The following is a 113,515-nucleotide window of genomic DNA, read 5'->3' as shown; positions in this document are numbered from 1 at the left end:
GGTATTCGGGGCCGAACCCGCCGTTGGCCACCTCGCGGTAAAGCCTGGCAAGCACCGGAGGCAAGGGGAAGCCCAGCTGCTTCTCTGCCTGGACCACTTTCTCCGCCTCCACGGCAGGGGGCAACCGTCCTTCGGCCGAGAGAGCCTTGACGGTTACACGCCGGATGAGATCGTCTACGTCCGCCACGACGAGAAGCCTGTCATCCGCCTACGACACTTCCCGGCTCTTCCCGGCGCCGGTCGCGCCGGGCCCGGAGCGCCCGGCGTGACGCGGGCCGGTACGGCGAGGGAGCGGGGCCCGAGGGCGCCCGCTCCCCGCTCGCGCGTCGCCGTACCGTGACGCGCGTGGGCGTGCCGGTCAGCCGGTGGTGCAGGCCGAGCCGTTGAGGCTGAAGGCCGAGGGGTTGGGGTTGCTCCCGGAGTAGGTGCCCTGGAAGCCGAACGACGTGGTGGCGCCGGGGGCCAGTGAGCCGTTGTAGGACACGTTGCGCGCGGTCACCGACGAGCCGCTCTGGCTCACCGTGGCGTTCCAGGAGTTGGTGATCTGCTGGCCGCCCGAGAAGGACCAGGCCAGCGTCCACCCGTTGATCGTGCCGCTGCCGGTGTTGGTCACGGCCACTTCGGCGGTGAAGCCGTTGTTCCACTCGTTCTTCGTGTAGGACACGCGGCACGCGCCGGTGCCTCCCGGCGAGGAGGGCGAGACCGAGGGCGAGGGGCGGGGGGAGGGCGAGACCGAGGGCGAGGGCGAGGGATCGGTCGTGCCGCCGATGGTGATGTTGGAGCTGCCGCTGCTCTGGTAGCCCTCGGTGGCGAGGATCTGGTAGTCGTGGTTGCCGAGGGGCATGCCGTTGCGGGCCCACGCGTCGAAGTGGTTGCCGATGGTGATGGTGCCGCCGGTCCTCTTCTGCTGCCGGACGCTCCAGTACTGGTTGAAGGTCTGGTTGCCGTCGATCGAGGGCGCGTTGTAGCGGGTGGTCTGGTAGATGTCGTAGGTGCCGCCGTCGGAGGTGACGGTGCCCTTGTACGTCCCGGTGGGCCGCCAGGTGCCCCAGTTGTCGACGATGTAGTACTCCACCAGCGGGCTCCGCGTCCAGCCGTACAACGCGAGGTAGGCGTTGCCGGAGGGGTTGAAGCTGCCCGAGTAGGTCACGGTCCTGCGGGTGCCGGGCTTCCAGCCCTTGCCGGCCACGAAGTTGTTCGTGTTGCGCCAGGACGTGCTGTAGTTGCCGCCGGAGCCCAGCTCCATGGAGACCGTGCCCTGGCTGTCGGTCCAGAACGAGAAGAAGTATCCGTTGTTGGTGCCGGTCTGGTTCGTGGTGACGGCAGCGTGGGCGACGCCGGGCAGCAGCGCCACGGCCGCGGCCAGCGCCACGGCGCAGACACGGCCGATCAACAGCCGCACCCCGCCGCGCCCGCGGCTTCTCGTCCTGACGGGAATGTGAGTCATGTACGTACTTCCTCCTCAACGGCCGACGGCGACCGGGCTACGCGATGCCGGCGGCCGGGGTGAGGGCCGGCGTGCCGGCGTCGCACGTCGCGGCGGAGGTCGGCCCATCGTCACGCGGTCGCCGGCCTGAGGACCATGTCGCGGCTCGCGACCCGGATCTACAGTGGTCGAGGCCCTTCGTGCGGGCGAAATTATCGGACAAACGCCGAAAGTGTCAGCCCGACTCCGCGTGACTGTCAACGACGCATGTAAACCGGTGACACGCCCAGAAGGTCGTCTCGATGCAACGGGCCTGGTCAGGGGGGATAGGCGATGGATCGGGCGCCGGTGAACGCGTTGAAAGTTACGTGGCCGGACCCGGCCCAAGGTCGTACACGGGAGGGGATGGTGGACGACTGGCTATCCCGGCATGCCGTTCCGTGGCCGAGCATGTTCACATGGCCGACGTCTCGCGGCCGCGGCCTGGCCGTACGGTTCACCCCGGACGAGCAGCGAAAGGAAACGAGGATAGAAACAGCTCATTCATTGCCGGAGCTCATTTTGGTCGGGTCGATATCGCTTTTCCGGCGCATTTGCCACTGTGGCGTTTCTCGGCGGCATAGTAATTTGCGTTCATGTTCAGCCCACTTGCCGCATGCCGGGCCGCCCTGCGACCCGCGGTCGTCTGGGCGGCCGTCACCGGGGTCATCGCCGCCGGGTCGCCGATCGCCCTTGGCCCGTCCCCCGCGTACGCGGGGGATTCGGACTCCTCCGCCAACGCCGTCGTCGTCTGGGACCGTAACGCCCAGACCGCGATCTGGGACATCGGCGGGCAGCAGCCGCAGGTCCAGGCGCGCAGCTTCGCGATGGTGCACGGAGCGGTCTACGACGCGGTGAACGCGATCGCCGGTGCTCCCTACCAGCCCTATCTCGTCGCACCGGCCGCCAACGGCACCGAATCGACGGACGCGGCCGTCGCGACCGCCGCTTACCTGGTGCTGCAGGCGCTGTTCCCCGACCAGCAGGCGAGGTTGACAACCCAGTACGACGAGTCGCTGGGCAAGATACCCGAGGGCGCCGCGAAACAGCGTGGCATCGCCGTGGGCACTCGGACGGCCGAGGCGATGATCGCCGCGCGACGGAACGACGGGGCGTTCGGCGACCAGACCTGGCCCGTGGGCACCCGCCCCGGTGAGTGGCGGCCGACGCCGCCGGCCTTCGCCTCCGACGGGGCATGGGTCGGTCACCTCAAGCCATTCCTCATCCCCAGGGCGTCCATGTTCCGTACGGCCGGCCCGCCGGCGCTCACCAGCCGCCGGTACGCCCGGGACATCAACGAGCTCAAGGCGGTCGGCTCGGCGACCAGCACGGTCAGGACGGCCGACCAGACGCAGGCCGCGATCTGGTGGCACGACCGGCACCTGGCCGAGTGGGAGATCAAGCGTCAGCTCGCGACGCGGCAGCGGCTGAACACCCTTCAGACGGCGCGGATGTTCGCGATGGTCGACCTGGCCGAGGCCGATGCCACGATCGCCTGTTACAACGAGAAGGCGGCGTGGAACTTCTGGCGGCCGGTCACCGCGATCCGGCTGGCCGACACGGACGGCAACCCGGAGACGTCCGCCGACCCCGAATGGACGCCGTTGCTCGTCACGCCGCCGCATCCCGACTACACGTCCGGGCACACCTGTTTCACCGCGGCGAGCATGTCGGCGTTGGGACACTTCTTCGGCCGGGACGACATCCCCTTCAGCGGCTACAGCGCCGACTCGGGTACCACCAGGCATTTCCGCGGTTTCTCCCAGGCGCTCGCCGAGGTCGTCGAGGCCCGGGTCTGGGGCGGCATCCACACCCGCACGGCGGACGTGCAGGGCGCGAAGATCGGCGCTCAGGTCACCGCCTACATGGTCGCGCACTACTTCAAGCCGAGGCCGAGGAGCCGGTAGAAGAGGCAGAGGGTCACTCTCCTTCATCCAGATCGGGATGTCGCGGCCGGTGGCAAGGCGGAACTCGTCGGCCACAGCTGTGGCGTCTCCCGCATAGGCGCGACGCAGCAGGTCGGCGGCCGCGCCGACGATGTCCTGGGCGACGTACTCGGGCAGTACCCGCGACACCAGCAACGCCTCGAGCAGCGGGGCGGTGGCGGCACGGAATCGGCTGTCTTCGATATGCACACGTCCTCGGACCAGGAGGCTTTGCAGGTAGTCGGGCAGGCAGGCGTCCCGGCCCGGCCGGCGGATCGCACACCGCATGGTCCTTCAACAGCTGCCCGATCGCCTCAACCGATTCGACCTCAGCCCGCGCCAGGGCGGCTTTGCCCTCGTCATAGCCGAGCCGACCGGTCAGCGTCGCGGTGTAGACGACCTGCCCCATCGCCTCCGGCGAGGTCGCCAGCGGCCTGTCCCGGCGCGCAGACGCCATCGCCTCCCAGTGATCCGCTCACGCGCCAGCAGGAACTGCGACACCCCCGCCGGATCACCAGGCGCCGCCTGACCACGCTCGGCGACCAGCCCGTACACCGCCACCCGGAGCCCGGCCAGGGCGGCGAACAGCCCGATCACACCGGCCAGCTTGTCCGTCTTGTCCAGCCCCACCTGCGACAGGTAGACGCCCAGCGCCGCCAGGGCCGCCACCGCGACCCCGGCTCCGCCCCATGCCGGTCCCGCTCCGCGCATACCGGCATCATCGATCACTCACCAAGGTCACGCCATACCCTGGCCGCCACCCGTCCGCTCCGCACGTCCGGCCGCCCCGCGCCCGGCCGGGGTCACTTCTTCTTGCGCTTCTCCCGGATCTTCATCGTCACCTCGATCGGAGAGCCCGCGAAGCCGAACTCCTCGCGGATGCGGCGCTCGATGAAGCGGCGGTAGGTCTCCTCCAGGAACGCCGAGGTGAACAGCACGAACTTCGGCGGCTCCGTGGACGCCTGCGTGGCGAACAGGATCTTGGGCTGCCGGCCTCCGCGCACCGGCGGCGGGGTGGCCTGCACCAGCTCGGTGAGGAACTGGTTGAGCCGGGCCGTCGGCACCCGCGTGCCCCACGAGTCCAGGGCCCGTTCGATGGCCGGTGCGAGCTTCTCGACGTGGCGGCCGGTCTTCGCCGAGATGTTCACCCGCAGCGCCCAGGGCGTGCGGACGAGCTGCCGGTCGATCTCCTTCTCCAGGTAGTAGCGCCGGTCCTCGTCGACCAGGTCCCACTTGTTGAACGCGACCACCATCGCCCGGCCAGACTCGATGACCAGGCCGATGATCCGCAGGTCCTGCTCGGTCAGCACCTCGGAGGCGTCGATCAGCACGACCGCGACCTCCGCCCGCTCCAGCGCGGCCCGCGTGCGCATGGCCGCGTAGAAGTCGGCGCCCTTCAGCTCGCGGTCGCGCCGCCGGATGCCCGCGGTGTCGATGAACCGGTACGTCGTGCCGCCCAGCTCGACCAGCTCGTCCACCGGGTCACGGGTGGTGCCGGCCATCGGGTCGACCAGCACCCGCTCCTCCCCGGCGAGCTTGTTGAGCAGCGACGACTTGCCCACGTTGGGCTTGCCCAGCAGCGCGATCCTGCGCGGGCCCCGCTGCGCGCCGAACGTCTGCGGCGGCGTCTCCGGCAGCGCGTCGAGCACCACGTCGAGCAGGTCGCCGCTGGCGCGGCCGTGCAGGGCCGAGACGGGGTGCGGCTCACCCAGGCCGAGCGACCACAGCCCGCTCGCCTCCAGCTCCATCTGCTGGTTGTCGACCTTGTTGGCGGCCAGCACGACCGGCTTGCCCGACCGGCGCAGGACCGCGCCGACGGCCTCGTCGGAGTCGGTGACCCCGACGCTGGCGTCCACCACGAAGAGGATCACGTCTGCCAGCTCGGCCGCGATCTGCGCCTGCTCGGCGATGCGCAGGGCCATGCCGGTCGCGTCCGGGTCCCAGCCGCCGGTGTCGACCAGCGTGAACCGCCGGCCGCGCCAGGTCGCCTCGTAGGTCACCCGGTCGCGGGTCACGCCCGGCACGTCCTCGACGACCGCCTCACGACGGCCGATGATGCGGTTGACCATCGTCGACTTGCCGACGTTGGGGCGCCCCACCACGGCGACGACCGGCAGCGGGCCCGAGTCGGGCTCCCGCTCCGCCTCCTCGGCGGAAAGCTCGGCGAGCTCGGCCTCGATCCAGCCGCCCTCGTCCTCGTCGTACTCCCCCGTCACGTCCATACCCTGCCTCATCGGCTGCTCTTCCGTTCTCCCCGGCCACCCCGGACCGTCTTCGGGGCCGGGCTCGTTCGTATGTCGCACCGCGTGGCCCACCCCGGCTTCCTCAAGGAACGCGGCGCGCGGCGCCGGGGGCGGTCAGGCGGGGCGTGCGGGCGTCAGACCCGCTCCTTGACCAGCCGGAGCACCTCGGCGATCACCTCGTCCAGGTCCAGCGGCGTCGTGTCCAGTTCCACCGCGTCCGCGGCCTTCGCCAGCGGATCGGCCTTGCGCGTCGAGTCGAGGGTGTCGCGCCGGGCCATGGCGGCCTTCTGCGCCTCCACGGTCGTTCCGTCCAGCTCGGCCGTACGGCGCTGGGCGCGGGCCTCGGCGCTCGCCGTCAGGTAGATCTTGACGGGCGCGTCCGGCGCGACGACGGTGCCGATGTCGCGGCCCTCGACCACGATTCCCCCGCCGGGGAGGGATTCGGCGATGATGTCCCGCTGCAGGGCCACCAGGCGGCGGCGGACCTCGGGCACGGCGCTCACGGCCGACACCGCGCCGGTCACCTCGGCGCTGCGGATCGGCCCGCCGACGTCGGCGCCGTCCACGGTGACCCCCGGCGCGTCGGGGTCGGTGCCCATCGTCAGCACGGGTTCGGCGGACCTCGCCGCGATCTCGGCGGCGTCCTCCAGGTTCACGCCCCGCTGGAGCATCCACCAGGTGACCGCGCGATACATGGCGCCCGTGTCGAGGTAGCGCAGGCCCAGCGCCCGCGCGACGCCCCGCGAGGCACTCGACTTGCCCGATCCCGAGGGACCGTCCATGGCGACGACCAGACCCGACACCGGCTCTCCTTCTCCCCTTCGAATCGTCGTCCCCGAGGCTACCGGGATACGGCCGGAAAGCGTGCATCGGCGGCCGGGCAGGGCTTCCGGCGTGATCGACGCACGCCCGGGTCCGGCATGTGTTGACCTTGCCCCTGGGTGAAGCCCCAGCATCGTCGCACCGGTCATGGCGGCCGGGACGAGGAGGAGTCGTGGAGGAGCTGCTGACCATCGGGACGTTCGCGCGGGCCGCCCGGCTGTCGCCCAAGGCGTTGCGGCTGTACGACGAGCTCGGGCTGTTGCGCCCGGCCGCGGTGGACGGCGAGTCGGGATACCGCTACTACGACCCCGGCCAGCTGGAGCAGGCCCGTCTGATCGCCTGGCTACGGCGGCTCGGCATGCCCCTGGCGCGCATCCGGCAGGTGTGCGACCTGCCCGCGCCGGACGCGGCCGAGGCGGTGGCGGCCTATTGGCGGCAGGTGACCGCCGAGACGGCGGCCCGCGGCCGGCTCGCCGCCTTCCTCGTCGATCATCTGTCGGGAAGGGGCGGCACCGTGGAGGACACCACCGCCACGCTCGGGATCCGTTACGCCGCCCGGTCGGAGCCGGGACCGGTGCGGACGAGCAACGAGGACGTCGCGTACGCCGATCAGCGGGTGCTGGCGGTGGCCGACGGAATGCGCGGCCCGGGCGGCGACCGCGCCGCCGCGGCGGCCGTCGCCGCGCTCAAGCGCCTGCTGACGCCGTCCCCGTCGTCCCCCGGGGACCTGCTCGGCGCGCTCGCCGACGCCGTCGGCGACGCCGAGCGCGCGATCCGGGACATCGCCGCCTCGACCCCCTCGGGACAGGTGGTCACCACGCTGACCGCCCTCGTCCGGTCCGGGACGCGCCTGGGACTGGTGCACATCGGCGACAGCCGGGCGTACCTGCTCCGCGACGGTGGCCTGTTCCAGCTGACCCACGATCACACCTACGTGCAGTCGCTGATCGACCAGGGCCGGCTCACCCCGGAAGAGGCCGTCTCCCACCCGCGGCGCTCGCTGCTGGTACGCGCGCTGACCGGGACGGGAGCCGCCCCGCCGGACCTGTCGGCGCACGACGTCTCCCTCGGCGACCGGTATCTGCTCTGTTCGGACGGGCTGCCGGGAGTCGTGCCGGCCGGGGTGCTGCGCGAGACGCTCACCGGTGCCGGCGGCCCGCGGCAGGCGGCCGACGAGCTGATCGACCTCGCGTACGCCGCGGGAGCCCCCGACAACCTCGCCTGCGTGGTGGCCGACGTGGTGGCTGAGGAGGAGAGATGAACGGCGGCCGGCGGGACCCCGCGATGAGCGCCACGACGGTGCGGCCGCTCCGTTCCCGGGCTTTCGGCGTCGACCGCCGGCCGCTGGCCATCCCGGCGTTCCGGCGGATGTGGACCGCCTCGGTGGTCTGCGCCGTGGGCGGGTCCTTCAGCGTGGTCGCGGTGCCGACGCAGCTGTTCACGGTCTCCGGCTCCTCGGCGGCCGTGGGAGCCGCCGCGGGGGTGTCCTTCGCCGCGCTGGTCGCGGCGGCGCTGTGCGGCGGCGCACTCGCCGACGTGATGGACCGGCGGACGATGCTGCTGGCCGCCGACCTCTGCCTGGCGCTGACGTACGCGGCGCTGTGGGTCCAGGCGCTGCTGGGCGGCCGCTCCGTTCCCGTCCTGCTGGTGGCGGTCGCCTTCCAGGGGCTGGCCTACGGAACGGTCATGACGACGACGGGGGCCGTCGTGCCCCGTCTCGTCCCGGCCGAGCTGCTGCCGGCGGCCAACAGCCTCAGCTCGCTGGTCCGCTACGGCGGGTCCGTCCTTGGGCCGATGCTCGCCGGGGTGCTGGTCCCGGTCGTCGGGCCCGGCATGCTGTACCTGTTCGACGCGGTCGCGCTGCTCGCCGTGGTGTGGGCCGTCGCCATGCTGCCGCCGCTTCCCCCTGAGAAGGCGGCGGACGGCGGGCGAGGCTCCTCGGTGGCCCACCGGGCGGCGGCCGGGTTCCGCCACCTGGCGGCCGACCGGCTGCTGGTGGCGGTGCTGGCCGTGGACCTCGCGGCCATGGTCTTCGGCATGCCCTCGGCGCTGTATCCCGAGCTGGCCCGGCACGTATTCGGCGGCACGGCCGGGGGCGGCCCGGAGACGGGGCTGCTGTACGCGGCCTACCCGGCCGGGGTCTTCGCGGCCGGGCTGCTGTCGGGCACGTTCACCCGCGCCCGGCGTCACGGCGCCCTCGTGGCGGGCGCCGCCGTCGCGTGGGGTCTCGCCGTCGTGCTCGCCGGCCTGGCCGCCGAGCTGTGGATCGCGCTGGCGGCGCTCGCGCTCGGCGGCGCGGTCAACTTCGTGCTCAGCACCTTCCGCACCACGATCGTGCAGACGCACACCGGCGACGCCGTGCGCGGACGGGTCCAGGGCGCGCTCACCCTGGTGCTGGTGGGAGGGCCGCAGATCGGGAATCTGCTGCACGGCGCCGCCGGAGCGGCGTACGGCCCGCGCGTCGTGATCTGCGCGGGCGGTCTGCTCACCGTGGCCACCGTGGCGGCGATCGCCTGGACGACCCCCCGCCTGCGCCGTTACACCGCCCCCGATTACGCCCCGGCGCCGGTGGCCGGCCGGACGTCACCGGCCGCGTCGGGAGACCGGGTCAGCCCGGCACCTGCCAGCCGCGCTCGCGCAGGCCTTCGGTGAGGGTCTCCGCCGCCTCGGGCTGGACGTACAGCTCGGCCGCGCCGAGCTCCAGCCCGGTCGCGTGCTCCAGGCGGATGTCCTCGATGTTGACGCCCGTCTCGCCGGCGGCCTGCACCAGCCGGGCCAGCTCGCCGGGGCGGTCGCCGATGAGCACCTGGACCACCGCGTACGTCCGCGCCGGGCCGCCGTGCTTGCCGGGGATCCTGCCGGTCCCCCGCACGCCGCGCGACAGGAGGTCGGTGACCTGCTCCATGGCCGCGCCGTCGCCCGCCAGCGCGCGCAGCGACCGGGCGGCGGCGCTCAGGTCGGCCACGAGCGCCTCCAGCACCTCGGCGACGGGCAGCGCGTTGCCCTCGAGGATGCCGGTCCACAGCGACGGGTCGCCGGCGGCGATGCGGGTCACGTCGCGCACGCCCTGTCCCGACAGACCGAGCGCCGTCTCCGACGCCTCGGCCAGCCGGGCCGCCACCGCGGCGGCCGTCACGTGCGGGGCGTGCGAGACGACCGCGACGGCGCGGTCGTGCTCGGCCGCGTCCACCCGCACGGCGTTGCCGCCGCACAACGAGATCAGCCCCTCCACCGCGGCCACCGCCCGCGGGGACGCCTCGTCCGTCGGGCAGTACGCCCACGGACGGCCGAGGAACAGGTCCGCGCGAGCCGCCGCCGGGCCGGACCGCTCGCGGCCCGCGAGCGGATGCCCCGCGACGTACGACGACAGGTCACAGCCCAGCTGGGCGGCCTGGGCCAGCGGCACCGCCTTCACGCTCGCCACGTCGGTGTAGAAGCGGGCGCTGTCGCGCTTTTGCAGATCGAGCAGTTGCTGCGCGACGAACTGGGGCGGCACCGCGACGACCGCGAGGTCCACGCGCCGCTCACCGGTCCAGTCCTCCCCCGCGCCCAGCTCGCGCGCCAGCCGTACGGCTCCCGCGTCCCGGTCGGCCAGGAAGACCCGTACGTCCCGCTGCCGCAGCGCCAGTGCGATCGACGTGCCGATGAGGCCCGTCCCGACAACGACCACACTGCCGATCCCGGCGTCCTCGATGGGAGTCATCGTGCTCTTCCTGCCGTCGCCGTCCTCGGACACGCTGTCCTGCGACGGATGTGTCGTGGGTGGATGGTGATAAGCGCGCGGGCCCGCCGGCCCGGTCCGGCCGGGGCCGCCTACTGGGCGATGTCCACGCGCAGCGCGACGGCGCCGCGCAGGTACACGTGCTGGACCTCCTGCCGGGGGCGGTCGGTCTGCACGTGGGCCATCAGCCGCACCACGCGCGGGAGCGCGCCCGGCACGTCGATCTCGGTCGCGCACAGCAGGGGCACGTCGTGGAACCCGAGCTTGCGCGCGGCCAGCGCGGGGAACTCGGCGGTGAGGTCGGGCGTGCACGTGAAGATCACACTGATGACGTCGTCGGTCGTGAGGTTGTTGCGCCCCATCACCTCGGTCACCAGTTCGGTCGTCCCGGCGAGGATCGCGTCGCGATCGTTGCCGTCGACCTGGATGGCTCCGCGAATCGCCCGCACCATGTCGTTCCCCTCTCGCTGGGACGGGCCGGTCTCACCCCGGGGGGATGAGTCCGGCCCATCTTCGTACCTTCAGCCAATTCTGCCCGACTTGCGACTTCCGCCCGTCGCGGCGAAAAGGCTACAGTCCGACCGCCGCGTACAGCTCGCCGATCTCCTGCACGGTGAGCGCGCGCACGGTTCCCGGCTTGAGCCGGCCGAGCTTGACCGGGCCGAACTCGATGCGGGCCAGGTCGATCACCCGGTGCCCGACCGTCTCCAGGAGCCGCCGGACGATGTGCTTGCGGCCCTCGTGCAGGACGACCTCGACCAGCGCCTGCTGACCGTGCTCCTGCACCACCCGGAACTCGTCCACCTTTGCGAGCCCGTCCTCCAGCTCCACGCCCTTGCGCAGCACCTTGTGCAGGTCGCGCGCGACGGGACCGGGCACCTTGGCCCAGTACTTCTTCTGCACGCCGTAGCTCGGGTGGGTCAGCCGGTGGGCGAGCTCCCCGTCGTTGGTCAGCAGCAGCAGGCCCTCGGTCTCGGTGTCGAGCCGCCCCACGTGGAACAGCCGGGGCGCGAGATCCTGGACGTAGTCGTTCAGGCACGGCCGGCCCTCGGGGTCGTCCATCGTGCTCACCACGCCGATCGGCTTGTTGAGCGCGTAGTAGACGGTCTCGGAGGAGGTCGGGATGCGCTTGCCGTCGACCCGGATGACCTGCTTGGCGGGGTCGACGCGGGCGCCGAAGCGGCGCACCGTCTGGCCGTCCACGCTCACCCGGCCGTCGCCGATCATCTCCTCGCAGGCCCGGCGGCTGGCCACCCCGGCCTGGGCGAGCACCTTCTGCAGCCGCTCGCCGCCCGGCACCTCGGTCGTGTCGCGCTCGTCGGTGTAGTTCTCGTCGTAGAAGTCCGGGTCGCGCAGCGGCTGCCGGGACGTCTTGAACGGGTTGCCCGCCGGGCCGCCCCCGCCGGTGCGCCTGGGACCGCCGGCGGGCCGGGCAGGGCTCCGTGAGCCCGCGCCCGCTCCCGGGCCGCCGGAACGGCCACGCGTGCCGCCGCCCAGGCGGCCGATCGTCTGCACCTCGTCACGGCTCGCCCGGCCCCTGCCGCCGTCGCGCCCCGCGCGGTAGTCGCCGCGCCCGGGCCGCGCGCCGCGCGCCTCACGGTCGCCGCCCGCCTCGCGGTCGTCACGGCGGCTCCGGCCGTCGCGGTCGTCACGCCGGGGCGCGCGGTCGCCGCCGAAGCTCCGGCTGCCGTACCTGTCGTGATCACCGGTCCTGCCGCCGCCGCGCTCCTCGTCGCGGAAGGCCGGCCGCCCGGCCGCGCGCCCCTCGCGGGACGTCTCGTAGCCGCCGTCGCGGTCGCGCGGCCGATCCCGGCCGGCCTCGGGCCTGCCGTAACGGCCACGGGAACCGGCCCCCTCCGTGCGGAACGAGGACCGCTCGGCGGAGTAACCGTCGCGCGTGCCGCGCTCCCGGCCGGCGCCGCGATCACGGTCGAAACCGCGCTCGGAACCACGGCCGCCCTCGCGGTCGAAGCCGCGCTCGAAGCCACGGCCGCCCTCGCGGTCGAAGCCGCGCTCCGAACCACGGTCGCCGGAACGGCCGCCCTCGGGCCTGCCGTAACGGCCGCGGGAACCGCCCCGCTCGGCCCTGAAGGGGCCGCGGGCGTCGTCGCGGTACCGCTCGCCGCCGGGACGCGCGTCGCGCCGGCCGCCGTCGCCCTGGCGACCGGAGTCACCCGTACGGCCGCGGGGGCGGTCGTCGCGTGCGTCGCCGGCGCGGCGGTCGCCGTACCGGCCGCCACGCGGGGCGTCCTCGTCGCGGAACCGCCGGGAGTCCGGCCTGTCGGACCGTTCGGGCCTGTCTGATCTGTCGGACCTGGAGTCGAAACCGTACCCGGACCGGGAACCAGGGACGCGGGAGCCGCCGCGCCGGTCGCCCTGGGGACGGAAGCCGCCGGATCCGCCGCGGGATCCACGCGAGCTCGCGCCCTGCTGACCGGTGCTCCGGCTCCGACCGCGTCCCTCACCGGACGGGGTGCCACGCCTGTTGTTCACTACTTCTGCTCCTCAAGAATTTCCACGTCGTCCGGGAGGAACGGGGCGAGTGCGGGTAGCTCGTCGAGGCTCCGCAGCCCCAGTCTCTCCAGGAAGTAACTCGTCGTCCGGTAGAGCACGGCCTGGCTCTCCGGGTCGGTTCCGGCCTCTTCCACGAGGCCGCGTGCGACCAGCGTCCGCATGACGCCGTCGCTGCTCACGCCGCGCACCGCCGCCACCCGGGCCCGGCTGACCGGCTGCCGGTAGGCGACCACGGCGAGGGTCTCCAGCGCGGCCTGCGTCAGCCGCGCCTGCTGGCCGTCCCTGACGAACCTCTCCACCAGCGCGGCGCATTCCGCACGGGTGTAGAAGCGCCAGCCTCCGGCCACCTCCCGCAGGTCGAAACCCCGGCCGGAGGCCGTGTATTCCCCCGACAGCGCGCGCAGGGCGGCGGCGACCTCCGCCGTCGGGCGTTCGAGCACCTGCGCGAGGGTCACCTCGGCGACCGGCTCGTCCACCACCATCAGGATCGCTTCGAGCGCCGCGGTGAGCGAGGGTCCCCCGGGCGTCCCGTCCCCGCCGGGCTCTCCGGCTTGAAGCGCCTGATCCCGCTGCCCGCCGGGCGTTCCGGCGCCGGGGTCGTCGCCGGAACGGGGAATGTCGGTCGCTTCCATCGCTCCTCGCTCGTCGTGCGGTGGTTCCGTCTCCGCCGCCGGCCCGGCGCCGCCTCGGCGTCGGGGCGGCGATCCCGCCTCACTCGTCCCGCGCCGCGTCCGCCTCGGCGGGCCGCTCCTCGCGCCGGCCCTCGTCGTAGTCGTCGCCGACTGTGACGTCGCCGTCGTCGGTGCCCGTCCAGGTGACGTAAAGGTCGCCGAGCGGTTCGACCTGCTCGAAGGAGACCGCGGCCTCCCGGAACAGCTCCAGGACGGCCAGGAAGCGGGCGACGACCTCGAACGTCCCCGCGCAGTCGGCGGTCAGCGCCCGGAAGGTCGCCGTGTGCAGCCGCCTCAGCCGCTCGACAAGAATAGCGGCTTGCTCCCGGACGCTCGCCAGCGGTTGATAGATGTGCGAGACCGACACCGACGGCGGAGCCTTCGGCGTGAAGGCCCGCGCCGCGATCTTGGCGAGCTGCTCGGGCCCGATGCCGAGCACGAGTTCCGGCAGCAGGTCGGCGAAGCGCTTCTCCATCGGCACGGCGCGCGGGAAGCGCAGCGCCTCCTCGGCCATCCGGCCGGAGAAGATCTTCGCGACCTCCTTGTACGCCCGATACTGCAGCAGCCGCGCGAACAGCAGGTCGCGGGCCTCCAGCAGGGCGAGGTCCTCCTCGTCCTCCACCTCTCCGGTGGGCAGCAGCCGTGCCGCCTTGAGGTCGAGCAGGGTCGCCGCGACGAGCAGGAAGTGGCTGGTCTGGTCGAGGTCCCACTCCGGCCCCCGCGACCGGATGTACGCGATGAACTCGTCGGTGACCTTGTGCAGGGACACCTCGGTGATGTCCAGCTTGTGCTTGGAGATCAGCCCGAGCAGCAGGTCGAACGGCCCTTCGAAGACGTCCAGGTGCACCTGGAAGCCGCTCGGCGCGCTCTCCTCGCTCCCCTGGTCGGTCTCCTGGCCGGTCGTCACGCCTGCCATTGTCCCCTACCGTCGCGGCCCGGCGGGATCAGACGCGGGCGGGCCACCTGGCAAGCAGCTCGCGGGCCAGCTCGCGGTAGGCGGTGGCGCCCATCGAGCCGGGGTCGAACTGCGTGATCGGCTCTCCCGCCAGCGTGGCGTCGGGGAAGCGAACCGTACGGTTGATGACGGTGTGGAACACCTTGTCGCCGAAGCCCTGCATGATCGTCTGCAGCACCTCGCGGGCGTGCAGCGTCCGGGGGTCGTACATGGTGGCGAGCAGGCCGTCGATCTCCAGGTTCTTGTTGAGCCGCTCCTGGACCTTGCCGATCGACTCCATCAGCAGCGCGACCCCGCGCAGCGCGAAGAACTCGCACTCCAGCGGGATCATCACGCTGTGCGCGCAGGTGAGCGCGTTGACCGTGAGCAGGCCGAGGGACGGCTGGCAGTCGATCAGGCAGATGTCGTAGTGCGGCAGCAGGGGCTCCAGCGCCCGCTGGAGGGCGTACTCCCGCGCGACCTCGTTGACGAGCCGGATCTCCGCGCCGGACAGGAAGATGTTGCTCGGCAGGAGCTGCATGCCCTCGACGGTCGTGTCGATCAGCACGTCCTCGACCGTGACGTCGGGCTCCTCCATGATGAGGTCGTAGACCGTCGCCTCGAGCGGCCGGGGGTCGATGCCGAGACCGACCGACAGCGCGCCCTGCGGGTCGAAGTCGACGAGCAGCACCCGCTGGCCGACCTCGGCGAGCGCGGCGCCCAGGTTGATCGTGGTGGTCGTCTTGCCGACGCCGCCCTTCTGGTTCACCATCGCGACGATGCGCGCGGGCCCGTGCGACTCCGGCGGGGTCGGCTCGGGGAACACCGGACGGGGACGGCCGGTAGGCCCGATCGCACCGGGAGCCCCCACCCACGTCCCCTCTGTGGTCGCAGTCACCTGTTGGTCCTCCCTGACGGCCCTCGAACCTGATCGAATCTAAAGGGTAGGCACGTGGTCGGCAAGGCGGCGCGCCAAAGGCTGCCGAGATGGGCCTTTTAATGCGACGCACGGGGGTGCGCCGCCGCGTAGACCTCCCGGAGCTTGTCGACCGTCACCAGCGTGTACACCTGGGTGGTGGTCACCGAGGCGTGGCCGAGCAGCTCCTGGACAACCCTAACGTCGGCACCCCCGTCCAGGAGGTGGGTTGCGAACGAATGGCGCAACATATGCGGCGATACACCGGATAGTCCGGCTCGTTCCGCCGCCGCCTGCAGCACCTCCCAGGCGCCCTGCCGTGTGAGCCGTCCGCCCCGCGCGTTCAGGAACAGCGCGGGCGTCCCCCTGCCGTGCGCCGCCAGCCTGGGCCTCGCCCTCACCAGGTACGCGTCGAGCGCCTGGCGGGCGAAGCGGCCGAGGGGCACGATCCTGGTCCGCCCGCCCTTGCCGCGCAGCCGCACCTGGTCCTGGTCCCCATCTTTGTAACGGTCCTCCTCGTGGGCCGGGCCCGTGGGCACGTCGTCCACCGCCAGCCCGACCGCCTCGGAGATCCGGGCGCCCGTGCCGTACAGGACCTCCAGCAGCGCGCGGTTGCGCAGGGCGAGCGGCGAGTCCTCCGGGCCGCAGGCGGCGATCAGCCGCTCGACCTCCGCGACGGTGATCGCCTTGGGCAGCCGCCGGAGCTGGCGCGGCGGGCGCACCTCGTGCGCGGGGTCGTGACCCGCCACGCCCTCCCGCAGGGCGAAGCGGTGCAACCCGCGTACGGCCGACACGGCGCGGGCCGCCGAGCTCGCGACCAGCGCCGGGTGGTCCTCGTCGCCCTCCCGGAGCGCGGCGAGGAAGGCGACCACGTCCGCCTCCGCGACCTGCGCGAACGTCTCGAGCCCGCGCGCCCGCAGGTGCTCGAGGTATCGGCGCAGGTCGCGACGGTAGGACGCGAGCGTGTTGGCAGACAGCCCCCGCTCCACCGCCAGATGGGCGAGGTAGCTGGACAGCACCGCCTCGGGCTCGCTCAGGACGTCTCCCTACGGACTCATGCCTCCGGCGCGTCGGCGGGACGAAGGCCCTTGAATCCGTCGGCGGAAGCAGCGTATGCGGCGAGGATACCGGCGACCGCAGGAGAATTGTGGATCATTCCGTTCAGGGCCTTGTCGACCGCCGCGCCCAGCGGAATCCAGACCGCCGGCATGTCGGTCTCCTCGTGGTGGCGCACGTACGTGTTCTCCTCGTCGGGGATCGGCTCCAGGTCGCGGGCCAGGAAGACCCGGATCCGCTCGTCCGACATCCCCGGGGAGGTGCGCAGGTCGACCAGCGTGTGCCATGTGCGCGCCCGGTAGGCGGCCTCCTCGGCGAGCTCACGCGCCGCGCACTCCACCAGCGGCTCGCCCGGCACGTCGCGGATGCCGGCCGGCAGCTCCCACAGCAGCCGCCGGGCGGGGTGCCGGTACTGGCGGATCAGCAGCACCCGGTCCTCGCCGTCGAGGGCGAGCACCGCGACCGAGCCGGGGTGGACGACGTAGTCGCGGTCGGCGGTCACCCCGCCCGGCATCTCCACCGTGTCGGTGCGCACGGTGATGATCCGTCCGGCGAAGCGCTCGGCGGAGGCGACGACGTTCCAGGACTCCTCGGCGTCCTCCACCTTCATCGTGTTCTCGGCCGTCACTTGGCCCGCCCCGCCTTCGCCACGTTCTCGCGCCGGCCCGCGTACTCGAGGGCGGCCTGGACCAGCCCCTTGAACAGGGGGTGCGACCGGGTCGGGCGGGAGCGGAACTCCGGGTGGGCCTGGGTGCCGATGAAGAAGGGGTGCTGGTCGGTGGCCAGCTCGGCGTACTCGACGAGGCGGCCGTCGGGCGACAGGCCGGAGAACACCATGCCGACCTTCTCCAGCCGCTCGCGATAGGCGTTGTTCACCTCGTAGCGGTGCCGGTGACGCTCCTCCACCTTGGCCTTGCCGTACAGGCGGCGGGCCAGTGAGCCCTCCACGAGCTTGGCCGGGTAGAGGCCGAGCCGCATGGTGCCGCCCATGTCGCGCTCACCGGCGACGACGTCCTTCTGGTCGGCCATGGTCGAGATGACCGGGTTGATCGTCTCGGGGTCGAACTCGGTGCTGTCGGCGTCCTCGATCCCGGCCAGGTTGCGGGCCGCGTCGATGACGATGCACTGCATGCCGAGGCAGATGCCGAGCAGAGGGACCCGCTGCTCGCGGGCGTGCCGCACGGCGCCGACCTTGCCCTCGATGCCGCGCACGCCGAAGCCGCCGGGGATCAGCACGCCGTCGACCCCGTCCAGCTCGCGGGCCGCGCCCTCGGGGGTCTCGCAGTCGTCGCTCTTGACCCAGCGGATGTTGACGCGCGCGTCGTTGGCGAAGCCGCCCGCGCGCAGCGCCTCGGTGACCGACAGGTACGCGTCGGGCAGGTCGATGTACTTGCCGACCAGCGCGATCGTGACCTCCTTGGCCGGGCGGTGCACCCGGCGCAGGAGCTGGTCCCACTCGGTCCATTCCACGTCGCGGAACGGCAGGCCGAGCCGGCGCACCACGTACGCGTCGAGCCCCTCGCCGTGCAGGACCTTGGGGATGTCGTAGATCGAGGCGGCGTCGATCGCCGAGACGACGGCGTCCTCGTCCACGTCGCACATCAGGCTGATCTTCCGCTTGACCGCGTTGGTCACCGCGCGGTCGGAGCGGAGCACGATCGCGTCGGGCTGGATGCCGATGCTGCGCAGCGCCGCGACCGAGTGCTGCGTGGGCTTGGTCTTCAGCTCCCCGCTCGGGCCGATGTACGGCAGGAGCGAGACGTGCAGGAAGAAGACGTTGTCGCGGCCGACCTCGTGCCGGACCTGCCGGACGGCCTCCAGGAACGGCAGCGACTCGATGTCGCCGACGGTGCCGCCGACCTCGGTGATGACCACGTCGACGTCCGGCCCGGCCATGCCCCGGATGCGGTCCTTGATCTCGTTGGTGATGTGCGGGATGACCTGGACGGTGTCGCCCAGGTACTCGCCGCGGCGCTCCTTGGCGATCACGTTCGAGTAGACCTGGCCGGTCGTCACGTTGGCGGAGCCGTGCAGCTCGGTGTCGAGGAAGCGCTCGTAGTGGCCGATGTCGAGGTCCGTCTCGGCGCCGTCGTCGGTGACGAACACCTCGCCGTGCTGGAAGGGGTTCATCGTGCCGGGGTCGACGTTCAGGTAGGGATCGAGCTTCTGCATCGTGACGCGCAGGCCGCGAAGCTTGAGGAGACGACCGAGGCTGGAGGCCGTGAGTCCCTTGCCGAGACTGGAGGCGACGCCGCCGGTGACGAACAGATGCTTGGTTTGTGCGGCGCTGCGCAAGAAGAGCTCCCGTGGTCGATGTCGATCCGGCCGTCCGGTTTGGACGCCGCGATGCCCACGGGCTCTCAGAATATCAAACGCTGGGCAACATTGGGCTTGCCACGTGCGCTAACCCGCCATAGCGGACAAGCCGACCTAACGGTAACTTGTCGCGTTATGTCGTTCGTGAAGCGCGCCGTCGGCTGCCTGGTCCACCGGGGCTGGGCCTACGTGCGGGAGGCCGCGGCGCTCAGCCCGGCCGCCCCGGGCGGTTACCGGTTCCGCAGCATGGGCGAGGGCGTGTGCCTGTCCTTCCCGCAGGGCGCCATCTTCGGGGAGCAGTGGATCGAGATCGGCCCGCACACGCTCGTCGGAGAGCGGGTGTCGATCTCGGCGGGCATGGGTCCCGGGGTGGATCTCGGGCCCGACTCGATCGTGCGGATCGGCCGGGGCTGCTCGATCGGCAGGGGCAGCCACATCGTCGGCCACCAGTCCATCGACATCGGCGACGACGTCTTCACCGGCCCCTACGTCTACATCACCGACCAGAACCACGTGTACGACGACCCCGAGACGCCCATCGGACGGCAGTGGCCGCGCAACAAGCCGGTCTCCATCGGCTCGGGGTCCTGGATCGGGACAGGGGCGATCATCCTGCCGGGGACGCGGATCGGCCGCCAGTCGGTGGTCGCCGGCGGCGCCGTGGTGCGCGGCGAGTTCCCCGACCACTCGGTCATCGCCGGGGTCCCCGCCAAGGTCGTCCGTCGGCACTCCCCCGACCTCGGCTGGCACAGCCCCTCGGCCGCCCGCCGCACCTCCCCGCTGCCCGCCGACCCCCGCCCCCGCACCGAGCACGAGTCACGTACGGCCTGACCGAGCGCCGGCGACCTTCCGGAGAACGAGTCGCCTATGACTACGCTGGGTGGCAGGATTGTCATGTCGAGTGATCGCTCTAGGGAGAGGAGGACACCGGATGACTGCGGCTTTCCCCGAGTGGTTCTATCCCGGTCCGCCGGGCGGATGGACCGCCGACATGCTCGACCACCTTCCCCCCGACGCCCCCGCGCACGTCGAGCTGATCGATGGGTCTCTCATCATGATGTCTCCCCAGACCGCATTTCACATGTTCGTGCTGAGGCTTCTGGAGAGAGAACTCTCGCCTCCCCAGGGCTTGTGCGTCGTGCGCGAGATGAGCGTCACTCTGGGCCTGCGGCAGCGGCCCGAGCCCGATCTCATGATCGTGAAGCGCAGCGCCCTGCCCGACCTCACGACGACGTCCTTCAAACCTGAGGACGTTCACCTTGTCGTCGAAGTGGTGTCGCCCGAATCGGCGGACAGGGACAGAGTGACGAAGCCAATCAAGTATTCCAATGCCGGCATCAAATACCTATGGCGGGTGGAGCCGGAAGACGAGCAGGCGGTCGCGTACACGTTCGAGCTGGAGCCGAGCGTGAAGGCGTACGTGCCGACCGGGATCCACCGCAAGCGCCTCGCGACCTACGTCGGCTTCGACGTGGACATCGACCTGGACCTGAGCCGCTTCCTCGGCTGATCCGGCCTGTGCGGCGTCGGCGCGAGACGCGGGTGCCGTGCCCCGCCGTCAGCCGGGCGACGCGGCGGCACGGGTGCGGCGGGCCGCCCGGTAGCGCCGCACCCTGCGGATGAGCCGCCAGGCCATGAACGCCAGCACGGCCAGCGCCACCACCACCAGGACGGGCAGGAAGATCGCGATCAGGCTCATGCCGAGCGAGCCCACGTCTTCGGCCGTGCTGACGACCGGCGCGCCCACACCCGCCGTGGTGGCGTTCACCACCGGCCGCGCGGTGGCCTTGATCACGTGTACGGCGAGGGCGACCGCGATCCCCAGCACCCAGCCGACCGCCGGGTGTTCGGCCATCCATGCCGACTCGTCCAGCCGCTCCGCCGCGGCGGTGGCGCTGAACACCACGCCGCCCGCTGCGGGCCGCACCGCCGTCTGGATCATGTCGTTGACGTGGTCGACCACCGGCACCTTGTCGAGCACGAACTCGGCGACCAGCAGCACGGCGATGATCGCGAGGACCCAGGTGTCGGACAGCCAGGCGTACTCGTGCGGCAGCCGTACGGCGTCGGTGAGCCGCGCGAGCACGCCGACGAGCAGCAACGGGATGTACGCGTTGAGCCCGGCCGCGGTCGACAGCCCGAGCCCGGTGAGCGCCGCGAACATCGGCAACCTCCTCCGGCCGGCGGGACGATCCCGCCTTCCCGTCAACGGACGGCCCCGGCTCCGTGTCCCCGCCCACTACCGCGAATCGCGTCCCCGACACCTCTGCCGGCACGTGACGGGCGCCCACCGTGTCAGGCGCGGGCGGCCGGGACGTCTATGCCGTGGCGAAACCCTCGTCGATCCGCCGGGCCCGCGTGGATCGCCCCTGGGAACCCGCGGAGTCACTGCTCTTCACCGGCCGGCCGCAGCACCAACAGGGCGCTGTCGCCCTCCACGCGGGTGAGCCGCAGTCCGACGTCGCCGATGCGGCCCGGCCTGCTCGTGCTGATCGTCAACGCCCCTCGGACCCGGCAGCGGTCGTTGTAACAGCTCCGGCTGATGCTGGTGTTCGCGCCGTCGACGACCGTGGAGGTGCCGGTGAAGGCGATTCTGGCGGCGTCTCCCCGCAGGCCCACCACGGAGATCTCGTCCACGCCCAGCGCCGGGTCGATGGGGATGCTGTCCCCCACACGCACCCGCGCCTCGCAGTCGCCGTCCCGGCAGCCGACGAAGTCGCTCGGCGTCGCCGACGGGCCGGGCGACGGCGACGACAACGGTGCGGGCGTCACGGAGGGTTCGGCGGAGGCCGAGGCGAACGTGACCGGCCGGTTCACCGGCTCCGCCGCGGACGAGTGCGCCGGAGCCTCGCCGCACGCGGCGAGGAGCGCGGCCACCGACCCGGCGGCGAGTGCGAGGCGAACGGCAGGCCCTGACGCGTTGGTCGTCGAACGCATGATTTCCCCGATTTGTCACAAAGGATTAGCCCGCTCGGAGCCGCCCCAATCGAGCTACTCCAATGACGCGTGGATTCACGCGCCAGCGAATGCCTTCCCCGTAACGGCCCAGGTCAACCCGTTCGGAGCCTACGCCCCCGCCCATCTCCTCGCAGCCGGCGGCATTTCCACCGCGTTGTCGGAACGACAGAATTCCCGCACTTCACACACCGACGATTTCAGCGCACATTCCTCGAGAACCGGCCGAGCTTGGATTCGGCCGCCCGTCACGCCGTCATTTCACGCCGGCCTCGCGCATGTCGCGGACCTCCCGCTTGAGCTCCTTGATCTCGTCGCGCAGCCGGGCCGCCACCTCGAACTGCAGATCGGCCGCGGCGGTGTGCATCTGCTCGGTCAGCGACTCGATCAGCGACTCGAGCTGGGCGCGGGGCATCTCCCCCGCGATCGCCTTCGCGTGCTGGCCCGCGCCCCGGGACGCGAGACCCGGCACCGGCGACTTGCCGCGCGACTGCTGACGCCCGGCGCCGCCGAGAAGCTGCGCGGTGTCGGCGTCCTCGCGGACGAGGCTGTCCAGGATGTCGGCGATCTTCTTGCGCAGCGGCTGCGGGTCGATGCCGTGCGCCTCGTTGTAGGCGATCTGCTTGGCCCGGCGCCGGTTGGTCTCCTCGATCGCCCGCTCCATGCTGGGCGTGATCTTGTCGGCGTACATGTGGACCTGGCCGGACACGTTTCGGGCCGCGCGGCCGATCGTCTGGATGAGCGAGGTCTCCGAGCGCAGGAAGCCCTCCTTGTCGGCGTCGAGGATCGCCACCAGCGACACCTCGGGCAGGTCGAGACCCTCACGCAGCAGGTTGATGCCGACGAGCACGTCGAACTCACCCAGGCGCAGCTCGCGCAGCAGCTCGATGCGGCGCAGCGTGTCGACCTCGCTGTGCAGGTAGCGGACCCGGATGCCGTTGTCGAGCAGGTAGTCGGTGAGGTCCTCGGCCATCTTCTTGGTCAGGGTGGTGACCAGGACCCGCTCGTCCCGCTCCGCCCGGGCGCGGATCTCCTCCATGAGGTCGTCGATCTGCCCCTTGGTGGGCTTGATGATCACCTCCGGGTCCACCAGGCCGGTGGGGCGGATGACCTGCTCCACCACCTCGCCCTTGCTGCGGCCCAGCTCGTACGGCCCGGGCGTCGCGGACAGGTAGACGGTCTGGCCGATGCGCTCCAGGAACTCCTCCCACTTGAGCGGGCGGTTGTCCATCGCCGACGGCAGGCGGAACCCGTGGTCGACCAGCGTCCGCTTGCGCGAGGCGTCTCCCTCGTACATCGCGCCGATCTGGGGGACGGTCTGGTGCGACTCGTCCAGCACCAGCAGGAAGTCGTCGGGGAAGAAGTCGAGCAGCGTGTGCGGCGCGGTGCCCGCCGCGCGGCCGTCGATGTGCCGCGAGTAGTTCTCGATCCCGGCGCAGGTGCCGACCTGCCGCATCATCTCGATGTCGTAGGTGGTGCGCATGCGCAGCCGCTGGGCCTCCAGCAGCTTGCCCTGCCGCTCCAGGTCGGCGAGCCGCTCGGCGAGCTCCGCCTCGATGCCGGCGATGGCCCGCTCCATCCGCTCGGGTCCTGCCACGTAGTGGGAGGCGGGGAAGATGTGCAGCTCGTCGTCCTCGCCGACGACCTCACCGGTCAGCGGGTGCAGCGTCGCCAGCTTCTCGATCTCGTCGCCGAACATCTCGATGCGGACGGCCAGCTCCTGGTAGACCGGGATGACCTCGACCGTGTCGCCGCGCACCCGGAACGTGCCCCGGGTGAAGGCCAGGTCGTTGCGGGTGTACTGCATGTCGACCAGCCGCCGCAGCAGCTGGTCGCGCTCGATCTGCTGGCCGACCTTGAGCCCGACCATCCGGTCGACGTACTCCTGCGGCGTGCCCAGGCCGTAGATGCAGGAGACGGAGGCGACCACCACCACGTCGCGGCGCGACACCAGCGACCAGGTCGCCGAGTGACGCAGCCGCTCGACCTCCTCGTTGATCGAGGAGTCCTTCTCGATGTAGGTGTCGCTCTGCGGGACGTACGCCTCGGGCTGGTAGTAGTCGTAGTACGACACGAAATACTCGACCGCGTTGTTCGGCAGCATCTCGCGCAGCTCGTTGGCGAACTGGGCGGCGAGCGTCTTGTTCGGCTGCATGACCAGCGTCGGGCGCTGCACCCGCTCGATCAGCCAGGCGACCGTCGCGGTCTTGCCGGTGCCGGTCGCGCCGAGCAGGACGCTGTCCTTCTCCCCGGCCCTGACCCGGCGCTCCAGCTCCGCGATCGCCGTGGGCTGGTCGCCGGACGGCGTCATGTCGGTGACGACCTCGAAGGGCGCGACCTTGCGCTTCAGGTCCATCATGGATGTCATCGCCCGCTCAGCTCCTCACTCGCCCCGACCGCCGGCGCGGGGCGGCATGCAGGTGCGCTCCGCCCGCTCCGGTTCACCTCCATAACCTACGCGCGGCGACCGACAATTCCGGTCCCGATACCCGCTCCGCTCCTCGCCCGCGACGCCTGCGGCCCGCCCGTGGTCAACGCTTGGCCGGACCATGACCCTGTCGTTACGATTCAAGCCGGGGGCCGACACTGACGGGATGGCGGGGCTGACCATGGCGGGGTTGCGGAATGCCGTCGGCCAGTCGCTCGCGTGGGCGGCCAAGAACATCGACGGCGCCATCGCCCTCGTGCTGGCCGTGGCCGTGGGCGTGCTCGGCGTGCTGCCCGACGACGTGATCCCCGACAAGGTGAAGTCTCAGCTCGTCAGCGGCACCACCCTGGTCGTCCTGGCCCTGGTCGCGACCGCGCTGCTGCGCGACCGGGCCCGGCAGGAGCCGGTCGAGGAGGCCATGCACGCGACCTCCGGCGTGCTCACGCGGCTTCCCGAGCGCCTGGACCGCCTCGACGAGCTGGAGGACCTCGTCGCGGGCACCCGCCGGGCCCTCGAGGACATGGCGGTCATCCGCATCCTGGGCAGTCAGCACGAGATCGCACAGGCGCACGCGGACGCGCGGCGGGGCACCGACCGCTGGGCGTTCAAGGGCGGCACCGGCACCTACATGCGCGCCGTCACGCTGCCCGAGTGCGTGGCCGCCGCGCGGCGCGAGAAGCGGCACCTCACGGTCCGCCTGGAGATCATCGACCCGACGGACGAGGCCGTGTGCGAGAGCTACGCGCACTACCGCAGGTCCCTGTCGGACCGGCCCGACGGCACCGGCGAGGTGTGGACGACCGACCGGGCGAGGAAGGAGTCGTACGCGAGCGTCCTGGCCGCGTTCTGGTACCGCCAGCGGTACGGCCTGCTCGACATCGCGGTGGGGCTGTCGCCGGTCATGACGACCTTCCGCTGGGACATGTCGGGCCGTGCCCTGATCATGACGTCCGAGGACCCCAACCGGGCCATCATCGCCTTCAGCGGCTCGTTCTTCTACGAGAGCTGCGGCACCGAGCTGCGCACGAGCTTCGAGCAGGCCCGGCGCGTGGCGATCGACCGATACCGGTCGGTGCCGCTGAGCGAGGAGCCGACCGTCGAGGAGGTCCGCAGGCTGTTCGACCGCGTCGATCTCCCGCTGCCCAAGGCGTTCACCGACCGGGACGTCGTCGAGGTCACCCGCAAGGCGCTGCGCGCCAAGGACCCGTACGCGCCATGAGGTACCGGGACGTGCTCGGCGCGCTCGCCGGCGGGGACGCCCGCGAGTGGGCTCTCGGCGTGCTCGGGGACATCGCCGCGGGCGGCTCGCGGGTGCGGGGCGTGCGGCACCCGCTGGGGTTCCTCTGCCTGCCGCTGGTCCGCGAGGGCGACCTCGGGGTGTGCGTGCACGTGTGGACCGCCGCCGCGCGGCGCGCCCGCAGCACCACCTCGCAGATCCACTGCCACAGCTGGGACCTGGTCAGCCACGTCCTGTACGGCCAGGTGCGCAACGTCCACGCCGTCGTGACCGACACCTCGGCGTCTCCCACCCACCGCGTCTTCGAGGTGGTCAGCACGCCGTCGGGGGACGTCGTGCGCCCCACCGCCAGGACCGTCGCGTACGCCCCGGGACGCGCCGAGCTGTTCGGCGCCGGGGAGACCTACACGCTCGCCGCGGGCGCCTTCCACAGCAGTGTCATCCCCGAGGACGGCGAGGCCGCCACCGTGGCGCTCGGCCGCGGCAGGCCGGGCCTGGGCGACCTGTCGCTCGGGCCGCTCGCCACGCCCCTCCACCACGTCAGGCGCGAACGCCTCGACGACGCCGAGACCGCACGTGCCGCCGAGCTGGCCAGGAGGAGCCTGTGGACCTCGAACACGCCAGGCGGGTAGCCGTCGAGGCCGCCCTGTCCGCCGGGGCCGTGCTGCGCGACAGCGCGCCGGGAACGGTCGCCGTCCACGCCAAGGGCGGGGCGGGCGACGTCGTCACCGACCTCGACCTGGCCGCCGAGAAGCTGATCCTCGACCGCATCCGGGCCGAGTTCCCCACCCACCGGATCGTGGCCGAGGAGTCGGGCGTCCACGACGGCGACCTGGCGGACGGCGGGTGGACCTGGCTCGTCGACCCCCTCGACGGCACGAACAACGTGGCGATCGGTCTCCCGGCGTACGTCGTGGGCCTGGCGCTGTGCGCGGGCGGCCGCCCGGTGCTCGGGGTGGTCCACGAGCCGCTGTCCGGCCGCACCTGGTCGGCCGTCGCCGGGGCCGGGGCCCGCGGGCCGGCGGGGCCGCTGACCGGGCCGCCGCCGCGGGAGCTCCCGCACGGGCCGGTGCTGGCCTGGACGCAGGGCCACGGGGTCTCCCGGCTGGATCCGGCCGCGCGGTCGCTGAAGATGACGATGGACGCCCGCGCCCGGCGGGTGCTCCAGCTCTGGGCCCCGCTGCTGTGCTGGGCGATGCTCGCCCGCGGCGACATCGACGGCATGATCGGCTACCACGCGGAGGGGCTCGACCTGCCCGCCGGGGCTTTGATCGCGCGGGAGGCCGGCGTGGAGATCCGGCGGCTGGACGGCGGGCCGTTCGAGGCGTCCGCCGAGGGCCCGTCCGAGGACCGCAGCTTCGTGGCCGCGCCGCCCGGCCTGGTCGGTGAGCTGCTCGACCTGGTCGCCGAGGCCCGCCGCCTGGCGTCCGCCCTGCCGCCGATCTGAAGGGCGCTCAGTCGTCGAGGCCGCGCGCGGCGAGCGCCTCGCCCAGCGCGTCGGCGTGCCGCAGGGCGCCCACCACCAGCGGGACGGCGAAGGCGCGCGCGCTGCGCTCGACCCCTCTGGCGCGCTGGGCGTCCCGCACCCGGGTGACCAGGTCCGCCATCACCGGCACGCTGCGCAGCGTGAGGGACAGCAGCAGCGACAGGCGGAACGGGTCCAGCCCGGCGAACCTGACGGGGGCGAGGCAGCGCTCCAGGCAGGCCATGAGCGCGCCGGTGCGCGTCGTGAGCGTGACCAGTCCGGCCAGGGCGACGGCGAGCACGACGCGCAGCGTGGAGGACGCCGCCGCGGGCAGATCGGCGAAGACCAGCTGCACGCAGAACAGGGCCACGGCGAACCAGCGGACGGGCCGCACCTGCGCCCAGGCCGCGGTGAGCCCGACCCGGGACACGGCGTACAGCAGCACCACGGCGGCCGCGGCGCCCGCCAGCGCGGCGGGCGAGCGCAGCAGCAGGAGCGCGGTGCAGGACACGGCCAGCCCGGCGAGCTTGGCGCCGGCGGGCAGCCGGTGCAGGAGCGATCCGCCCGGCACGTACGCACCGGTGAGCCCGGTCACGCCATCGTCTTCCGGTAGTGGCCGATCGCGGTGGCGGGGTCGGCGTCGGCGACGATCCGCCCCTCGTCGACAACGAGCACCCGGTCGAAGTCCTCCAGCAGCGCGAGGTCGTGGGTGACCACGACCACCTGCTGCGGCAGGTCCCGCAGCAGCGCCGCGACCTGCCGGGAGTGGCGCAGGTCGAGCAGCGTGGTCGGCTCGTCCATGACCAGGATCTCCGGTTCGAGCACCAGGACCGAGCAGAGGGCGAGCAGTTGCTTCTGGCCGCCGGACAGGTGATGGGCGGGATGGTCGGCGTGCTCGGCCAGGCCGTACCTCTCCAGGACCTCCCGCACCCGGCGCTCGACCTCCGCGCGCGCCAGCCCCTTGCGGCGCAGCGAGAAGGCCACGTCCTCGGCCACCGTGGGCATCACGATCTGCGCGTCCGGATCGGTGAACAGGAACCCCACGCCGCGCCTGATCCGGGCCGCGTGGCGGCGGGTGTCGAGCCCGGACACCGTCACGGTGCCCGAGGACGGCAGGACCAGCCCGTTGATCAGCCGGGCGAGTGTGCTCTTGCCGGAGCCGTTGGCCCCGACCACGCCCACGCGGCGCTCGGTCAGCGTGGCCGTGACGCCGCGCAGCACCTCCCGCTGCCCGAGCCGCACATGGACGTCCTCCAGCCGGATCACTCACACCACCTCGAACAGGGCGGCGATCCCGAGACCGCCGCCGACCGCGACCGCCGCCAGGCCCAGCGTCCCCTTCTCCGCCCCGGCCAGCCGGCTGAACAGCCGGGTCACCACCACGGCGCCGCTCGCACCCCAGGGGTGGCCGAGGGCGAGCGCGCCGCCGTCGGCGCACACGCGCCCGGAGTCCGCGCCGAGGGGATCGAGGCCGAGCGCGTCGGTGACCGCGAGCACCTGCGCCGCGAACGCCTCCACGATCTCCACCGCCGCCACCCTCTCCAGGTCCGCTCCGGCCCGCCGCAGCACCCGCCGTACGGCGGGCACCGGGCCCCACCCGGGCAGCGCGGGGTCGCAGCCGGCGACGGCGCCGGCCAGCAGGCGCAGACCGGGCAGACCGGCCGCCGCGCGCAGCCGCTCGGGCACGACCGCGACCGCCGCGGCCCCGTCGCTGACCGGGGAGGAGTTGCCGGCCGTCACCGTACCCCCCGGCACGAACGCGGCGGGCAGCCGGGCCAGCGATTCCGGGCGCAGCGCGCGTGGGCGCTGGTCGTCGGTCCGGCCGCCGATCGGGACGATCTCGCGCGCGAACCGGCCGGCTTCCCGGGCGGCCAGCGCCCGCGCGTGGCTCCGGCGGGCGTACGCGTCCTGGCGCTCCCTGGTCACGCCGCGCGCGGCGGCGAGCGCCTCGGCGGCGGGGCCCATGTCCGGGTCGGGGTGCCCCTCGGGGGCGAACGGCGCCCGCTCGTACGGCACGGCGGGCTCACCCTCGTGCCGGTGGGCCCGCAGCGGCGCGGTCGAGGCGCTCTCGACGCCCCCGGCGACGACCAGGTCCGCGTCGCCGCAGCGGACCGCCTGGGCGGCCACCAGGATCGCCGCGAGGCCGCTGCCGCACTGCCGGTCCACGGTGACGCCGGGCACCTCGTGGCCCATACCGGCGGCCAGCGCGCAGACCCGCGCCAGGTTGCCGCCGGGTCCCGTGCAGTTGCCCAGCACCACGTCGTCGACCGGAACGCCGAGGTGCGCCACGTCGCGGGCGACCGCCCCGATGACGGGCGCGGCGAGCCGGTCGGCCGTCAGGGCCCGGAACGCGTGGCCGGCGGTGCCGATGGGAGTGCGGCGGGCCGCGACGACGACCGCCTGCTCGCCCATGTCAGCCGAGCCTTCGCAGGCCGGGGTCGCCGCCGGCGGCGAGACGGGCGGCGACGAGGCCGCGGGCCGGCTTGCCGGTGGGGGTGCGGGGCAGGGACCGGGCCGCGTACCAGCGGCGGGGGCGCTGCGCGGGGTCGAGCTCGGCGCGCGCCGTCGCCTCCAGCGCCGCCCGTGACGCGTCCTCGCCCTCGACGACCGCGGTGACCACGGCGCCCAGGTGCGGATGCGGCGTGCCGACCACGACCACGTCGTCCACTCCCGGCACCTTCCTCAGCACCTCCTCGACGTCCTCGGGCACCACGGTGGCGCCGCCGGTCTGGATCGCGCCGTCGCCGCGGCCGCGCAGCCGCAGGACCTCGCCCGGCCGGTACGGCTCCGCCAGGTCGCCGACCGTCATCCAGCCGCCGGCGTCCCGCCGGAGGGGGCCCGTGGCACCGGCCAGGTAGCCCTCGCAGAGCCACGGGGAGCGCACCCACACCTCGCCGAGGGCCTGCCCGGGCAGCGCCCTGACGTCGACCTCGACGCCCGGGAAGGGCCGCAGCCCGGATCCGTCGGCGTCCACGGCGACGAACGACAGCTCGGTGGCGCCGTAATAGGACACCACACGCACTCCGGCCGCCGCCGCGCGGGTGCGGGCGCCGGCGTCCATCGCCGCCCCGCCGACCACGGCGGTGCGCAGCGGGCCCCCGGACGCGGCCAGGGCGTCCAGCACGGCGGGCAGCCGGTGCGGCACCACATGCACCACGGTGGCCCGCCGCAACTGCCCGGCCAGCGCGCCCGGCGACCACCGGCCGGGCACCACGGCCGTCGCGCCCGCCGCCAGTGCGTGCACGGCGGCGAAGCCGTACAGGGAGGAGACCAGCGGACCGGGGATCAGCACGACGTCGCCGGGGCCGATGCCGGTCAGCTCGTCCAGATGGGCGAACGACCCCGTCCACGAGGCGCGGCCGCGCACCACGGCGCGGGGCCTGCCGGTGCTGCCGGAGCTGAAGCAGGCCCAGGTGAGGTCGTCCGGCCCGGGGCGGTGCCGCACGGGCGGGCCGTCCGCCTCGGGGATCGGGTCGTCGAAGCCGGCGGCCACCGGCACCGCGGCCATGACCTGCGCCCGTCGTTCCTCGTTCCAGGCGTGGTCGCACAGCAGCGGCGTGACCCCCGCCAGATCGGCGGCGAGCACGGCGGCGAGCAGGGCCGCCGGGTCGGCCTGGCCGGTCGCGACGAGCGCGCCGCGACCGATGCCGTCGTCGGCGAGGCGGCGTGCGGCGCGGCTCGCCCGGGCCGCGAGCTCGGCATAGGTCAGCTCCCCCCCGGGACCGGACACCGCGATCCGCCGGGGGCGGACGGCGGCGTGCCGCATGACCTGCGCGGCTACCGGCACGGGTGGGTCACCCCCCTGCCCTCAGCCGCTCCCGGTGCACCGCCGGGACGGCGTCCGGGTAGGCCCGCTGGGTGCCCCGCGCCACGATCGACGCCAGCGCCGCCTTGGCCAGGTCGCCCGGCAGGAAGGCGGCGCTGAGCAGCGCGGTCTTGCCCAGGGACAGCCCGGTGACCAGGGCCTGCACGGGGATGCCGCACAGATAGACCACGCCGACGCCGCCGGCCAGGCAGGCGATCACCAGCCGGAGCGTGCCCGGCGCGCGTCCGCCGCGTTCGACGATCCACCCGGTCAGGGCCGCGCCGGGAAGCCAGCCGAGCAGGAAGCCGGCCGAGGGACCGGTGAAGACGCCGAGCCCGCCGCGCCCGCCCGCCAGCAGGGGCAGCCCCGCGGCGACCAGCACGAGCAGGACCGTCACGGCGAGGGCGGACCGCCACGTGCCCAGGATCGCCCCGGCGAGCATGACGCCCAGCGTCTGCAGCGTGATCGGCACCGCGTCGCCGAAGACGTTCAGCGCGCCCGGCAGGCCGAGCACGGCGATCAGCGCGGCGAAGACGCTGACTCTGGCGATGTCCGCCGCGGGGAAGCGCCGCTTCGGCGTGCTCTGTTCATCTGTCACGCATCGATCCCATACCAAGACCCTCCATCCGGCGAATGAGGAAACCCACAACTTTTCGCCGTGTCGTTCTCAGCGGTGACCATAGCCGTAGGCCGGCTACCGGCCGGTCGGCGTCTCAGGCGGTGAGGACCAGGACGGTGACCGTGGCGGCGAGGCCGGCCAGGGCGAGGCCCGCGCCGGTGGCGACGAACTTGGCCAGCGGCACCCGCACGTCCCCCCGCCGGCACCACTCGAACCACAGCAGCGTCGCGAGCGAGCCCCAGGGCGTGATCACGGGGCCCAGGTTGGTGCCCGCGAGCAGCGACAGCAGCTGCGTGTGGTTGGCCGCGGGGATGACCTGCTCGCCCGCGACGTACGCCGGGAGGTTGTTGAGCACGTTGGACAGCGCGGCTCCGGCGGCGGCCGCGCGGTAGGCGCCGTCCCCGTCGCCGCCCGCGCCGACGAGCGCGCGCATGACGTCGGCCAGGCCGAGGCGGCTGAGCGTCGGGACCACGAGGAACAGCCCGGTGACGAAGACCAGCAGCCGCCAGGGGATCAGGCCCCACACGAGCTTGGCCCGGTCGCGCCAGGCGAAGGCGGCGACCACCGCGACCGCCGCGACGAGGGCCGCGACGCCGATCTCCACGCCCGCCAGGATCGCGGCGATGAACAGCAGGCACGCCACCCCCGCGACGCCGAACAGCACCCGGTCGGCCACCGGCACCGGCGGCGGCGGCTCGTAGCGGTCCTCGCCGCGCTCGCCCCGCCGCCAGTAGAACGCCCACAGGAACGCCATCGTCACCGCGATCGACACCGCCTGCGGGGCCCACATCCGCGCGGCGAACTCCTGCGTGGTCAGCGCGACCCGGTTCATGGCGAGCAGGTTGGTGAGGTTGGAGACCGGAAGCAGCAGGCTCGCGGTGTTGGCCAGCCAGACCGTGGTCATCACGAGCGGCAGCGGCGCGATCTTCGCGCGCGGCGCCAGGGCCAGCATGACCGGGGTAAGCAGGACGGCCGTGGTGTCCAGGTTGAGGAAGATCGTGACCAGCGAGGCGAAAGCCGTACAGAACAGGAAGAGAGTGGCGTAGCTGCCCCGGCCGACGATCGCGATGCGGGTCGCGATAACGTCGAAGACCTGCGCCTCCTTGGTCAGCTCCGCCAGCACGATGACCGCGCCGAGGAACAGCAGCAGAGGGGCGATGCGCTCGATGCTGTCCCGGGCCTCCTCGGCCGGCAGCAGGCCGGTGGCCACGAAGACCAGCCCCGCCGCGAGCAGCCCGAACCTGATCCAGTCGAGAACGCTGAGTCGCCGCAGCCCGGTCGCCACGCGCACACCCTATATCGGCGGCCGGATGATGATCGAACCCCCTCCAAACCGTCGGTGGCAGCGGTAATACTGGGCCTCATGACGCACAGCGGGCGGGGGGACGCGCGGACCGAGATCTTCGTCAGCTACTCCCCCGCCGACGAGCGGTGGGCGACCTGGATCGCCTGGCAGCTCGAAGCCGCCGGCTACCGCACGATGCTGCAGGCGTGGGACTTCGTGCCGGGCACCAACTTCATCGACTTCATGGACCGCGGGGTCAGCGAGGCCGACCTGGTCGTCGCGGTCCTCACCCGCAACTACCTGGGTTCCCGGTACGGCAGGCTCGAGTGGCAGGCGGCGCTGCGCGCCGATCCGGACAACCCGTCCAACAAGCTCGTGACGGTCCGGCTGGAGGACTGCCCGCTCGACGGCCTGCTGTCCACGATCACCTGGGTGGACCTCCTCGGCGTGACCGATCCCGCCGAGGCGCGGCGGCTGCTGCTGACCCGGATCCGGCAGGCGCTGGCCGGCCGGGCCAAGCCGGCCGAACCACCCCGGTTCCCGGCCGAGCCGGGCAGGCATGCCCTCCAGCCCGCCGCCGACCCCGCGCCCCCCGCCGTACGGGTGCCCAGGCCCCGGCGCACCCCGGCCGCCGAACCGTCCTTCCCGACGGCCGAGCGCGCGGGCGGCGCCTCCTCGGTGACCGTGCTGCACGTCGCCGGGCCGCGGTTCGGGCGCGGGCTGGCGGAGGCCGACGAGCCGCTCGACGCGGGCGAGCTGCAGGCGAGCGTGTGGGCCGACCTGACCCGCCTCGCCGACGCCGGGGTCCCCCGGCCCGACCTGCTGATGGTGACCGGCGACCTCACCGAGTCGGGCAGCATCCGCGAGTGCGAGCAGGCCCTCGCGTTCCTCACCGGGCTGCGGGTGCTGCTGGGGCTGGAACCCGGACGGCTGGTCGTCGTGCCCGGACCCCGCGACGTCACCAAGGCGGCCTGCCGGGCCTACTTCGCGACCTGCGAGGCCGACGACGTGCGCCCCCAGCCGCCGTACTGGCCGAAGTGGCGGCACTTCTCCACGCTCTTCGGGGAGCTGTACCAGGGCCTCGACGGCCCGGCCTTCGACAGCGCCCAGCCCTGGACGCTGTTCGAGCTGCCCGAGCTGCGCACCGTCGTCGCCGGGGTCAACTCCACGATCGCGATGAGCCACCGCGAGGAGGACGACCACGGCTTCGTCGGCGAGGCACAGGCGGCGTGGTTCGCCGAGCGGCTGCGGCCGTTCGAGGGATGGCTGCGGATCGGCGCCGTCGCCCATCCCCCGCGCTCCGGCCTGCGCGACGCCGCCACCCTGGAACGGCTGCTCGGCTCCCGGCTCGACCTGCTCGTCCACGGCCGCGACGCGCGGCGCGGCGGGCCGGAGGAGGTGTGGGAGCTGGAGGGGCTGCCGTGCGTGCCCGCGCTCGCCCCGGGCCGCCACCAGATCCTCCAGCTCACTGCGGAGGGGCTGCGCCGGTGGACCCGGGACCGCCCCGAGCTGCGCGACCCCGAGGTCCTGCCGTACGGCTGGCGCGGCTGGCGGCCACAGGCCCCCGCGGCGGCCCCTCCCGAGCCGGCGCCGGAGCCCGAGGAGCCCGCGGGCCCGGCCGACCTGCTGCTGGACCGGATCGCCGAGGTCTGCGAGACCCGCTTCGAACGGGCCAAGATCCGCCGCGTCGCGGGCGAGCCCCCGCGCCTGCTCGTCACCCACCCCGAGGACGGGTTCGTGCGCCAGGTCCTCATCGGCGCGCACGCCGGGGAGCTGAGCCAGGACCGGGTCGAGGCGTTCCTCGGCCACGTCCACGCGGCGGGGCTGGAGCACGCCGCCGAGCTGGTCTACCAGGGACCCCAGCCGCCGCGAGCATTACGCGACGACGCCCTGCGGCGCGGGCTGCGGCTGCGCAGCTTCACCGAGTTCCAGGGCCTGCTCGACCTGTCGTCCTACGTGGCGGGGCAGACGGCCAGGTTGCGCGGCGACCGCCGCTATCCGCCCGAGCTGTACGTGCCGCAGCGGTTCCGGGAGCTCGACCGGACCGGCGGCGAGGTGCGCGACGACCTGACCGGCGAGCTGATGCGGCTGCTCGCGGCCGACCACGGGCGGTTCGCGCTCGTGCTCGGCGATTTCGGCCGGGGCAAGACGTTCTCGCTGCGCGAGGTGGCCCGGCGCATCCCCGCCGAGCTGCCGCACCTCACGCCGATCCTGATCGAGCTGCGCGCCCTCGACAAGGCGCACTCGGTCGCCGGGCTGGTCGCGGCGCACCTCGCCAACCACGGCGAGGAGCTGATCGACCTCAAGGCGTTCCACTACATGCTGCGCCAGGGCCGCATCGTGCTGCTGTTCGACGGCTTCGACGAACTCGTCACCCGCGTGACGTACGAACGGGCGGCCGACCACCTCGACACGCTGCTGCGCGCGGCGGAGGACAAGGCGAAGATCGTCGTGGCCGGGCGCACCCAGCACTTCAAGTCGCGCAGCCAGGTGATGACCGCCCTCGGGGAGAAGGTCGGCCTGCTGCCCAACCGCCGGGTGCTCAGCATCGAGGAGTTCACCGAGGAGCAGATCCGCGCGTACCTGGTCAACCGGTACGGCTCGCGGCAGGCGGCCGACGAACGGATGGCCCTGCTCACGGGCATCGCCGACCTGCTCGGCCTGGCGCACAACCCCCGAATGCTCAGCTTCATCGCCGACCTGCCTGCCGAACGGCTGCGCGCCGTGGCCCAGGCCGGGGAGGCGATCAGCGCCGCCGGTCTCTACCAGGAGATCCTCGACACGTGGCTGGCCTTCGAGGAGGAGCGCGTACGCGGCGTGGCCGGGGCCCCCGGCGGGCTGACCCGCGAGGAGCTGTGGCGGGCCGCGACCACGCTCGCGCTGCGGCTGTGGGAGACCGGCGAGACCTACCTGCGGCCGGCGGAGCTGGCCGAGGCCGCCGACACGCTCACCGGGCTGGCCGCCGACACGCAGGCCCGCGTGCCGTACGGACCGGGCGCGGATCCCGGATCCTCCCGTCCGCCGGTCGGGGACGGCGCCGGGACCGCGGGAGCACAGGGAAACCCGGGAGCGCAGGGGGTCTCGCGGCTGACGCCCGAGCAGGCCGTGCACGCCGTCGGAGCCGGCAGCCTGCTGGTGCGCACGGACGAGGGGTTGTTCGGGTTCATCCACGCCTCGGTCGTGGAATGGCTGGTGGCCCGGCACCTCGCGGACTCGCTCGGCACCGGCCACGCGGGGGGCCTGGGCCTGCGGCCGTTGTCGGCGCTGGCCGTCGACTTCCTGTGCGACCTGGCCGACGCCTCGCGGCTGCAGGCGTGGGCGGCCCGCACGCTCGCCTCCCCCGGCGCGGGCGACGTGGCGCGGGCCAACGCCATCAAGGTGACCACCCGGTTGCGCACCTCGGCCAGGACCGACCTGCGCGGGGCACGGCTCAGCGGCGAGGACCTGTCGTACCGGGAGCTGCAGGGCGTGGACCTCACCGGCGCCGACCTGACCGACGCCCGGCTCGTCGGGGCCGACCTGTCCCACGCCGTGCTGCGGGACGCCCGGCTGGCCGGGGCGCGCCTCGACGAGGCCGTCCTCGTCGGCGCCGACCTGCGCGGTGCCGATTTCACCCGGGCCCGGCTGGCCCGTGCCGACCTGCGGGACGCCGCCGTCGAGGGCAGCCGCTGGGACCGGGCCGCGCTCATCGACGTGACCGGCGTGCCCCGGGGAGCGCCGGAGCTGCGCGGCGCCGCCGTCGCGCCCGGCGGCTCCGGCGCGGACGGCGGGCGGGTCGGCGCCGAGCCGGCCCCCGCCGTCGTCGGCGTGCCGTACGGCTATCACTTCGAGAGCAGCCGCCTGCCCGAACCGGTCGCCTACCGCCCCGACGGCGGTGTGCTCGCCCTGGGCGGGGAGGACGGCGGCGTCCTGGTCTGCGACAGCGTCACCGGGTCCGTCCTGCGCACGCTGCAGGGCCACCGGGGCCGCGTCTACAAGGTCGCCTACGGCGAGGCCGGGCTGGTGACCGGCGCGAGCGACGGAACCGTCCGGGTGTGGGATCCGGCCACGGGCGAGCCGTCCCACGTCCTGCGCGCCCACGCCGAGGGGGTGTGGCCCGTGGTCACCTCCGGCGACCTGGTCGCGGCCGGCGGCGCGGACGGGATCATGCGGGTCTGGAGGTCCGGGGAGCCGGTGTGGGAGCTGCCGGGTCACACCGCCCCGATCTACACGGCCGTGTTCCTGCCGGGACTGCTGGTGACCGGCGACAGCGCCGGGGCGATCCGCGTGTGGGACCTCGCAACCGGGCGGGTGCGGCACCACCTGCAGGGCCACAGCGGGGCCGTCTACCGCCTCGTCCTCAGCCCCGACGGCACCTGCCTGGCCGCCGGGGACGGCCAGGGCGTGCTGCGCGTCTGGGACCCCCGAACCGGCGCCGCGCTGCACGAGCTGACCGGTCATCCCGGACGGATCTACACCCTCGCCTTCCATCCGGAGGGCCGGCTGCTCGCCTCCGGCGACACCGAGGGAGCCGTACGGCTGTGGGACCCGGTCACCGGCGCGGCGGCCGGCAGCCTGCCCGGGCACCGCGGGGCCGTCTACCAGGTCCTGTTCGATCCCACCGGCGAGCTGCTGGCGACCGGGGACAGCGACGGGGTCGTCCGGCTCTGGGACCACCGCACCGGACAGTCGCGGGCCGAGCTGACCGGGCACCGGGGATCGGTGTGGCCGTTCGCGTTCCGCCGGGACGGCCGGCAGCTCGCGACCTGCAGCAACGACGGCACCGCCCGGTTGTGGGACCCCCACACCGGTCAGTGCGTCCAGACGCTGCGCGGCCACGGCCGCCGCGTCACGTCCGTGCGGTTCTCCGCCGACGGCGGCATGCTCGCCGCCTGCGGCAACGACGGCTACGTACGGCTGTGGGACCCGGCCACGGGCCGCCGCCTGCGCTCGCTCACCGGAACGGCCGACCGGCTGGTGTCGGCCGTCTTCAGCCCGGCGGGCCCGCTGCTCGCCACCGCGAGCAACGACGGCGGCGTCTACCTGTGGAACCCGGCCGCCGGGACGTACGAGCGCGAGCTCAACGTGGAGACCGACCACGTGTGGGCGGAGGCGTTCAGCCCCGACGGGCAACTGCTGGCCACCGCGAACGACGACGACAGCGTCCGGCTGTGGTACCGCCCCTCCGGACGCCAGGTCGCCAACCTGACCGGGCACCGGGGACGGGTCAGGTCGATCGCGTTCAGCCCGGACGGCCGGCTCGTGGCCACCGGCTGCGACGACCGCAAGGTCCGGCTGTGGGACGCGCCGACCGGCCGGTGGGTGGCGACGCTGAGCGGGCACGGCGACCGGGTGTACGCGGTGGCCTTCTCCCCCTCGGGCGACCTGCTGGCGAGCGCGAGCAACGACGGCACCGCACGCCTGTGGGACGCCGCCTCCGGCGAGTGCCTGCGCGTGCTCGACGGGGGCGGGCGGCTGTGGACGGCGGCGTTCAGCCCGTCCGGCGACCTGCTCGCCACCGCCGGGGACGACCTCGCCGTCCACCTGTGGGACCCGGCCTCCGGCGCGCGCGCCGGGTCACTCGCCGGGCACGGCCGCCGGATCTGGTCGGTCGCCTTCCACCCCTCCGGGGACGTCCTCGCCAGCGCCGGGGACGACGGCGTGGTGATCCTGTGGGACGTCGCCCGCCGCGAGCCCCGCGCCACCCTGCTCGGCCTGTCGGAGGGCTGGGCCGCGTACTCGCCCAGCGGGCTGTACAAGCTGGAGGGCGACGTGACGGGCCAGTTCTGGTACGTGATCGGCATGTGCCGGTTCGAACCCGGTGAGCTGGACGAGTACCTGCCCGAGGTCAGGCGGCTGGCTCTGGACGAGCCGTTCTAGGCAGGGTCCGGAGCCCGGAGACGACCATGTGCGCCAGCAGGGCGTGGCTCTCGTCGAGGTCTTCACCGAGCTGGAAGGCGCCCGCCGCCTCCAGGACCGCGAAGCCGTGCATGGCGGCGCGCAGGCAGCGGACCGCGTGGATCGCGGCCGAACCCTCCAGCCCGTACGCCCGCAGCGCGGCGAGGATGATGCCGATCAGCCGGTCCCCCGCCTCGGCCGTCTCCGGCCTGGGCGCCTGGATCAGGGCCGAGTAACGGTGCGGATGCCGGGCGGCGTAGGAGCGCCAGCCGTCCATCAGGGCGCGCAGCGCCTCGTCGCCGGACCTGCCGAGCACCGCCTCGCTCGCGACCTCCGTCAGCTCGCCCAGCACCCGCCCGGAGACGAGGACCCGCAGCTCGGCGAGGTTGCGTACGTGTTTGTAGAGCGAGGGGGTGGCGACCTGCGCGCGCCCGGCGACCGCGGACAGGGTGAGCGCGTCCGGGCCCTCCTCGTCCACGATCCGCAGCGCGAGGTCGACGACGGCGTCCGGGGACAGGGGCGCCCTAGCCACGGGCCCGCTCCTTGAGGAACGCGAGCATCGCGGCGGCGACCTCGTCGGGATACTGCGCGTGCGGGTAGTGCCCCGCTCCGTCGATCATCACCACCTCGCCGAGCCCCTGCGGCATTCCTGCCACGATGCCGTCCGCCTCGGCCCGGGGGTCGGCCCAGTCGGGGTCGCGGGTGCCCATGACGACCAGGGCGGGACAGCGGACGCCGCCGAGGTGCGCGCCGGCGTCCGTGGGCGCGGACGCGCCCATCGCGCTCACCACGGCCATGCGGCCCGGCCTGCGCAGGTCCTTGTCCAGGGCGGCCATGTAGTCCGCCCAGTCCGCGGGCTTGACACCGGGATAGGCGTGGTCGAGGTAGCTCTTCCAGAGCCCGATGCTGCGCAGGAGCGCCACGCCCATGAGCCGCGTCATGCCCTTGCGGTAGTGGCCGTTGCTCAGCAGGCCGCCCAGGTCGGGCTTCTGGGCGCGGGTGAAGGGGGCGATCTCCACGATTGCGGTGACCAGTTCGGGCCGCTGTGCCGCCGCGATCGTGGCCGATCCCCCGGCGAAGGAGTGCCCGACGACGACGGCGGGCCCGCCCAGGTGCTCGATCAGGGCGACGATGTCGTCGGCGGTGTCGGTGCGGGTGTAGGAGTCCCAGCCGAGGCTCGACTCGCCGTGCCCGCGCAGGTCCATGGTCGCCACGCGATACCCGGCGGCGGCCAGCGCCGGGGCGAGGAATCGGTAGGTGTTCCGGGTGATCCCCATGCCGGGGACCAGCACGACCAGCGGGCCCGCCCCGGTCACGTCGTAGGCGATCTCGCCATCACCGATCTTCAGGAACTCCGTCATGCGGTCCTCCAGGCTCAAGTGCATAGCCCAAAGGCTAATGGCATTAGCCAAGGCCCGTCAAGATCGAGCCGCCGTCGTTCCGACGCCTTTACGTTGTAGATTCGGGAAGCGTCAGCCCTTCCGGGCGACCCGGCCGCTCAGGTCCTGCCAGACCTTCTCCACCCGGGCGTCGAGCTCCTCCAGGGAGCCGTCGTTGCCGATGACGATGTCGGCGATCCTCAGCCGGTCCTCGCGGGAGGCCTGAGCGGCGATCCGGGCGCGGGCGTCCGCCTCCGGCATGCCGCGCAAACGCCGCAGGCGGTCCAGCCGGACCTCGTCCGGCGTGTCCACCACGACGACCACGTCGTAGAGGGGGGCCAGGTCGTTCTCCGCGAGCAACGGCACGTCGTAGACGACGACGGCGTCGTCCGGGGCCTCCCGCTGGAGCTGCCGGCTGCGCTCGCCCACCTTCGGGTGGACGATCCCGTTGAGAACCCGCAGCTTCTCCGCGTCGGCGAAGACGATGGCGCCCAGCCGCTCCCGGTCGAGCGTGCCGTCGGGACGGAGCACGTCCTCGCCGAACGCCTCGACGATCTCCGCGAGGCCGGGGGTGCCCGGCTCCACGACCTCCCTGGCGATCTTGTCCGCGTCGATGACGACGGCCCCGCGGGCCGCGAGCCGGCGCGACACCTCGCTCTTGCCCGAACCTATGCCGCCCGTGAGCCCAACCTTCAGCACGTCCCGCAGCCTATCGGGCGGTTCGCGGTATGCCCGACTCAGTCGTTCGCGACGGCAGTCGCCGCGGCGCCGGGCACGCTATCGCCGGTGCGCGGGCCGCTCCCCCGCGTGCGCTTCACGGCCGGCCACGCGACCGCCGCCGTGTACGCGCACGACACGGCGAAGCCGGCCCAGCCGGGGAGCGGGAAGTAGCCGGCCGACGGCGCGTAGTGGGCGACCACCTGCGGATACTCCACCGCCGTCTGCTGGACGGCGAAGCCCGCGGCCGGGGTGAGCCGCAGCAGCCATCGCGACACCTCATCGGGCAGGAACGGGAACGCGGTCACCACGTAGGGCACCGCGACGAGCGACAGCGCGAGGGTGATCGCCGCCCAGCCGCGCCGCAGCCAGGCGCCCAGCCCGTACGCCAGGACGGCGCAGAGGGCGAGCACCGCCGCGGTCCCGGCGACGACCCGGACGCCGGTCAGCGCGGAGACCGGCTGCACGGGGACGCCGTTGCCGCTCAGGATCGCGACGCCGACCGGCAGGACCACGCCGACGGCGGCGAGCCCGGCCGCGAAGGTCGCGCCGCCGGCCACCACGGCCCGGGCGGCCAGGACCCGGCGAGAGACCGCCGTGTCCGGCCGGGCGCCGAACCGGGCGGCCAGGACGACGACGACGATCAACATGATCACCAGACCGGCCAGCGTCCTCTCGGCGGTGACGGCGCCCTCGCTCCCGATCGGGCCGATGTCGCCGGTCCCGCTCACGGTGACGACGCCGTCCCTCTCGACCGCGCCGGAGGCGTTGTGGTACTTCTCCCAGTCGGTCTGGTTCATCTGTCCGACCGCCTCGCTGCGCCACGCGCCGGCGGACCCGCCCACCACCGTGACGTGATCGAAGACGCCGGTGGCCTGCGTGAAGCGGCTCTCCTCGACCGCTCCGCCGAGCCCGACCCGCCGCAGCGTGAGGTCGCCGGGGGACGTGGCGAACAGCCCCACCTTCGCCGTCGCCGGGAGACCGGCCAGCCTCACCGTCCCGACGGTGTGCCAGCGCCGGCCGTCGGCCGACTCCGAACCGGTGACGGTGTCGCCGGACCGCGTCAAACGCAACCAGCGCGGGAACCGCGGCGCGAGGACGCCCTCCCCCGCGGCGACGTCGTGACGGTAGTCGTACTGCATCCGCACGCCGTGCCCGCCGGTCATCATGAGCGCCGCGTAGGAGGAGCCCTGCCGTACGCCGTCCTTGATGATGATCCCGGCCTTCGCCCACGGCACCAGGCCCGTGACGATCCGGTCGTGAAGGGGCGGTGGATAGGTGATCGTGCCGGTCATCGAGGTCATCCGCACGGTGATGGCGCCCTCCCGGCCGAGGTCGCGGTGCAGGAACCAGAAGCGGTCGCCGACGATCGAGCCGTCCGCGGCGGCCGGATCGGCCGGGCAGGGCCCCACGCAGGACGCACGGTTGCCGGCGGCGTAGAGCAGGCCGGCGGCGATCACGACGAGGGCCGCCGCGGCCAGGGCGATCAGCCTGGCGGGGCTGCGGAAGGCCGCCCATTCCCGGTGGAGGAGTTCTCTGGTGAGCATGCCGCCGTTCTACGGATGCGGAGCTGTCCTGGTCCGAACCGTCCCTGTCACCCCGTTGTTAGGTCCGCCCCGGCATGCTGGAGGCGTGAACAGGTTGCGCAACGGCACGGTGGGACTGCGGTTCACGATCCTGTACGCCGGGGTGTTCCTCGTCTCCGGAATCGGACTGCTGTCGCTCACCTTCCTGCTCGCCGGCGAGGGAAGGCGCAGCGTCCCCGTCGACCCGCCACCCCCGGCCGCGGACGGCCTGGACGAGCTGCACCAGCGCGTTCGTCATCTCCAGGAGCAACTGGCCGAGGTGCACGCGCAGCACTCCCGGCAGTTGCTGATCGGCTCCCTGATCGCGCTGACCGTGATGGCGGTCGTCTCCGTGCTGGCCGGGCGGGCGCTCGCCCGCCGGGTGCTGCGCCCGCTGCGGGTGATCACCGCCGCGACCCGGCGCATCACCGCCGACGACCTGCACCGGCGGCTGGGCGTCAGCGGCCCGGCGGACGAGGTGAAGGACCTGGCCGACACCATCGACGACCTGCTGGGGCGGCTGGAGGCGTCGTTCGCCGCCCAGCGCCGGTTCGTCGCCAACGCCTCCCACGAGTTGCGGACCCCCTTGGCGACCATGCGCGCGTCCCTGGACGTCGCCGTGGCCAAGCCCGGCGCGGCGCGGCAGACGCTCGTCCTGGGCGACCGGCTGCGTACGCAGCTGGACCGGGTGGATGAGCTGCTCGACGGTTTCCTCGTGCTGGCGAGGGCTCAGCACGGCGCGCTGATCGGTGCCGCCGACGTCGATGTGGCTCGGCTGGCCGCGCGGGCGATGACCGATCGCGCCACCGGGATCGCGGCGAAACGGCTCGGCGTGACCGAGGATCTGCGGGCAGGCGTGGTCACCCGGGGCGACGCCGCGCTGCTCGCACGCATGGTGGAGAACGTGGTCGACAACGCCGTGACGCACAACGAGGACGACGGCTGGATCCGGCTGGAGACCTTCCGGGAGGACGCCGAGGTCCGGCTCGTCGTGGAGACCGCAGGACCCGTCCTCGACCAGCGGGACGTGGACCGGCTCCCCCGGCCCTTCGAGCGGCTCGGCGCGGACCGCACCGGGAACGGCTCCGGCCTCGGGCTGTCCATCGTCGCGGCGATCGCGGCCGCTCACGGCGGGCGGCTCGAACTGCTCGCTCGGCCGCGGGGAGGCCTGCGTGTCTCGATCTCGCTGCCGTCCGTCCCGCCCCCGGCCGAGGTGCCGGCATGAGGATCCTGGTCGTCGAAGACGCACGGCCACTCGCCGAGGTCGTCGCCGAGGGCCTGCGCGATCAGGCGATGGCCGTCGACGTCAGTCACGACGGGCTGTCCGCCGCCGCCAAGCTCGACCTCACGGCGTACGACGTGGTGATCCTGGACCGGGATCTGCCCGGCCTGCACGGCGACACGCTGTGCCAGATGATCACCGAGCGGCCGGACCGCCCGATGGTGCTGATGCTGACGGCCGCCGGGACACCCGGTGACCGCGTCACCGGTCTGACCCTCGGAGCGGACGACTACCTCACCAAGCCGTTCCACTTCCCGGAGCTGATCCTGCGGGTCCAGGCGCTGGCCCGTCGTCAGCCGCACGCGCGCCCCCGGACGCTGCGCGCGGCCGGGATCGAACTGGACCCGGTACGCCGGACCGTCGTGCGCGACGGCCGGCGGCTCGACCTGTCCGTGAAGGAGTTCGCCCTGCTGCGGGCGCTGATGCGGGCGAGCCCCGGCTTCCTGAGCGCGGAGGCGCTGCTGGAGCAGGTCTGGGACGAGAACGCGGACCCGTTCACCAACACGGTGACGGTGACGATCGGCCGGTTGCGCCGCAAGCTCGGCGAACCACCGGTCATCACGACGAAACCCGGCGTGGGGTATCGGCTCGCCTGAGCCTGTCCGAGCCGGCGCCGAACGGTGGAGCGTCCCGCGTGGCGCACCGTCGCGCCCCGGAGCCGCCCGGCCGCAGGACGACTCAGGACGTGCTCGTCTCGGCGCTGCGTCGCAGGTGGACCAGCGTCAGGTGGTCCTGCACCCGCTCCCGCTGCGTCTCCCGGTAGCCGAGGCGACGGTAGAGCCGGAGGTTCCCCTCCGACAGGTGCCCGGTGAACAGGTCGAACGCCGCCGCCTCCGGCACGGCCTCGTGCATCGCGGCCAGCAGCGCGGTGCCGATCCCCTGCCCCTGCCGGTCCGGCGCGACCACGAGGCGGCCCACCAGGCACGTCGAGCCCGACACCTGGCCCCGGACGGCGCCGACCACCCGGCCGCCGTCCGTCGCCTTGAGCACGACCGCCGTCCCGATCACCGTACGCACCTGGTCGAGCGACTCCACCAGCGGCCCGATGAACGGATCGCCGTAGAGCTGCGCCTCGGTCACGTAGGCGGCCCGCTGGAGGGTCAGGATCTCCCCGGCGTCCTCGGGCAGGGCCCGCGTGATCTCCACCACGGGGGCCACCCTACCGGCACGGCCGCCTCCGTCAGGCGCGAGCCTTCCGGACCTCACTCGCCGCGGCCGGCCACGGCGTACCGCAGGATCACGTTCTGCGAGCCCTCCCGGCGACGGGTCTCCAGGAGCCGCAGCGGCGGGACCGGCCCGGCGCCGAAGGCCGGGGTGCCCCCGCCGAGGACGGCGGCGCCGACCATGAGGTGGAGCTCGTCGACGAGCCCGGCGGCCAGCAGGTCGTTCCAGAGCGTGCGGCTCCCGAACATCAGGATGTCCCCGCCCGGCCGCTCCTTCAGCTCCGCGACGACCTTGTGCGCGCCGGCCCGCCGCACGATGGTCGTGGTGCCGGTCCAGGGCGCCGTGTCCTCCTCGGTCAGGGAATCGGACACGACGACCTTCCGCAGCTCGTTGTTGCGCCGGCCGATCTCCCGGTGCAGGTCCGCCACCGCGGGGTTGTTCACCACCGCCGGGGACAGCGCCGGGTCGTCCGCCACGGCCGGCCAGTACGCCTTGAGGCCCAGGTACGTCGTGGCGCCGAGCAGCAGCGTGTCGGCCTCCCGCTGCCGCTCGAGGTTGTGCTCGTCGAAGAAGTCGTCCATCGGCAGGGCCATGACGTCGCGGCCCGGCCCCTCGACGTACCCGTCGAGCGACATGACGACGGAGACGATCAGCTTGCGCATGGCAGGTGTCCTTCCGGATCGGTGATGGAGAACCGTCACCCGATCAGAGACATCGGCGGCGCCGGATTCATCGCTCCGGCGGGAGAATTTCCCCGGGCACGTCGAAACGCCGGGTCACCTGGGGATCCACGAAGCCGGCGATCCACGAGATGCGGCCGTTCCGCAGGTGCAGCACGTTGACCGCGCCCAGGCGGAACCGCTCCCCGTCGTGCTGGTAGCAGGCGAACGCGGGCTGCCCGTTGGCCGCGATCGGCACCAGCCGCCAGGGCGTGGCGAACACCCGCTCGGCCAGGAACCGGCCGACGTCCTCGCGGCCGTCGAACCACGCGGGCAGCGGCGGCATGGTGAACCGGGCGTCCTCGGACAGCAGGTCGAGCAGCGCCGGGACGTCGGCCCGTTCCCACGCCGTCATGAACGCGTCGACCAGCGCACGGCGTCCGCCCGGGCCCACCGCGGCCAGCTCGGCCTGCTGGGAGCGCTCCGGCATCCGCCGCCGCACGACCGCCCGGGCGCGCTGCGACGCGCTGTTCACCGACGCGGGCGTGGTGCCGAGGATCTCGGCGACCTCCGCCGCGCTGAAATCGAGCACCTCGCGCAGGATCAGCACCGCGCGCTGGGTGCCCGGCAGGTGTTGCAGCGCGGCGACGAAGGCGAGCTCGACGCTCTCCCGCCGCAGGTAGGCCGCCGCCGGGTCGGGCTCGTCGTCCGCGGGCGGGTCGTCGGGCCACGGCTCGATCCAGACCGGTCCGGTCACCGGCTCCCCGAGATCGCGGGTGCCGGAGCGGGCCGGGCCGTGATCGGACGACAGCATCCGGCGGGGACGGCGCGAGGACAGCCGCAGGCAGACGTTGGTGGCGATCCGGAAGAGCCAGGTGCGCAGTGCGCTACGGCCCTCGAACCCGGCCAGGCCCCGCCAGGCCGCGAGCAGCGACTCCTGGACCGCGTCCTCGGCGTCCTGGACCGAGCCGAGCATCCGGTAGCAGTGGGCGTAGATCTCCCTGCGGTGCCGCTGGACCAGCAGTTCGAACGCCGCCTCGTCCCCCGGCGGATCCATGCTCTCGATCATGGGTTCATCATGCCGTCCGGCCGCACCGAAGGGCTGGCGTTGCCGGAAAAGCGGAAAGGCCCCGCCGGAGCGGGGCCTTTCGTCATGCTGTGCAGGCTGGAGCACGACCTCCGGTCAGGAGACCGGGATCAGCTCTGGCCGCCGGCCAGCTTCTCGCGCAGGGCGGCGAGGGCCTCGTCGGAGGCCAGGGCGCCACCACCGCTCGTCTGCGAGGCGGTCTCGCCGCTGTAGGACGACGGAGCGGCCTCGCTGGCCGCCGCCTCCTCCTGGCGGGCCTTCTCGATCTGCGAGCGGTGCGCCTCGAAGCGGGCCTGGGCCTCGGCGTACTGCCGCTCCCACTCCTCGCGCTGCTTGTCGAAGCCCTCGAGCCACTCGCCGGTCTCCGGGTCGAAGCCCTCGGGGTAGATGTAGTTGCCCTGGTCGTCGTAGGTCGCCGACATGCCGTACAGCGTCGGGTCGAACTCGACCTCGGCGCCGACGCCCTCGTTGGCCTGCTTGAGGGACAGCGAGATGCGGCGGCGGTCCAGGTCGATGTCGATGATCTTCACGAAGATCTCGTCGCCGACCTGCACGACCTGCTCCGGAATCTCCACGTGGCGCTCGGCCAGCTCGGAGATGTGGACCAGGCCCTCGATGCCCTCCTCGACCCGGACGAACGCGCCGAACGGCACCAGCTTGGTGACGCGGCCCGGCACGACCTGGCCGATCTGGTGGGTCCGGGCGAACTGCTGCCAGGGGTCCTCCTGCGTCGCCTTGAGCGACAGCGAGACCCGCTCGCGCTCCATGTCGACGTCGAGAACCTCGACGGTGACCTCCTGGCCCACCTCGACGACCTCGGACGGGTGGTCGATGTGCTTCCAGGACAGCTCGGACACGTGCACCAGGCCGTCGACGCCGCCGAGGTCCACGAACGCACCGAAGTTGACGATCGAGGACACGACGCCCTTGCGGACCTGGCCCTTCTGCAGGGTGTTGAGGAACGTCTGGCGAACCTCGGACTGGGTCTGCTCCAGCCAGGCGCGGCGGGACAGGACCACGTTGTTGCGGTTCTTGTCCAGCTCTATGATCTTGGCCTCGAGCTCGCGGCCGACGTACGGCTGCAGGTCGCGGACGCGGCGCATCTCCACCAGGGAGGCGGGGAGGAAGCCGCGCAGGCCGATGTCGAGGATCAGGCCGCCCTTGACGACCTCGATGACGGTACCCGTGACGATGCCGTCCTCGTCCTTGATCTTCTCGATCGTGCCCCAGGCGCGCTCGTACTGGGCGCGCTTCTTGGACAGGATGAGGCGGCCTTCCTTGTCCTCCTTCTGGAGAACCAGGGCCTCGACGTGCTCTCCGACCTCGACGACCTCGGCCGGGTCGACATCGTGCTTGATCGAGAGCTCGCGCGACGGGATGACGCCCTCGGTCTTGTAGCCAATGTCGAGCAAGACCTCGTCTCGATCGACCTTGACAACGGTGCCTTCAACGATGTCGCCGTCGTTGAAGTACTTGATGGTCTCGTCGATCGCGGCGAGGAAGGCCTCCTCGGAACCGATGTCGTTGACCGCTACCTGCGGGGTGCTCGAGGTGGCCTCAGTGCTGCTCGTCATGTGTGGAATTGCTCCGAACCGGACAGATGTCGTTGTGACAGGAGCGCGGCGGGCCGTTTTTCGTTCACCGGATGATGCTGTTCCTGGTAACCACCAGATGACCGAGCGCGAGCCCTCTCCGTCCGTGACGCGCGCGAGCCCACAACGCAGCGATCAGCATATGAGACGGAGCGAGCCGGGTCAATCCGAGGCAACCAGACGGGCCTCTAGTAAGCGATCACCGACTTCGCCCGGCCCGGCGAGATCATTGCCCGGAGTTTGCGCGGCACCGACACTCGGGCGGGATCGCCGTCCGACGTATAACGCTCCCGTGGATGTTTGTCGAGCCAGTCGAGCCAGTAGGTCGTGCACCAGCGCCGGCAGTCCCCTTGTTTCCCGTTGGACTGGATCCTCGGGATCGCGAAACGCGGGAAACTTTTCGCGTAGGGCGAAACCGTCGGCTGCGCCCCGGCGAGGAAGACGCCGTCGAAGTGGTACTCGCTCCCGTCCCACTTCCCGTCGTGCGCCCTGCTCAGCTTCCTCGGCCGCGAGCCGTACGGCAGCGCCATGGTCGTCGAGTCCGGCACGCCGATCTTCTTCAGCAGCCGCTCCTGCCGGACGATCTGCTCGCTGACCCTGCTGTTGGAGAGCCGGCGGAGATCGGGATGGGCATAGGTGTGGTTGGCCACCTCGAAACCATGGTCGAGCAGCCACTTCACCGCCTGCCGCTGCCGCGCGCGGTCGCGCAGGCCGAACGGATCGCGGTTGACCCAGAAGGTGGCCGTGGGCCGGAAGTTCGGGTACTTCGCCGCGATCTCGTAGATGATGCCGACGGCGGTGTCGTTCTTCGGCATGCCGTTCTGGTCCACGGCGAAGTGGCTGGGATGGCCGTCGTCGAAGGTCAGGACGACGGGATGGGACCCCGCCGGGATGTCGATCTTCCTGGCGACCAGTTCGGCCGCGGTGATCGGCACGTAGCCGCTCTTGGCCAGGCGCTCCAGTTCCCTGCGCAGCTGATCGGGAGTCCGGTCGATGGACGCCCTCCGCTTGGGCAGGATGCGGTGATACATGATCACGGGCACCAGGCCGGCCTCGTTCGCCTTGACCTTCCTGGCCGACTCGGCGGTCGCCCGTGGCGGGGCCGCGCTGGGCGTGGGCGACGGTGTTCGCGGGTGCGCCGGCGCCTGTGCCCGCTCCTCGCCCGAGGAGCGGGGCAGCAGCACAAGCGCGACAAGTCCGATCACGACAACGACGACATTGGCGATTGCGGTCATCCGGGCAAGATTGCGCACAGTTATTTGACCTTACTGCCCGGCGTGTCCGCATTCGTATGTGTTGCAATTTTCCTGTGGACTGGAGCCTGCGTGCCTGCGGACGGCACGGGCACGTCACCTACGCCCCGGACGAGGAGGCGCTGCGCACCCGCCTGCGCGCCGAGACCGCGCTGGGCGAGGCGTGGCGCTGCCTGCGCTGCGGCGACTTCACGCTCGGCCCGCCACGGGCGGCCGGACCGGCCGGCGACGCGCCCGTCGTCCTGCGGGGCCGGGCGCTGCGGGACGCCGCCGTGCTACGGCTGATCGCCGTCTTCCGCTGGGCCAAGGCCGTGCTCGTCCTCGCCGGAGCGTACGGCGTGTGGCGGTTCCGCGCCCACCACGACGCCGTACGGCGGGCCTTCGACCAGGACCTCCCGCTGGTCAGGCCGCTGGCGCACAAGCTCGGGTGGAACCTCGACCAGTCGGGTGTGGTGCACACACTGCGCACCGCGCTGGGCGCGCGGACGACGACCCTCACCTGGATCTTCCTCGCCCTGCTCGCCCTCTCGGCCCTGCTGCTGACCGAGGGCATCGGCCTGTGGCTGCTGAAGCGGTGGGGCGAGTACTTCTCGGTGGTCGTCACCTCGGTGTTCATCCCCGTGGAGATCTACGAGATCGCCGAGAAGGTGAGCCCGTTCCGGATCACGGTCCTCCTGATCAACATCGCGGCCGTGCTGTACATCGCGCTGACCAAGCGCCTGTTCGGCCTGCGTGGCGGGCGGGCGGCCTTCGAGTCGGAGCGGCACGAGGCGTGCCTGCTGGAGGTCGAGGAGGCGGGCCTGGCCGTGCATGGGACCGACCTCCGGGCCGCCCGCTCCACCGGCCATCCCTGACCCCTGACCCCTGCCCCCCGACCTCTGACCCCTGGTCCGGCGTGCCCCGCCCGGTCGCGGGCCCCGCGAGGCGGTGGCCCGCCGGGGCGCGGGAGGGGCCGGCCGGCGGCGCGGATCAGTGGCCGGCGTCCTCCCAGGTGGTCCCGACGCCCACGCTGACCTCCAGCGGCACGCTCAGGTCGTAGGCCCGGCACATCTGCGTGCGCACGACCTCGGTCAGCTCCTCCAGCTCGCCCGGCGCGACCTCGAACACCAGCTCGTCGTGGACCTGGAGCAGCATGCGGGAGCGCATGCCCTCGATCGCCTTCTGCACGTTCAGCATCGCGACCTTGATGATGTCGGCGGCCGAGCCCTGGATGGGGGCGTTGAGCGCCATCCGCTCGGCCATCTCCCGGCGTTGCCGGTTGTCGCTGGTCAGGTCGGGCAGGTAGCGGCGGCGGCCCAGGATCGTCTCGGTGTAGCCGTCCTTGCGGGCCTGGGCGACGATCGACTCCAGGTAGTCGCGGACGCCGCCGAACTCCTCGAAGTATTCCTCCTTGAGCGCCCTGGCCTCCGCGACGGGGATGTTGAGCTGCCCCGACAGGCCGAAGTCGGACAGGCCGTAGGCGAGGCCGTAGTTCATGGCCTTGATCCGGGCGCGCAGGTCGGCGTCCACCTGCTCGGGCGGCAGGTCGAAGACCCGGGACGCGGTGGCCTGGTGGAAGTCGTGGCCCGACTCGAAGGCCTCGATCAGCGACTCGTCCCGGGACAGATGCGCCATGATCCGCAGCTCGATCTGGCTGTAGTCGGCCGTCAGGAGCGTGTCGAAGCCCTCCCCCACCACGAAGCCCTTGCGGATGCGCCGGCCCTCGACCGTGCGGATCGGGATGTTCTGCAGGTTGGGCTTCTCGCTCGACAGCCGCCCGGTGGCCGCCACGATCTGGTTGAACGTGGTGTGGATCCGCCCGTCGTCGGCGATCTCCTTGATCAGGCCCTCGACCGTGGTGCGCAGCTTCGTCTGGTCGCGGTGGCGCAGCAGGATCACCGGCAGCTCGTTGTCGGTCTGCTGGGCCAGCCAGGCGAGCGCGTCGGCGTCGGTCGTGTAGCCCGTCTTGATCTTCTTGGTCTTGGGCAGGCCGAGCTTGCCGAACAGGATCTCCTGGAGCTGCTTGGGCGAGCCGAGGTTGAACTGCTCCCCCACCGCCTGGTGGGCGGCCTCGACCGCCTGCTTGACGGCCGCGCCGAACTCGGCCTCCAACGCCGCGAAGTACTGCCGGTCGGCGGCGATGCCGTCCCGTTCCAACTCGGCCAGCACCCGCACGAGGGGCAGCTCGACCTCGGTCACCAGCCGGGTGCCGCCGCGCTGGGAAAGATGCGCCTCCAGCGCCTCGGCCAGGTCGCGCACGGCCTGGGCCCGCAGGGCCAGGTCCCGGGCCGCGCCCTCGTCGGCGTCCTCGAACAGGGAGGTCTGCCCGCCGGGCGCGGACTCCGCCCGCAGCTCGCGATGGAGGTAGCGCAGGACCAGGTCCTCCAGCGGGAACGACCGCTGGCCCGGCATCGCCAGGTAGGCGGCGAGCGCCGTGTCGCAGGTGAGGCCGCGCAGGTCGAGGCCGTGTGCCCACAGCGCGAGCAGCGGCCCCTTGGCGTCGTGCACGGCCTTCGGCCGCTTCTCGTCGGCCAGCCAGGCGCCCAGCGCCGCCTCGTCCTCCTCCGTCAGCCGCGTGGGGTCGAGGTAGGCGGCGCCGTCCGGCCCGGCGATCGCGACGCCCTCCAGCCGCCCGGTGCCGCTGCCGTAGGAGCCCTGGAAGGCCAGCCCGGCGCGGCCCTCGGGGAGGGCCGCCAGCCAGCCGGCCACCCGGCCCGGCTCCAGCACCGTCACCTCGAGCTCGAAACCCTCGCCGGTCTCCGGCTCGGTGGTGCCGAGGACCTTGAACAGGCGCTCGCGCAGCTCGCCGCGGATCTGCACCGCGTCGAGGAGCTTGTTGACCTCCTCGCGGTCCCACAGGCCCATGGTGAGCGCGGACACCTCGGCCTCGACCGGGGCGTCGCGCTTCAGCTCGGTCAGCATCCGGTTGTGGATCACCTGGCCGAGGTGCTCGCGCAGCTTGTCGCCGACCTTGCCCTTCACCTCGTCGGCCCGCCGGACCAGCTCGTCCAGCGAGCCGTACTCGACGATCCACTTCGTGGCGGTCTTCTCCCCCACGCTCGGGATGCTCGGCAGGTTGTCGCTGGGGTCGCCGCGCAGGGCCGCGAAGTCGGGGTACTGGGCCGGGGTGAGGCCGTACTTCTCCATGACGGCGCCGGGGGTGAACCGGGTCATGTCGCTGATGCCCCGCCTGGTCATCAGCACCGTGACCTTCTCGTCGACGAGCTGCAGCGCGTCGCGGTCACCGGTCACGATGAGCACGCTCATGTCCTCGCCGGAGGCGCGCGTCGCCAGCGTCGCGATCAGGTCGTCCGCCTCGAAGCCCGGCACCGACAGTCGCGGGATCCGCAGCGCGTCGAGCAGCTCGAAGATGAGCTGCATCTGGCCGCGGAAGTCCTCGGGGGTCTCCGCCCGGTTGGCCTTGTAGCCGTCGTACGCCTCGTGCCTGAAGGTGGGCTCACTCCGGTCGAAGCAGACCGCGACGTGACTCGGCTGCTCGTCGCGCAGGATGTTGGCCAGCATCGAGGTGAAGCCGTACACCGCTTCGGTGTGCTGACCGTCCGTGGTCATGAGGTTCGCGTCCTTCAACGCGTAGAACGCGCGATAAGCAAGGGAATGCCCGTCCAGAAGCAGCAGACACGGACGGGTGGGGGTCGCTTCACTCTTCGGCACACCCGCAGCCTAGTCTCCCTGTACGACAGAAAACCCGTGCTCTTCCCACAGGAGGCGTCCCCTTGACCTTGACGAATCCCGAGGAGTTCGTGGCGTTCATGAACGCGCCCGGGGACCACCTGCACCGGCGGATGGGCATCGAGATCCTGGAGGCGAGCGCGGAGCGGGTGGTCGGCCGGATGCCCGTCAAGGGCAACACGCAGCCGTACGGCCTGCTGCACGGCGGCGCCTCCTGCGTGCTGGCCGAGACGCTCGGTTCGACCGGCGCCGCCCTGCACGCCGGGCCGGGCAGGATCGCCGTCGGCGTCGAGATCAACGCCACCCACCACCGCTCCGCGACCTCGGGGCACGTCACCGCCGTCGCGACCCGGGTGCACGGCGGGCGCACGCTCGCGACGTACGCGATCGAGATCACCGACGACGAGGGCGGTGCGGTCTGCACGGCCCGTCTGACCTGCATGCTCAGGGACGCCCGCTGACGCCGGGAGGCGCGCGGGCCGGACTCGGCCAGGCACCGGCCGGGCAAGCACCACGAAAACCCCTTACGACGCATTGGGCCTCATAACGGAACGGCTTGCGACTCTCTTTGCACGGGAGTCGCTCCGGTCGCTACCGTTGTGGCTCCAGAGCCCGTGGGAGACCGAGTAGACAACGTGCGGAGCCGGGGAAGCTGTGTACGGTCCCAAAGGTCCTCCCACGGGCTCATGACTTTTCGGCACGCGACCTCAGCAGCGATACCCGGTTGACTCCTTACATGCCCTGACCTGCGAACCCTTTCTCACGTCAGTGACACACCATGGTCACCAATTGGTGACGAACGACCCCGAAACGGGCGTCTCAGGCTTATGCTCCGGCCACAACATCGCAGCAACCTGACCGATGTTGCGCGTCCGCAGTGGGGGCACGACCCCGCCATGACCTGAACCAGAGGGAGCACCATTGCGCAGAGCCGTGATCGCGTTCACGGCCTTCCTGGGTGGACTCGTCTTTCTCCTCTCCTCCCCCGCCTGGGCGGACGGGGAGGCCCTGAAGGGCACACTCCAAAACCAAGGCCAGCCGGTGAACGGCGTGAAGATCAGCGTGGCGGGCGAAGACGGCAAACCCGTCGGTGACGCCACCACGGGTGCCGACGGCAAGTGGGAGGTGCCGGTCCCCGAAGCGGGCACATACAAGGTCACACTCGACCAGGCGACGCTCCCGCAGGGGGTCGCGCTGAAGTTCAAGGACCGGGCCACCCTGAACGTCCAGGTCTACGACGGGAGTGAGCGCAACGTCCTGTTCGCCCTCGCCCCCGCGGGCCAGCAGGGCGGGGCCGCCTCGGCGTCCTCGGACTCCTCCTCCTTCTGGGACCGGGTCGCCCAGCTCACCTTCGAGGGCTTCAACCTCGGACTCATCATCGCCCTCGCGGCCATGGGCCTCTCGCTGGTCTTCGGCACCACCGGGCTCACCAACTTCGCCCACGGCGAGCTGCTCACGTTCGGCGCGATGTGCGCCTACTTCTTCAACGTGGTCGTGGGACTCCCGCTCATCTGGGCCGCGGTGATCTCGGTCGTGATCGGCGGGGTCTTCGGGTACGGCCAGGACCGGTTCTTCTGGGGGCGGCTGCGCAAACGCGGCAGCAGCCTGGTCGCCATGATGATCATCTCGATCGGCCTGGCCCTGTTCCTGCGCTACATCTTCCTCTTCTTCTTCGGCGGCGAGGGCGCCCCGTTCGCGGACTACAACGCCCAGCCCGGCATCCAGGTCGGCCCGATCTCCGCCGCGCCGAAGAACTTCATCGCGATGGGCATCGAGCTCGCCGTGCTCATCGTCGTCGGGCTCGCGCTGCTCAAGACCCGCGTCGGCAAGGCCGCCCGCGCGGTCGCCGACAACCCCGCCCTGGCGGCCTCCTCGGGCATCAACGTCGACGGGGTCATCCGGATCATCTGGACCGTCGGCGGCGCCATCGCGTCGCTCGCGGGCGTCATGCTGGGCCTGTCGCAGAACGTCAGCTACCAGATGGGCTTCCAGATCCTGCTGCTGGTCTTCGCCGGCGTCACCCTCGGCGGCCTCGGCACCGCGTTCGGCGCCCTGGTCGGCTCCATCGTCGTCGGCCTGTTCATCCAGCTGTCCACCGTCGTGGTGCCGACCGAGCTGAAGACGGTCGGCGCGCTGCTGGTGCTCATCCTCGTCATGCTCTTCCGGCCGCAGGGCATCCTCGGCCGGCGCGAGCGCATCGGCTGATCGGAGACCACACGTGGACTGGAACACCATCCTCATCACCACGGTCAAGGCCTCGATCGGCCTGGAGACCGTCGTCTACGCGCTCGCCGCGATCGGCATCAACATCCAGTTCGGCTACGCCGGGCTGCTCAACTTCGGCCAGGCGGCCTTCCTCGGCGTCGCCGCGTACGGCATGGCCGTCACCGTGGCCACCTTCCACCTGCCGTTCTGGCTCGGCATCGTGATCGGCCTGGCGGCCACCGTCGTGCTGGCCTTCCTGCTGGGCATCCCCACCCTGCGGCTGCGCGCCGACTACCTCGCCATCGTCACCATCGCGGCGGCCGAGATCGTCCGGCTCGTCTTCAGGTCGGTCAAGTTCAGCAGCGTCTTCGGCGGCTCGGACGGCCGGCAGAACTTCTCCGGCGACTTCTTCGCGATGAACCCCTACTCCCCCGGCACGTACGGCATCGGCCCGATCAGCTTCAACGAGCGGGTGACGTGGGTGCTGACCGTCGGCTGGGTGCTCATAGTCATCGCCTGCGGGCTGGTCTACCTGCTCATGAAGAGCCCCTGGGGCCGCGTGCTCAAGGCCATCCGCGAGGACGAGGACGCCGTGCGCAGCCTCGGCAAGAACGTCTTCTCCTACAAGATGCAGGCCCTCGTGCTCGGCGGCGTGGTCGGCTGCCTCGGCGGCTTCCTGTTCGCGCTCGGGCAGGCGTCGGTGCAGCCCGACCTGTTCAGCACGGAGTTCACGTTCTACGCGTACACGATCGTGATCCTCGGCGGCGCGGCCCGCGTCTTCAGCCCCGTCGTCGGCGCCGCGATCTTCTGGGTGCTGCTGGTCTTCGTCGGGAACACGCTCAGCGAGGCCGTCTCCGCCGGCCTGCTCCCCTCGTTGTTCACCGTGAACAACATCGGCGCGGTCCGCTTCATGCTGGTCGGTCTCGGCCTGATGCTCCTGCTCATCTTCCGGCCTCAGGGCATCTTCGGCGACAAGAGGGAGATCGCGCTCGATGCACGCTGACACCAACCCCTCCAAGAAGGCCGCGGCGGTCGCCGCCTTCGCGGGCCTCGACCGCGAGCCCGGCGTTCCCAAGCCCGACCCGATCCTCGTCGTCGACAAGGTCGTACGCCGGTTCGGCGGCCTCACCGCCGTCGACGTCGACCACGTGGAGATCCAGCGCGGGTCGATCACCGCGCTCATCGGCCCGAACGGCGCCGGCAAGACGACGTTCTTCAACCAGCTCACCGGCTTCGACAGCGCCGACGAGGGGTCCTGGACCTTCAACGGCAAGCAGCTGAAGGGCGTGCCCGCCCACCGGGTGGCCCGTGCGGGCATGGTCCGCACGTTCCAGCTCACCAAGGCCCTGTCGAAGCTCACCGTCATGGAGAACATGCGGCTCGGCGCGCAGAACCAGCGCGGCGAGAACTTCTTCCGCGCGCTCGTCCCGGGCAGCTGGCGCCGTCAGGAGGACGAGATCACCGAACGCGCCGAGGAGCTCCTCGAGCGCTTCAAGCTCGCCGCCAAGCGCGACGACTTCGCCGGCTCGCTGTCCGGCGGCCAGCGCAAGCTGCTGGAGATGGCGCGGGCCCTGATGGTCGGCCCCGAGCTGGTCATGCTGGACGAGCCCATGGCGGGCGTGAACCCGGCCCTGACCCAGTCGCTCCTCGGGCACGTGAAGGACCTGCGCGAAGAGGGCATGACGGTGCTCTTCGTGGAGCACGACATGGACATGGTCCGCGACATCAGCGACTGGGTCGTCGTGATGGCCCAGGGCGCCGTCATCGCGGAGGGCCCGCCGGACACCATCATGTCGGACTCGCGCGTCATCGACGCCTACCTCGGCGCCCACCACGACGCGCCGATGTCCGCCGAGGAGTTCGAGGAGCAGCTGCAGGAGGCCGAGGCCGAGCTGGAGGCCGAGATCGAGGAGAAGGCATGACCGCCCCCACGCCGGACAACGGCGCCGAGCCGGACCGCGTCCCCACCCCGGACAACCCCGCAGAGCCGGTCTCCCAGGCGGCCGTCGTCGACCGCTCCGACCACCTCGCCGGAGCCGAGAAGGCGCTCCTGCGGGCCGACGAGCTGTACGCCGGCTACATCCCCGGCGTCAACATCCTCAACGGCGCCGACCTGTACGTGAAGAAGGGCGAGCTGATCGGCATCATCGGCCCCAACGGCGCCGGGAAGTCGACCCTGCTGAAGACCCTGTTCGGGCTCGTGCCGGTGCGCAGCGGCTCGGTGATCCTGAACGGCGAGGACATCACCAGCCTCAAGGCCCACTCGCTGGTGGCCCGCGGGGTCGGGTACGTCCCGCAGACGAACAACGTCTTCCCCAGCCTCACCATCGAGGAGAACCTGGAGATGGGCGCCTACCAGGTGCCCGGCAAGTTCAAGGAGCGGTTCGAGTTCGTCTGCGAGATCTTCCCCGCGCTCCGCGAGCGCCGCAAGCAGCGCGCCGGTTCGCTGTCCGGCGGTGAGCGGCAGATGGTCGCCATGGGCCGTGCGCTCATGACCGAGCCGTCGGTCCTGCTCCTGGACGAGCCGTCCGCGGGCCTGTCGCCCAAGCTGCAGGACCTGGTCTTCATCCAGGCCCAGCAGATCAACAAGGCCGGCGTGACCGTCATCATGGTCGAGCAGAACGCGCGTCGCTGCCTGCAGATCTGCCACCGGGGCTACGTGCTCGACCAGGGCCGCAACGCCTACATGGCCAGCGGTCGCGACCTGATCAACGATCCGAAGGTCATCCAGCTCTACCTGGGCACCCTCGCCCGGGCCTGAGCCTTTCCCCGAGGGCCCCGGCGCACCCCGCGCCGGGGCCCTCGTCGTACGTCTGTGACCTCATCCGCACCTGATCGGCAACCGCCGGGGCCACAATGAGCCCTATGACCCGAACCCCCCTCCGGGCGGCACTGGTCGTCGCGGCGCTGGCGGCGGGCCTGTCCGCCTGCCAGGCGCCGTCCCCCGGGCCGCGGACCTCGCCCGCTCCCCCCACCGCCTCGCCGGCCACCACCGGCGCGATCTACGTCACCGGCGCGAAGGCCGGGGACGACCCCTGCGCCCGCGTGGTGTCCGCCATCGGCTACCTGGGGCTGTCGCTGCTGCCGCCGGGACGGGAGGAGGCCCAGCACTGGGACGGCGACGTACGCGGCCGGTTCGGTTACCTGCGCGGCACGCTGGAGATGTACGGCCCCCGCCTGCCGGCGGCGGCCGCGGACGCCGTGGCGGCCGTCGACGGCGTCGCGGAGACCCTGTCCCGGGCCGGCACGGCCGCTTCCCGGCGTCCGGGCCTGTTGCGCCGGTATCGCGCGGCGTCCGCCGCCGTCCTGGCCGCCTGCGGCCGTTCCTGAGAACGCGGAGGGGGCCCGCTCCACCGAGCGGGCCCCCTCGTGCGGTGGATCAGTCGCGCCGTGGATCAGCCGGCGATCTTGCCGGTGTTGAAGGCGACGTTCTTGTTGGTGTTGTCGGCGCCGTACTCGTAGATGCCGATCGTCGCCTCGGCCGGGTCACCGGCCTCGTTGAACTCGATCGGGCCGGACGCGCCGTCGAAGTCGATGTCCTTGCCGGCCGACAGCAGGTCGTTGCAGGACTTGAAGTCCTTGCACTTCTCACCGCCGCTGGAGACCTCCTGCAGCTTGGCCGCGATGTCCGCCGGCGCGTCGCTCTTGGCCGCGACGGCCGCGAGCGCGGTGAGGATCGTGGCGTCGTACGACTCGGGGCCGTAGTTGAAGTCCTTGAGGTTCGGGTCGACCGTCTTCAACTTGGCCTTGAAGTCGTCGGAGACCTGGGCGCCCGGCTGGGTGCCCTTCGCGCCGTCGAGCGTGCCCTTGGGGAAGCCGTCCTTGCCCGTGCCGTAGTTCGACAGGTTGCCGTCGACGAAGTAGTACTTGACCTTCTTGGCGGTCAGGCCCTGCTTGACGAGCTCAGGAATGATCTTCTTGGTCTCGTCGAAGCCGATCAGCGCGATGGCCTTCGGGTTGGCTTCCTTGATCTTGGCGACGTCCGCCGAGTAGTCGGCCGCCTTCGGGTCGTAGATGACCTTCTCCACGACCTGGCCGCCGCCGCCCTCGACCGCCTTCTGGACGTTGTCCGCCAGACCCGTGCCGTACGCGTCCTGGAGGGCCAGGATGCCGACCGTGTCGTTGCCGTCGGCGAGGATCAGGTCGCCGAGGACGCGGCCCTGCAGCACGTCCGGCGGAGCCGTACGGAAGTACAGGCCCTTGTCGTTGTAGGTGGTGAACTGGTCGGAGGTGTTCGCCGGCGAAATCTGCACGACGCCCGCACCAGTGATCTTGTCGATGACCGACAGCGACACCGAGGACGAGGCGGCACCCACGACCACGTCGGCCTTCTGCTGCAGCAACTTGTCGACAGACTGGGACGCAATGTTGGTCGACGTGTCACCCGAGTCGGTGTCGATCTGGACCACCGGCTTGCCGAGGACGCCGCCCGCGTCGTTGATCTCCTTCACCGCCAGCCCGACACCCGCGAACTCCGGCGGACCGAGGAAGGCGAGCGAACCGGTCTGCGGCAACAGCGTGCCGACGGTGAGAACGCCGTCTCCCTGCGCCGTGGCGGCGGCGGGCGCGGAGGACGACTGGGCCGCCGGCGCCGAGGAAGCCGGCGCGGCGCTGTCCTCGCCACCGCCACAGGCCGTCAGCGCGAGGCTGGCGGCCGCGGCGACGGCCAGCGCCCGCCCGAGGGGGGCAATGCGGATCATGAAGCATCTCCTTCATCCAGGCCCGGGAATCGTCAGCGCTGCCGACTGGTCCCGATCGAATGGCTGAAAGGTACATAGGCCGGGCACGGCCCGACCAGGGATGCATCAGAACTGTCCGCACTTGGATGCGGAGTCGTAATAACTCCTCAACTTAGCGGGACGGCCCCTGACCAGGAGTCTTCTCCTCCGGGTTCGGGGAGGGGACGCTCAGGCGGGCGGCTGTGCCTCGCCGCCGCTCTCGTTCACCACGATCTGCGCGACCTGGCGCATGCTCATGCGCCGGTCCATGGACGCCTTCTGGATCCACCGGAAGGCCTGCGGCTCGGTCCACCCGTGCTGCGCCATGAGCAGGCCCTTCGCCCGCTCCACGAGCTTCCTGGTCTCCAGCCGCTCCGACAGCGTGGAGACCTCCTTCTCCAGCGCGGCGATCTCCTCGTGCCTGCTGACCGCCATCTCGATCGCGGGAACCAGGTCGCCCTTGGTGAACGGCTTGACCAGGTAGGCCATCGCGCCCGCGTCCCTGGCGCGTTCGACCAGGTCACGCTGGGAGAACGCGGTGAGGATGAGGCACGGCGCGATCCGTTCGGAGACGATCCGCTCGGCCGCCGAGATCCCGTCGAGCACGGGCATCTTGACGTCGAGGATCACCAGGTCGGGGCGGAGCTCCATGGCGAGCTTGACCGCCGTCTCACCGTCGCCGGCCTCGCCGACCACGGCGTAACCGTCCTCTTCGAGCATCTCCTTCAGGTCGAGGCGGATCAGCGCCTCGTCTTCCGCGATCACCACTCGCCGCTGCGTACTCACGCACAAGAGGTTACCGACGTCCGCTACATTAGAACCACGCCAGGTGGAAGGTGATCGACTGGCCAGCGGTCATCCCAAGCTTGGACATATCGGGATATAGCCGCCGGAATGATGGAATGGCAGACATAGACGCCTCAAAAGCGTCCGCCTGAAAGGGCGTGCGGGTTCGAATCCCGCTTCCGGCACTCACGGCGACGAGCGCGAAACTGTCAGTGACGGCTGACATGGTCGAACCATGCACCCTCGTGAACCCGTCGACCGCGCCCTACGCCTCTCGGCTCTCGGCTACAACGACCGCGAGGTGGCCGCCTTCTGCGGCGTCTCCCTCGGTGCGGTCCAGAAATGGCGCACCGGCGTTCGGCGAGTCCGGGAGGATGAGGACCGCAGGCGCAACGGCTCCTGCCCTCGCTGCTATAACCGCCCGCTCGACCGGCCGTCGTACTCCTATCTGCTCGGCCTCTATCTCGGCGACGGCCACATCTCGCTGGGTCCCAAGCGGGTCCACCGGCTGTCCATCTTCTGCGGCGACAGCTGGCCGGGGCTGATCGAGGCTGCGGCCCGAAATCTCGCTGCAGTTATGCCGACCTCTTCCGTCAGCCGACGGCAGCACACCGGCTGCACGGAGGTGAAGAGCTACTCGACGCACTGGGCCTGTCTCTTTCCGCAGCATGGACCCGGGAAGAAGCATGAGCGGGCCATCGTCCTGGCGGACTGGCAGCACGAGATCGTCACCGAACATCCGGGCCCTCTCGCGCGCGGGCTCATCCACTCCGACGGCTACCGCGGGACGAACCGGGTTCGGCGGCCGGTCGGCGGCGAGGACAAGTGGTACGAGTACCCGCGCTACCTGTTCAAGAACGAGTCCGCCGACATCCTCAGGCTGTACGGGGAGGCGCTGGACCGTCTCGGCGTCGCATGGCGCTACAACAAACGCAACGAGATCTCGGTCGCCAGGCGGGACGCCGTGGCCCGCCTCGACGAGTTCGTGGGTCCGAAGTTCTGAGCCCCGCGATCATCAGCCGCCCGGGAGGAGGCGGACGGCGTCGAGGGCGAGGGAGAGCTCGACGACGTCCAGGGGACGGGCCAGCGACCGGCCGGTGAGCTGCTCGATGCGGCGCACCCGGTTGAAGACGGTGTTGCGGTGGCAGTAGAGCTCGGCCGCCGCCCGCGCCGCCGACCCCTCGCAGCGCAGCCACGCGTCAAGTGTCGCCAGCAGCACGCCGCCGTCGGGCGAGGAGACGATCGGGCCGAGGACGCCGCCCGCGAGGTGCCCGGCCAGCTCCGGCTGGCAGACCACCAGCGCGGCGGGCAGCCGCCGGTCGAGCCGCGCGACCTCCGGCGCGGTCCCCGAGCAGGTGCGCATGGCCACCTCCGCCAGGCGACGGGCCGTGCCGAGATCGGCGAGGCTCTCCACCACCGGGCTGACACCGGCGCTCGCGCAGACGACCGGGGTGATGGCGGCGACCAGGTCGTCCAGCTCCCGGTCACCGAGATAAACGACCGCCATCTCCAGGTCCGGGCGCATGCGCCACAGGAAGCGCAGCCCGCCGATCTCGTCGGGACGGTGCACGCGGTCGGGCTGTGCGGGCAGCCGCGTTGTGACGACCGCATAGCGGCCGTGCTCCGGCAGGCCGAGGGCGCCGGCGGCCACACCGGCCACCGCCGGGTCGGCGCGTCCCTCGAGGAGGGCGTCGAGCATGGCGTTGACGCGCTGGTTGGTCCGGCCGAGCAGTTCGTTCTCCCGGCGGCGGTAGGCGTCGGCCGCCGCCACGGCCTGCCGGTCGATGGCGTGCCACACGTGGGTGGCGCTGCGCAGCAGCGCGGGCAGCCGCTCCTGGCCCTGGTCGCCGATGATGTCGATCACGCCGTTCCAGGTGACCTGCGCGGCCAGGCGGTAGCTGCGCATGAGCGAGTCCAGCGGAAGCCCGAACTCGGCCCGCCTGTGCCCGACCGTCTGCGCGTAGGCGACGTCGCGCCGCTCGTGCCGGGGCTGCAGGATCGCGGTGATGCCCACCCGCAGCCCTTCATGGGTGCTCTTCCAGTGGTCCTCGTAGGGGACCGTCATGCGGTAGGCCTCGTCGCTGGCCCTGCCGCGCTTCACCAGCTCGTCGGCGAGCTGAGGGAGCCGTTCCAGCAGTCCTGCGGCGGAGGTCCGCAGCAGTTCCCGGACCTCGGCGTCCGTCCTGGACCTCATGTCCCGAATGTGCCAGCCGACGGCCTCCGGAACAAGGTTCGGTTCTCGTTTCGTGATGCGGGATTGTGCTGGAGCACAGGACACGACCGGCGGGCATGGGCTGGTGTCCCGACTTGACTCCCGGCGCTGGACGGCCCTCGACCGCGCTGGGTTGGGTGTGCCTTCATCGAAGTCACAGGAGGCGCGGATGTCTGGTGAGTCGGGCCCGGGGACCGGTGGCCCAAAGACCGGGGGCCTCGAGATCCGGGGCCTGGAGGTGCGGTACGGCCCCGTGCGCGCCCTGCGCGGCGTCGACCTGGCCGTGCCCCGGGGCGCGGTGGCCGCGGTGCTCGGCGCGAACGGCGCGGGCAAGACGACGCTGCTGCGTGCGGTGTCGGGGACGCTGCGGTTCCACCGGGGCGCGATCACGTCGGGGACGGTCTCCTTCGGCGGGTCCCGCCTGGACGGCGCGCAGGCGGCGGCCGTCGTGCGGCGCGGCGTGGTCCAGGTGCCGGAGGGACGTCGGGTGTTCGCCCGGATGACCGTGGCGGAGAACCTGCGCGCCGGGGCGCTGGGCGTGCCCGCCAGGCGCGCGGCGGCGGCCCGCGAGCGGGTCCTGGAGCTGTTCCCGGTGCTGGCCGAGCGGGCGCACCAGCGCGCGGGCCTGCTGTCGGGCGGCGAGCAGCAGATGCTGGCGATCGGCCGGGCGCTCATGGCCGGTCCCTCGCTGCTGCTGCTCGACGAGCCCACCCTCGGACTCGCGCCGTTGATGGCGGCCCGGATCGCCGGCACCGTACGGCAGATCAACGCCCAGGGCACGTCGGTGCTGCTGGTGGAGCAGAACGCGGCGATGGCGCTCGCGCTGGCCGAGCGGGCGTACGTGCTGGAGGTGGGCGAGGTGACCCTGTCGGGACCGGCCGCGGACCTGGCGGCCAGCGACGAGGTGCGCCGCCGCTACCTCGGCGTCGGCGTGCCCGATACAGACCGACCGGTCGGTACCGACTCCGGCCCCGCCGACGGCCACGAGAGGCACGAGAGGACCAGGCTGGCGAGATGGACGGCATGACCCGCCACCGCGGCGAATCGCACGCACACCCGGCCAGGCGCCTCCGGACGCCCTCGGCAAACCAACCGGTCGGTACGTACCGTGGGGACGGCCCGGCGGAGCTCGTGGTCAGCGAGGTGACGGTCCGCTTCGCCGGGCTCACCGCGCTCGACGCGGTCAGTTTCACCGTGGCTCCGGGCAGCGTGCACGCCCTGATCGGCCCGAACGGCGCGGGCAAGTCCACCTGCTTCAACGTGCTGTCGGGGGTCTACCGCGCCACCTCCGGCAGCGTGCGCTTCGGCGGCGCCGAGCTGACCTCGCTGCGCCCGCACCGCGTGGCGGCGCTGGGCGTGGCCCGGACCTTCCAGAACATCGCCCTGTCCCCGCATCTCACGGTCCGCGACAACCTCATGCTCGGCCGGCACCGCCTGACCGGGGCGGGATTCGTCTCGGCCGGCCTGCGACTGCCCTCGGCCAGACGCGAGGCCGTGCGGCACGGCGCGCGGGTCGAGGAGATCGCCGCGTTCGCGGGCGTCGGCGAGGCGCTGCCCGTCCCGGTGGGGCTGCTGCCGTACGGCGTGCAGAAGCGGGTGGAGCTGGCCCGGGCGCTGTGCATGGAGCCGCGGCTGCTCCTGCTGGACGAGCCGGTCGCGGGGATGAACGGCGGCGAGCGGCGGGAGATGGCCGCCCTCATCCAGTCGGTGCGCGAGAGCCTCGGCATCTCGATCCTGCTGGTCGAGCACGACATGGGCATGGTCATGCGGATCGCCGACGCGGTGACCGTGCTCGACTTCGGCAGGCGGATCGCGGACGGCCCGCCCGAGGCGGTCCAGCGCGACCCCGAGGTCGTCCGCGCCTACCTCGGCGACTTCGGCGACTCCTGTGACCCTGGTGACTCGGGTGACTCCGGCGGGGAGGCGTGATGGCGGTCTTCCTGGAGCTGCTCGTCAACGGGATCTCGGTCGGGGCCGTGTACGCGCTGATCGCGCTCGGCTTCGTGGTGATCTTCAAGGCGACCGAGGTGGTCAACTTCACGCACGCGTCGCTGCTGCTGGCCGGTGGCTATGTGGTCGCCAGGCTACACCCGCTGGTCGGGTTCTGGGCGGCGCTGGCGGCGGGGATCGCGGCGGCGGCGCTGGTCGGCGCGCTGGTGGAGTTCCTGATCCTGCGCCGGGCGCACGTCGGCTCGCGCGGCGTGCTGGCCATCGTCACGATCGGCGTGGACATCCTGCTCACGACCGAGCTCACCCGCCGGATCGGCACCGAGGTGCTCGCCCTGGGCGACCCCTGGGGCGACCGGGTGCTGCGCCTGGGCCCGATCACGGTCGCCGAGACCCGCGTCGTGGCCCTCGTGGTCGCCGCCGCGCTGATCGTGGCGTTCCTGCTCGCCTTCAAGTTCACCGGGTGGGGCGTGGCGATGCGCGCCGCGGCCGAGGACGCCGAGACCGCCGCGCTGATGGGCGTGCGGCTCGGCCGGGTCTCGCTCAGCGCGTGGGCGGTCGCCGGGGCGCTGGCCGCGGTCGCGGCGATGTTCCTGTGCGTCTTCCCGACGCCGGGGCTCGACCGGGGCACGGCCGCGGCGGCGATGAAGGCGTTCCCCGCGGCCATCCTCGGCGGGCTCGACTCGACCACCGGGGCGCTGGCCGGAGGGCTGATCGTGGGCGTCACCGAGACGCTGATGAGCGGCTACCAGAGCGAGCTCGCCTTCCTGGGCCGCGGCATCGGCGACGCGGCGCCGTTCCTCGTGATGATCGTGATCCTGCTGCTGCGGCCCTCCGGGCTGTTCGGCACGAAGGAGCCGGCCCGTGTCTGACCCCACACCCGTACCCGGTGCGCCCGTAGGGCGCGCACTCCGGACCCTGCGGGCCGCGCTGCGCCTCCCGGCACGGACCCTGCGGGCCGCGCTGTGGCTCACGGTGCTCGCGGCGGCCGTGGCGGTGCCGTTCTACCTGGAGGGGTTCTGGCTGCAGGCGGGGCTGTTCGCGATGTCGGCGGCGATCGGCGCCATCGGGATCAACCTGCTGACCGGGGCGACCGGGCAGCTGTCCCTGGGGCATGCCTTCTTCCTCGCGGCCGGGGCGTACTCCTACGTCTACCTGTCCTCGGACCTGGGCCTGCCCACACCGCTCGCGGCCGTGGCGGCGGTGGCCGTCGCGGGCGTGTGCGGCGGACTGTTCAGCCCGATCGCGGGCCGCCTCAAGGGCGCCTACCTCGGCATCGCCACGCTCGCCCTGATCTTCGTCGGCCAGCACATCCTGTTCAACGCCGAGCCGGTCACCGGCGGCTTCAACGGACGGCCGGTGCCGCCGATGGAGCTGTTCGGGTTCGTCTTCGCCGATTCCCCGGAGCTGGTGGTGCTGAACGTGCCGTTCGGGTCGCTCGAACGGCTGTGGTTCCTCGGGATCGCGCTGCTCGCGGGCGCGGCGGCGTTCGCCCGGGGCGTGCTGCGCGGCCGTCCCGGCCTGGCGATGAACACGATCAGGGACCACGAGATCGCCGCGGGGGTCATGGGCGTCCCGGTCGCCCGGTACCGCGCGGGCGTGTTCGTCCTGTCGTCCATGTACGGCGGGCTCGCCGGGGTGCTGGTCGCCCTGGTCTTCCAGCAGGTCGTGCCGGACTACTTCGGCATGCTGCTGTCGCTCGACTACCTCGCGATGATCGTTATCGGCGGCCTGGGATCGGTCGCCGGGGCGGTCGCCGGGGCCGCGTTCGTCTCCCTGCTCCCCCAGTTGCTCACCCGCTACAGCGACGCGCTGCCGCTGGTGGCCGAGCCGGGTTCCGGCGGGGTCTCCCCCGCCGAGGCCGCGCGGATCCTCTACGGCGCCGCCGTCGTCGCGGTGGTGCTGTTCCTGCCCGGCGGTCTGGCCGGGCTCGCCACGCGGCTCGGCCGCGTTCGACTCAAGGAGCTCAGATGGGCGAAATCGGCACCCGCGCCGGCATCGCGGCGTTAGCCCTGCTGTCCCTGGCCGTCGCGACCTCGGCCGCGGGATGTGCCAGCGACAAGGCGACGGGCGGCGGCGCGGACGCCGCGGCGGTGAGCGGGGACGGGGTCAAGACCGGCCCCGGTGTCACGGCCACCACGATCACCGTGAGCGCGCTCACCGACCTGACCGGCCCGTACGCGTCGTTCGGCAAGAGCCAGACGCAGGCGCAGCAGCTGTACTTCGACCAGGCCAACGCCGGCGGCGGGGTCTGCGGCCGCAAGTACGAGCTGGTCGTCCGCGACCACGGCTACGACACCCAGAAGGCCGTGGCGGCCTACACCGAGGTCGCGCCCAGGTCGGCGGCGATCGCGCAGTTCATCGGATCCCCGATGATCACCGCGTTGAAGCAGCGCATCGACGGTGACAAGCTGCTCACGATCCCGATGGCGTGGGCGACCACACTGCTCGGCAGCCGGGCCATCCAGGTGACCGGCACGACGTACGACATCGACATGATCAACGCGGTCGAGTTCCTCGCGAAGGAGAAGGGCGTCAAGTCCGGCGACAAGATCGGGCACCTGTACTTCGAGGGCGACTACGGCGAGAGCTCGCTGAACGGCTCGAAGTACGCCGCGGACAAGCTCGGCCTGCAGGTCGTGGAGCAGAAGATCAAGGCGACCGACCAGGACATGAGCGCGCAGGTGGCGGCGTTCAAGGCGGCCGGGGTGAAGGCCGTGCTCGTCTCGGTGGGCCCCCGGCAGACGGCCTCACTGGTGGGCGTGTCCCTCGCCAAGGGCATGGACGTGCCGTTCGTCGGCAGCAACTCGGCCTACTCCCCGCAGCTGCTCGGCACGCCGGCCGCGCCGGCTCTGCTCAAGGACTTCTACTACGTGTCGGCGGGGACGCCGGTCAGCGTGAAGAACCCGGCGATGCGGAAGCTGGTGGCCGACTACCGGGCGAAGTACCCGGGCGAGACGCTCGACAGCGGTGTGGCCAGCGGCTGGAGCGCCGCGATGATCGTGGACGAGGCGATGAAGAAGGCCTGCGAGGCCAAGGACCTCAGCCGGGAGGGCGTCCTGACCGCCCACCGCTCCCAGTCGGGCTTCGGCGGCGACTTCGGCACGCCGATGGACTTCACGTTCTTCGACAAGCCCGCCTCCCGCTCGTCGTACGTGCTCAAGCCCGACAAGGCGGCGCTCGGCGGCGCGGTGGTCTTCAGGGAGCCGGAGGTCTCCGAACTGGCGAAGGACTACCCGGTGCCGGTGGGCTGAGCCGCGAGGGGTCACGTCCGCGCCGGTGAGGCTACTCGCTAGTATCCCCATACCGAACAATCGTCTGGAGAATCGATGCGACGCACCATCTACGGCGAGGACCACGAGGCCTTCCGCGACTCCGTGCGGCAGTTCGTGATCCGCTCGGTCGCCCCGAGGGCCGAGGAGTTCGTCGAGCGCCGGCTGATCGACCGTGAGGTGTGGCGGGAGGCCGGCCGGCAGGGATTCCTCGGCCTGGAGGTCCCCGAGGAGTACGACGGCACGGCGGCGGGCGACTACCGCTTCAACGCCGTGCTCACCGAGGAACTGGCCGGGGTGGGCATGGCTCTGGCGTCCAGTTTCGGCATCCACTTCGACGTGGTCGCGCCGTACCTGGTGGAGCTGACGACGGACGAGCAGAGGAAGCGATGGCTGCCGCCGTTCTGCTCGGGAGAGATGATCACGGCGATCGGCATGACCGAGCCGAGCGGCGGGTCGGACCTGGCGGCACTGCGCACCACCGCCGTCAGGGACGGCTCCGACTGGATCATCGACGGCTCCAAGACGTTCATCACCAACGGCCACCAGGCCGGCCTCGTCGTGGTCGCGGCCCGGACCAGCCCGGAGAAGCGGGCCAAGGGCATCACGTTGTTCGCGGTCGAGGAGGGCATGCCCGGCTTCCACCGGGGGCGCAAGCTCGACAAGGTCGGCCAGCCGGAGGCCGACACGGCCGAACTGTTCTTCGAGGGCGTACGGGTGCCGGCCGCCAACGTGATCGGCGAGGTGGACCGGGGGTTCGTCGCGATGATGGAGCGTCTCCCCCAGGAACGGCTCGGCAGCGCCGTCACCAACATCGCGCACGCCGCCGCCGTGCTCGCCGAGACCCTGTCGTACGTGAAGGAGCGCAAGGCGTTCGGCCGGGCGATCGGCAGCTTCCAGTACAACAAGTTCACCCTCGCCGACCTCGTGACGAAGGTCGAGGTGACGCGGGCGTACGTCGACCAGTGCGTGGCCGCCCACGCCGGCGGCGAGCTGACCGCGGTCGACGCGGCCAAGGCCAAGATGTGGACCGCCGAGGTGCAGAACCAGGTGATCGACGCCTGTGTGCAGCTCTACGGCGGCTACGGCTACATGAGGGAGTACCGCGTGGCGCGGGCCTGGATGGACGCCCGGGTGACCCGGATCTGGGCGGGATCCAACGAGATCATGCGCGAGATCGTCGGCCGGGATCTGGGCCTGTGAACGACCGCCGAGCGTATCCGCACTGGCGGGACGTGCCCACCCGGTGGAAGGACAACGACGTCTACGGGCACGTCAACAACGTCGTGCACTACTCGCTGATGGACACCGTGATCAACACCTGGCTGATCGAGGAGGCCGGGCTGGACATCCACGAGGGCCCGGCCATCGGGCTGTGTGTCGAGTCGCGCTGCTCCTACCGCGCCTCGGTGTCCTTCCCCCAGGTGATCAGTGTGGGCCTGCGGATCGGCCACCTGGGCCGCTCCAGCGTCCGCTACGAGCTCGGCCTGTTCACCGGGGACACACTGGTCGCCGAGGGCGACTTCACCCACGTCTTCGTGGACCGGCACACCCGCCGCCCGGTGGAGATCGGCCCGCCCCTGCGTCCCGCCATGGAACGCCTGCTGGTCCCCTGATCGGGGGTCAGGCGAGGCTGTCGAGCCAGGCCCGGTGGAGGCGGGCGAACCGGCCGGCGCCGGCGATGAGGCGGTCGGGCGGGCCGTCCTCCACGATCCGGCCGCGCTCCATCACGAGCACCCGGTCGGCGATCTCCACGGTGGACAGGCGGTGGGCGATGATCAGCGCGGTCCGGTCGGCGAGGATCGTCCGCAGCGCCCGCTGCACGAGCCGCTCGCTCGGCACGTCGAGACTGGAGGTGGCCTCGTCCAGGATCAGCACGGCGGGGTCGGCGAGGAAGGCCCGGGCGAACGCGACGAGCTGCCGCTGCCCCGCCGACATGCGGCCGCCGCGCTTGCCGACCTGCGTCTCGTACCGGCCGGGCAGCGCCGAGACGAACGTGTCGGCGCCGATGGCCTCGGCGGCCCGCTCGATCTCCGCGTCCGGCGCGCCGGGCCGCCCGAACCGCACGTTGTCCGCGATCGTCCCGCTGAACAGGTAGTTCTCCTGGGTGACCATCACCACGTGGCGGCGCAGCGTGTCCTCGTCCAGGTCGCGCAGGTCCACCCCGTCGAGCAGCACCCGCCCCGCGACCGGGTCGTGGAACCGGGCGATGAGCTTGGCCAGCGTGGTCTTGCCCGCACCCGTGGTGCCGACGACGGCCACGGTCTGCCCGGCGGGGATCTCCAGGTCGAGCAGCGGCAGCACCGGCGGGCCGTCGCCGTAGGCGAACCGGACGGCCTCGAAACGCAACGCCCCGGCGGCGCGCGGCAGCGGCACCGGGCGCCGTGGTTCGGCCACAGAGGGCCGCTCCTCCAGCACGCCCGACAGCTTCTCCAGCGCCGCCCCCGCGGACTGCAGCGCGTTGTAGAACTGGCTGATCTCCTGCATCGGCTCGTAGAACTGCCGCAGATAGAGCAGGAACGCGGCGAGCACGCCGACCGTGACCGTGCCGCGCAGCGCGAGCAGCCCGCCGTACAGCAGGACGGCGGCGACCGTGACGTTGCCGATCAGCTTGATGCCGGGCATGAACACGGCGACCAGGCGCATGCCGCGGGTGTTGGCGGCCCGGTAGCCGTCGTTGAGCCGCTCGAAGATCTCCTGGTTGCGCGGCTCCCTGCGGAACGCCTGCACCGCGCGGATCCCGGTCATCGACTCCACGAAGTGGACGATGACCAGCGCGACCGCCTCCCGCGTACGGCGGTAGACGACGCTCGACTGACGGCGGAACCACCGCGTGAACAGCAGCAGGACCGGCAGCGGCAGCAGCGCCACCAGACCGAGGCGCACGTCGAGCACGAGCAGCATGACGGCGGTGCCGCACAGCGTGAGCACGGCCGTGACCAGGCCGTCGAAACCGGACTCGAGCAACTCCGCGATGGCGTCCACATCGGAGGTGAGCCGGGAGATGACCCGCCCCGAGGTGTACTTCTCGTGGAACGTCAGCGACAGCCGCTGGAAGTGGCCGAAGACCCGGCGGCGCAACTCCAGCAGGATGTCCTGGCCGATCCGGCCCGACATCTGCAGGAACGCCTGCCGGGTGAACGCCTGCGTGAGCGCGGCGGCCAGCACCGCGCCGACGATCGCGAGCAGCGTGCCCGCGCCCTGCCCGCGCAGCATGGGCGGGATGCCGTCGTCGATGCCCGCCTTCACCAGGTACGGCAGGGCCAGGCCGGCCGCGTTGGACACCACGATGACCGCGGTGAGCACGGCGATCGCCCGGCGGTGCGGCCGCAGCAGGTCGCCGAGCAGCCGGCGGGACCGGGTGCGCAGCAGCAGGGAGACGCGCTCCGAGATCTCGTCCCGGTCCTCCGCCGCCACCCCCCGCCACGTTTCGGTCATCGGATCGATCCCTCGGGGTCGAGGTCGGCGTCCTGGGCGAGCAGTTCGCGATACTCCGGCACGTCCGACAGCAGGTCGCCGTGGCGTCCGACGTGGGTGACGGTGCCGTCGCGCAGCAGCGCCACCCGGTCGGCGAGCAGCACGGTCGAGGCGCGGTGCGCCACGACGATGCCGGTGGCCTCCGCGAGCACCCGCCGCAGCGCCTCCTCGACCAGCGCCTCGGTCTCCACGTCGAGCGCCGACAGGGTGTCGTCGAGGACGAGCACCCGCGGCCTGCCGAGCACGGCCCTGGCCAGCGCGAGCCGCTGCCGCTGACCGCCCGACAGCGACATCCCCTGCTCTCCGATGCGGGTGTCGAGGCCCCACGGCAGGTCGTAGGCGAACGTCGCCTGCGCGATCTCCAGCGCCTGCCTGATCTCCTCCTCGGAGGCATGCCCGTGGCCGAGCGTCACGTTCTCGCGCACGCTCATGGAGAAGAGCGTGGCCTCCTCGAACGCGGTGGCGACCACAGAGCGGAGCGAGGTCAGCGACAGGTCCCGCACGTCGTGCCCGTCGATCGTGACGCGGCCGGCGGTGACGTCGAGCAACCGGGGCACGAGCGCGGTCAGCGTCGTCTTGCCCGACCCGGTGGCCCCCACGAGGGCGACGGTCTCCCCCGGCCGCACCTCCAGCCATACGTCGCGCAGCACCGGACGGTCGGCTCCCGGGAAGCGGAACCCCGCGCCCTCGAAGCGCACATGGCCACGCGGCCGATCGATGACGGCCGTGCCGCCGCGGATCGCGGGCACCGTGTCGAGCACCTCGACCACCCGGTCGGCCGAGGTCATCGCCTCCTGGCCCATGGCGAGGATGTACCCGAGCGAGGCGACCGGCCAGACGAGCTGGAGAACCAGCGTGGTGAAAGCGACCAGCGTGCCGAGCGTCAGCGCGCCGGCGCCGACCGCGATCGCGCCCAGCAGCAGGACCAGGGCGAGTGTGACGTTCGGCACGACCTCGAGGAAGGTGAAGAACCGCGAGGCCAGCCGCACCTTCGCCAGCGAGGTGCGGCGGATCTCGCGCGCGGCGGCGGCGAAGTTCGCGAAGACGTGCCCGCGCCGGCCGAACGCCTTGACCGTGCGGATTCCCACGGCCGACTCCTCGACCAGGGTGGCGAGGTCGCCCTGCTGGTCCTGCACCTGCCGGGAGATGACGATGTAGCGCCGCTCGAACCGCAGCGACAGGGCCACGACCGGGACGGCGGAGACGGCGACGACCAGGCCGAGCGGCCAGTACATCCGCAGGAGCACCACGGTGACCGCGGTGAGCTGCAGGATGTTCATGATCAGAAACAGCACGCCGAAGCCGAGGAACCGGCGGATCGTGGACAGGTCGGTCGTCGCCCGGGACAGGAGCTGGCCCGACTGCCACCGGTCGTGGAAGCTCATCGGCAGCCGCTGGAGGTGCCGGTAGATGTCGTCGCGGAGGGCGGTCTCCAGGCCGAGGACCGGCCCGGCCTGCGACCATCGGCGGACGAATGTGAGGACCGCCTCGGCCACGCCGAGGCCGAGGGCCAGCAGCCCGAGCGGGACCAGCCCGCCGTGATCCCCGTGGGCGACGGGCCCGTCGATGATCTCCTTGCCGACGAGCGGGATCACCGTGCCTGCGGCGATCCCGAGCAGCGCCGCGAGCCAGGACACCACCAGGCTGCGCCTGTAGGGGCGCAGATAGGACCGCAACCGCCACAACGAGCCCCACGAGGACCGGCGGGCACCCGGCCCCGATGCCTGTACCGGTGCCTGTGCCTGTGCCTGTGCCTGTGGGGAGTCCATCAACGGGCGCAGCGCTCCTCCGGCGTCTGACAGGACAGGACGACTCGCTCCTGCCATGCTCCGTCGAAGGGCGCCGCGCCTTCAAGGGCTTTTCGCCCGCCGCCGGGTGTCACAGCCCGGCGGAGCCGCCTCAGCGCGGGTGGGCGACCGCCGACCCGATGGTGTGGACGCGCAGCGAGTTGGTGGAGCCGTGGTTGCCGGGCGGCGAGCCGGCCACGACGACGATCTTGTCGCCCTTCTCGCAGACGCCGAGCGACAGCAGCGAGGCCTCCACCTGGCGGACCATGTCGTCGGTGTGGTGGACGAACGGCACCTCGAAGGTCTCCACGCCCCACGTCAGCGCGAGCTGGCCGCGCACCAGCGGGTTGGAGGTGAACGCCAGCAGCGGGATCGGCGAGCGGTAGCGGGCCAGCCGCCGGGCGGTCTCGCCGGACATAGTGAAGGCCACCAGGGCCTTGGCGTTGACGATCGCGCCGACCTCGGCCGCGGCGCGGGCGATGGCGCCGCCGGTCGTCTCCGGCAGGCGCTCCAGGGTGTGGGTGGCCTGCAGGTAGGTGCCCTCCGCGGCGACCGCGATGCGGGCCATCGTGGCGACCGACTCGATGGGATAGGTGCCCACCGAGGTCTCGCCGGACAGCATCACCGCGTCCGCTCCGTCCATCACCGCGTACGCGACGTCGGACGCCTCGGCGCGGGTCGGCCTGGGGGCGCTCATCATCGAGTCGAGCATCTGGGTGGCCACGATGACCGGGTGGGCCTTCTCCCGGCACAGCTCGATGATGCGGCGCTGGACGATCGGCACCTGCTCCAGCGGCAGTTCGACGCCGAGGTCGCCGCGGGCGACCATCACGCCGTCGAAGGCGTCGACGATCTCCTCGAGACGGTCGACGGCCTGCGGCTTCTCGATCTTGGCGAGGAGCGGGAGCCTGACGCCCTCCTCCTCCATGATCGCGTGGACGAGCGCGGCGTCGTCCGGCGACCGGACGAACGACAGAGCGATCATGTCGAAGCCGGTGCGCAGCGCCCAGCGCAGGTCCTCCTCGTCCTTGTCCGTGAGCGCGGGGGCGCTGACGGCGACGCCGGGGAGGTTGAGGCCCTTGTTGTCCGAGATCATGCCGCCGATGACGACGCGGGTGACGACGCGCGGCCCCTCGACCGCGGTCACCTCGAGGTTCAGCCGGCCGTCGTCCACCAGGATCGTGTCACCGGGCTTGACGTCGCCCGGCAGGCCCGAGTACGTGGTGGAGACGATGTCCCGGTCGCCGGGGACGTCCTCGGTGGTGATGGTGAAGACGTCGCCGTAGCCGAGCCGTACGGGGCCGGAGGCGAAGCGGCCGACACGAATCTTGGGCCCCTGCAGGTCGGCGAGGACGCCGACGGCGCAGCCCAGCTCGTCGGCGGCGGCCCTGACCCGGTCGAACACCTCCTTGTGCAGCTCGTGGCTGCCGTGCGAGAGGTTGAAACGGGCGACGTTCATGCCCGCCTTGATGAGCTCGCGTAGGCGCTCCGGCGAGGAGGTGGCGGGCCCGAGGGTACAGACGATCTTTGCTCGACGACTCACAGCACTACCCTAATTGGTACAGACCACTTGCAGTGACGGCGCACACAGCCGTCGCCTGATGTTCAGACACTTCACGCGATCATCCGCGTGCCCTAGCCTTGGCAGCCATGGGACGTACCCGGACCTGGGGGGTAATAACGGCGCTGTTCACCCTGGCCGCGTGCGGAGGCCAGGGTACCGAATCGGCGGCCCCGCCGACGGGCGTTTCGGTGTCGCTCAACCAATGGCGCAGCGACGAGGCGTCCCACGCGCTGGAAGTCTCCGTGCGCAACGACACCACGACGCCGGTGCGGTTCCTGGACGTCCAGCTGGTCACCGGCTCGTTCGCGACGCTCCCGCCGGCCCGCGTGGACACCACTCTCGGCAGGACGCCGCGCACGGACCTGCGGATCCCGTACGGCGAGGCGCGCTGCGACCCGGCGGCGATCCCGCCGGTCAAGCCCGCCACGGTGGTCGCGCACATCCAGGTCGCCGGCGGACCCCCGCGCAAGGTGGAGTTCCCGGTCCGCCACCCCGATCCCACCCTGGACGGCCTGGTGAAGGCCGAGTGCGGGGCGTACATCCTGCGCCGGTCGGTGGACGTGACGTTCGGGGACACGTGGACCCGGGCGGGCCGGGCCCTCCACGGGAACCTCGTCGTCACCAGGAAGGGCGGATCGGAGCCGGTCACGATCGACGATCTCGGCGCCACCACGCACTACACGCTGTTCCCCCGCTCGGGGAAGCGCCGGCCGGTGGCGGTGCTCCCGGCGGACGCCACGCGGCTGGAGATCCCCGTGGAGGTCACCCCGATGCGCTGCGACTGGCACGCCTTCGCCGAGGCCAAGAAGGCCTACCTGTTCCCCGTCTACGGGATCGTGGGCGGCGGAGAGAGGCGCTATCTCATCGCGACGCCTCCGGCTCCGGTGCAGCGGACGTTCCTGTCGTACGCGCAGGACGTGTGCGGCGTCGGCGGATCCTGACCGCGAGACCGGCCCAGGAGGCGAGCACGACGGCGATCACGGCCAGCCGCACGTGCGTGACGTACGCCTCCGGGTAGACGACGCCCTCGATGTAGGTGTCGATGAAGCCGCCGGGCAGCAGGCCGCGCTCCCCCGCCCCGGCCCGCCCCCAGTTCTCCAGCGCGGTCAGCGGGCACTCCACGAGCCCGGCGAGCTGCACCAGCCCCCAGGCGCACAGCCCGAGGTGCGGCCAGATCAGCCGGGGCCGCAGCCAGGCGAGGAAGCCGCCCAGGGCGATGTAGGCGATGACGAGGAAATGCGCCACCATCGTGGCCTGCCAGACGAGCCGGTAGATCATGATCTGCCCTCCTCCGCGAAGGAGGGTAGGCCGCCGCGGCCCGCCGGGGCATCCGGCGCGTTACTCAGGCGCGTACTCAGATCGAGTGTGTGTACCCGGGAAAGGCTCAGGGCGAGACGGTGGCGGCCCGGGCGGCGTCGACCAGCCCGTGGCCGAAGAACCCGTTCTTGTCCGTGGGCCCCTCGCAGACCGCGGTCTCGCCGGTGCCGTAGCGGTAGGCCCGCGGCGTGGGGCAGCCCTTCGGGATCGCCGTCGCGTACAGCAGGCGCTCCACCTGCGCGGGGTCCATCTGGAGCCCGCCCTTGCCCGGCTTGCCGAACCGGCCGATGATCAACGCCGCCACGCCGGTGACGTGCGGCGCCGCCATGGACGTGCCCTCCATGTACTGGTAGTAGGCGCATCTGCCGCCCTGGCAGTCGCGGACGACCGAGGCCGTCTTCGGCTTGCCGTTCGCGAACAGGAGGCCCTTTGCGCGCAGGACGTGCTCGGGGGCGGCGGCCAGGATCTCCCGGGTCGCGCCCTTGAGATCGGTGCCGCCGTCGAACATGTCGCCGCCCGGCGCGGCGATGTCGGTCTGCTCGACGCCGTAGTCGGAGTATCCCGCCTTGCGCCCGCTGGGGCCGACCGACGACACGGAGATGACGCCGTCGAGCTCTGCGGGGACGTTGAGGCAGGTGTTGTCGATGGGCCGCTTCTTCTCCGCCCCGCGCGGGAAGTCCGGGCTGGTGGTGTCCGTCTTCGGCTTGCCGAGGTCGCCGCCGGCGTTGCCGATGGCCGTGACCAGCGTGACGCCGTGCGCGCGGGCGTACTTGACCGCCCGGCGCATCCCCTCCAGGATCGCCCGCTGCTCCAGCCGCTCCCTGGGCGTGTCGCTGGGGTTGTTCGCGCAGTTGAACGTCCAGGGGTCGACGTAGAAGCTCATGTTGACCACGTCGACGCCGACGTCGGCGGCGTACTCCAGGGCGTCCATGGTGGGCTTGAGGAAGAAGAAGCCCGAGTCGGTGCCGGCGCGGAGGTTGACCAGCGAGACGTCGGGGGCGACCCCGCTGACGCCGAGGCCGTTGATCGGCGAGCCGATCGTGCTCGCGACGTGGGTGCCGTGGCCGTCGTCGTCGACGTCCGCCGGGTCCTTGCAGCCCTTGTGCTCGCAGGGCCCGTCGAGCTTCTTGCCGTTCTCGTCGGTGGGCTGGTCGATCACGAAGTTGCGGCTCAGCGCCCGGTCGAAGTTCGGCGCGATGTCGGGGTGCTTGCCGTCGATCCCGGTGTCGATGACGCCCACGAGCACCTTGTGGCTGCCCCGGGCCTTGGCGTACGAGCCATTGGGCGTGGCGCCGATCATCTTCATGTCCCACTGGCGGTCCGACAGGGGGTCGCCGCCGGGCGCCTTCCCGATGTCCGCCACGCCCGTCCCGGCGGCCCGCGCGCCGGCCGAGGCGGGCACGTCCGCGGCCTTGCCGACGGGACGGTCGAGCGTGACGCCGACCACGGAGGGGTCGGCGCCGATCTTCACCGGGTCTGACGCGCGCACGACGAGGTAGCCGAGCTTGTCGTCCCGCCCCCGCACCGTGCCTCCGGCCGCCTCGACCGCCCGCTGCGCGGCGGCCCGGCCGCCGTCGGTGTAGAAGACCAGGTAGTCCTGCGAAGGCTCGGACGCGGTCGCGGTCCCCTGCAGGCCCGCGGCCCCCAGCCCGCCGAGCAGCGTGATGGACATGATGGCCCCGGCGAGCCGCCCCCGTGCGTACAACGATCCTCCTCGGTTGCGGGCCCCCGGTGCCGGGGCCCCTCGATCCGGGCTGAAGCATCCTCCCGGCAGCCGCGCACGCTCGCAAGCCGACTACCGAACAGGGATATGCCCGTTTTATCCCCTCAAAGCCGGACGGCCGTGGTCCGATCCCCTGGGACCACGGCCGCCGGATACATCTCTCAGACGAGAGGCCGCGCCGTCGGCGGAATGGGAACGGGCAGGACGGTCCGCCCGCTCAGGTAGCGGTCGACCGCCGCCGCCGCCGACCGGCCCTCGGCGATCGCCCACACGATCAGCGACTGGCCCCGGCCCATGTCGCCGGCCGCGAACACGCCCTCGACCGACGTCTCGTACGACGCGTTCCTGGCCACGTTGCCCCGGGCGTCGAAGAACGACTCCGGGTCGCCGGACAGCGCCGCGAGGTCGTTCAGCAGCGCGCCCTTCTCCGGGCCGAGGAAGCCCATCGCGAGCGTGACCAGCTCGGCCGGGATCTCCCGCTCGGTGCCGGGGATCGGCTTGAACCCCGCCGCCGGGCCCTCGACCTCGACCAGGCGCAGCGCCCGCACGTTGCCCTCGTCGTCGCCGGCGAACTCCGTGGTGGACACGGCGTACACGCGGTCGCCCGCGCCGGCCTCGAGCTCCTCGTGCGCGCTCTCCATCTTGAACAGCAGCGGGTACGTCGGCCACGGCTGGCTGCCCGGACGGGCCGCCGGCGGCCGCGGCATGATCTCCAGCTGGGTGACAGAAAGGGCCCCCTGCCGGATCGCCGTGCCGATGCAGTCGGCGCCGGTGTCACCGCCGCCGATCACGACGACGTGCTTGCCCTTCGCCGAGATCGGCGACTCGGGGAAGTCGCCCTCCTGCGCCTTGTTGGCCGGCGGGAGGTACTCCATCGCTTGGTAGACGCCCTTGAGCTCGCGGCCGGGCACCGGCAGGTCGCGCCACGCCGTGGCGCCGCCCGCCAGCACGACCGCGTCGAACTCCTCGCGGAGCCGCTCCACCGTGACGTCCACGCCGACGTCGACGCCGGTGCGGAACTCGGTGCCCTCGGCCTCCATCTGGGCGATGCGGCGGTCGACGTGCCGCTTCTCCATCTTGAACTCGGGAATGCCGTAGCGGAGCAGCCCGCCGATCCGGTCGGCCCGCTCGAACACGACCACGTCGTGCCCCGCGCGGGTGAGCTGCTGCGCGGCGGCGAGGCCGGCCGGGCCCGATCCGACGACCGCGACCTTACGGCCCGTCTTCACGGCGGGCGGCTGCGGCGTGACCCAGCCCTCGGCGAAGGCGCGGTCGACGATCTCGACCTCGACCCGCTTGATCGCCACGGGGTCGGAGTTGATGCCGAGCACGCACGCCGACTCGCACGGCGCCGGGCACAGACGGCCGGTGAACTCCGGGAAGTTGTTGGTCGCGTGCAGCCGCTCGATGGCCTCACGCCAGTCGTCGCGGTAGACGAGGTCGTTCCACTCGGGGATGAGGTTCCCGAGCGGGCAGCCGTTGTGGCAGAACGGGATGCCGCAGTCCATGCAGCGGGCCGCCTGCTTGGTGAGCGCGGGCTTGGGGAAGTCCTCGTAGACCTCGCGCCAGTCGCGGATGCGCACGTCGACCGGGCGGCGCGCCGGCAGCTCGCGCCCGTGTGTCAGGAACCCCTTCGGGTCAGCCATCGGTGTACCCCCCTTATCCGTGTGCGGCGGCCATGACCGCCTCGTCGATGTCGCGGCCCTCGGCCTCGGCGGCGGCCCGCGCCAGCAGGACCCGCTTGTAGTCCGACGGCATGACCTTGGAGAAGCGGCCGAGCGCGGCGTCCCAGTCGGCGAGCAGCGCCTTGGCCACCGTGGACCCGGTCTCCGCGAAGTGCCTGTCGACGATCTCCCGCAGGAACTCGGCGTCCTCGTCGTCAGGCGCCTCCAGTTCGACCATCTCGCGGTTGACCCGCTCGGGCCGCAGGTCGAGCACGTACGCGACGCCGCCCGACATGCCGGCGGCGAAGTTGCGGCCGGTCGGCCCGAGGACGACGGCCCGGCCGCCGGTCATGTACTCGCAGCCGTGGTCGCCCACGCCCTCGACGACGGCGGTCGCGCCGGAGTTGCGGACGCAGAACCGCTCGCCCACGACGCCGCGGACGAAGACCTCGCCGGACGTCGCGCCGTACAGTCCGACGTTGCCGGAGATGACCTGCGTCTCGGCCTCGAACGGCGCGTCGGGGTGCGGGCGGACGACGATCCGGCCGCCCGACAGGCCCTTGCCGAGGTAGTCGTTGGCGTCGCCGGTCAGCCGCAGCGTGACGCCGCGCGGCACGAACGCGCCGAACGAGTTGCCCGCCGAGCCGGTGAACGACACGTCGATCGTGTTGTCCGGCAGGCCGGCGCCGCCGTACCGCTTGGTCACCTCGTGGCCGAGCATGGTGCCGACCGTGCGGTTGACGTTGCGGATGGGCAGCTCCAGCGTCACCGGCTCGCCGAGCTTCAGCGCGCCCTCGGCGAGCTGGATCAGGGTGTTGTCCAGCGCCCTGTCGAGCCCGTGGTCCTGCTCGACGACCTTGCGGCGCGGGGTGCCCTCCGGCAGCTCCGGCTGGTGCAGGATCGGCGACAGGTCGAGGCCGGAGGCCTTCCAGTGCTCGACGGCCTGGGTGGTCTCGAGCAGGTCGGCCCGCCCGATGACCTCGTCCAGCGAGCGGTAGCCGAGCTCGGCGAGGTACTCGCGCACCTCCTGGGCGATGAACTCGAAGAAGTTCACCACGAACTCGGGCTTGCCGGTGAACCGCTTGCGCAGCTCGGGGTTCTGCGTGGCCACGCCCACCGGGCAGGTGTCGAGGTGGCAGACCCGCATCATGACGCAGCCGGACACGACCAGCGGAGCGGTGGCGAAGCCGTACTCCTCGGCGCCGAGCAGCGCCGCGATGATCACGTCGCGGCCGGTCTTGAGCTGGCCGTCGGCCTGCACGACGATGCGGTCGCGCAGCCCGTTGAGCAGCAGCGTCTGCTGGGTCTCGGCCAGGCCGAGCTCCCAGGGGGCGCCCGCGTGCTTGATCGATGTCAGCGGGGAGGCGCCGGTGCCGCCGTCGTGGCCGGAGATCAGCACGACGTCGGCGTGGGCCTTGCTGACGCCCGCCGCCACGGTCCCGACCCCGACCTCGGCGACCAGCTTCACGTGGACGCGGGCGCGCGGGTTGGAGTTCTTCAGGTCGTGGATGAGCTGGGCCAGGTCCTCGATCGAGTAGATGTCGTGGTGCGGCGGCGGCGAGATGAGGCCGACGCCGGGCGTGGAGTGCCGGGTCTTGGCGATCCACGGGTACACCTTGTGGCCGGGCAGCTGGCCGCCCTCGCCGGGCTTGGCGCCCTGCGCCATCTTGATCTGCAGGTCGTCGGCGTTGACGAGGTACTCGCTGGTCACGCCGAAGCGGCCGGAGGCCACCTGCTTGATCGCGCTGCGCCGCTCGGGGTCGTACAGCCGCTCGGGGTCCTCGCCGCCCTCGCCGGTGTTCGACTTGGCGCCGAGCCGGTTCATCGCGATGGCCAGCGTCTCGTGCGCCTCCATCGAGATCGAGCCGTACGACATGGCGCCGGTGGAGAACCGCTTGACGATCGACTCGACCGGCTCGACCTCGTCGATCGGCACGGGCGCGCCGGCGGGACGCAGCCTGAACAGGCCGCGCAGCGTCATGAGCTTCTCGGACTGCCCGTCCACGAGGGACGTGTACTCCTTGAAGATCTCATACCGCCGGGTGCGGGTGGAGTGCTGCAGCTTGAAGACCGTGGTCGGGTTGAACAGGTGCGGCTCGCCCTCGCGGCGCCACTGGTACTCGCCGCCGACCTCCAGCCGCCGGTGCGGGTTCTCCGCGCGGGGGTAGGCCCGTGCGTGCCGCTCCAGCGCCTCCGTGGCGAGCACGTCGAAGCCGACGCCGCCGAGGCGGGAGGTGGTGCCGGCGAAGCACTGGTCGATGACCTCGGCGCCGAGGCCGAGGGCCTCGAAGATCTGCGCGCCGGTGTAGGAGGCGACCGTGGACACGCCCATCTTGGACATGACCTTGAGCACGCCCTTGCCGTACGCCTTGATCAGGTTGCGCACGGCCTTGCGCGGGTCCAGGTCGAGCCGGCCCGTGGCGATCATGTCCTCGACCGTCTCCAGGGCGAGGTAGGGGTTGATCGCGCTCGCGCCGTACCCGATGAGCAGGGCCATGTGGTGGCACTCGCGGGCCTCGCCGGTCTCGATCACGAGGCCGACCCGGGTGCGGGACTTCTCCCGGATGAGGTGGTGGTGCACCGCGCCGGTGAGCAGCAGCGACGGGATCGGCGCCCGCTCGCGGGAGGACCCGCGGTCGGACAGCACGATGATCCGCGCGCCGTCCTCGATGGCCCGGGAGACCTCCCGGCGGATCTCCTCCAGCCGCCGCACCAGCGCCTCGCCGCCGCCGGCCGCGTCGAACAGGCCGGACACGACGTACGGCTGGAAGCCGGGCAGCGCGCCCTCGTCGTTGATGTGGACGATCTTGGCGAGCTCGTCGTTGTCGATCACCGGGTAGGGCAGCACGAGCCGGCGGCAGGAGGCCGGGCCGGGGTCGAGCAGGTTGCCCTCGGGGCCGATCGTCGACTGCAGCGAGGTGACGAGCTCCTCGCGGATGGCGTCCAGCGGCGGGTTGGTGACCTGCGCGAACAGCTGGCTGAAGTAGTCGAACAGCAGCCGCGGCTTCTCGCTCAGCACCGCCACGGGACTGTCGGTGCCCATCGAGCCGATCGGCTCGGCGCCGTTCTTGGCCATCGGCGTGAGGATGACCCGCAGCTCCTCCTCGGTGTAGCCGAAGGTCTGCTGCCGCTTGACCAGCGCCTCGTGCGTCGGGTGCTCGTGCTCGCGCTCGGGCAGCTCCTCGAAGCGGACCAGGCCCGCGTGCAGCCACTCGCCGTACGGCTCGGCGGCGGCGAGCTCGGCCTTGATCTCGTCGTCCTCGACGATCCGGCCGCGCGCGGTGTCCACCAGGAACATGCGGCCCGGCTGCAGGCGGCCCTTGCGGACGACCTTCTCCTGCGGGATGTCGGACAGCACGCCCGCCTCGGAGGCGAGCACGACCAGGCCGTCGTCGGTCACCCAGAACCGGCCCGGGCGCAGGCCGTTGCGGTCGAGGACCGCGCCGACCAGCGTGCCGTCGGAGAAGGTGATCGAGGCGGGGCCGTCCCACGCCTCCATGAGCGTGGAGTGGAACTCGTAGAAGGCCCGGCGGGCCGGGTCCATCTCGGTGTGGTTCTCCCACGCCTCCGGGATCATCATCAGCACGGCGTGCGGCAGCGACCGGCCGCCGAGGTGCAGCAGCTCCAGCGTCTCGTCGAACGAGGCGGTGTCGGAGCCGTCGGGGTCGCAGATCGGGAACAGCCGCCGCAGGTCGCCCGGGATCAGGCCGGTGGCGAGCATCGCCTCGCGGGCGCGCATCCAGTTGCGGTTGCCGCGCACGGTGTTGATCTCGCCGTTGTGCGCGACGTACCGGTACGGGTGGGCCAGCGGCCAGGAGGGGAAGGTGTTGGTCGAGAAGCGCGAGTGCACCAGCGCGATGGCGCTGACGTAGCGCTCGTCGGACAGGTCGGCGAAGAACGGCTCGACCTGCAGCGAGGTCAGCATGCCCTTGTAGACGATCGTCCGCGAGGACAGCGAGGCGAAGTAGACGTCCGCCTCGTGCTCGGCCCGCTTGCGGAAGGCGAACACGATCCGGTCGAGGTCGACGCCGGTCTCGCCGCCGGGCGAGGTCACGAACAGCTGGGCGAAGTGGGGCATGACCGCGCGTGCGGTGGCGCCGGGCAGGTCGCGGTCCACCGGCAGGTCGCGCCAGCCGAGGACGGTGACGCCCTCCTCGGCGGCGATCTGCTCGATGAGGCCGACCGCGGAGGCCCTCGCCTGCTCGTCCAGCGGCAGGAACGCGGTGCCCGCGGCGTACGCGCCCTCGGGCGGCAGCGGGAAGTTCACGGCCGCGCGGAAGAACGCGTCGGGGATCTGCGTGAGGATGCCCGCACCGTCGCCGGTGTCCGGCTCGCTGCCGCTGGCACCCCGGTGGTCGAGGTTGCGGAGCGCGGTCAGTGCCTTGGCGACGATGTCGTAGCTGCGGCGGCCCGCGACATCGGCCACCATGGCTACGCCACAGGCGTCATGCTCGAATCCGGGGTCGTAGAGTCCCTGGGGCTCGGGGAGACCTCCGGGAAGGCCAAGGCGGGCAGCAGGCATGTAGTCACTCCCGTCGTCAACGTCTGCGTGGAACAGAGGGACGACGCTGGCCCTGCTGCGGGTTGAGTGCTTTAGAGATTACAACACGCTGCCGGAATAGTGCCCCCCAGGTCCGCTTCGCGAACCTTCACAGGTCAGCGCCGTGGATATGGTTTGCGCATGAGTGGTCATGAGGCGATCGACGAACTGCTCGCGGAGGCCGGCGTGGACGGCCTGCGCCTGCGCGGAGCGCTGGCGCTCCTGTCCGGCGGCCGCTGGTGGACCCTGTCCGACCTGGTCAGGGAGACCGCGACGTCGCGGCGGACGATCGAGTCGCTGCTGCGGGCGCTCCCCCTCGAGCACAGCGGCGACCGCGTCCGTATTCCCATCGATCAGGTTAACCGCTACAACGTCGCAATTGATACGGATATTTCCGGTCTTGGGAATCCGGTCTCCGAGATGGTCGCGGCGCACGCCGAGACGCTCGGCCGCCTGGAGACCCTGATCGCCGAGGCCCCCCGGGGACGGCACGCGCTCGACCACGTCTCCGCGACCGCGGACACCGTGCTGCGCCGCGCCCTGCTGCTGGGGCGGCGGTTCTGGCTGCCCGGCGCCCGCCTGCTGTGCGTCGGCGACCACGACCTGACCTCGCTGGCCGTGCGGATGGTCCACCCCGAGGTCGAGGTCGCCGTGGCCGACATCGACGACCGCATCCTGGAGTACATCGACGCCCAGGACCTGGGGGTGCGCACCCGCTGGGCGGACCTGCGCCTCGGCCTGCCGCCGTCGCTGCGCGGCTGGGCCGACCTCGCGATCACCGACCCGCCGTACACGCCGGAGGGGATCGGGCTGTTCGCGGCCCGCGCCGCCGAGGGCCTGCGCGACCGCGACCGGGGACGCATCCTGGTGGCCTACGGCGCCTCCGAGCGCACGCCGATGCTCGCGCTCAAAGTGCAGAAAGCCCTCATCGACCTCAATCTGCTGCAAGAGGCGATATTTCCGCACTTCAACCGGTATCACGGCGCGGAGGCGATCGGCAGCGCGGCGGACCTGTACGTGCTGCGCCCCACCACGAAGACGTGGCCGGCGATCGCCTCCCGGCTCGACCGCCTCGCCACGGCCATCTACACACAGGGCCCCCAGTCCGTCGAGTCCGCCCCGGCGGCGCCGCCGGACGAGGCGGCCGTGACGGCGTTCGGGCCGGACCTGCTCGCCGGCGACTGGCCGCGCGGCCTGCTGCCGCAGGTGCCGCGCACCCGGCTCGCCACCCTGCTGGCCAAGCCGTACGCCGCCGACCCCGGGCGCGTGGCGATCGCCGTGCCGGCCGGGCTGGAGGCGGCGCTGCCCCGCCTGCTGCTCGCGACCCGCGCCCGGCACGTGCGCGTGCTCACGGCCGGTCCGATCACGGACCCGGCCGCGCTGGCCGCGCTGCTGGCCCCCGTCTACGCGCTGACCGTCGCGCCCCGGGAAACGGGCCACGTGCTCGACGCCGTACGGCTCGCGCGGCCGGACGGCGGCCCGGACCGCGCGATACGCACGATCATGGACAACGCGCACGGGAAGGTCGCCAACACCTGGCGGGAGACGCTCACCGAGACGGCCGGGCTCACCAAGCGCCAGGCCAGGGCGGCCGTCGAGGAGGCCGCGCCGTGGGCGCTCGACGCCACCCCGCTCGAACTCCCCCTCCACCGGTTCGCCCAGATGGCGGCGCTGATCACCGCGACGCGGCTACCGGGCGGCGGGGAGGGAGGCTGACGGCTGCACCGGCGTGGTAGCGCCGGGCGCGGACACCGCCGCAGAGGCGCCGGGGTCGGTGGGAGGGGCCTCCGAGGGCTGGGCGGTGTCGGCCGGGCCCGGCGGCTGCGCGGGGTCCGGCGGCACCCCGGCGACCTTGACCACGCGGCGGAAGACCGCCTTCTCGGCCTCCCGCACGGCCAGGCCGAGCATGATGAAGTCGTCCCTCTCCCCCGGTTCCGCGCCGTCGGTCCTGCCGACCCAGGCCACCCCGAGGTAGTGCCCCAGGACGTAGGCGTTCGCCTCGCTGTAGGCGCCGAACTTCGCGCGGGGCGATTCCAGCGGCTGCACCCAGGCGCCCCGGTAGAGCGACGTGAGCGACTTCGCCAGCGAGTCGGCCGCCGTGACGTCCGCGAGGTTGAACAACGTGTACTGCGCGACGTACGCGCCGTCGGCCGTGGCGTACAGGCCGCGGACGGCCTGGGTGCAACCGGCCCCGGCCAGCGCGTCGGCGAGGTCGGCTCCCCACACCGCGCCGGCGCAGGCCTGGTCCAGGCGGCTGGCGAGCCTGCGCAGCGTGACCTTCCCGGCCGTGAGCGTCCGCGCGCCGAACACCTCCTGGGCGGTCAGCGGCGCGGAGTCGGCCTTCCGATCCTGGACCGGAGCCAGTTCCTTCAGCGTCGGCCAGGCCTGGAAGGACGCGGGCAGTCCCTCCCCGACCACGCCGCCCGCCGCCTGCGCCGGCTGCGGCGGCGCCCCGCCGATCGCGTTGACCGTCAGCGTCAGCACCAGGGCGATCGCCAGCACTCCCGCGCCGACGACCGACCACACGAACACCCGCTGCTGCCGGTCGTCCAGCCCCAGCTCGGTGAGGGCGGCCCCGGTCCTGCCCGGGGCCGGCGCGGACGACCGGCGCTTGCGCTTGGTCATAGACCGCCGGTTCCAATCAGCGAGCCCAGGCCCCAGGTCAGCGCCGCGGCCACGGCGCCCACCACGAGCTGGCGCAGGCCGCTGAACCACCAGCTGCGGGCCGTCACCCGGGAGACCACGGCGCCGGCGGCGAACAGCGCCACCATCGACACCACGGCGGAGATCCACAGCCCCCGCACGCCCAGCAGGTACGGCAGGAGCGGGACGATCGCGCCCAGGCTGAACGACAGGAACGACGACACGGCGGCGAGCACGGGCGAGGGCAGGTCGTCGGGGTCCACGCCCAGCTCGGCCCGCGTGTGGACGGCCAGGGCCTCCTCCGGGTCGCGGGAGATCTGCCGGGCGACCTCCCTGGCGGTCTCCGGATCCACGCCCCGCTGTTCGTACATCCGGGCGAGCTCGGCCTCCTCGGCCTCCGGGTGCCGCTCCAGCTCCCGGCGCTCGACGTCGATCTCTGCCTGCGCGAGCTCGCGCTGGCTGGCGACCGACACGTACTCGCCGCCCGCCATGGAGAACGCTCCGGCGGCCAGGCCGGCGATGCCCGCGAGCGCGATGATCCTGGTCTCGGCGGTGCCGCCGGCGACACCCGCGATCAACGCGAAGTTGGAGACCAGCCCGTCCATCGCGCCGAAGACCGCCGGGCGTAACCAGCCGCCGTTGACGTCCCGGTGCTCGTGGTGGATCTCGGCCCGCGCCCCCGTCGTGGCCTTCGTCATCGCCGGTCGGCCTCCCCCTCCGCCGGGCCGGCGTCGCCCGCGGCGTTCGCGCCCGCGGCCGCCGTCTCCTGGGGATCGCCCGGCGTCTCGTCTGGTTCCTCCGCACGCAGCAGTTCCGGCTCGTCGGCCTGGTCCCGCCCGTGAGCGGGGTCGGCGTGGGCGGGGTCGCCGTCGCCGATCTGCGCGCCCAGCGGCTCCTCGCCCGCCCGGTTGCGGGCCAGCCACAGGTACGCCAGCGCGCACAGGAAGATGACGATCGAGGTCCACTGGTTCAGCCGCAGGCCGAGGATCTGGTGGGCGGGGTCCACCCGCAGCCCCTCGATCCAGAACCGGCCGAGCGTGTAGCCCGCCACGTACAGCGCGAACACCCGGCCGTGCCGCAGTGCGAACCGGCGGGCGGCCAGGACCAGCACGACGGCGAGCGCGAGGTCCCACAACGACTCGTACAGGAACGCCGGGTGGTAGGTGGTCGCGCCGGGGACGGTGCCCGGACGGCCCGGCTCGATCTCCAGGCCCCACGGCAGGTCGGTGGGGCCGCCGAACAGCTCCTGGTTGAAGTAGTTGCCCCAGCGGCCGATGGCCTGGGCCACGGCCACACCGGGGGCGAGGGTGTCGGCGACGGCGGTGAAGGAGATGCCGCGCCGCCGGCAGGCGATGTAGACACCGAGCGCGCCGAGGGCGATCGCGCCCCAGATGCCGAGGCCGCCCTCCCAGATGAACAGGGCGTCGATCGGCCGCTTGGGCGCGTCCGAGCCGAAGTAGATCTGCCAGTCGGTGATGACGTGGTAGAGACGTCCGCCGACGAGGCCGAACGGCACGGCCCAGACCGCGAGGTCGGTGATCGTCCCGGGGGCGCCGCCACGGGCGCGCCAGCGGCGTTCGCCGATCCAGACGGCGACGATGACACCGAGCACGATGCACAGCGCGTACGCGCGGATCGGGATCGGTCCGAGATTCCAGACCCCCTGTGACGGGCTGGGAATCGAGGCGAGGAGGGGCATGTAACGTGACGTTACCGCAAGAGAGGGCGGCCCCGGAGCGAGGCGCGGGCAACGTCCGCCCGACCTGCGCCGACCACCCGTCGCACCCCCGTTCAGAGCCCGGCGGCGGCGTCCTCGCGGAGGGCGGCCAGGCGTGCGGCGAGGTCCTCCAGGCCGGGGTACTCACCGAGGTCCACGAGCCCCAGCCAGCCCAGCGTGGTCACCCCCTCGGGGTCGCACGCGCCGAGCACGCCTCCCGCGAGCGCCGCGACCGTGTCGGTGTCCCCGCCGAGCGACACGGCGTACGGCAGCGCGGCGGCCGGGTCCGGAGCCTCGCGGATCACGTGGACCACCGCGGCGGCCGTCTCCACGGCGTCCAGGGAGATCCCCTCGGGCGGGGGCGACCACCGCCCGCGCGCGGCGTCCGTCACGGTGCTCATCGGGCCGTAGCGCTCGCCCGCCCAGCGGGCCTCGGCCGCCGCCGCGTCCAGCAGATCGGCCGGGCCGGCCCCCTCCACCGCGTACGACGCCATGGCCGCGATCACGCAGGCCGCCGCCACGGCCGCGGGCGCCCGGTGCGTCGCGGCGGACAGCACCTCGCACAGGCTCCGGCGGCGTCCGGGGCGGTCCGGCGGCACGGCCCAGCCGGCCGGCGCGACGCGCATGGCCGCGCCGTTGGTCGGCAGATCGTCCGCCGAGGGAGCGGGGATCTCCCCCGTCTCGGCGAAGTGCGCGAGGGCGCGCCGCGTCGTCGGCCCGAGGCCGCGCACCGCGGGCGCCGCGCCGGCCAGCCGGGTGAGGAAGTCCATCGAGGAGGGGCGCCCGCCCGTGTCGGCCAGGCAGCCGGCGACCAGCACCATCTGCGCCGTGTCGTCGGAGGTCGCGCCGCGCGGCCAGCCCCGGTCCGGCGCGGGCAGCCGGACGACCTCGGCCGCGTCGACGCGCTCCGGCGGGCGGCCCTCCCACGGCACGCCGAGCGCGTCGCCCGCGGCGAAGGCGAGCATCGCCGCGTGGATCCTCCGCGCGGCGCCCCCGGGTGCGATGAGGGGAAATCGGTCGTCGTACGGCATGCGGGCATGCTAACCACGGCCGCGCAGGCGAAACCCGCCTGTCAGGCGGGCGTCACAGCTGCTCGCGCACGCCCGCCTCGCGCGCCAGCCCCTTCGTCTGGTCGCCCAGGTCGCCCCGGACCGCCGTACGGGCCCGGCCGAGGCGGGCCACGGGGAGGAGCGCGCGCCCGTGCGCGTCCTCCAGCTCGAACGCCAGGGCGGCGTAGTAGGCGACGACCGCGAGCGCCAGACCGGCGACGCCCGCCGTGGTCCTCCATTCCGCGGACGCGGTGAGCTCGTACACGCCGGTGATCGCGAACCTGGTGGCGGACATGACCATCACGGCGGCGGCCACCAGCTTGGGCAGGCCCGCGAGGGCCGGGACGAGCATCGCCGCGGCGGCCGTGAGCAGGACGACGCCCAGCGCCGCGCTGGTGGTGCCGGGCGCGGAGGTGAGCGTGACGCCGCCGATCACCGCCCACGTGCCGGAAAGGACGCCCATCGCGGCCCCGGCGACCGGATCGCGGGCGAGGAAGCCGAGCACGCAGACGAGGAACTGCAGCGGCGCGGTGAACAGCAGCGCGGCCAGGGCGACGACGCGCCCCTGCGCGGCGGGCACCCAGCCGAGTTCCACGGCGGCGAAGGCGGTCGTGGCCAGGGCCAGCCCGAGAAACCCCAGGGGCAGCGGGCTGCCCATGGGCCGCAGGACGACGCGGACGACGCCGGCCTGTCCACCGGCCTGCTCCCCGGGGAGGTCGCGCCCGCTCATCGGCCCGGCGGCACCGGCAGCGGCCGCCGCCCGGTCACGAGCGGTTGCCCGGCTCCTGGGTGCGGCTGCCGAACTCGGCGTGGGGCGGGCACGGCGCCTCCTCGCTCAGCTCATCGCGGCGGAACCGCTCGTGGCAGGCGCGGGCGGGACTCCGCCGGACCGGCCTCTCCCCCGCCCTGTGCGGAGCTTGTGACACCGCGCTCGATACCCCCGGCATGGGAGAACCACGCGGCCCTTGCCCGATTCTTGGCCGGCGAAGGCCCGGCGCGGGACGGCCCGCGTGGGCCGTCCCGGCGGGAGGTCACTTGCCGGCGCTCTCCACGGCCTCGCGCAGCGAGTTCGGCACGAAGGCGACGCTGGTGTCGAGGTCCTTGCCGTCCAGCTTGATGGTCGGCGTGCCGGTCAGCTTCTGCGTGCTCATGGTCTTCTCGGAGAACTGCTGGTGAGCGGCGACGTTGCGCTGCTCCCGCACGCAGTTGTCGAAATCGGGGGCGGTGACGCCGGCCTCCTTGCCCCACTTGATCAGCTCGTCGGCGGTGAAGCCGGTCACGGTCTCACTCGGCTGGTTCTTGTAGAGCTTGTCGTGGTAAGCCAGCCACTGCTGACCGTCGGTCACGCACCGCGCCGCGGAGGCCGCCCGCAGCGAGTTGCCCTTGGTCGGCTCCTGCCCGAAGATCGTGATCGGGTGGTACACGACCTTGGCCTTGCCCTCGGCCGCCAGGTTCTTCAGCGTGGAGCCGCTGGTCTCCTCGAACTGCTTGCACGCCGGGCACTGGAAGTCCTCGAACACGTCGACCACGGGCGCGGTCACGCCGGACTTGGCCATCACGACCGTGCCGTCCTCCTGCACGGTGACGGGAGCGAGGCCGCCCGCGACCTTCTCCGAGGCCCCCTGGCGCACCGACCACACCGCGAAGGCGACCGCGATCACGACGACCACCGCGATGGTCACGATCATCGTGACGCGCTTGCGCTGCTCCTGCTTGCGCAAGGTCTCCCGCTGGGCCGCGATGCGGGCCCTGGCCGCCTCGCTCGTACGCTTGCTCACGAAACTTCCCCCCTGGCTGTTTCCACGACCACGCCCCGCGGTCGCCCGCGGTCACGCGCCGTCGTCCTCACCCTCGTCCGAGCCGTCCTCGTCCGTCGTTTCCCGCTCCCCGGTGAAGCCCAGCGCGGAGTCCAGCGAGAAGCGGCTCGCCGGTCTGACGACGATCCACGCCGCGCAGACGAGCAGTCCGAAGTCGCGCAGCAACTCCCAGAAGTAGTTGGGGTCCTGTCCGGCGGCCAGCGTGCCGTCGCCACCGAAGCAGCCGCAGTCGATGCGCAGCCCTCTGGCCCAGGCGGACGCGATGCCGATGACGAAGGCCACCATCAGCACCCCGCCCACGACCGCCGCCGCACGCGTGAAAAGACCGACGAGCAGCAGCAGGCCGGTGATGATCTCCAGGACGGGCAGGCCGTACCCGACGACCTGCGCGACGGAGTCGGGCAGGAGCTGGTAGGCCCGCACCGCCTGCACCGACAGCGCGGGCGCGCCGATCTTGAGCGCACCGGCGACGATCAGTACGCCGGCGAGCACGACCCGTGCGGCGGTCGTGACCCAGGAGAGCGCGGGCTTCGCAGGCTGTAACCGCTCGGACACCGAGGTGCCGGATGCCAACTGAACCATGAGTCTCCTCGCCCGGTAGGCAACACCGACTGAACAGTACCGGGACCCAACCTCACCATGTGCTGGATAAGAGCATGGTAAGCCGCCTTATCTCGGCCGGTCGTGGCGCACCTACGGGAGAGAAACCTCAGGGCGGCTCAGCGCCGGACACCTCGGGCGAGTTCGGACGCGAGTTCGCGTACGGCCGCGAGACCGGACTTCTCGTCCGGGGCGTCGAGCAGGCGCCGGATGAAGGCGGACCCGACGATGACGCCGTCGGCGTACGCCGCGACCTCGGCCGCCTGGGCGCCGTTCCCGACGCCCAGGCCGACGCAGACGGGCAGCCCGGTGTGCGCCCTGGTCCGCCCGACCAGGCCCTCGGCCGCCGAGCTGACGCTCTCCCTCGCGCCGGTCACGCCCATCAGCGAGGCCGCGTACACGAAGCCCGTGCAGCAGGCGGCGACCCGCTCGATGCGCTCGTCCGGCGAGCTGGGCGCGACGAGGAAGACCGTGTCGATGCCGGCCTCCTTGCTCGCGGCGAGCCAGGGCTCGGACTCCTCGGGAGTCAGGTCGGGCGTGATGGTCCCGACGCCGCCCGCGGAGGCGAGGTCGCGCGCGAAGCGCTCGGCGCCGTAGCGGTCGATCGGGTTCCAGTACGTCATGACCAGCGTCGCGGCCCCCGACTTCGCCACGCCCTCGACGGTGCGCAGCACGTCGGCGATGCGGGTGCCGTTGGTCAGCGACCTGTGCACCGCGTCCTGGATGGTCGGGCCGTCCATGAGCGGATCGGAGTACGGCAGGCCGATCTCGATCACGTCGCAGCCGGCCTCGACCATGGCCGTCGCCGCGGCGACCGCGCCGTCCTTGGTCGGGAACCCGGCCGGCAGGTAGCCGACCAGCGCGGCCCTGTCCTCGGCGCGGGCCTTGTCGAACACCGCTTGGAGTGTCGTCATCGGGATGTCCTGTCGATGCTGATCAGAGGTTGAAGTATTTCATCGCGGTGCCCATGTCCTTGTCGCCGCGGCCCGACAGGTTCACCAGGATGACGGCGTCGGGACCGAGTTCGCGGCCCAGCCGCAGCGCGCCCGCGAGCGCGTGCGAGGACTCGATGGCCGGGATGATGCCCTCGGTCCGGGCGAGCAGGGCGAAGGCCTCCATGGCCTCCTCGTCGGTGACGCCCTCGTAGGTCGCACGCCCGGTGTCCTTGAGCCACGCGTGCTCGGGGCCGACGCCGGGGTAGTCGAGGCCGGCCGAGATCGAGTGCGACTCGATCGTCTGGCCCTCCTCGTCCTGCAGGACGTAGGTGCGGGCGCCGTGCAGCACGCCGACGCTGCCCTCGGTCAGGGTCAGCGCGTGCTCGCCCGTGTCCACGCCCCGGCCGCCGGCCTCGTAGCCGTACAGCTTGACGTCCTGGTCCTCCATGAAGGCGTGGAAGACGCCGATGGCGTTCGACCCGCCGCCGACGGCGGCGCAGACGGCGTCGGGCAGGCGGCCGGTCAGCTCGAGGACCTGACGGCGCGCCTCGACCCCGATGATCCGGGCGAAGTCCCTGACGATCTCCGGGAACGGGTGCGGCCCGGCGACCGTGCCGAACAGGTAGTGGGTGTGGTCGACGTTGGTGACCCAGTCGCGGAACGCCTCGTTGATGGCGTCCTTGAGGGTCTGGCTGCCGTTGGTCACCGGCACGACCGTCGCGCCGAGGAGCTTCATCCTGGCCACGTTGAGCGCCTGGCGCTCGCAGTCGACGGCGCCCATGTAGATGACGCACTCCAGGCCCATCAGCGCGGCGGCGGTGGCGGTGGCGACGCCGTGCTGCCCCGCCCCGGTCTCCGCGATGACGCGCCGCTTGCCGAGCCGCTTGGTCAGCAGGGCCTGGCCGAGCACGTTGTTGATCTTGTGTGCGCCCGTGTGGGTCAGGTCCTCGCGCTTGAGCAGGATCCGCGCGCCGCCCGCGTGCCCGGCGAACCGCGGCACCTCGGTCAGCGTCGTCGGACGGCCGGCGTACGTGCGCAGCAGGTGGTCGAACTCGCGGATGAATTCGAGGTCGGTCTTGGCCTTCTCGTACTCCGCGGCGACCTCGTCGAGGGCCGGGATGAGCGCCTCGGGGACGTACCTGCCGCCGAACCTGCCGAACTTGCCGTGGACGTCCGGGTCGTCGCCGCGGACCCCGCCACCGGCCAGGTCGGCGGGGGTGATCATGGTCCCTTCCGTCGGGGTCACGCGGCCTCCCTCTGCAGCGCTGTCGTTCACGAGTGCCTCTCGGAGCCGGTGTCCTGCCGCGAGGCCGGGTGGGCGCCGGCGGTCACCAGGTCGTTGACCGCGGCCTTGGGGTCCCTGCCGGTGACCAGGCTCTCGCCCACCAGCACCGCGTCCGCCCCCGCCCGCGCGTACGCGAGCAGGTCGTGCGGGCCGCGCACGCCCGACTCGGCGATCTTGATGACGCCGTCCGGCACCTTGGGCGCGAGCTTGGCGAACACCTCGCGGTCCACCTCGAGCGTCTTGAGGTTGCGGGCGTTGATCCCGATGATCTTCGCGCCGGCGTCGACCGCCCGGACCAGCTCCTCCTCGGTGTGCACCTCGACGAGCGGGGCGAGCCCGATCGACTCGGCCCGCTCGATCAGCGAGACGAGCGCCTGCTGGTCGAGGGCCGCCACGATGAGCAGGGCGAGGTCCGCGCCGTGCGCCCTGGCCTCCCACAGCTGGTAGGAGGTGACGATGAAGTCCTTGCGCAGGATGGGGATGTCCACGGCGGCGCGCACGGCGGCGAGGTCGGCGAGGGTGCCGCCGAACCTGCGCCGCTCCGTCAGCACGCTGATGACGTGGGCGCCGCCCTCCTCGTAGTCCGCCGCGAGCGCGGCGGGGTCGGCGATGGCGGCGAGCGCGCCCTTCGAGGGGCTCGAGCGCTTCACCTCCGCGATGACCGACACCCGGTCGCCGCCGAGCGCGGCATAGGCGTCACGGGGCTCGGGGGCACGGGCGGCGAGCCGCTTGAGCTCCTCGATCGGCACGTCGCGCTGCCGCTCTTCGAGGTCCTCCCGCACGCCCAGGATGATGTCCTCAAGAACACTCACGCGTCCTCCTCGCTCTCGGCTCGGAGCTCGCGCGATTTGCCTGTCCGCTCGCTCACGCGTAAGGGTCCCTCCGGTCGGCTGCTCTGCGTGTCCTGCCCTGCGATGGTATCGGCCCGTCTCGCGTCGATCCGCCACCGGGTCGAGTCAGGGTGCGAGGAAATGCCCGAAAGGCGTGTTCCGTATTACCCAAAAAACGATCACGATGGCGAGAAGTCCCCACAGGTACGCGGGGTGCGCGAGGTTCGTGCGCACAGGCCGTCCCTGCCATGATCGTAATGCCCACAGGGCCCATCGGTAGAACAGGAACGGGACGGCCGCGACCAGGAGCGGATTGAGGTGCAGGGCGCTCAGCACGTCGGCGTGTCCCAGGGCGTGGACGGCGCGCAGCGAACCGCATCCGGGACAGTAGAGCCCGGTGAGGAAGAGAAGCGGGCAGGTCGGATAGTGCCCGGGCTGGTTCGGGTCCACGGAGGTGACGTACGCGGCCGCCGCCGACGCGACGGCCGCCACGCCGAGCGGCGCCAGCAGGGACCGCAAGCGGTCCGCCGGGCGCCGCGCCGGGACGATCGGTGTCATGACCCTCAGTATGACGTGGTCGAGGTGCTGAAGCTGAAGACCCCGAGCACGACGACCAGGAGGATGTAGAGGACCACCAGCACGATGCCGGTGATCAGCGACGCCATCCACCACTTCTTGGCCGACTCCGAGGCCGCGATCGCGCCCTGGTAGTCGCCCGCCATCCACTTGGAGTTGACCTGACTGGCGAAGACGATCGACACGACACCCAGCGGGAGGCAGCACAGGATCGTCGTGACGATCGCCATCACCAGGTGGTTGTTCGGGGGGGCGCCGCCGGGCGGCATCGGGGCGCCGTAGCCGCCGCCGGGAGGCGGAGGCGGGGGGAAGCCGCCGGGGTTGCCGGGGTCGTAGCTCATTTGTCGCTCCTGCTGTCGGTAGGGAGAGAGTTCGGTGTGAGACGGGAGCCGGATCGGCGCCGCTTCGCCGCGTCCGCCGCGAGTACCCGCGATCAGAGCACGGCGGGCGCCGCGCCGCGGCCTTCCCTGGCGGTCCGTGCCAGCCGGTCCACGGCGACGTGGCCGGAGATCACACCGATGATCGACGCGAGGGCGCACAGGAGCGGGGCGATCGCCGTTCCGCCGGTGGCCCGCCCCGGGGAAGGCGGGCACCCGTACGGAGCCGGAGACGGACACCCGTGAGCACCCGCGCGCGGGTGTGGGCGTCCCCCGCCGGACGGGTGGGCGCCGAGGCCCCCCGAGCCGTCCGGCCGGTGCTGGTAGCTCATCCGAAGCTCCCGTGAAATCCTTCAGGTCGGCGGGAAGCTTAGCGAGAAGGAAGGGCCCGTTCAGGGCAAAACCGAGCTTTGTGGGCAACTTGTGATCAAACAGTTGGGAACGGTCCAAGATCGCCCGCGTTCACGCCGTCGCCCATGTGGGGTTGTTCACGCGGTGGGGTCGTCGCCCTCGTCGATGGCGTCCCACATCGCCCTGTCGGCGTCCTTGACCCGGGCCGTCCCGCCGGTTTGCGCGCGCCCGCTCGCCCGCTCGTACCTGCTCGACATGCCGGGCCAGCGCGCGCTCAGCACCACCGCCGCGGCGCCCGCGCCGGCCAGGACGATCCCGCCCGCGGCGGCCAGCACCGGCCAGACCCACGCGCGCGACTCCACGGAGATGTGACCGGCGGACGTCACCGCGGTCGTCACGTGCCCGGCGGCGGCCGCGGCGATGGTGCCGCCGCGCGTGCCGTCCCACGCCCCCGCCGCGACCGCCGCGCCGAGGAGCGCCACGACCACGCTCGTCACCCGCCGCGCGACCCCCCGGGTCGCCAGTACGGCCAGCACGGCGGCGAGCGCGGCCAGCGCCGCGGGGGTCAGCCAGGCGACCAGGTCGTTGCCGGTGAGGGAGCCGCCGCCCGCTCCGGCGGGGCCCCCCGCCGTGCCGAGCGTGACCCAGACGCGGCCCGCGGCCAGCAGCGCGAGCCCGCCGCCCACGGCGCAGGCGGCCAGCCAGGCGAGCAGCGGGCGCCGAGCCGTACGCGTCCGGTCCTCGGCGGGCGCCGGGGCGGTCACGGCGCGCCGCTCACGTCGAGGACGTCGGCGTCGAAGCAGGTGCGGTCACCGGTGTGGCAGGCCGCCCCCACCTGGTCGACCTTGAGCAGGATCGTGTCGCCGTCGCAGTCGAGCGCCACGTGCCTGACCCACTGCACGTGGCCGGAGGTGTCGCCCTTCACCCAGTACTCCCCCCGGCTGCGGGACCAGTAGGTCGCCCGGCCGGTGGTGAGCGTGCGGTGCAGCGCCTCGTCGTCCATCCAGGCGAGCATGAGCACCTCGCCGGTGTCGTGCTGCTGGACGATCGCGGGCACCAGGCCGTCCGGCGTGCGCTTGAGCCGGTCGGCGATCTTCGGGTCGAGGGCCATGACGCCAATTGTGCCGCAGGCCCCGGCCGCCCCCTTCTCCGCCGCCGCTGCCGGGCCGCGCTGTTTCTGAACGGTGGGAAAGCGGCGGGCTTCCGGCCCGCTGCCACCAGGTGTCCGGATCACCTGCGGCTATTTCTCGGCGCCATACGGCTGGACGGCGTTTCAGCCGTGTTAGGCCGGGAGTCATCCCCGCTGTCAAACATCCCCAGTGGACGCACCCTCGACGCCACCACCGGGGAGCATCATGGATTCCGCCCTCAGCCGCCGCGCTTTCCTACTCGCCTCCGGCATGACCGCCTCGGGCGTCGCGCTGGAGATCGCACTCGCCTCCGCTCCTGCCGCCTCCTCGGCCGCGACGCCCTCCGCCACGACGCCCCTGACGACGATCCGCGCCGTCGCCAGGCCGCACGGCGCCGGCGGATACCGCAGGCTGTCCGACGGCCCCGGCTGGCGCCGGGTGACGCGGACGGAGCTGGCCGAGGCCAAGAAGGGCAGGGCCGAGCGCCGTACCGCGCTGGCCTGCTTCGTCCAGTTCACCGACCTGCACATCACCGACGTGCAGAACCCGCAGCGCTATGAGTTCCTCCGCGCCGGGGACATGAGCTCATGGCGCCCGCAGGAGGCGTTGACCGCCGTCGGCGCCGTCTCGCTGATCGAACAGGTCAACTCCCTGCGGTACGGCCCGGCGACGCGGGCGCCGATCGGCTTCGTCATGACCACCGGTGACAACACCGACAACAACTCCCGCATCGAGACGGAGTGGTTCCTCACCGCCATGACCGGCGGCCGATTCACCCCCAACACGGGCGACCCCGGCGCGTACGAGGGCGTGCAGAGCTCCGGTCTGGGCCTCTACTGGCAGCCCGGCTCCGGCGTGCGCGACATCGACAAGCGGGTGGGATTCCCCCACCTGGACGGCTTCCTGGAGGCGGCCATCCGCGAGGTGAGCAGCCCCGGCCTGGCCGTCCCGTGGTATTCCACCGTCGGCAACCACGACCAGCTCTTCGGCGGAGCCTATTCCACGGCCGGCGGTTTCTTCGCCGACCTGGCCACCGGCTCGCGCAAGCTGTTCGCCCTGCCCGCCTCCGAGGCCGGCGCGGTCTACCGGGCGCTGCGCCGGGGCGACCCCACGGGCGCCCGTTTCCGCGCCGCGTGGAAACGCTACAGGGGCAAGGCCCGCACGGTCACCGCCGACGAGCGCCGCGCCCCGTTGAGCCCGCACGCCTACATCGCCGCGCACCTCGACCCGAGGTACACCGGCTCGGGACCCGTCGGCCATGGCTACACGCGGGACAACCTCGACAGCGGCCGGTTGGACTACTCCTTCCGGATCGCCGACGGGGTCGTCGGCATCAGCCTGGACACCACCGACCGCGGCGGCGACTACCGCGGATCGGTCGGCACCCGGCAGCTGGCCTGGCTGGAGCGGACCCTGAAGACCCACGCGGACGACATCGCCCTGATCTTCAGCCATCATCCGAGCTGGTCCATGACCAACCTCGGCCCCGATCCGGCCCGCCCGCACGAGAAGCGCCACGGCGGGCAGGAGCTGCTGGCGGTGCTGAGGAAGCACGGCAACGTGGCCGCGTGGATCAACGGCCATTCCCACCTCAACAGGATCGTCCCTCACGGCGGCCTCTGGGAGATCTCCACCGCCTCCCACGTCGACTACCCGCAGCTGGCGAGGGTCGTCGAACTGGCCGACAACCACGACGGGACACTGTCCCTGTTCACCACGCTGGTGGAGTCGGCCGCGCCGCACCGCACCGACTTCACCGACCTGTCCCAGCGCGGCCTGGCCGCCCTCTACCGGGAGCTCTCGTTCAACTCCCCCGGCATGCGGAGCGGGCTGGCCGGCCTGCCCGGCGACCGCAACACCGAGCTTCTGCTGAGAAGGCGCTGAAGGCGACCGGCGACCCGCGTCAGCGTGTGGTGGTGGCGGTCGTCCAGGAGGCGTAGAGGTCGGCGTACACGCCGGGCTGCTCGACCAGGACGGCGTGCGGCCCGCGCTGCACGATCCGGCCGTGCTCGAACACCAGGACCTCGTCGGCCGCCTGGGCGGTGGACAGGCGATGGGCGATCGAGACCGCCGTACGGCCCCGCGTGACGCCGTCGAGAGCGCGGGCGAGCCGCACCTCGGTGGCGGGGTCCACGGCGGAGGTGGCCTCGTCGAGCAGCAGCAGGTCGGGGTCGGCGAGGTAGGCCCGGGCGAGGGCGACCAGCTGCCGCTCCCCGGCCGACAGCGACTCGCCCCGCTGGCCCACGGGGGTGTCCAGGCCGGCGGGCAGGCCGTCGAGCCAGTCCGCCAGGCCGAGCTCGGTCAGCGCCCGGGTGATCTCCTCCCGGGTCGCCGAGGGCCGGCCGAAGCGGATGTTGTCCTCCAGCGTCGAGTCGAACAGGAAGCCGTCCTGCGGGACCATCACGATCCGCTCCCTGAGCGAGGAGAAGCTCACGGTGCGCAGGTCGACACCGTCCACGAGGATCCGGCCGGAGGTCGGGTCCATGAGCCGGGTGAGCAGCTTGGCGAAGGTCGTCTTGCCCGAGCCGGTCTCCCCCACCACCGCGATCCGCGTGCGCGGCGGGATGTCCACGGACACGTCGTGGAGCACGGGCGGTCCGCCCGGGTAGGCGAAGCCCACGCCGTCGAAGCGGACCGAGATCGGGCCGCGCGGCAGCGTCGCGCCGTCCACCGGGTCGGCCACGTCGGCCGGGGTGTCGAGCACGCCGAGGATGCGCCGCCACCCGGCGATCGCGTTCTGCGCCTCGTTCAGCACCTCGGTCGCGGTCTGCAGGGGGCTGATGAACAGCGTGATCAGGAACAGGAACGCGATGAGCCGCCCCGCCGTGATCGAGTCGGCGACGCCCAGCCAGACCCCGGCCACGACCACCAGCGCCACCGAGATCGAGGCGACCAGCTCGGTGGTCGGGAACGTGAACCCGACGATCTTCTGGGCCCGGGTCTGCGCCGCGCGCATGCCGTCCACCGCCGTGTCGATCCGCTCGGCCGTGCGGTCCTCCGAGCCGTACGCCCGGATCACCGCGCTGCCGACGACCGACTCGCTGACGGCGGCGAGCACGTCGCCGGCGCGCTCGCGCACCCGGGTGTAGGCCCGGGCCACCAGGCGCTGGAACCGGGGCAGGGCCAGCATCAGCGGCAGGAAGCAGGCCCACACGAGCAGCGTGAGCTGCCAGGAGTAGACGGCCATGAGCACGGTCGCCACCACCAGCTGGCCGGCGGACACGATGACCATCAGCCCGCCCCACTGCATGAACGTGCTGATCTGGTCCACGTCGCCGGTCACCCGGGAGACCAGGCCGCCGCGCCGCTCGGTGTTCTGCGTCAGCACCGACAGGTCGTGCACGTGGCGGAAGCCCTTGCCGCGCAGGGCCGCCAGGCCCGACTCGGTGGAGCGGTAGAGCCGGACGTTCATCAGGTAGCCGCAGAGCGCGGTCAGCACCACCGCGAGCGCGCACAGCGCGACCGCGTTCCGGATGAACGGCAGGTCGGGCACGCCCGACCCCAGGCCCCGGTCGATCACCTGCTGCACGGCGATCGGCACGACGACCTTGCCCAGTGTGGCCAGCACGGCCAGCACGAGCGTCCCGGTGAGCCCGCGGCGGAACTCCGGCGACAGCCGCAGGCCCTGCCTGAGCGTCTCCAGCGCGCCCCGGTCGGCCGACCGGAGGGACGAAGTCTGTCCTATGGCCGTGTCGGTCATGCGATGACCTCCTCGTCGGTGTCGTCGCGGATGTCGTCGCGGATGTCGTCGCGGATGTCGTCGCGGACGTCGAGCTCGGCCCGCTCGGCCTCCTCGCGCTCGTAGGCGGTGACGAGGTCGCGGTAGCCCGCGCAGCGAGTCAGCAGCTCCTCGTGGGTGCCGTGGTCGGCGACCACGCCCTGCTCCAGGTACACGACCTCGTCGGCCAGCGCGATCGTCGCCATCCGGTAGGCGACCACGATCACGGTGGCCTCGGCCGCGCCGTCGCGCAGGCCGTACAGGATGCGCTTCTCCACCTGCGGGTCGACGCTGGAGGTGGCGTCGTCGAGGATGAGCAGCCGGGGCTCGCGCACGATCGCGCGGGCCAGCGCGAGGCGCTGCCGCTGCCCGCCCGACAGCGTCGCGCCGCGCTCGCCGATCCTGGTGTCCAGGCCGGACGGCAGCGCGCTGACGAAGCCGTCGGCCTGCGCGAGCCGCAGCGCGGCCCAGATCCGCTCGTCCGGCACCGCCGCGCCGAGCGCGAGGTTGCCGCGCACGGTGTCGTCGAACAGGAACGTCTGCTGCGGGACGAGCGCCACCGAGTCGCTCACCCCGCCCCTTGCCACCGCGCGCAGGTCGACGCCGTCGACGCGGACGACGCCCTTGTCGGGGTCGATCAGGCGCGCCAGCAGCTGGGTGAGCGTCGACTTGCCCGCTCCGGTCGGCCCGACGACCGCGATCGTGCGGCCCGGCGCGACCGTGAAGGTCACGTCCGTCAGCACCGGGCTCCCCGGCACGTACGCGTAGCCGACGCCCTCGGCCTCGATCCGGGCCGGACCGGAGGCGTCCAGCCGGGCGGAGCCGTACTCCATGGAGCCGGAGGCGTCGAGGACGTCCCTGACCCGCGTCCAGCCGACGACGCTGCGCGGCAGCTCGGCCAGCACCCAGCCGAGCGCCCGGATGGGGAAGGCGAGCAGGGTGAACAGGTAGGCGACCTGGATCAGGTCGCCGGCCGCCACGCCGCCCGACTCCAGCCGCAGCGACCCGACGAGCAGCACGGCCAGCACGCCCAGCGTGGGCAGCGCCTCCAGCATGGGGTCGAACAGCCCGCGGACCCGGCCGACCGCGACGTTGGCGTCCCGCAGCGCGTCGGCCTTCGCCTGGAACCGTGCGGTCTCGGCGTCCTCGCGGCCGAGGGTCTTGACGACGAGCGCGCCGTCGAAGCTCTCGTGCGCGACCTCGCTCACCTCGGCCCGCAGTTGCTGCGCCCGCATCGCCAGCGGCGAGAGCCTGCGCTGGTAGACCAGGTTGAGCACGGCCACGGCCGGGAAGATCAGGAACCCGACGAGGGCGAGCACCGGGTCCACCAGCACGATCGCCGCGGCCGCCGTCACGAGCATCACGACCACGCCCACCGCCATCGGCAGCGGCGCGAGCGGCCCCCAGGCCGCCTCGACGTCGGAGTTGGCGTTGGACAGCAGCTGCCCGGTCGGGTGACGGTGGTGCCAGGCGAGGGGCAGCCGCAGGTACTGCCGGGTGACCGCGCGGCGGGAGTGGGCCTGCATGCGGTACTGGTGGATCCCGGCCATGATGCGCCGGCCCATGATCCCCGCCGCCTTGAGCACCGCGACGCCCACGATCAGCAGGGCCGCGGTGACCAGCGCGCCGCTGCTCGCCGCTCCGTCCCGGAACGCGGGCAGCACCGCGTTGTCGGTCGCCCAGCCGAGCGCCCAGGACGAGGCGACGGTCATCGCGCCGTACAGGGCGCTGGCGAGGACCGCGCCGGTGAAGATCCTCGGCTCGGTTCTGATCGCCACGCCGATGACCTTGAGACCCTGGAGCATGACTGAGCTGCGGGGCCGCGCGGGAGACTCCTTCGTCGGCACGCGGTGCGTTCCTTCCGATCGGGGACCAGCCGGGGCCGCTCCCTGCGAGCGTCCCGGAGGGGGACGTTACCCACTCGGGGACGCCGCCGGATCGGTCACCAGACCGACGCCGCCCGAGCCCTTGGTCCTAGATACTCCCTATCATCCTGATCAAGCTGTTTATTCCTCGGACATGCCCGGCCTCTCGATCCGGTGGCGTGACCGGCGCATAGGCTGATCACGTGACACACGCCCAGACGGAGCGCGCGACGCTCTGCGACCTGCTCGACCGCCTCGGTCCCGGGGCGCCCACGCTGTGCGAGGGATGGACGACCGAGGACCTCGCGGCCCACCTCGTCCTGCGCGAGCGCCGGCTCGACGCCGCGCCCGGCATCGCGCTGCCGCTCCTGGCCGGGCACACCGCCTCCGTGCAGGAGCGCCTCAAGCGGCGTCACCCCTACTCCGAACTGGTCGGGCTCGTCCGGCAGGGGCCGCCGCGCTGGACTCCGTACGGCCTGGTCCCCCGTCTGGACGAGATCGTCAACACCGTCGAGCTGTTCGTCCACCACGAGGACGTGCGCCGGGCGCAGGCCGGATGGGAGCCCCGCGTCGTCCCGAGGGACCTGCAGGAGGCGCTCTGGCACCGGCTGCGCGGCACCGCCCGGCTCTTCCTGCGCAAGGCCCCGGTGGGGGTCGTGCTCCGCCGTCCCGACGGGGCGAAGGCGCCCGGGCGCATGGCCGAGCCGGCCGTGGTGGTCACCGGCGAGCCGTCGGAGCTGACGCTGTTCGTCTTCGGCCGGCAGGCGCACGCCCGGGTGACGTACGACGGGGACGCCGCGGCCGTCGCCCGGCTGCGGGCCGCCCGATTGGGGCCATGACACCGGAGTCTGCGGACTTGTCCGGAATCCTCCACGTAAACGCCGCGCAATGGGGCAGCATGAGAGCAGCCACGATGTGTGGGAGCGTTTGGGAGCCCCGGATGAACCTCAAGAAGGTCCTGACCTACCTGGCCATCGCGTTCGTGATCTTCTACTTGTTCACGCAGCCCGCGAACGCCGCCGGCGCGGTCAGGAACCTGTTCGGGGGCATCACCACGGGGGCCGAACGCCTGTCCGCGTTCTTCACCTCGCTCTTCTCGGGCTGATCGGCCGGATCCCCGGCGAGGCCGTCCGCGCGCTCGTCTCACGATGAGGGCGGAACGGCCTCATGTCCTCGCGGCTAGTTATGATCAAAACTGCCGCCGGGTACAAACGACCGGGATACCGACTGCAGGAGGCCCCCCGATGAAGGCGAAGAAGGTTCTTACGTACGCGGCCATCGCGTTCGTGGTCTTCTACCTCTACAGCCAGCCGCAAGCGGCGGCGGGCGCCGTGCGAGGCGTGTTCGACACGGTCAACACCGGAGCCAGCCGGCTGGCGACCTTCTTCACCTCGGTCCTGAGTTGAGGCGGCGGACCCCCCGCTCCCGCTCTCCGTCCCGGCGGCCCCGCCGATAACCATTTCGCATGACCCGAGCCGCGAGGCTCTCCGCGCACCAGGGCCGGCAGGGCATCCGCCTTGCTCCGCCGGCCTCTCCTTCCGCGACCCCTCGGCACTCCCCAACTTCCCCCGAATCCCGTTTCCACACCGCCGGGCGACGGGAGCGCGGGCGACCTACCCGGCCCGCCGGTGCTCGGTGAGCTCGTACTCGACGAACGCTCCGATCATCGCCCGCCAGACGGCCTCGGCGACCTCCGGCGACAGCCCCTCGCGCTCCGCCCTCTCCCGTGCCGCCGTCACGACGCGCTCCACCCGGTCGGGAGCCCGTACGGACTGCTCGTCCGTCTTGAACGAAGCCGCCGCGCGGACGAGTCGCTGCCGTTCGGCCAGCAGCGTCGTCAGGCGGGCGTCGATCTCGTCGATCCGGTGGCGGACCTCGTCGAGTGAGGTGGGGTCGGACACGCGTTCCCTCCGATGGTCAGTGAAGATCACTGGCAACCCTAGGGCACGCCCGCGGAGCATGGCCGATAAAAGACCACACAATCGCTCATGCCGGTTTTCGCCCACTATCGCCCTATTTGGGGCGTTTGGTATGGACGCTTCCCGCAGGACCGGCCGACCATTGAGGAGGCGGGCTCCGGAGCGCCGCGGGATCCCTCTACGGACAGGAGACAGCTATGCGTGCCAAGCGTTTCCCGAGCCTGCTGGGCCTGGCGTTCCTCGCGGCCGTCGGTCTCGCGGCGGCCCAGCCGTCCCACCAGGCGTCCGCCGCCACGACCTGCTGGGGCGACGGCGGGTGCGGCCAGGGCGGCTCCTACCAGGGCCAGTGGCAGTACCAGTCGATGGCGTCCTCCTCGCTCGGCACCGGTCCGGACGCCTACCCCACGGCGATCGTCGACGTCGACTGAGGACCCGGGACCGAGGACCCGCGACCGGGGGCCGGGACCCGGCCCCCGGTGGCGCTCAGCGGACCGGGTGACCGGCCGCGCGCAGCGTGTCCTTGACCTCGTGGATCTTGAGCTGGCCGAAGTGGAAGACCGAGGCGGCCAGCACGGCGTCCGCCCCGGCGTCCACTGCGGGCGGGAAGTCCTCCAGCCGCCCCGCGCCGCCGGAGGCGATCAGCGGGACGCTCACCGCGGCCCGTACGGCCCGCAGCATCTCCAGGTCGAATCCCGACTTGGTGCCGTCGCCGTCCATCGAGTTGAGCAGGATCTCGCCGACGCCGAGCTCCTCCCCGCGCCTGGCCCACTCCACCGCGTCGATGCCGGTCCTCCGGCGCCCGCCGTGGGTGGTCACCTCGAACCCGGAGGGCGTGGGCGGCCCGTCGACCACCCGGCGCGCGTCCACCGACAGCACGATGCACTGCGACCCGAACCTGCGCGAGGCCTCCGTCAGCAGTTCCGGCCTGGCGATGGCGGCGGTGTTGACGCCCACCTTGTCGGCGCCCGCGCGCAGCAGCCGGTCCACGTCGTCGACCGAACGCACTCCCCCGCCGACGGTCAGCGGGATGAACACCTGCTCGGCCGTACGGCGCACCACGTCGAGCATGGTCTGCCGCTCGCCCGAGGACGCGGTGATGTCGAGGAAGGTCAGCTCGTCGGCCCCCTCGGCGTCGTAACGGGCGGCCAGCTCGACCGGGTCGCCGGCGTCCCTGAGGTTCTCGAAGTTGACCCCCTTGACGACCCGGCCCGCGTCCACGTCCAGGCAGGGGATCACCCGCACCGCCACCGTCATCGCTCAGCCCCCGTCGCTGACACGTTCCACCGGCCGGTACGCCTCGACCTCGACCTCGACCAGCATGCGCGCGTCGACCAGCCCGGCGACCTGCACGCTCGTGCAGGCGGGCCGTACGTCGCCGAAGATCTCGCCGTGGGCCCTGCCCGCCGCGTCGAAGTCGTCGGCGTTCACCACGTACATCCGGGTGCGCACCACGTCGGCCCGGGTGGTGCCGGCCTTCTCGACGGCGTCCAGCGCGATGGAGAAGGCGGTGAGCGTCTGCTGGTAGGCGTCGCCCACGTGCCGGACCTCGCCGCCCACGGTGGCGGTGCAGCCGGAGACGAGCACGTGCGGCCCGGCCACGACCGCGCGGGCGTAGCCGTAACGGTCCTCCCAGGGGCCGCCGGAGGAGATCCGCCCTTCGGGCATCTGGGCGCTCATCCGTTCTTCACCGCCGCGAGCGCCTCTTCCAGCGTGAACGCCTGGGCGTAAAGCGCCTTGCCCACGATGGCGCCCTCGACGCCGTCCGGCACGAGCGTCGCGATCGCCCGCAGGTCGTCGAGCGAGGACACCCCGCCGCTGGCGATGACCGGGCGGTCGGTACGCGCGCAGACCTGGCGCAGCAGGTCGAGGTTGGGGCCGCGCAGCGTGCCGTCCTTGGTGACGTCGGTGACGACGTAGCGGGGGCAGCCCTCGGACTCCAGCCGGTCGAGCACCTCCCACAGGTCGCCGCCCTCCTGGGTCCAGCCGCGGGCCGCCAGCGTGGTGCCGCGCACGTCCAGCCCCACGGCGATGCGGTCGCCGTGCTCGGCGATCGCCCTGGCGCACCACTCGGGGTTCTCCAGCGCGGCGGTGCCGATGTTCACGCGGCGGCAGCCGGTGCTCAGCGCGGCCTCGAGCGAGGCGTCGTCGCGGATCCCGCCGGACAGCTCCACGTGCACGTCGAGCGCGCCGACGACGGAGGCGAGCAGCTCGCGGTTGCTCCCCCGGCCGAACGCCGCGTCGAGGTCGACCAGGTGGATCCACTCCGCGCCGGCCTTCTGCCAGGCGAGGGCGGCGGCGAGCGGATCCCCGTACGAGGTCTCCGTCCCCGCCTCGCCCTGCACGAGGCGGACGGCTTGGCCGTCGGCGACGTCGACGGCTGGGAGCAATACGAGCGACATTTGGTCAAGACCTCCGGTCGAAAACGATGGTGACAAGCACCGGGAGCAGCAGGATCGAGCCGAGGAACACGCCCAGCCGGGCCGTCCACGAGTCGAGCAGGATCCAGGCGAGCACCTGGACGAGGAACCACAGCACGGCGACGACGCCGTTCTCCGTGCGGCGGCGGCGGGCGAGGTAGCCCCGCTGCCTGGCCACCCGCACCGGCCGCCGGGGCAGCACCGCGGCCACGGCTCCGGCGACGGGTCCGACGAGCCGGTCGCGCACCTCGCGCCGCCTGGCGGCTTTCGCCTCCCGAGCGGCGCGGGCCGCCGCGAGGCGTTCGCGCTCGGCTTCGCGCTCCGCTCTCCGGCGGGCCCGTTCCTTGCTCATCGGGCCTCCCGCTCAGGTCCGGTCACGGCCTGGCCGGCCGTACGCGCCGCAGCCCCGCCGTCTCCCAGTGTCGCACCGCCGCGTCGAGATTTCGCCTGCCGGACACGCTCACAACGTGCTCAGCCAGTTGTTGAGCAGGACGGCCCCCGCGTCCCCGGACTTCTCCGGGTGGAACTGGGTGGCCATGAGGGCGCCGTTCTCGGCGGCGGCCACGAACGGCACGCCGTGCTCGGCCCAGGTGACCAGCGGCTCGCGGAAGCCGTCGCCGGCCTTCAGCACCCAGTCGCGCACGCCGTAGGAGTGCACGAAGTAGAAGCGCGTGCCCTCGTCAAGACCGCGGAACAGCACGCTGCCCTCGGGCACGGTGACGGTGTTCCACCCCATGTGGGGCAGCACGGGCGCGTCGAGCCGCTCGACCGTGCCCGGCCACTCGCCGCAGCCCTCCGTGTGGACGCCGTGCTCGACGCCCTTCTCGAACAGGATCTGCATGCCGACGCAGATGCCGAGCACCGGGCGCCCGCCGGCCAGGCGGCGGCCGACGATCTGGTCGCCGCGCACGGCCTTCAGGCCCCCCATGCACGCCGCGAACGCCCCGACGCCGGGGACGACGAGCCCGTCCGCGTCGAGGGCCGCGTCGAAGTCGGCGGTGACGGTGACGTCCGCCCCCACCCGGGCCAGCGCCCGCTCGGCCGAGCGGAGGTTGCCCGAGCCGTAGTCGAGCACGACCACGCGCTTGCTCACTGCCACCACATCACCCCCGCGGTGATCGCCAGGGCCGCGCCGACGCCGGCGAGCGCCGCCAGCAGCTTGAGGCCCTGCCGTATGCCCGAGATGACCCCGCCGATCAGGAAGAGGCCGATGAAGATCATGCCTCCGGACGCGAAGGTCATCAGAGAACGCCCTTGGTGCTGGGCACTCCGGTCGCCCGCGGGTCCCGCTCCGACGCCTCGCGCAGCGCCCGCGCGAGCGCCTTGAACTGCGCCTCCACGATGTGGTGCGCGTTGCGCCCGTACGGCACGTGCACGTGGAGGCAGACCGCCGCCTGCGCGACGAACGACTCCAGGATGTGCCGGGTCATGGTGGTGTCGTAGTCGGGCCCGATCATCGGGGCCATGCCCTCGGGCTCGCTGTGGATGAGGTAGGGCCGGCCGGACAGGTCGACCGTGACCTGCGCGAGCGCCTCGTCCAGCGGGCAGGAGGCGCTGCCGAAGCGCCGGATGCCCGACTTGTCGCCCAGGGCCTCGCGGAACGCCGCGCCGAGCGCGATCGAGGTGTCCTCGATCGTGTGGTGGGCGTCGATGTGCAGGTCGCCCTCGGTCTTCACGGTCAGGTCGAACAGCCCGTGCTTGCCGAGCTGGGCGAGCATGTGGTCGTAGAAGCCGACGCCGGTCGCCACGTCGACGATCCCGGTGCCGTCGAGGCCCACCTCGACCAGCACCGACGTCTCCTTCGTCGTGCGCTCGACGCGGCCGCGGCGCTCGTTGAGCTCGGTCATGCGAGGACCCCTTCCAGCGCGGCGCGGAACGCCGCCATCTCTTCCGGCGTGCCGATCGACACGCGCAGCCAGCCCGCGGGGCCGGTCTCCCGGATCAGCACCCCGCGATCGAGCAGTCCCTCCCACACGGACCGCCGATCAGCGAACGTACCGAACAGCACGAAGTTCGCGTCGGAGTCGGCGACCGTGAGGCCGCGCTCCCGCAGCCACTCCACGGTGGCGTCCCGCTCGGCGCGCAGCGCGTCCACGGTGCCGAGCAGCTCCTCGCGGTGCGCCAGCGCCACCCGCGCCGCCGCCTGGGTCAGCGTGGACAGGTGGTAGGGCAGGCGGACCAGCAGCAGGGCGTCGACCACGGCCGGGTCGGCGGCGAGATAGCCGAGCCGGGTCCCGGCCATCGCGAACGCCTTGGACATGGTCCGCGTGACGATCAGCCGGGGGTTGCCCGGCAGCAGGGTCAGCGCCGACGGCGTGCCGGTGCGGGCGAACTCGGCGTACGCCTCGTCGACCACGACCATGCCGGGCGCGGCGGCGAGGACCCGCTCGATCACCTCGAGCGGCAGGGCCGTGCCGGTCGGGTTGTTCGGCGAGGTCAGGAACACCACGTCGGGCCGGTGCTCCTCGATCGCCCGCACGGCGGCGCCGGTGTCGATCGCGAAGTCCTCCTCGCGCAGGCCCTCGATCCACCGGGTGTTCGTGCCGCCCGCGATGATCGGGTGCATCGAGTACGACGGCTCGAACCCGATCGCCGAGCGCCCGGGGCCGCCGAACGCCTGGAGGATCTGCTGGATGACCTCGTTGGAGCCGTTGGCCGCCCACATCTGGCGGGCCGTCAGCCCGTGGCCGAGGTAGTCGGCGAGGTCCTTGCGCAGCTCGACGGCGTCCCTGTCGGGGTAGCGGTTGAGCGTCGCCGCGCCCTGCCGTACGGCACGGGCGAGGTCGTCGATCAGCGCCGCCGAGGGCGGGTAGGGGTTCTCGTTGGTGTTGAGCTGGACCGGCACGTCGAGCTGCGGCGCGCCGTACGGCTGCTTGCCCCGCAGGTCGTCGCGGATCGGCAGGTCGTCGAGGGTCGTCATGCGGGCACTTCCCAGTCGAAGCGGGCGCGGATCGCGGCGCCGTGGGCGGGCAGGTCCTCGGCGTCGGCGAGCGCGCACACGTGCGCCGCGGCCCCGGCGAGCGCCTCGCGGCTGTAGTCCACCACGTGGATGCCGCGCAGGAACGTCTGCACCGACAGCCCCGAGGAGTGGCAGGCGCAGCCGCCGGTCGGCAGCACGTGGTTGGAGCCCGCCATGTAGTCGCCGAGCGACACCGGCGCGTACGGGCCGATGAAGATCGCGCCGGCGTTGCGCACGCGGGCGGCGACCGCGTGCGCGTCGGACGTCTGGATCTCCAGGTGCTCGGCGGCGTAGGCGTCGACGACCTTCAGGCCGTCCTCGACGTCCGAGACGAGCACGATGCCGGACTGGCGGCCGGCGAGCGCCTCGGTGATGCGCGCGGAGTGCCGCGTGGCGGCCACCTGGCCGGGCAGTTCCTTCTCCACCGCGTCGGCCAGCTCGGGGCTGGTGGTGACCAGCACGGCCGCCGCGATCACGTCGTGCTCGGCCTGGCTGATCAGGTCGGCGGCGACGTGCTTAGGGTCGGCGGTCTCGTCCGCGAGGATCGCGATCTCGGTCGGGCCCGCCTCCGAGTCGATCCCGATGCGGCCCTTGAGCAGGCGCTTGGCCGCGGCCACCCAGATGTTGCCGGGACCGGTCACCATCGTGGCGGGGCGGCACTCCTCGGTGCCGTAGGCGAACATCGCCACGGCCTGGGCGCCGCCCACGGCGTACACCTCCTCGACGCCGAGCAGCGCGCAGGCGGCGAGGATCGTGGGGTGCGGCAGGCCGCCGAACTCCTTCTGCGCGGGCGAGGTGACGGCCAGCGAGGGCACGCCCGCCTCCTGCGCGGGAACCACGTTCATGACCACGCTGGAGGGGTAGACGGCGCGGCCTCCGGGGACGTAAAGCCCCACGCGGTCGACCGGCACCCAGCGCTCGGTGACCGTGCCGCCCGGCACGACCTGCGTGGTGGTGTCGGTGCGCCGCTGGTCGCGGTGGACCAGGCGGGCGCGGCGGATCGACTCCTCCAGCGCCGCGCGCACGACCGGGTCCAGCTCCTCGAGGGCGCGCGCGAGGGCCTCGGCGGGCACCCGGGCCGACTCGATCTCGACGCCGTCGAACCTCGCGGTCAGCTCCCGTACGGCTGCCGCGCCGCGATGGCGTACGTCCTCACAGATGGGCCGCACCTTCTCCAGGGCGGCCTCGACGTCGAGTTCGGCGCGGGGCAGCACGTCGCGCAGGTCGGCAGGAAGGGACCCGCGCAGGTCGATACGGGAAATCACCGTCCCAGTCTACGGATGACCAGGGACGGATCCGCGTGTGTCCAGCATGCGGGACGGGCGTTTCACCGGCGGGCGCACCCTCCCGGAGCTGCGACGTCGTCGTCCACGCCCGGTTCGGGGCCCGGACCTTGACGGGTTTCCGGGCAACGATCCACACTCTCGGGCTAGGACAGTCACATTCGGTCAGTCGAAGGCGGGGTCTCGTGCTCCCGGCACAGCGGCATCAGCGGATCATCGAAGCCCTCGGGCGCAAGGGCACCGTGCGCACCGAGGACCTGGCCGCGCTGCTCGGCGTCTCCCACGAGACCGTCCGGCGCGACCTGGCGATCCTGGAGCGCCGCGCGCTGCTCGTCCGCGTCCACGGCGGGGCGACCGCGGCGCCGTCCGGCACCGGCGAGGAGCTGTCCTACCTGGAACGCTCGACGAGCCGGTCCGAGGCGAAGGCCGTGATCGGCGAGCTCGCGGCGCGGCTCCTGCGGCCGGGCCGGACCGTGGTCATCGACGTGGGCACCACGGCCGTCCACGTCGCCAGGGCCCTCCCCCCGTCCTTCCGGGGGGTGGTCGCCACCTGTTCGCTGCTGGTGGCGGCCGAGCTGGCGGGCCGTCCCGGGGTGGAGGTGCTGGTGTCGGGCGGGCGCGTCCGGCAGGGCGACCTCGCCGTCTCCAACGCCCACACGCTCGGGTTCTTCCAGGACCTGCGCGCGGATGTGGCGTTCCTCGGCTCGGGCGGCGTGGACGCCGAGGCCGGGCTCACCGACTACTTCCTGGACGAGGTCGCGACCAAGCGGGTGATCCTCGCCGGCACCGCCCGGACGTACGTGCTCGCCGACAGCTCCAAGCACGGCAGGGTCGCCGCCTACCGGGTGTGCGCCCTGGACGGCCTGGCCGGTCTCATCACCGACGCGGAGCCCCCTCCAGAGCTCGCGTCCGCCCTGGTCAGGGCGGGCGCCGAGGTGATCAACCCATAGGCCGGCCGTCGCGATTCCCCCGGCTCCAGCCAGGAGACGATCCCTGCCCCGTCCCTCCGCTCCGGCCGTGCTGGCGATCGATCAGGGCACCTCGGGCACCAAGGCGGTCGTGGTGGACGGCGACGGCGCGGTCCGCGCGCCGGCCGAGGCGCCCGTCCGCCCCGCATACCTGCCGGGCGGGCGGGCGGAGCAGGACCCCCGCGAGCTGCTCGGCTCGGTGCTGGCCGCCGGGCGGGAGGCCGTCGGGCGGCGGGGTGGCGTTCGTCGTCGCGGGTCAGGCGGCGGTGGCTGGCCGGCCAAGGTGGTCTCGGCTCCGTCGCGGTCGTGAACCGAGGCAGCCATCACGCGCACGACCAGCAGCAGGCCGAGGGCGTCGGTGATGATGCGCCACCGCCTCCCACACGCCGAATAGCCACAATTCATCCTTTATGCGCGCGGCATATATCTGTGGCTCCAATCATTGTGCCGGCGGCGGTTGATTAAGGCGGCAGGTCAGGGAAGAATTAGCACAGGAATTCGAATTCGACTGCGAGGGGGCGCGATGGACACGCTGGGCACTGTCCATAGGCGCTCTCGGCGTCCGAATATTTCTGGTCGGGCATCCCTTTCCGGCAGCACGCGCGTGCCCGGCGACGGAGGCACCGGTGGTCATGCCGACAGCGCGGACGGTGCGGGTAATGCTGCTGGCTCTGGTGCCGGTTATTCCGAGGCCCGTGCCGGTCGGGGCAAGGGCCGGTCGTCGTGGGTGCTGGTGGCCTCGTTACGGGAATCGGCGCAGGCGCTGGCGCTGGCGCCGGTCCCCGACGATGTGGATATCTGCCTGGCCGAGGCCGAGGAGTTGATGTTCGCCCGGGATCGCATCACTGCGGCGTTGGCGGATCGGGTGGGTCGAGTGCATCGGGCGGGGCAGGCCAGGCGGCACGGTCATGCCTCCACCCGTAGCTGGCTGCGCACCTCGGGCGGGATGACGGTGGCGGGAGCAAGCCGGCTGCTGACCCTGGGCATCGAGTTGGCCCGCCTGCCCCTCGTGCGGGAGAAGTTCGCTACGGGTGCGTTGGCGGCGGGGGTGGCAGAGGCCATCTGCACGGCGATCTCCGGGTTGTCGGATGAGCAGGCCGCGCTGGCCGAGTCGATCCTGCTGGAACTGGCCGCCAAGGCGGGTGCGGCGGAGGTGACCAAGGCCGGCCGCTACCTGCGGGCGATACTCGACCCCGACGGCGAGGACCGCGATGAGCGGGCCGACTACGCGCGGCGGTTCCTC

Annotated in this window: 106 protein-coding genes and 1 tRNA gene (1 of these 107 cut by a window edge); 37 read left to right on the top strand and 70 right to left on the bottom strand. The window is 72.4% G+C overall.

All coding sequences use genetic code 11. The annotated features are described in order from the left end of the window. Both AAH991_RS22150 and xynA read right to left on the bottom strand, forming a co-directional pair. Positions 1-187: the start of an SMI1/KNR4 family protein gene (locus AAH991_RS22150; protein ID WP_346227787.1), read on the bottom strand. The gene continues 362 nt to the left of window position 1, outside the view; 187 of the gene's 549 nt are visible here — the first part of the coding sequence; the start codon lies at positions 185-187; its stop codon lies beyond the left edge, outside the window. Between the two features lie 171 nt (positions 188-358). Beyond that, a complete protein-coding gene (gene xynA, locus AAH991_RS22145; protein ID WP_346227786.1) occupies positions 359-1,447 on the bottom strand; it encodes an endo-1,4-beta-xylanase XynA in 1,089 nt (362 codons plus the stop codon). Positions 1,448-2,061: 614 nt separating this feature from the next. Here xynA and AAH991_RS22140 point away from each other — a divergent pair. Beyond that, the gene (locus AAH991_RS22140) at positions 2,062-3,372 is read left to right on the top strand and encodes a vanadium-dependent haloperoxidase (RefSeq protein WP_346227785.1); all 1,311 of its coding nucleotides are present in this window, start codon (positions 2,062-2,064) and stop codon (positions 3,370-3,372) included. A gap of 396 nt (positions 3,373-3,768) precedes the next feature. Here AAH991_RS22140 and AAH991_RS22135 read toward each other — a convergent pair whose 3' ends face one another. From AAH991_RS22135 to cmk, 3 genes are all read right to left on the bottom strand, one after another. After that, positions 3,769-4,101, bottom strand: coding sequence for a hypothetical protein (locus AAH991_RS22135; protein WP_346227784.1), 333 nt, complete (start codon positions 4,099-4,101; stop codon positions 3,769-3,771). Between the two features lie 92 nt (positions 4,102-4,193). Then, positions 4,194-5,624 carry a ribosome biogenesis GTPase Der gene (gene der, locus AAH991_RS22130; RefSeq protein WP_346227783.1) on the bottom strand — a complete coding sequence of 477 codons (1,431 nt, stop codon included), beginning with the start codon at positions 5,622-5,624 and terminating at the stop codon, positions 4,194-4,196. A 143-nt stretch (positions 5,625-5,767) separates the two neighbouring features. Then, positions 5,768-6,436, bottom strand: a complete 669-nt coding sequence (gene cmk, locus AAH991_RS22125; protein WP_346227782.1) for a (d)CMP kinase — start codon at positions 6,434-6,436, stop codon at positions 5,768-5,770. A gap of 191 nt (positions 6,437-6,627) precedes the next feature. Between cmk and AAH991_RS22120 the strand changes: the two genes are divergently transcribed. Together AAH991_RS22120 and AAH991_RS22115 are read left to right on the top strand one after the other, a co-directional pair. Next, on the top strand, positions 6,628-7,716 hold the full coding sequence (locus AAH991_RS22120; RefSeq protein WP_346227781.1) for a MerR family transcriptional regulator: 1,089 nt from the start codon (positions 6,628-6,630) through the stop codon (positions 7,714-7,716). Continuing rightward, entirely contained in the window at positions 7,713-9,107 is a 1,395-nt protein-coding gene (locus tag AAH991_RS22115) for an MFS transporter (protein WP_346227780.1), read from the top strand. Before AAH991_RS22120 ends, AAH991_RS22115 begins: the two co-directional genes overlap by 4 nt. On the opposite strand, the gene AAH991_RS22110 is transcribed toward AAH991_RS22115, so the two are convergent. From AAH991_RS22110 to pyrG, 9 genes are all read right to left on the bottom strand, one after another. After that, complete coding sequence (locus tag AAH991_RS22110; RefSeq protein ID WP_346227779.1) at positions 9,064-10,158, bottom strand: prephenate dehydrogenase; 1,095 nt, start codon at positions 10,156-10,158, stop codon at positions 9,064-9,066. The two genes, AAH991_RS22115 and AAH991_RS22110, sit on opposite strands and share 44 nt — an antisense overlap. Before the next feature lie 110 nt (positions 10,159-10,268). Continuing rightward, positions 10,269-10,628 (bottom strand): chorismate mutase, encoded by a 360-nt coding sequence (gene aroH, locus AAH991_RS22105; RefSeq protein ID WP_346227778.1) that lies wholly within the window; start codon positions 10,626-10,628, stop codon positions 10,269-10,271. Between the two features lie 118 nt (positions 10,629-10,746). Next, positions 10,747-12,669 carry a pseudouridine synthase gene (locus AAH991_RS22100; protein WP_346227777.1) on the bottom strand — a complete coding sequence of 641 codons (1,923 nt, stop codon included), beginning with the start codon at positions 12,667-12,669 and terminating at the stop codon, positions 10,747-10,749. Further along, entirely contained in the window at positions 12,669-13,322 is a 654-nt protein-coding gene (gene scpB / locus AAH991_RS22095; RefSeq protein ID WP_346227776.1) for an SMC-Scp complex subunit ScpB, read from the bottom strand. Before scpB ends, AAH991_RS22100 begins: the two co-directional genes overlap by 1 nt. 79 nt (positions 13,323-13,401) lie before the next feature. Further along, positions 13,402-14,277: a segregation and condensation protein A gene (locus tag AAH991_RS22090; RefSeq protein ID WP_346227775.1), complete on the bottom strand. Its 876-nt coding sequence runs from the start codon at positions 14,275-14,277 to the stop codon at positions 13,402-13,404. A gap of 28 nt (positions 14,278-14,305) precedes the next feature. Next, positions 14,306-15,193: a ParA family protein gene (locus tag AAH991_RS22085; protein WP_142557039.1), complete on the bottom strand. Its 888-nt coding sequence runs from the start codon at positions 15,191-15,193 to the stop codon at positions 14,306-14,308. Between the two features lie 98 nt (positions 15,194-15,291). Continuing rightward, entirely contained in the window at positions 15,292-16,230 is a 939-nt protein-coding gene (locus tag AAH991_RS22080) for a site-specific tyrosine recombinase XerD (protein ID WP_346227774.1), read from the bottom strand. A gap of 35 nt (positions 16,231-16,265) precedes the next feature. Continuing rightward, entirely contained in the window at positions 16,266-16,877 is a 612-nt protein-coding gene (locus tag AAH991_RS22075) for an NUDIX domain-containing protein (protein WP_428834007.1), read from the bottom strand. A gap of 14 nt (positions 16,878-16,891) precedes the next feature. After that, entirely contained in the window at positions 16,892-18,562 is a 1,671-nt protein-coding gene (gene pyrG / locus AAH991_RS22070) for a CTP synthase (protein ID WP_346227772.1), read from the bottom strand. 156 nt (positions 18,563-18,718) lie between these two features. Between pyrG and AAH991_RS22065 the strand changes: the two genes are divergently transcribed. Together AAH991_RS22065 and AAH991_RS22060 are read left to right on the top strand one after the other, a co-directional pair. Further along, positions 18,719-19,414, top strand: a complete 696-nt coding sequence (locus AAH991_RS22065; RefSeq protein WP_346227771.1) for an acyltransferase — start codon at positions 18,719-18,721, stop codon at positions 19,412-19,414. Positions 19,415-19,514: 100 nt separating this feature from the next. Further along, positions 19,515-20,093: a Uma2 family endonuclease gene (locus tag AAH991_RS22060; RefSeq protein ID WP_346227770.1), complete on the top strand. Its 579-nt coding sequence runs from the start codon at positions 19,515-19,517 to the stop codon at positions 20,091-20,093. A 48-nt stretch (positions 20,094-20,141) separates the two neighbouring features. Here the strand turns inward: AAH991_RS22060 and AAH991_RS22055 are convergent, their stop codons facing one another. The 3 genes from AAH991_RS22055 to uvrB all read right to left on the bottom strand — a co-directional run bounded on the left by AAH991_RS22055 (position 20,142) and on the right by uvrB (position 23,906). Further along, positions 20,142-20,747, bottom strand: coding sequence for a DUF4126 domain-containing protein (locus tag AAH991_RS22055; protein ID WP_346227769.1), 606 nt, complete (start codon positions 20,745-20,747; stop codon positions 20,142-20,144). A 221-nt stretch (positions 20,748-20,968) separates the two neighbouring features. Next, a complete protein-coding gene (locus AAH991_RS22050) occupies positions 20,969-21,520 on the bottom strand; it encodes a hypothetical protein (RefSeq protein ID WP_346227768.1) in 552 nt (183 codons plus the stop codon). Positions 21,521-21,794: 274 nt separating this feature from the next. After that, entirely contained in the window at positions 21,795-23,906 is a 2,112-nt protein-coding gene (gene uvrB, locus AAH991_RS22045; RefSeq protein ID WP_346227767.1) for an excinuclease ABC subunit UvrB, read from the bottom strand. A 226-nt stretch (positions 23,907-24,132) separates the two neighbouring features. Between uvrB and AAH991_RS22040 the strand changes: the two genes are divergently transcribed. Genes AAH991_RS22040 through AAH991_RS22030 form a run of 3 tightly spaced genes read left to right on the top strand, consistent with a single transcriptional unit; the run spans position 24,133 to position 26,650 of the window. After that, entirely contained in the window at positions 24,133-25,185 is a 1,053-nt protein-coding gene (locus AAH991_RS22040; RefSeq protein WP_346227766.1) for a hypothetical protein, read from the top strand. Continuing rightward, the gene (locus tag AAH991_RS22035) at positions 25,182-25,835 is read left to right on the top strand and encodes a hypothetical protein (RefSeq protein WP_346227765.1); all 654 of its coding nucleotides are present in this window, start codon (positions 25,182-25,184) and stop codon (positions 25,833-25,835) included. The genes AAH991_RS22040 and AAH991_RS22035 overlap by 4 nt, the downstream gene beginning before the upstream one ends. Continuing rightward, positions 25,808-26,650 carry an inositol monophosphatase family protein gene (locus AAH991_RS22030; RefSeq protein ID WP_346227764.1) on the top strand — a complete coding sequence of 281 codons (843 nt, stop codon included), beginning with the start codon at positions 25,808-25,810 and terminating at the stop codon, positions 26,648-26,650. Before AAH991_RS22035 ends, AAH991_RS22030 begins: the two co-directional genes overlap by 28 nt. Before the next feature lie 7 nt (positions 26,651-26,657). On the opposite strand, the gene AAH991_RS22025 is transcribed toward AAH991_RS22030, so the two are convergent. The 6 genes from AAH991_RS22025 to AAH991_RS22000 all read right to left on the bottom strand — a co-directional run bounded on the left by AAH991_RS22025 (position 26,658) and on the right by AAH991_RS22000 (position 32,377). Further along, a complete protein-coding gene (locus AAH991_RS22025) occupies positions 26,658-27,263 on the bottom strand; it encodes an energy-coupling factor transporter transmembrane component T family protein (protein WP_346227763.1) in 606 nt (201 codons plus the stop codon). Continuing rightward, positions 27,260-27,934: an energy-coupling factor ABC transporter ATP-binding protein gene (locus tag AAH991_RS22020; RefSeq protein WP_346227762.1), complete on the bottom strand. Its 675-nt coding sequence runs from the start codon at positions 27,932-27,934 to the stop codon at positions 27,260-27,262. Before AAH991_RS22020 ends, AAH991_RS22025 begins: the two co-directional genes overlap by 4 nt. After that, entirely contained in the window at positions 27,935-29,080 is a 1,146-nt protein-coding gene (locus AAH991_RS22015; protein ID WP_346227761.1) for a thiolase family protein, read from the bottom strand. Between the two features lies 1 nt (position 29,081). Next, entirely contained in the window at positions 29,082-30,455 is a 1,374-nt protein-coding gene (locus AAH991_RS22010; protein WP_346227760.1) for an AMP-binding protein, read from the bottom strand. A 7-nt stretch (positions 30,456-30,462) separates the two neighbouring features. Then, the gene (locus tag AAH991_RS22005; RefSeq protein ID WP_346227759.1) at positions 30,463-31,071 is read right to left on the bottom strand and encodes a biotin transporter BioY; all 609 of its coding nucleotides are present in this window, start codon (positions 31,069-31,071) and stop codon (positions 30,463-30,465) included. A gap of 115 nt (positions 31,072-31,186) precedes the next feature. After that, entirely contained in the window at positions 31,187-32,377 is a 1,191-nt protein-coding gene (locus tag AAH991_RS22000) for an ArsB/NhaD family transporter (RefSeq protein ID WP_346227758.1), read from the bottom strand. Between the two features lie 78 nt (positions 32,378-32,455). On the opposite strand from AAH991_RS22000, the gene AAH991_RS21995 reads away from it, so the two are divergent. Then, positions 32,456-38,236 carry a WD40 domain-containing protein gene (locus AAH991_RS21995; protein ID WP_346227757.1) on the top strand — a complete coding sequence of 1,927 codons (5,781 nt, stop codon included), beginning with the start codon at positions 32,456-32,458 and terminating at the stop codon, positions 38,234-38,236. Here AAH991_RS21995 and AAH991_RS21990 read toward each other — a convergent pair. The 4 genes from AAH991_RS21990 to AAH991_RS21975 all read right to left on the bottom strand — a co-directional run bounded on the left by AAH991_RS21990 (position 38,205) and on the right by AAH991_RS21975 (position 41,897). Then, complete coding sequence (locus tag AAH991_RS21990) at positions 38,205-38,786, bottom strand: TetR/AcrR family transcriptional regulator (RefSeq protein ID WP_346227756.1); 582 nt, start codon at positions 38,784-38,786, stop codon at positions 38,205-38,207. The genes AAH991_RS21995 and AAH991_RS21990 overlap by 32 nt on opposite strands. Continuing rightward, complete coding sequence (locus AAH991_RS21985; RefSeq protein WP_346227755.1) at positions 38,779-39,639, bottom strand: alpha/beta fold hydrolase; 861 nt, start codon at positions 39,637-39,639, stop codon at positions 38,779-38,781. Before AAH991_RS21985 ends, AAH991_RS21990 begins: the two co-directional genes overlap by 8 nt. Positions 39,640-39,726: 87 nt before the next feature. Beyond that, complete coding sequence (gene coaE, locus AAH991_RS21980; protein ID WP_346227754.1) at positions 39,727-40,332, bottom strand: dephospho-CoA kinase; 606 nt, start codon at positions 40,330-40,332, stop codon at positions 39,727-39,729. Between the two features lie 38 nt (positions 40,333-40,370). Continuing rightward, positions 40,371-41,897, bottom strand: a complete 1,527-nt coding sequence (locus AAH991_RS21975; protein WP_346227753.1) for a DUF1349 domain-containing protein — start codon at positions 41,895-41,897, stop codon at positions 40,371-40,373. 85 nt (positions 41,898-41,982) lie between these two features. Between AAH991_RS21975 and AAH991_RS21970 the strand changes: the two genes are divergently transcribed. Continuing rightward, a complete protein-coding gene (locus AAH991_RS21970; protein ID WP_346227752.1) occupies positions 41,983-43,140 on the top strand; it encodes a sensor histidine kinase in 1,158 nt (385 codons plus the stop codon). Further along, positions 43,137-43,793 (top strand): response regulator transcription factor, encoded by a 657-nt coding sequence (locus AAH991_RS21965; RefSeq protein WP_346227751.1) that lies wholly within the window; start codon positions 43,137-43,139, stop codon positions 43,791-43,793. The genes AAH991_RS21970 and AAH991_RS21965 overlap by 4 nt, the downstream gene beginning before the upstream one ends. Positions 43,794-43,875: 82 nt before the next feature. On the opposite strand, the gene AAH991_RS21960 is transcribed toward AAH991_RS21965, so the two are convergent. The 5 genes from AAH991_RS21960 to AAH991_RS21940 all read right to left on the bottom strand — a co-directional run bounded on the left by AAH991_RS21960 (position 43,876) and on the right by AAH991_RS21940 (position 48,904). After that, positions 43,876-44,346, bottom strand: a complete 471-nt coding sequence (locus AAH991_RS21960; RefSeq protein WP_346227750.1) for a GNAT family N-acetyltransferase — start codon at positions 44,344-44,346, stop codon at positions 43,876-43,878. A gap of 53 nt (positions 44,347-44,399) precedes the next feature. After that, complete coding sequence (locus AAH991_RS21955) at positions 44,400-45,023, bottom strand: dihydrofolate reductase family protein (protein WP_346227749.1); 624 nt, start codon at positions 45,021-45,023, stop codon at positions 44,400-44,402. Positions 45,024-45,090: 67 nt separating this feature from the next. Beyond that, positions 45,091-46,089: an RNA polymerase subunit sigma-70 gene (locus AAH991_RS21950; RefSeq protein WP_346227748.1), complete on the bottom strand. Its 999-nt coding sequence runs from the start codon at positions 46,087-46,089 to the stop codon at positions 45,091-45,093. A 128-nt stretch (positions 46,090-46,217) separates the two neighbouring features. Next, complete coding sequence (gene rpsA / locus AAH991_RS21945) at positions 46,218-47,681, bottom strand: 30S ribosomal protein S1 (protein ID WP_346227747.1); 1,464 nt, start codon at positions 47,679-47,681, stop codon at positions 46,218-46,220. A gap of 206 nt (positions 47,682-47,887) precedes the next feature. Next, positions 47,888-48,904 carry a polysaccharide deacetylase family protein gene (locus AAH991_RS21940; protein WP_346227746.1) on the bottom strand — a complete coding sequence of 339 codons (1,017 nt, stop codon included), beginning with the start codon at positions 48,902-48,904 and terminating at the stop codon, positions 47,888-47,890. Positions 48,905-49,008: 104 nt separating this feature from the next. Here AAH991_RS21940 and AAH991_RS21935 point away from each other — a divergent pair, with 104 nt between their 5' ends. Beyond that, positions 49,009-49,806, top strand: a complete 798-nt coding sequence (locus tag AAH991_RS21935) for a DUF2127 domain-containing protein (protein WP_346227745.1) — start codon at positions 49,009-49,011, stop codon at positions 49,804-49,806. Positions 49,807-49,921: 115 nt separating this feature from the next. Here the strand turns inward: AAH991_RS21935 and polA are convergent, their stop codons facing one another. Then, positions 49,922-52,603 (bottom strand): DNA polymerase I, encoded by a 2,682-nt coding sequence (polA, locus tag AAH991_RS21930; protein WP_346227744.1) that lies wholly within the window; start codon positions 52,601-52,603, stop codon positions 49,922-49,924. Positions 52,604-52,701: 98 nt separating this feature from the next. On the opposite strand from polA, the gene AAH991_RS21925 reads away from it, so the two are divergent. The 6 genes from AAH991_RS21925 to AAH991_RS21900 all read left to right on the top strand — a co-directional run bounded on the left by AAH991_RS21925 (position 52,702) and on the right by AAH991_RS21900 (position 58,156). After that, a complete protein-coding gene (locus tag AAH991_RS21925) occupies positions 52,702-53,082 on the top strand; it encodes a PaaI family thioesterase (protein ID WP_346227832.1) in 381 nt (126 codons plus the stop codon). 460 nt (positions 53,083-53,542) lie between these two features. Beyond that, positions 53,543-54,826 carry an ABC transporter permease subunit gene (locus AAH991_RS21920; protein WP_346227743.1) on the top strand — a complete coding sequence of 428 codons (1,284 nt, stop codon included), beginning with the start codon at positions 53,543-53,545 and terminating at the stop codon, positions 54,824-54,826. Positions 54,827-54,839: 13 nt separating this feature from the next. Further along, positions 54,840-55,829 carry a branched-chain amino acid ABC transporter permease gene (locus AAH991_RS21915; protein WP_346227742.1) on the top strand — a complete coding sequence of 330 codons (990 nt, stop codon included), beginning with the start codon at positions 54,840-54,842 and terminating at the stop codon, positions 55,827-55,829. Next, positions 55,819-56,748 (top strand): ABC transporter ATP-binding protein, encoded by a 930-nt coding sequence (locus AAH991_RS21910; protein WP_346227741.1) that lies wholly within the window; start codon positions 55,819-55,821, stop codon positions 56,746-56,748. The genes AAH991_RS21915 and AAH991_RS21910 overlap by 11 nt, the downstream gene beginning before the upstream one ends. Next, positions 56,745-57,587, top strand: a complete 843-nt coding sequence (locus AAH991_RS21905; protein WP_346227740.1) for an ABC transporter ATP-binding protein — start codon at positions 56,745-56,747, stop codon at positions 57,585-57,587. Before AAH991_RS21910 ends, AAH991_RS21905 begins: the two co-directional genes overlap by 4 nt. A 104-nt stretch (positions 57,588-57,691) precedes the next feature. After that, complete coding sequence (locus AAH991_RS21900; protein WP_346227739.1) at positions 57,692-58,156, top strand: hypothetical protein; 465 nt, start codon at positions 57,692-57,694, stop codon at positions 58,154-58,156. Between the two features lie 65 nt (positions 58,157-58,221). On the opposite strand, the gene AAH991_RS21895 is transcribed toward AAH991_RS21900, so the two are convergent. Then, complete coding sequence (locus AAH991_RS21895) at positions 58,222-59,526, bottom strand: ABC transporter substrate-binding protein (protein WP_346227738.1); 1,305 nt, start codon at positions 59,524-59,526, stop codon at positions 58,222-58,224. Between the two features lie 207 nt (positions 59,527-59,733). Continuing rightward, complete coding sequence (locus AAH991_RS21890) at positions 59,734-60,330, bottom strand: ANTAR domain-containing response regulator (RefSeq protein ID WP_346227737.1); 597 nt, start codon at positions 60,328-60,330, stop codon at positions 59,734-59,736. A 102-nt stretch (positions 60,331-60,432) separates the two neighbouring features. Here AAH991_RS21890 and AAH991_RS21885 point away from each other — a divergent pair. Together AAH991_RS21885 and AAH991_RS21880 are read left to right on the top strand one after the other, a co-directional pair. Further along, positions 60,433-60,515 (top strand) — tRNA-Leu (locus AAH991_RS21885). Positions 60,516-60,565: 50 nt separating this feature from the next. Next, entirely contained in the window at positions 60,566-61,333 is a 768-nt protein-coding gene (locus AAH991_RS21880; RefSeq protein ID WP_346227736.1) for a helix-turn-helix domain-containing protein, read from the top strand. A gap of 12 nt (positions 61,334-61,345) precedes the next feature. Here AAH991_RS21880 and AAH991_RS21875 read toward each other — a convergent pair whose 3' ends face one another. Continuing rightward, the gene (locus tag AAH991_RS21875; RefSeq protein ID WP_346227735.1) at positions 61,346-62,524 is read right to left on the bottom strand and encodes a PucR family transcriptional regulator; all 1,179 of its coding nucleotides are present in this window, start codon (positions 62,522-62,524) and stop codon (positions 61,346-61,348) included. Between the two features lie 187 nt (positions 62,525-62,711). Here AAH991_RS21875 and AAH991_RS21870 point away from each other — a divergent pair, with 187 nt between their 5' ends. The 7 genes from AAH991_RS21870 (at position 62,712) to AAH991_RS21840 (ending at position 69,377) form a co-directional block, all read left to right on the top strand. Next, complete coding sequence (locus AAH991_RS21870; RefSeq protein ID WP_346227734.1) at positions 62,712-63,569, top strand: ABC transporter ATP-binding protein; 858 nt, start codon at positions 62,712-62,714, stop codon at positions 63,567-63,569. Between the two features lie 104 nt (positions 63,570-63,673). Next, positions 63,674-64,471 carry an ABC transporter ATP-binding protein gene (locus AAH991_RS21865; protein ID WP_346227733.1) on the top strand — a complete coding sequence of 266 codons (798 nt, stop codon included), beginning with the start codon at positions 63,674-63,676 and terminating at the stop codon, positions 64,469-64,471. Further along, complete coding sequence (locus AAH991_RS21860; protein WP_346227732.1) at positions 64,471-65,361, top strand: branched-chain amino acid ABC transporter permease; 891 nt, start codon at positions 64,471-64,473, stop codon at positions 65,359-65,361. The genes AAH991_RS21865 and AAH991_RS21860 overlap by 1 nt, the downstream gene beginning before the upstream one ends. 58 nt (positions 65,362-65,419) lie before the next feature. Beyond that, the gene (locus tag AAH991_RS21855; protein ID WP_428834006.1) at positions 65,420-66,499 is read left to right on the top strand and encodes a branched-chain amino acid ABC transporter permease; all 1,080 of its coding nucleotides are present in this window, start codon (positions 65,420-65,422) and stop codon (positions 66,497-66,499) included. Then, positions 66,460-67,743, top strand: a complete 1,284-nt coding sequence (locus AAH991_RS21850; RefSeq protein ID WP_346227731.1) for an ABC transporter substrate-binding protein — start codon at positions 66,460-66,462, stop codon at positions 67,741-67,743. Before AAH991_RS21855 ends, AAH991_RS21850 begins: the two co-directional genes overlap by 40 nt. Before the next feature lie 75 nt (positions 67,744-67,818). Then, positions 67,819-68,964 (top strand): acyl-CoA dehydrogenase family protein, encoded by a 1,146-nt coding sequence (locus AAH991_RS21845; protein WP_346227730.1) that lies wholly within the window; start codon positions 67,819-67,821, stop codon positions 68,962-68,964. Next, on the top strand, positions 68,961-69,377 hold the full coding sequence (locus AAH991_RS21840; protein ID WP_346227729.1) for an acyl-CoA thioesterase: 417 nt from the start codon (positions 68,961-68,963) through the stop codon (positions 69,375-69,377). The genes AAH991_RS21845 and AAH991_RS21840 overlap by 4 nt, the downstream gene beginning before the upstream one ends. A gap of 7 nt (positions 69,378-69,384) precedes the next feature. Here the strand turns inward: AAH991_RS21840 and AAH991_RS21835 are convergent, their stop codons facing one another. The 3 genes from AAH991_RS21835 to pyk form a co-directional block, all read right to left on the bottom strand. Then, positions 69,385-71,199 (bottom strand): ABC transporter ATP-binding protein, encoded by a 1,815-nt coding sequence (locus AAH991_RS21835; RefSeq protein ID WP_346227728.1) that lies wholly within the window; start codon positions 71,197-71,199, stop codon positions 69,385-69,387. Then, positions 71,196-72,878, bottom strand: coding sequence for an ABC transporter ATP-binding protein (locus AAH991_RS21830; protein WP_346227727.1), 1,683 nt, complete (start codon positions 72,876-72,878; stop codon positions 71,196-71,198). The genes AAH991_RS21835 and AAH991_RS21830 overlap by 4 nt, the downstream gene beginning before the upstream one ends. A 259-nt stretch (positions 72,879-73,137) precedes the next feature. Next, on the bottom strand, positions 73,138-74,568 hold the full coding sequence (gene pyk / locus AAH991_RS21825) for a pyruvate kinase (RefSeq protein ID WP_346227726.1): 1,431 nt from the start codon (positions 74,566-74,568) through the stop codon (positions 73,138-73,140). Positions 74,569-74,777: 209 nt separating this feature from the next. Between pyk and AAH991_RS21820 the strand changes: the two genes are divergently transcribed. Beyond that, positions 74,778-75,530 (top strand): hypothetical protein, encoded by a 753-nt coding sequence (locus AAH991_RS21820; protein ID WP_346227725.1) that lies wholly within the window; start codon positions 74,778-74,780, stop codon positions 75,528-75,530. Here the strand turns inward: AAH991_RS21820 and AAH991_RS21815 are convergent. The 4 genes from AAH991_RS21815 to gltB form a co-directional block, all read right to left on the bottom strand. Further along, positions 75,451-75,867 (bottom strand): DUF2784 domain-containing protein, encoded by a 417-nt coding sequence (locus tag AAH991_RS21815; protein ID WP_346227724.1) that lies wholly within the window; start codon positions 75,865-75,867, stop codon positions 75,451-75,453. The two genes, AAH991_RS21820 and AAH991_RS21815, sit on opposite strands and share 80 nt — an antisense overlap. A 106-nt stretch (positions 75,868-75,973) precedes the next feature. Next, positions 75,974-77,611, bottom strand: a complete 1,638-nt coding sequence (locus tag AAH991_RS21810; RefSeq protein ID WP_346227723.1) for a S8 family peptidase — start codon at positions 77,609-77,611, stop codon at positions 75,974-75,976. A 179-nt stretch (positions 77,612-77,790) separates the two neighbouring features. Continuing rightward, positions 77,791-79,275, bottom strand: coding sequence for a glutamate synthase subunit beta (locus AAH991_RS21805; RefSeq protein WP_346227722.1), 1,485 nt, complete (start codon positions 79,273-79,275; stop codon positions 77,791-77,793). A gap of 13 nt (positions 79,276-79,288) precedes the next feature. Beyond that, positions 79,289-83,815: a glutamate synthase large subunit gene (gltB, locus tag AAH991_RS21800; protein WP_346227721.1), complete on the bottom strand. Its 4,527-nt coding sequence runs from the start codon at positions 83,813-83,815 to the stop codon at positions 79,289-79,291. A 159-nt stretch (positions 83,816-83,974) separates the two neighbouring features. On the opposite strand from gltB, the gene AAH991_RS21795 reads away from it, so the two are divergent. Further along, on the top strand, positions 83,975-85,549 hold the full coding sequence (locus AAH991_RS21795) for a bis-aminopropyl spermidine synthase family protein (protein WP_346227720.1): 1,575 nt from the start codon (positions 83,975-83,977) through the stop codon (positions 85,547-85,549). Here the strand turns inward: AAH991_RS21795 and AAH991_RS21790 are convergent. The 15 genes from AAH991_RS21790 to hisI form a co-directional block, all read right to left on the bottom strand. After that, positions 85,523-86,458 (bottom strand): hypothetical protein, encoded by a 936-nt coding sequence (locus tag AAH991_RS21790; RefSeq protein WP_346227719.1) that lies wholly within the window; start codon positions 86,456-86,458, stop codon positions 85,523-85,525. The two genes, AAH991_RS21795 and AAH991_RS21790, sit on opposite strands and share 27 nt — an antisense overlap. Next, positions 86,455-87,174, bottom strand: a complete 720-nt coding sequence (locus AAH991_RS21785; RefSeq protein WP_346227718.1) for a VIT1/CCC1 transporter family protein — start codon at positions 87,172-87,174, stop codon at positions 86,455-86,457. The genes AAH991_RS21790 and AAH991_RS21785 overlap by 4 nt, the downstream gene beginning before the upstream one ends. Next, positions 87,171-88,175, bottom strand: a complete 1,005-nt coding sequence (gene lgt, locus AAH991_RS21780; RefSeq protein WP_346227717.1) for a prolipoprotein diacylglyceryl transferase — start codon at positions 88,173-88,175, stop codon at positions 87,171-87,173. Before lgt ends, AAH991_RS21785 begins: the two co-directional genes overlap by 4 nt. Before the next feature lie 92 nt (positions 88,176-88,267). Next, positions 88,268-89,224, bottom strand: a complete 957-nt coding sequence (locus AAH991_RS21775) for an ADP-ribosylglycohydrolase family protein (RefSeq protein WP_346227716.1) — start codon at positions 89,222-89,224, stop codon at positions 88,268-88,270. Positions 89,225-89,276: 52 nt separating this feature from the next. Beyond that, complete coding sequence (locus AAH991_RS21770; RefSeq protein WP_346227715.1) at positions 89,277-89,972, bottom strand: acetate uptake transporter family protein; 696 nt, start codon at positions 89,970-89,972, stop codon at positions 89,277-89,279. Positions 89,973-90,273: 301 nt separating this feature from the next. Further along, positions 90,274-91,020, bottom strand: a complete 747-nt coding sequence (locus AAH991_RS21765) for a DsbA family protein (protein WP_346227714.1) — start codon at positions 91,018-91,020, stop codon at positions 90,274-90,276. A gap of 51 nt (positions 91,021-91,071) precedes the next feature. Further along, the gene (locus AAH991_RS21760) at positions 91,072-91,641 is read right to left on the bottom strand and encodes a DoxX family protein (RefSeq protein ID WP_346227713.1); all 570 of its coding nucleotides are present in this window, start codon (positions 91,639-91,641) and stop codon (positions 91,072-91,074) included. Positions 91,642-91,778: 137 nt separating this feature from the next. Beyond that, the gene (gene trpA, locus AAH991_RS21755; protein ID WP_346227712.1) at positions 91,779-92,573 is read right to left on the bottom strand and encodes a tryptophan synthase subunit alpha; all 795 of its coding nucleotides are present in this window, start codon (positions 92,571-92,573) and stop codon (positions 91,779-91,781) included. A gap of 22 nt (positions 92,574-92,595) precedes the next feature. Next, a complete protein-coding gene (trpB, locus tag AAH991_RS21750) occupies positions 92,596-93,819 on the bottom strand; it encodes a tryptophan synthase subunit beta (RefSeq protein WP_346227830.1) in 1,224 nt (407 codons plus the stop codon). A gap of 47 nt (positions 93,820-93,866) precedes the next feature. Continuing rightward, entirely contained in the window at positions 93,867-94,691 is an 825-nt protein-coding gene (gene trpC, locus AAH991_RS21745) for an indole-3-glycerol phosphate synthase TrpC (RefSeq protein ID WP_346227711.1), read from the bottom strand. 144 nt (positions 94,692-94,835) lie between these two features. Next, on the bottom strand, positions 94,836-95,267 hold the full coding sequence (locus AAH991_RS21740; RefSeq protein ID WP_346227710.1) for a DUF2752 domain-containing protein: 432 nt from the start codon (positions 95,265-95,267) through the stop codon (positions 94,836-94,838). A 5-nt stretch (positions 95,268-95,272) separates the two neighbouring features. Next, complete coding sequence (locus AAH991_RS21735; RefSeq protein ID WP_346227709.1) at positions 95,273-95,626, bottom strand: CD225/dispanin family protein; 354 nt, start codon at positions 95,624-95,626, stop codon at positions 95,273-95,275. Positions 95,627-95,718: 92 nt separating this feature from the next. Continuing rightward, positions 95,719-95,994 (bottom strand): hypothetical protein, encoded by a 276-nt coding sequence (locus tag AAH991_RS21730; RefSeq protein WP_346227708.1) that lies wholly within the window; start codon positions 95,992-95,994, stop codon positions 95,719-95,721. A gap of 156 nt (positions 95,995-96,150) precedes the next feature. Further along, positions 96,151-96,777, bottom strand: coding sequence for a Trp biosynthesis-associated membrane protein (locus tag AAH991_RS21725; RefSeq protein ID WP_346227707.1), 627 nt, complete (start codon positions 96,775-96,777; stop codon positions 96,151-96,153). Beyond that, entirely contained in the window at positions 96,774-97,124 is a 351-nt protein-coding gene (gene hisI / locus AAH991_RS21720; RefSeq protein WP_346227706.1) for a phosphoribosyl-AMP cyclohydrolase, read from the bottom strand. Before hisI ends, AAH991_RS21725 begins: the two co-directional genes overlap by 4 nt. 244 nt (positions 97,125-97,368) lie before the next feature. Between hisI and AAH991_RS21715 the strand changes: the two genes are divergently transcribed. Further along, positions 97,369-99,027, top strand: coding sequence for a TIGR03767 family metallophosphoesterase (locus AAH991_RS21715; RefSeq protein WP_346227705.1), 1,659 nt, complete (start codon positions 97,369-97,371; stop codon positions 99,025-99,027). A gap of 19 nt (positions 99,028-99,046) precedes the next feature. On the opposite strand, the gene AAH991_RS21710 is transcribed toward AAH991_RS21715, so the two are convergent. Then, positions 99,047-100,843 (bottom strand): ABC transporter ATP-binding protein, encoded by a 1,797-nt coding sequence (locus tag AAH991_RS21710; RefSeq protein WP_346227704.1) that lies wholly within the window; start codon positions 100,841-100,843, stop codon positions 99,047-99,049. Continuing rightward, on the bottom strand, positions 100,840-102,666 hold the full coding sequence (locus AAH991_RS21705; protein WP_346227829.1) for an ABC transporter ATP-binding protein: 1,827 nt from the start codon (positions 102,664-102,666) through the stop codon (positions 100,840-100,842). The genes AAH991_RS21710 and AAH991_RS21705 overlap by 4 nt, the downstream gene beginning before the upstream one ends. Positions 102,667-102,929: 263 nt before the next feature. Here AAH991_RS21705 and AAH991_RS21700 point away from each other — a divergent pair, with 263 nt between their 5' ends. The 3 genes from AAH991_RS21700 (at position 102,930) to AAH991_RS21690 (ending at position 104,132) form a co-directional block, all read left to right on the top strand. Beyond that, positions 102,930-103,565, top strand: a complete 636-nt coding sequence (locus AAH991_RS21700; protein WP_346227703.1) for a TIGR03085 family metal-binding protein — start codon at positions 102,930-102,932, stop codon at positions 103,563-103,565. Between the two features lie 101 nt (positions 103,566-103,666). Next, entirely contained in the window at positions 103,667-103,831 is a 165-nt protein-coding gene (locus AAH991_RS21695) for a hypothetical protein (protein WP_346227702.1), read from the top strand. A 139-nt stretch (positions 103,832-103,970) separates the two neighbouring features. Next, complete coding sequence (locus AAH991_RS21690) at positions 103,971-104,132, top strand: hypothetical protein (RefSeq protein WP_167530286.1); 162 nt, start codon at positions 103,971-103,973, stop codon at positions 104,130-104,132. 207 nt (positions 104,133-104,339) lie between these two features. Here the strand turns inward: AAH991_RS21690 and AAH991_RS21685 are convergent, their stop codons facing one another. Beyond that, on the bottom strand, positions 104,340-104,627 hold the full coding sequence (locus tag AAH991_RS21685) for a chorismate mutase (protein WP_346227701.1): 288 nt from the start codon (positions 104,625-104,627) through the stop codon (positions 104,340-104,342). 215 nt (positions 104,628-104,842) lie between these two features. Here AAH991_RS21685 and AAH991_RS21680 point away from each other — a divergent pair, with 215 nt between their 5' ends. Next, entirely contained in the window at positions 104,843-105,073 is a 231-nt protein-coding gene (locus AAH991_RS21680; protein ID WP_346227700.1) for a hypothetical protein, read from the top strand. A 55-nt stretch (positions 105,074-105,128) separates the two neighbouring features. Here the strand turns inward: AAH991_RS21680 and hisF are convergent, their stop codons facing one another. The 9 genes from hisF to hisD form a co-directional block, all read right to left on the bottom strand. Next, on the bottom strand, positions 105,129-105,899 hold the full coding sequence (gene hisF / locus AAH991_RS21675) for an imidazole glycerol phosphate synthase subunit HisF (protein WP_346227699.1): 771 nt from the start codon (positions 105,897-105,899) through the stop codon (positions 105,129-105,131). A 3-nt stretch (positions 105,900-105,902) separates the two neighbouring features. Next, a complete protein-coding gene (locus AAH991_RS21670; protein WP_346227698.1) occupies positions 105,903-106,322 on the bottom strand; it encodes a RidA family protein in 420 nt (139 codons plus the stop codon). Next, positions 106,319-107,044 carry a bifunctional 1-(5-phosphoribosyl)-5-((5-phosphoribosylamino)methylideneamino)imidazole-4-carboxamide isomerase/phosphoribosylanthranilate isomerase PriA gene (priA, locus tag AAH991_RS21665; protein ID WP_346227697.1) on the bottom strand — a complete coding sequence of 242 codons (726 nt, stop codon included), beginning with the start codon at positions 107,042-107,044 and terminating at the stop codon, positions 106,319-106,321. The genes AAH991_RS21670 and priA overlap by 4 nt, the downstream gene beginning before the upstream one ends. A 4-nt stretch (positions 107,045-107,048) precedes the next feature. Then, on the bottom strand, positions 107,049-107,414 hold the full coding sequence (locus tag AAH991_RS21660; protein WP_346227696.1) for a hypothetical protein: 366 nt from the start codon (positions 107,412-107,414) through the stop codon (positions 107,049-107,051). A gap of 108 nt (positions 107,415-107,522) precedes the next feature. Beyond that, a complete protein-coding gene (hisH, locus tag AAH991_RS21655; RefSeq protein WP_346227695.1) occupies positions 107,523-108,155 on the bottom strand; it encodes an imidazole glycerol phosphate synthase subunit HisH in 633 nt (210 codons plus the stop codon). Further along, on the bottom strand, positions 108,152-108,304 hold the full coding sequence (locus tag AAH991_RS21650; protein WP_346227694.1) for a CG2302 family histidine operon protein: 153 nt from the start codon (positions 108,302-108,304) through the stop codon (positions 108,152-108,154). Before AAH991_RS21650 ends, hisH begins: the two co-directional genes overlap by 4 nt. Further along, on the bottom strand, positions 108,304-108,909 hold the full coding sequence (gene hisB / locus AAH991_RS21645) for an imidazoleglycerol-phosphate dehydratase HisB (RefSeq protein WP_346227693.1): 606 nt from the start codon (positions 108,907-108,909) through the stop codon (positions 108,304-108,306). Before hisB ends, AAH991_RS21650 begins: the two co-directional genes overlap by 1 nt. Continuing rightward, positions 108,906-109,982, bottom strand: coding sequence for a histidinol-phosphate transaminase (locus AAH991_RS21640; protein WP_346227692.1), 1,077 nt, complete (start codon positions 109,980-109,982; stop codon positions 108,906-108,908). Before AAH991_RS21640 ends, hisB begins: the two co-directional genes overlap by 4 nt. Beyond that, positions 109,979-111,286: a histidinol dehydrogenase gene (gene hisD, locus AAH991_RS21635; RefSeq protein WP_346227691.1), complete on the bottom strand. Its 1,308-nt coding sequence runs from the start codon at positions 111,284-111,286 to the stop codon at positions 109,979-109,981. The genes AAH991_RS21640 and hisD overlap by 4 nt, the downstream gene beginning before the upstream one ends. Before the next feature lie 203 nt (positions 111,287-111,489). Between hisD and AAH991_RS21630 the strand changes: the two genes are divergently transcribed. From AAH991_RS21630 to AAH991_RS21620, 3 genes are all read left to right on the top strand, one after another. Beyond that, a complete protein-coding gene (locus AAH991_RS21630) occupies positions 111,490-112,254 on the top strand; it encodes a DeoR/GlpR family DNA-binding transcription regulator (RefSeq protein WP_346227690.1) in 765 nt (254 codons plus the stop codon). 67 nt (positions 112,255-112,321) lie between these two features. Further along, on the top strand, positions 112,322-112,582 hold the full coding sequence (locus tag AAH991_RS21625; protein ID WP_346227689.1) for an FGGY family carbohydrate kinase: 261 nt from the start codon (positions 112,322-112,324) through the stop codon (positions 112,580-112,582). A gap of 213 nt (positions 112,583-112,795) precedes the next feature. Beyond that, the coding region (locus AAH991_RS21620) for a DUF222 domain-containing protein (protein WP_346227688.1) at positions 112,796-113,515 on the top strand (720 nt) is incomplete at its 3' end.

This window comes from Microbispora sp. ZYX-F-249 (assembly GCF_039649665.1).
Taxonomy (GTDB): Bacteria; Actinomycetota; Actinomycetes; order Streptosporangiales; family Streptosporangiaceae; genus Microbispora; species Microbispora maris.
This window is presented reverse-complemented; position numbering and strand designations above follow the sequence as displayed.

What these genes read in the sequence shown, in the direction of transcription:
- AAH991_RS21875 (WP_346227735.1), bottom strand. Translation starts at nt 62,524, where the DNA reads ATGAGGTCCAGGACGGACGCCGAGGTCCGGGAACTGCTGCGGACCTCC.
- AAH991_RS21650 (WP_346227694.1), bottom strand. Translation starts at nt 108,304, where the DNA reads ATGACCTTCGCGTCCGGAGGCATGATCTTCATCGGCCTCTTCCTGATC.
- AAH991_RS21710 (WP_346227704.1), bottom strand. Translation starts at nt 100,843, where the DNA reads ATGACCGACACGGCCATAGGACAGACTTCGTCCCTCCGGTCGGCCGAC.
- AAH991_RS22035 (WP_346227765.1), top strand. Translation starts at nt 25,182, where the DNA reads ATGAGGTACCGGGACGTGCTCGGCGCGCTCGCCGGCGGGGACGCCCGC.
- AAH991_RS21860 (WP_346227732.1), top strand. Translation starts at nt 64,471, where the DNA reads ATGGCGGTCTTCCTGGAGCTGCTCGTCAACGGGATCTCGGTCGGGGCC.
- AAH991_RS21705 (WP_346227829.1), bottom strand. Translation starts at nt 102,666, where the DNA reads ATGCTCCAGGGTCTCAAGGTCATCGGCGTGGCGATCAGAACCGAGCCG.
- hisB (WP_346227693.1), bottom strand. Translation starts at nt 108,909, where the DNA reads ATGACCGAGCTCAACGAGCGCCGCGGCCGCGTCGAGCGCACGACGAAG.
- AAH991_RS21740 (WP_346227710.1), bottom strand. Translation starts at nt 95,267, where the DNA reads ATGACACCGATCGTCCCGGCGCGGCGCCCGGCGGACCGCTTGCGGTCC.
- AAH991_RS22115 (WP_346227780.1), top strand. Translation starts at nt 7,713, where the DNA reads ATGAACGGCGGCCGGCGGGACCCCGCGATGAGCGCCACGACGGTGCGG.
- AAH991_RS22055 (WP_346227769.1), bottom strand. Translation starts at nt 20,747, where the DNA reads ATGTTCGCGGCGCTCACCGGGCTCGGGCTGTCGACCGCGGCCGGGCTC.
- AAH991_RS21775 (WP_346227716.1), bottom strand. Translation starts at nt 89,224, where the DNA reads ATGCCGTACGACGACCGATTTCCCCTCATCGCACCCGGGGGCGCCGCG.
- der (WP_346227783.1), bottom strand. Translation starts at nt 5,624, where the DNA reads ATGAGGCAGGGTATGGACGTGACGGGGGAGTACGACGAGGACGAGGGC.
- AAH991_RS21955 (WP_346227749.1), bottom strand. Translation starts at nt 45,023, where the DNA reads ATGCGCAAGCTGATCGTCTCCGTCGTCATGTCGCTCGACGGGTACGTC.
- AAH991_RS21950 (WP_346227748.1), bottom strand. Translation starts at nt 46,089, where the DNA reads ATGATCGAGAGCATGGATCCGCCGGGGGACGAGGCGGCGTTCGAACTG.
- AAH991_RS21850 (WP_346227731.1), top strand. Translation starts at nt 66,460, where the DNA reads ATGGGCGAAATCGGCACCCGCGCCGGCATCGCGGCGTTAGCCCTGCTG.
- AAH991_RS21965 (WP_346227751.1), top strand. Translation starts at nt 43,137, where the DNA reads ATGAGGATCCTGGTCGTCGAAGACGCACGGCCACTCGCCGAGGTCGTC.
- scpB (WP_346227776.1), bottom strand. Translation starts at nt 13,322, where the DNA reads ATGGAAGCGACCGACATTCCCCGTTCCGGCGACGACCCCGGCGCCGGA.
- AAH991_RS21925 (WP_346227832.1), top strand. Translation starts at nt 52,702, where the DNA reads ATGAACGCGCCCGGGGACCACCTGCACCGGCGGATGGGCATCGAGATC.
- AAH991_RS21895 (WP_346227738.1), bottom strand. Translation starts at nt 59,526, where the DNA reads ATGATCCGCATTGCCCCCCTCGGGCGGGCGCTGGCCGTCGCCGCGGCC.
- AAH991_RS21815 (WP_346227724.1), bottom strand. Translation starts at nt 75,867, where the DNA reads ATGATCTACCGGCTCGTCTGGCAGGCCACGATGGTGGCGCATTTCCTC.
- AAH991_RS21660 (WP_346227696.1), bottom strand. Translation starts at nt 107,414, where the DNA reads ATGAGCAAGGAACGGGCCCGCCGGAGAGCGGAGCGCGAAGCCGAGCGC.
- hisF (WP_346227699.1), bottom strand. Translation starts at nt 105,899, where the DNA reads ATGACGGTGGCGGTGCGGGTGATCCCCTGCCTGGACGTGGACGCGGGC.
- AAH991_RS21770 (WP_346227715.1), bottom strand. Translation starts at nt 89,972, where the DNA reads ATGAGCGGGCGCGACCTCCCCGGGGAGCAGGCCGGTGGACAGGCCGGC.
- AAH991_RS21805 (WP_346227722.1), bottom strand. Translation starts at nt 79,275, where the DNA reads ATGGCTGACCCGAAGGGGTTCCTGACACACGGGCGCGAGCTGCCGGCG.
- AAH991_RS22140 (WP_346227785.1), top strand. Translation starts at nt 2,062, where the DNA reads ATGTTCAGCCCACTTGCCGCATGCCGGGCCGCCCTGCGACCCGCGGTC.
- AAH991_RS21690 (WP_167530286.1), top strand. Translation starts at nt 103,971, where the DNA reads ATGAAGGCGAAGAAGGTTCTTACGTACGCGGCCATCGCGTTCGTGGTC.
- AAH991_RS21900 (WP_346227739.1), top strand. Translation starts at nt 57,692, where the DNA reads ATGACCCGAACCCCCCTCCGGGCGGCACTGGTCGTCGCGGCGCTGGCG.
- AAH991_RS22135 (WP_346227784.1), bottom strand. Translation starts at nt 4,101, where the DNA reads ATGCGCGGAGCGGGACCGGCATGGGGCGGAGCCGGGGTCGCGGTGGCG.
- AAH991_RS21680 (WP_346227700.1), top strand. Translation starts at nt 104,843, where the DNA reads ATGCGTGCCAAGCGTTTCCCGAGCCTGCTGGGCCTGGCGTTCCTCGCG.
- AAH991_RS22060 (WP_346227770.1), top strand. Translation starts at nt 19,515, where the DNA reads ATGACTGCGGCTTTCCCCGAGTGGTTCTATCCCGGTCCGCCGGGCGGA.
- AAH991_RS21640 (WP_346227692.1), bottom strand. Translation starts at nt 109,982, where the DNA reads ATGACGACCCTCGACGACCTGCCGATCCGCGACGACCTGCGGGGCAAG.
- AAH991_RS22110 (WP_346227779.1), bottom strand. Translation starts at nt 10,158, where the DNA reads ATGACTCCCATCGAGGACGCCGGGATCGGCAGTGTGGTCGTTGTCGGG.
- AAH991_RS21785 (WP_346227718.1), bottom strand. Translation starts at nt 87,174, where the DNA reads ATGACGAAGGCCACGACGGGGGCGCGGGCCGAGATCCACCACGAGCAC.
- priA (WP_346227697.1), bottom strand. Translation starts at nt 107,044, where the DNA reads ATGTCGCTCGTATTGCTCCCAGCCGTCGACGTCGCCGACGGCCAAGCC.
- AAH991_RS21715 (WP_346227705.1), top strand. Translation starts at nt 97,369, where the DNA reads ATGGATTCCGCCCTCAGCCGCCGCGCTTTCCTACTCGCCTCCGGCATG.
- trpA (WP_346227712.1), bottom strand. Translation starts at nt 92,573, where the DNA reads ATGACGACACTCCAAGCGGTGTTCGACAAGGCCCGCGCCGAGGACAGG.
- AAH991_RS22040 (WP_346227766.1), top strand. Translation starts at nt 24,133, where the DNA reads ATGGCGGGGCTGACCATGGCGGGGTTGCGGAATGCCGTCGGCCAGTCG.
- AAH991_RS21985 (WP_346227755.1), bottom strand. Translation starts at nt 39,639, where the DNA reads ATGCACTTGAGCCTGGAGGACCGCATGACGGAGTTCCTGAAGATCGGT.
- AAH991_RS21760 (WP_346227713.1), bottom strand. Translation starts at nt 91,641, where the DNA reads ATGGTTCAGTTGGCATCCGGCACCTCGGTGTCCGAGCGGTTACAGCCT.
- AAH991_RS21735 (WP_346227709.1), bottom strand. Translation starts at nt 95,626, where the DNA reads ATGAGCTACGACCCCGGCAACCCCGGCGGCTTCCCCCCGCCTCCGCCT.
- AAH991_RS21845 (WP_346227730.1), top strand. Translation starts at nt 67,819, where the DNA reads ATGCGACGCACCATCTACGGCGAGGACCACGAGGCCTTCCGCGACTCC.
- AAH991_RS22075 (WP_428834007.1), bottom strand. Translation starts at nt 16,877, where the DNA reads ATGAAGGTGGAGGACGCCGAGGAGTCCTGGAACGTCGTCGCCTCCGCC.
- AAH991_RS21975 (WP_346227753.1), bottom strand. Translation starts at nt 41,897, where the DNA reads ATGCTCACCAGAGAACTCCTCCACCGGGAATGGGCGGCCTTCCGCAGC.
- AAH991_RS21730 (WP_346227708.1), bottom strand. Translation starts at nt 95,994, where the DNA reads ATGAGCTACCAGCACCGGCCGGACGGCTCGGGGGGCCTCGGCGCCCAC.
- xynA (WP_346227786.1), bottom strand. Translation starts at nt 1,447, where the DNA reads ATGACTCACATTCCCGTCAGGACGAGAAGCCGCGGGCGCGGCGGGGTG.
- rpsA (WP_346227747.1), bottom strand. Translation starts at nt 47,681, where the DNA reads ATGACGAGCAGCACTGAGGCCACCTCGAGCACCCCGCAGGTAGCGGTC.
- AAH991_RS21870 (WP_346227734.1), top strand. Translation starts at nt 62,712, where the DNA reads ATGTCTGGTGAGTCGGGCCCGGGGACCGGTGGCCCAAAGACCGGGGGC.
- AAH991_RS21670 (WP_346227698.1), bottom strand. Translation starts at nt 106,322, where the DNA reads ATGAGCGCCCAGATGCCCGAAGGGCGGATCTCCTCCGGCGGCCCCTGG.
- AAH991_RS22090 (WP_346227775.1), bottom strand. Translation starts at nt 14,277, where the DNA reads ATGGCAGGCGTGACGACCGGCCAGGAGACCGACCAGGGGAGCGAGGAG.
- trpB (WP_346227830.1), bottom strand. Translation starts at nt 93,819, where the DNA reads ATGATCACCCCCGCCGACCTGGCCGGTGGCGGGGTCCGCGGCGACGAC.
- AAH991_RS21910 (WP_346227741.1), top strand. Translation starts at nt 55,819, where the DNA reads ATGCACGCTGACACCAACCCCTCCAAGAAGGCCGCGGCGGTCGCCGCC.
- AAH991_RS21795 (WP_346227720.1), top strand. Translation starts at nt 83,975, where the DNA reads ATGAGTGGTCATGAGGCGATCGACGAACTGCTCGCGGAGGCCGGCGTG.
- AAH991_RS21695 (WP_346227702.1), top strand. Translation starts at nt 103,667, where the DNA reads ATGAACCTCAAGAAGGTCCTGACCTACCTGGCCATCGCGTTCGTGATC.
- gltB (WP_346227721.1), bottom strand. Translation starts at nt 83,815, where the DNA reads ATGCCTGCTGCCCGCCTTGGCCTTCCCGGAGGTCTCCCCGAGCCCCAG.
- AAH991_RS22065 (WP_346227771.1), top strand. Translation starts at nt 18,719, where the DNA reads ATGTCGTTCGTGAAGCGCGCCGTCGGCTGCCTGGTCCACCGGGGCTGG.
- lgt (WP_346227717.1), bottom strand. Translation starts at nt 88,175, where the DNA reads ATGCCCCTCCTCGCCTCGATTCCCAGCCCGTCACAGGGGGTCTGGAAT.
- uvrB (WP_346227767.1), bottom strand. Translation starts at nt 23,906, where the DNA reads ATGACATCCATGATGGACCTGAAGCGCAAGGTCGCGCCCTTCGAGGTC.
- AAH991_RS22050 (WP_346227768.1), bottom strand. Translation starts at nt 21,520, where the DNA reads ATGCGTTCGACGACCAACGCGTCAGGGCCTGCCGTTCGCCTCGCACTC.
- hisI (WP_346227706.1), bottom strand. Translation starts at nt 97,124, where the DNA reads ATGGCCCTCGACCCGAAGATCGCCGACCGGCTCAAGCGCACGCCGGAC.
- AAH991_RS21905 (WP_346227740.1), top strand. Translation starts at nt 56,745, where the DNA reads ATGACCGCCCCCACGCCGGACAACGGCGCCGAGCCGGACCGCGTCCCC.
- AAH991_RS21790 (WP_346227719.1), bottom strand. Translation starts at nt 86,458, where the DNA reads ATGACCAAGCGCAAGCGCCGGTCGTCCGCGCCGGCCCCGGGCAGGACC.
- AAH991_RS21835 (WP_346227728.1), bottom strand. Translation starts at nt 71,199, where the DNA reads ATGACCGAAACGTGGCGGGGGGTGGCGGCGGAGGACCGGGACGAGATC.
- AAH991_RS21880 (WP_346227736.1), top strand. Translation starts at nt 60,566, where the DNA reads ATGCACCCTCGTGAACCCGTCGACCGCGCCCTACGCCTCTCGGCTCTC.
- AAH991_RS21995 (WP_346227757.1), top strand. Translation starts at nt 32,456, where the DNA reads ATGACGCACAGCGGGCGGGGGGACGCGCGGACCGAGATCTTCGTCAGC.
- AAH991_RS22015 (WP_346227761.1), bottom strand. Translation starts at nt 29,080, where the DNA reads ATGGGCGAGCAGGCGGTCGTCGTCGCGGCCCGCCGCACTCCCATCGGC.
- aroH (WP_346227778.1), bottom strand. Translation starts at nt 10,628, where the DNA reads ATGGTGCGGGCGATTCGCGGAGCCATCCAGGTCGACGGCAACGATCGC.